We start from the raw sequence: 113009 nt of genomic DNA, 5'->3' as shown, positions 1-113009 counted from the left end.
GACCGCGCTCTATCGCGTACCGCACCAGCTCGACGCGGTTGTGCAACTGCAGCTTGCCGAGGGTGTTCTGGACGTGGTTCTGCACCGTGCGGTGCGAGATGACCAGCCGCTCGGCGATCTGCTTGTACGAGAGGCCCTTGGCGACCAGGCGCAGCACCTCGGTCTCCCGCTCCGTCAGCCGCGGGGCGCCCGGCTCGTCGGCGGTCGCCGGCGCCGGCTCGGTGGCCAGCCGGCGGTACTCGCCGAGCACCAGGCCCGCGAGGCCGGGGGTGAACACCGCGTCCCCGGCGGCCGTGCGCCGCACCGCGTCCAGCAACTCCTCGGTGCTCGCCGACTTCAGCAGATAGCCGGTCGCACCGGACTTGACCGCCTCCAGCACATCGGCGTGCTCCCCGCTCGCCGACAGCACCAGCACCCGCAGCGCCGGATTGGCGCCGACCAGCTCCTGGCAGACCCGTACGCCGGGCAGGCCCGGCAGATTGAGGTCCAGCACCAGCACGTCCGGCGAGGCGGCCTGCGCCCGGCGGACCGCCTGGAGGCCGTCACCGGCCGTCGCCACCACCTCGAACCCGGCCTCGGCCAGGTCCCGCGCCACCGCGTCGCGCCACATCGGGTGGTCGTCGACCACCATCACCTTCAGGCCCGTCTGCTCCGTCATGCCCGGGTCTTCCCCCGCCTTCCGCCCTCGGGCGCCGTGCCCTTGGGGACCGTCAACTCCACTTCCGTGCCCTGGCCGGGGACCGACACCCATTCCGCGGTGCCGCCGAGGTCCCGCAGCCGGCCGCGGATCGACAGGGCCACCCCCAGGCGGCCCTCGCGCTCGGCGTCCGCGAGGCGGCCCTCGGGGATGCCGGGGCCGTCATCGCGGACCGTCACGACCACCGCGTGCGGTTCGTCCTCCACCAGGATCCATGCCTGGGCGCCGTCCCCCGCATGGACCCGTACATTGTCCAACGCGGCACTGACAGCGGCCGCGAGCTCCGCCGCCGCGGCGGCCGGCAGCTCGACCGGGGCGCCCGGCTCGGAGAAGGTCACCCCGGCACCCGCGTACGGCGCGAGCAGCGCCCGGACGTCACAGGGCCCGTCGGCGGCCGGCGGCAGGGGCGGCACGGGCACCGCGGCCGGCGTCGGCGCCGGGACCGGGGCGGGCGGCCGCGACACCGGGCCGCCGGAGACCAGGGTGCGCAGCGCGACCTCCTGCTCGCCCGCCATCCGGCCCAGCTCCGCCGCCTCGCCGCCGATCGCGGCACCGCGCCGCTGCACCATCGCCAGGACCTGCAGCACGCTGTCGTGGATGTCGCGGGCCAGCCGCTCCCGTTCGCGGGTGGCGGCCTCGACCTGCAGGGCCCGGGCGAGAGTGCGCTCACTGGCCCGGGCGACCTCGACGACGTAACCGAGGCCGACGCTGGCCACCCACACCAGGATCACGTTGTGGAGGGTGTCGCGGGCCAGCACCTCGCGTTCGGCGAGGTTGGCGGCCGCCACGGCGCTGGAGGCCACCGCGGCCCAGCGCCAGCCGCCCTTGATCGCGAAGCCGAGGACGGCGCCGGCCGCCCAGATGGAGGGCAGCGTGGGCGAGCCGCCCATGATGCGCGCGTGGCTGTCGACCACCGTCGTCAGCAGGATGCCGCCCACCGCGAAGCTCAGGTCGGCGATGAGGAAGCGGCGGGTGCAGCGCTCCGGCGAGGTCGTCCGCCGCCAGGTCAGCGCCATCCAGAGGGTGAGCGCGCCCAGGTAGGCGGCGGCCACCAGCGGGTGCTCGTACTTGCGGTACGACATCGCGTCCAGCGCGAGGACGTAGAGGAGGGTGAGGATCCGGTAGCCGGTGAGCGCACGCCACAGCGGCAGCTCGACGGACATCCGCAGCACCTTCGGAGGGCGCTTGCCGTGGCGCCGGGCGGCGGCCATGCCGCCGGTCACCGTCCGTATGTCCGCATCCGTCATTGCCGGCCCCCACCCCTCACCGGACGCACCCGCGCCCGGCCTCGGCCCTGCCCGTCCTTGTCGGCCTATTCGGCGGCGGCCTTCTTGGCCTGCTCCGCCTCGGCCTTCTTCTTCGCCTCCGCGGCCTTCGCCGCGTCCGCGATCTGCCGCTTGGCGGCGGTCGCGTAGATGTCCACGTACTCCTGGCCGGAGAGCTTCATGATCTCGTACATGACCTGGTCGGTGACCGACCGCAGGATGAAGCGGTCGCCCTCCATGCCCTGGTAGCGGGTGAAGTCCAGCGGCTTGCCGATGCGGATCCCCGGCCGGATCATCTTCGGCACGACCTTGCCCGGAGGCTGCACCTTCTCGGTGTCGATCATCGCCACGGGGATGACCGGCGCGCCGGTGGCCAGCGCCACCCGGGCCAGACCGCCCGGCTTGCCACGGTAGAGCCGGCCGTCCGGGGAGCGGGTGCCCTCCGGGTAGATGCCGAACAGCTCACCGCGCCTGAGGACCTCTATGCCGCTCTTGATCGCCGCCTCGCCCGCGCCGCGGGCGCCCGAGCGGTCCACCGGCAGCTGGCCCACGCCCTTGAAGAACGCGGCGGTCAGCTTGCCCTTGACGCCCGGGGAGGTGAAGTACTCCGACTTCGCGATGAAGGTGACCTTGCGGTCGAGCACCGCGGGCAGGAAGAACGAGTCCGAGAAGGACAGGTGGTTGCTCGCGAGGATCGCCGGACCGTCGGCGGGAACGTTCTCGATGCCTTCCACCCACGGCCTGAAGGCAAGCTTCAGCGGTCCCCCGATGGAAAACTTCATTGCGCCGTAGATCAACCGACTGCCTCCTGTGTGTGACGCAAAGACCTTAACCTGCCCGGGTGGCACGCTCGCCCCGACCGGGCGTCCAAGGCCTCCGGGGAGTCCGGCGGTCCGGCCGGGCCGCGCGCCGTCGGACCTATCCGCCCGCCGTCACTTTGCGTACCCTGAGGTAACTCGCCAGGTCCCTTCATCGAACGGAGTCCCCCGGTGCCGCTCCTTCCCGGAGCCGAGCCGTTCCGCCGCGACGGCGGAGAGGTCGGCGTCCTTGTGTGCCACGGCTTCACCGGCTCCCCCCAGTCCCTGCGCCCCTGGGCCGAATATCTTGCCGACCGGGGGCTGACCGTCTCCCTTCCGCTGCTGCCCGGTCACGGCACCCGCTGGCAGGACCTGCAGATCACGACCTGGCAGGACTGGTACGCCGAGGTCGACCGCGAGCTGCGGGCGCTGACCGAGCGCTGCTCGAAGGTCTTCGTCTGCGGCCTGTCGATGGGCGGCGCGCTGGCGCTCCGGCTGGCCGCCAAACACGGCGCCGCGGTCAGCGGGGTGGTCGTGGTCAACCCGGCCAACAAGGTCCATGATGCCGCGGCGCCGCTGCTTCCGGTGCTGCGCCATCTGGTCCGCACGACCAAGGGCGTGTCCAACGACATCGCCAAGCCCGGCGCCGAGGAGCTGGCCTACGCCCGGGTGCCGTTGCACGCCGCGTACTCGCTGCGCCGGTTCTTCCAGCTGGTGGACTCCGAACTCCCGTCCGTCACCCAGCCGTTGCTGGTGATGACCAGCCCGCAGGACCACATCGTCCCGCCGGTGGACTCCGAGCGGATCCTCGCCCGGGTCTCCTCGACGGACGTCCGGCAGACCCTGCTGGAGCGCAGCTACCACGTCGCCCCGCTCGACCACGACGCGGAGAAGATCTTCGAGGACACCTTCGCCTTCGTCTCCCGGCTCGCCCCGCAGGCGGGCGCGGACACCGTGGACGCGGCCCGGAAGGGGACGGCGGCCAGTGGCGGAGCGTAGCCCCCGCGACCCCCGGGACCCGCTGGACGAGGAAGCCGCCTGGGCGGAGATCGTCGCGGGCTACGGCAAGCAGCCGTCGTTCCCCGCGGACGACGACGCGCCCGCCCAGCGGCCCGACGAGGACGGCGGGGCGAAGGACCGCAAGGGCGGGCCCGGCGACCCGGGGAAGGCCGGCACCGACCGCCCGGGCAGCTTCGTGGTCTACGCACCGGGCGTCGGCCCGCGGGACTGGAACGCCGCCGAACCGTCCGACGACGACTTCGACGAGACCGACGAGGGCCACTTCACCCCGCCCGAGCCGCCGCCGCTGCCGAAGGCCGACACCACCACCAAGTTCGCCTGGCTCGCGGTGCTCGGCGGCCCGCTGCTGCTGATCGCCCTGGTGGTCTTCGAGCAGCCGGTGACGTGGTGGAGCACGGTCCTGGGCATCGGCGGCTTCCTCGGCGGCTTCGCCACGCTCGTGGCCCGGATGAAGAACGACGACGAGGACGACGACCAGCTGCCGGGCGGCGGCGCGGTGGTGTGAGTCAGTCCCCGGCCGGCACCCGCAGGGCGGCCAGCACCGGCAGATGATCCGAGGCGGCCAGCAGGTCCGCCTCGCGTACGCCGGGTAGCCCGTGCGGCACCCCGCAGCCCAGCACCTCGACGCCGTCCGTGGTGAGGACGGCGTCGATGCGCTGCACCGGCTGGTGGGGTGTGGAGGTGAACTCCCCGCCCCACGGCTCGGCCGCCCAGGCGTCCGTGAGCCGGTCCGCCAGCCGCCGGAAGCTGCGGCCCTCCGGCCGGTCGTTCAGATCCCCGCCGACGACCGCGTGCCGCGTCCCGAGGCCGGCCAGCCGCTCCAGCAGCAGCCCGGCCTGCTCGTACCGCTCCCGGTCGGCGAGGCTGAGGTGAGCGCTCACGACGCCGAGCCGGGCCCCGCCGATCCGGACCACGGCGGTGGCGAGACCGCGCTGGTGCAGGCCGGGGGTGCGGGGCAGCAGGACGTCCTCGGTGCGCTCCACATGGGCGCGGAGCGTGGCGAGGATCATCGGGCCCGCGGTCGTCCCGCCGCCGGTGACGTACACCAGACCCGCCGACCGGGCCAGCCGCTCGGCGGCCTTGCGCCAGCGGAAGAACCGCGGCGCCTCCTGGATCAGCACGAGATCGGCGGCGCAGGCCCGGATGACCCTGGCCAGCGCCGCCCGGTCGTCGCGCATCGAGCGGATGTTGTAGCTGAGCACGCGGACCCGTACGGCGTCCTCCTCGGTGCCGGACGCCGGGAGTCCGGGGTGCTCGGCCACCACCGCGGTCAGCCCTGGCGCGCCAGGTCGGCCGCCCCCACCAGTCCCGCCTTGCCGCCGAGCTGGGCGGCGAGGACCTGGGCGTGCGGCCGGTACTGGTTGCCGACCAGCCAGCGCCGGAAGGACTTGCGGATCGGTTCCAGGACCAGTTCGCCCTCGTCCGAGACGCCGCCGCCGACGATGAAGGCCGACGGGTCGAACAGCGAGGCGAGGTCGGCCAGGCCCGCACCGGCCCAGCGGGCCAGTTCGCGGAACGAGTCGATGGCGACCGGGTCGCCCTGGCGGGCGGCCTCGCTGACGTGCCGGCCCTCGATGCCCTCGGAGGTGCCGTCGCCGAGCGACAGCAGGATCTGGGCGTTCTCGGGGGTGGCGAAGGCGCGCTGCCTGGCGTAGCGCAGCAGGGCGCGGCCGGAGGCGTACTGCTCCCAGCAGCCCTGGCTGCCGCAGCCGCACAGCAGGCCGTCCGGCACGACCCGGATGTGGCCGAACTCCGCGGCGACGCCGAAGCGGCCGCGGCGCAGCTTGTTGCCGATGATGATGCCGCCGCCGAGGCCCGTGCCGAGGGTGATGCAGATGACGTCGCTGTGGCCCTGGCCGGCACCGAAGCGGTACTCGCCCCAGGCTGCGGCGTTGGCGTCGTTCTCGACGACGACGGGGAGGCCGACGCGCTGTTCGACCTTGTCCTTGAGCGGTTCGTGGCGCCAGTCGATGTTCGGTGCGAACAGGACCGTGGCGCGCTTCTCGTCGACGTAGCCGGCGGCCCCGATGCCCACTGCCTCGATGTGGTGGCCGGCACCTACCGTGCGGACCGCGTCCGCGATGGCCTCGGTCAGGGCATCGGTGGCCTGGGGGGTCGGTACCTTGCACGTCTCAAGGATCGAACCCTCTTCGTCGACCACGCCGGCCGCGATCTTCGTGCCGCCGATGTCGACGCCGATGGTGAGTCCCATGTGTCCCTCAGTTTTTCGCTCGAACCCCGCCGGGACCCACCGTACCGGAGCCCGGGTCAGTCGAGATCGATTCGCTCGGTGCCGGTGGGACCGTCGTCGTCCCGCGGGTCGTCGGCACGGCCGGTGCCGGGCCGTTCGGTGAGGTCGTCGCGGGTCCAGCGGCGCTCGCTGCGCTCGACGGCGGAGCGGTAGGCGGCGACGATTTCGGAGCCGGCCGCGGCGAGGTGGTCGAAGACGTCGGGGTTGCGCTCGATGACCGGTTCGACGGCGGCCCGGGCCTGCTTGAACAGCTGGCTGACGGCGCTCTGCGCGGCCGCCCCGCCGAGCGCGCCGGGCAGCTGGATGCCGGCGAGCTTGTCGGTGACCGCCTCGGCGAGCTTGCGCAGTTCCTCGGCGGCGCTGCCCGGCTGGGGGCCGTACTCGGACCGGCGGCGGGCCTTCTCCGCGGCGAGGTCCTCGGCGCAGGCGGCCTCCCAGGCGTCGGCGTCGGGCCCGGCCGCGCGGTCGGCGGGGCGCTCGGTGGCATCGCTCATGATGAACTCCGTGGACTGCTGCGGCGGGGCGGTACGGCGAGTCGGGACGGGTGCACGCGGGGGCGGTTTCCTGGCCCACCCCCGACGTTACCCGAACGGTGGTACCGCGTTCAGTCGCTCTTGGGCCACAGGCCGGGATCCGGGGTGAAGCGGATCTCCAGGACGCCGTCGCGCAGGCCGGCACCGGAGACGGAGCAGCGGCGCAGCGCGGAGGGCAGGGTGCGGATCCGGCGGAAGCGGCCGACCGTCACCACGATCTCGTCGCCGCGGCGCACCAGGCCGAGGCCCCGGCGCTCGGCACCGGGCAGCGGTACCCGCCAGGCCAGGATGCCGTCGGTGGCGAGCCGGTCCTCGACGGTCCAGGGGTCGCGGCGGTCGGCTGCGGCGGGGCCGGGGACGGCGATCCCGCCGTCCGGTCCGCCGATCAACTCGTCGAGCTCCGCGACGCCTTGGGGGTCGTGGCCCAGGTGCGGCACCTCGTGGACGGGGACGTCGGGGAACTCCTCGCGCAGCGCCTTGAGGGCGGTCTGCTGGCTGCCGGAGAGCGCGGCGAGGAAGGGGTCGGTGGAGCCGGTGGGCAGCAGCCGGTTGACGACCACGCCGTCGGTGCGGCGGCCGTGCAGGGCCAGGCCGGCGCGGATGGTGCGCAGGTTGGCGGCGGCGACCGGGCCGGCCTCGGTGACCAGGCGGACGGAGGTGCCGGGGTCGTCGATGGCCTGCTGGACAGCGGCGAGTTCGGTTTCCCAACGGCCGGCGGCCTCGTACAGCTTCTGGGCCGGCATGGGGACGCCGGCGAGCTGGGCGAGGACCGGGCGCAGCGCGCGGGCGGCCTGGCGCTCGGGCGGCAGCAGCCGGCGGAGGTAGCGGCGGACCTGGGCGGGGAGCGCCAGCAGCCGGATCGTTTCGGCCGCCGAGGGCATGTCGACGACGACCAGGTCCCAGTCGTCCGAGGCGTGTTCGGCGCGCAGCGCCTGGAGCAGGGCGAAGTCCTCGGCGCCGGGGAGTTCGGTCAGTTCGTCCTCGTCGAGGGGCGCGGCGCCCAGCAGGTCGAGGGCGGCGCCGGCGCGCTCCTGGAAGGCGAGGAATTCCTGGCGGAAGCGGTCGCCGGGGTCGATGCGCCGGGCGTGCAGGTTGGGCGCTATCCGGGTGGGCCGCTCGGCGCCGAGGGGGGTGCCCAGCACCGATTCGCAGGCGCTGGGCTCGGTGGTGAGCAGCAGGGCCCGGGCGCCCTGGCGGGCGCCGGCCAGGGCGGTCGCGGCGGCGAGCGTGGTGCGGCCCGCGCCGCCGGGGCCGGTGACGAGGACGGTGCGCACGCTCAGAGCTTCTTGGCCTCGTCGGCGGGCGCGGCCTCGTCGGCGGGCGCCGGGTCGGCGTCGGGGCGGCTCTCGACGCGCCGCTTCAGTCCTTCCAGGGCGCGCTCGATGATGACCTTCTCGGCCTTGCGCTTGATCATGCCGAGCATCGGGATCTTGACGTCGACGGTGAGCTGGTACGTGACCTCGGTGACGGTGCCGTCCTTCAGTGCGGCGAGGCGGTAGGAACCGTCCAGGGCGCGCAGCATCTGGGACTTGACCAGGGACCAGCTGACCTCGTCGGCGCCGGTCCAGGTGTAGGCGAGGGTGTGGTCGTCCTTGATCGCGCCGGCGTCGAGCAGCAGGCGCACCTGTACGGCGCGGCCCTGGTCGTCCGTGGCGAGCACCTCCGCCTCCTTGACCTCTCCGGTCCACTCCGGGTAGCGGTCAAAGTCGGCGATCACTCCCATCACTTCGGCGGGCGCCGCCTCGATCGTGATGCTAGAGCTGGTGTGTTCGGCCATCGCCGTGACTCCTCCATGCCGATTCATGCCGGTCCGCCGACGCTCACGCGGTGTCCGCAAGGTGCTGTCTCTGCTGCTGAAGGCTACCGCGCGGGGAAACGGGAGCGAACGCAGCCGGACGCAGCAGGACCCAGCGGGACACAGCCGGATGCCGGTCCTGCGCGGCCCGACCGTGCCCGCCCGGGTTCACCACGTCAGGACGTAGGGCCTGCCGGTGGCGTTGAAATGGCCGACATTGACGCATTCCGTGTCTCCGATGCGCATCCGGCGGGCGAGCGGCTGGTGGACGTGGCCGAAGAGGGAGTAGCGGGGGCGGGTGGTGCGGATGGCGTCCAGCAGGGCGCTGCTGCCGCGTTCGAAGCGGCGGGCGACGGTGTCGTAGCAGAGGTCGGGGACGTCCGGCGGGATGTGGGTGCACAGCACGTCGACCTCGCCCACCGCCTCGATCTTGGCGGCGTACTCCTCGTCGCTGATCTCGTACGGGGTCCTCATCGGGGTGGCGAGGCCGCCGCCGACGAAGCCGAAGACCCGGCCGCCGATCTCCACCCGCTGCCCGTCGAGGACGGTGGTGCCGGGGCCGGCGTACTCGGGCCACAGGCGCGGCATGTCGACGTTGCCGTAGGTGGCGTACGTGGGGGTCGGGAAGGCCGCGAAGAGTTCGGCGTACTGCTTGCGGACCGCGCCCTCGATGACCGCCTCGCGGCTGTGGCCGGCGGCGTCGAGTTCGGCCCAGAGCCGGCGGCCCAGTGCGCGGGCCTCGTCGAAGCGGCGGGCGGTGCGCAGTTCGACGAGGGTGTCGGCGTGCGCGACGCCGAAGAGGTCCGGGAAGATGCCGCGCGAGTGGTCGGCGTAATCGAGGAAGAGCACCAGGTCGCCGAGGCAGACCAGGGCATCGGCACCGTTCCCGGCCGCCGCCAGGTCCCGGCTGTTGCCGTGAACGTCACTGACCACATGCACGCGCATGGCGTCACCCTAGATCGCCCGGCGGGCGACGGGGAGGGCCCCCTCAGGTTCACCGGGGCCGCGGTTACTTTCGGGTCACCGACCCGCTGGTCTAGTCTGCGCGGAACAGTCCCCATGGCGTGTCCGCAAGCGTGTGACGCATCAAACATCTGGTCGCGACCCCCTATCCCAAAAGCAATACCGGTGGGTAACGTCCGGGCAGTCCAATCCCCCAGCATGATCATGGACCGCCGCCGGTGTGCACACAGCGTCGTGGCGCCGGCGCTTTTGAGGAGCAGCAGTCTTGCGCGAGTTCAGCCTTCCGGCCCTGTACGAGGTCCCCGCGGACGGCAATCTGACGGATCTCATCCGCCGAAATGCCGCGCAGCACCCGGATGTTGCCGTCATGGGGCGCAAGGTGAACGGCGGGTGGCAGGACGTCACCGCCGCCACCTTCCTCGCCGAGGTCCGCGCCGTCGCCAAGGGCCTGATGGCTTCCGGCGTCCAGCCCGGCGACCGGGTGGGGCTGATGTCGCGCACCCGTTACGAGTGGACGCTGCTGGACTTCGCCATCTGGAGCGCCGGCGCGATCACCGTGCCCGTGTACGAGACCAGTTCCGCCGAGCAGATCCAGTGGATTCTCGGCGACTCGGGCGCGGTGGCCTGCCTGGTGGAGTCGCCCGCCCACGAGGCGACCGTCGAATCGGTCCGCGACCGGCTGCCCGAGCTGGAGAACATCTGGCAGATCGAGCGGGACGCGATCGCCCGGCTGCGGGCCGCCGGCGCCGGGATCACCGACGAGGAGGTGGACGCCCGCAGCGCCCTCGCCGACGCGGACGCGCCCGCCACGATCGTCTACACCTCCGGTACCACCGGCCGCCCCAAGGGCTGTGTGCTCAGCCACCGCAGCTTCTTCGCCGAGTGCGGCAACGTCGTCGAGCGGCTGCGTCCGCTCTTCCGCACCGGTGACTCCTCGGTCCTGCTCTTCCTGCCGATCGCCCATGTCTTCGGGCGCCTGGTGCAGGTCGCCTCCGTGATGGCCCCGATCAAGCTGGGCCACGCCCCCGACATCAAGAACCTCACCGAGGACCTCGCGTCCTTCCGGCCGACGCTGGTGCTGGGCGTGCCCCGGGTCTTCGAGAAGGTCTACAACTCGGCGCGGGCCAAGGCGCAGGCCGACGGCAAGGGCAAGATCTTCGACAAGGCGGCGGACACCGCGATCGCCTACAGCCGGGCGCTGGACACCCCCGACGGCCCGCCGCTCGGCCTGAAGCTCAAGTACAAGGTCTTCGACCGGCTGGTCTACGGCAAGCTGCGGGCCGTGCTCGGCGGCCGGGCCACCCATGCGATCTCCGGCGGCGCGCCGCTCGGCGAGCGGCTGGGCCACTTCTACCGCGGCATCGGCTTCACCGCCCTGGAGGGCTACGGCCTGACGGAGTCGTGCGCGGCCACCGCGTTCAACCCCTGGGACCGCCAGAAGATCGGCACCGTCGGCCAGCCGCTGCCCGGTTCGGTGGTCCGGATCGCCGACGACGGCGAGGTCCTGCTGCACGGTGAGCACCTCTTCACCGAGTACTGGAACAACCCCACGGCCACCGAAGAGGCGCTGTCCGACGGCTGGTTCCACACCGGCGACCTCGGCACCCTCGACGAGGACGGCTATCTGGCCATCACCGGCCGCAAGAAGGAGATCCTGGTCACCGCCGGCGGCAAGAACGTCGCGCCGGCCGTCATCGAGGACCGCATCCGGGCGCACGCCCTGATCGCCGAGTGCATGGTCGTCGGCGACGGCCGGCCGTTCATCGGCGCGCTGATCACCCTCGACGAGGAGTTCCTGCCGCGCTGGGCCGAGGAGCACGGCCGCCCGGCCGGCAGCACCCCGGCCGAACTGGCCACCGACCCGGAGCTGCTCGCCGCGGTCCAGCGGGCCGTCGACGACGGCAACGCGGCCGTCTCGCAGGCCGAGTCGGTGCGCAAGTTCCGTATCCTGCCGGCCCAGTTCACCGAGGAGTCGGGCCATGTCACGCCGTCGCTGAAGCTGAAGCGGAACGTGGTCGCCAAGGACTTCGCCGAGGAGATCGAGGCGATCTACCGGGGCTGACGCCATCCCAGGGGATCATGGCCGGAATCCGCCGCCGGGGCTGTGTGCCGCGGCGGCGGTTCGCGTGATGGCGGCGGTTCGCGTCGGGGCGCCCGTACGGCCCCGGCTACAGCAGCTCCTTGAGCCGTTCCGCGAGCAGGTCCCAGCGCCACTTCTCCTCCACCCAGGCGCGCCCGCGCTCGCCCATGGTGCGGCGCAGGGCGGGGTCGTTGAGGAGGGTGACCAGGCGTTCCGCGGTGGGGGTGGGGGAACCGCCGGGCACCACCCAGCCGGTCTCGCCGTCGAGCACCGCGTCCGGCGCACCGCCGGAGTCCCCCGCCACCACGGGCAGCCCGGTGGCCGAGGCCTCCAGGTAGACGATGCCCAGCCCCTCGACGTCGAGACCGCCGCGGCGGGTGCGGCAGGGCATCGCGAAGACGTCACCGGCGCCGAAGTGGGCCGGCAGCTCCTCCCACGGCACCGCGCCGGTGAAGCGCACGGATTCCGCCACGCCCTTCTCCCGCGCCAGCGCGCGCAGCTCCTTCTCGTACGGGCCGCCGCCGACGATCAGCAGGACGGCGTCCGGGACGGCGGCGAGGACCGCCGGCATCGCCTCGATGAGGGTGTCCTGGCCCTTGCGGGGCACGAGACGCGAGACGCAGACCACGACCGGGCGGCCGGCCAGTCCGAGCCGGGCGCGCACCGCGTCGCCGCCCGAGCCGGGGTGGAAGGTCTTCTCGTCGACACCGGGCGGCAGTTGGACCATCCGGGACGCGGCCGCCGGGGTCAGCGCGGCGGCGATCCGGGAGCGGGTGTACTCACCGAGGTAGGTGAGGGTGTCGGTGCCCTCGCCGATCCGCCGCAGCAGCTGCCGGGCGCCGGGCAGCTGCGCCCAGCCCGCCTCGTGGCCGTGCGTGGTCGCCACGATCCGCCGCGCGCCGGCCTCGCGCAGCGCGGGCGCCATCAGGCCGAGCGGGGCCGCGGCGCCGAACCAGACCGAGGAGCAGCTGTGTTCGCGCAGCAGGCCGACGGCCCGCCGGGTCACCCTCGGGGTGGGCAGCAGCATCGTCGTACGGTCCCGGACCACCGGGAACGGCTGGTCGGCGTCGAACGCGGCGGTGGCCGCGATCCCCTCCGCGCTCCGCTTCCAGGTCGAGGCGTAGACGACCACCTGGGTGGGATCCAGCCGCAGCGCCATGCTGTGCAGGAAGGCCTGGATGCCGCCGGGGCGGGGCGGGAAGTCGTTCGTGACGATCAGGGTCTTGTGCACGAGGCCCGAGGCTACCCGCCGACGGGCGCACGGTGGCCGGGAGGCCCGCCACGCCCGCACCGCGGCGACGCCCGGTGACCGGCCGCCGACGGCATGATGCAGACCACGGCGGACAGGCGGAGGTGGCGATGGACGGCGCCGGCGGGGCGCGCGGGAGGTGGCTCGCGGTCGCGGCCTGGGCGGTGACCCGGGCCGTGCTGCTGCTCTGCGTGCTGAAGGTGCTGGTGCTGCCGGGCCCGGACGTCACCACCGACGTCTCGGTGATCTACCACGGCTGGGCCGAGGTGCTGCGGACCGGCACCTTCCCGGTGGACGACGTGACCTGGCAGTACCCGCCGGCCGCCGCGCTGGCGGTGCTCTCCCCCGGCCTGCTGCCGTTCCTGGGCTACGCCCCGGCGTTCCACCTGGTGGTCCTGGCCGCGGACGCGGCGACGCTGGTGCTGTTCCTGCGGGCCGGGCGGCGGCCCGGCCACCGGGCGGCCGGGGCGTGGGTGTGGATCGCCGGCGTCGCCCTGCTGGGCCCGACCGGGTACGCCCGCTACGACCTGATGGTCACCGCGGTCGCGGTCGCGGCGTTGCTCGCGGCGGCCCGCCGGCCCTGGGTGGCGGGCGCGCTGATCGCGTTCGGGACGCTGCTGAAGGTGTGGCCGGCGCTGCTGCTGACCGGGGCGGCGCTGCGCGGCCGCCGGGCGCGGGTCCTGTGGTGGAGCGCGGTCGGCACCGGGGCCGGGCTCGCCCTGTTCTTCGTGGTCGCCGCACCGGGCGCGACGGCGTTCCTGACGTTCCAGCGCGACCGCGGTACCGAGGTCGAGTCGCTCGGCGGGCTGGTGTTCCACCTCGCCCGCCACTACGGCTGGGGCGGCCGGGTGCTGCTCCACTACGGTTCGGTGGAGTTCCTCGGGCCCGGCGTCCCGCTCGTCAGCACCGCCGCGGTCGTGCTGAGCGGGGCGGCGCTGGGCTGGCTGGTGCTGTGGCGGACCCGGGCGCGCCGGTTCACCCGGGCGACGCCCGCCGACGCGGCCTTCACCGCCGCCCTGCTGTTCACCACGACCAGCCGGGTGATCAGCCCGCAGTACCTGCTGTGGCTGGTGGGGCTGGCCGCGGTGTGCCTGGCCGTCCGCGGCAGCCGGCAGACGCCGGCGGCGGTGCTGGTGCTGCTCGCCACCGGCGTCACGCTGCTGGAGTTCCCGGTCCACTTCGCCGACGTCGTGGCGAGCACCCCCCTCGGCGTCGCGCTGCTGGCGGTGCGCAACGGGCTGCTGGTCGCCGCGTCGCTGCTGGCCTGCCGGCGGCTGTGGACGGCCACCGGCGCCGGCCTGCGGAACACCGCGAGCGGCGGCTCCGGCCTGCGCCGGGCGCCCGCGCCGCGCACCGTCACCGCTCCAGCAGCCGCTTCACATAGGCCCGCCACTGCCGGGTGAACTCCCCCAGCCCGACGCCCAGTTGGGTCCGCAGGGCCCGGTCGGTCAGCTCGCTGCGGCCGGCCTCCGGCCGGTGCCCGGCACCGGCCGCCGGGGGCCCCGGACGGGCGGACGCCGCTCCGGCGGTGGCCACCTCGATCGGCGCGTCCCCGGTCGCCGCCGAGGTGCGCAGCGCGCTGCGGCCCGCCGCCTTGTAGAACGCCAGCAGCTTGGGCTCGCCCCACTTCTCGGCGATCATGCGGCAGGCCAGCCAGCTGCCCTCGTACGCCGTCGCCAGCCGGTCCGCGCCGGCCCGGAAGCCGAAGTCGGCGTCGGTCGGGAGCCGGCCGGGCGGCTTGCCGGCCCGCACCGCGCGGGTCAGCTCGGGCGCGGCGGTGGCGGGCTTGCGGTGCAGCCCGCGGTAGGCGACCCAGTCGGCGAAGCCCTCGGACAGCCACAGCGGGGTGGCCGCCGTGGTGACCGTACGGGTGGCGACATGGGTGGTCTCGTGGGTGAGGACGACCTTGCGGCCCAGGTCGTTGAGCTCCTCGTAGGCGTCGGGGTTGACGATCACCCGGTCCGCCGGCGCGTTGGTGGTGACGCCCGCCTCGCCGGTGGTGACCGCCGCGATGCCGGTGTAGCCGGACGGGTCGTCGCTGCCCATCAGCTGCGCCATCCGCTCGACCGAGTCCGGCGCCTCCACCACGACCTTCTCGGACCACCGGCCCTTCCAGGCGGCGGAGACCGCGGGCACCGCCCGGTCCACCCGGCGCACCAGGTCCGCGAGCCGCGCCGGGTGGGAGGCGCCGCCCAGCACCACGCTGTACCGGCCGCGGACCACCCGTACCGGGCCCTGGTCCCACAGCTGCCGGTTGCCGCTGCGGCCGGCCGGTGCGCCGTCGCGGTCCGAGGAGATCAGCCAGCGGCCGTCCCGCTCGGTGAGGGTGAGGTACTGGACGGCGTTGACCGGCGCGGTGTCGTAGCCCTTGAGGCGGTAGCGCAGCCGGACCTTGGCGGCCAGCCGCTCGCCGCCGTCGCCGGGCGGCAGCGGGAAGGCGTCGGTGGCGTCGAGGTCGTAGTGCCAGTCGGTCACCGGGACGCCTGCGAGGTTGCCGAACACGGCGCGCTGGCGGTTGCGGAAGGCGGTGGCCCGCGGGTCCACGGCGGCCAGGAAGCCGGCCTCGTCGCGCTGCTCGACGGCGTGCGCCCGGCCGTCGAGCATCCGCTGGACGTCCGGGAAGCGGGCCGACGACGAGGGCCCGGGTGCGCAGCCGGCCAGCGGGGCGAGCAGCGCGAGTCCGCTCAGGGCGGCGCAGGCCGCCGCCCCGGCCCGTACCGGCCGTTTCGCCCGCTGGTCCGACATGCGGACGATCGTAGAGCGGGCCCGGCCGGGGCAAAAACGCAGGGAGCGGCGCTCAGGGCCGGGTGACGGCCGAGATCGGCATCATCCCGACCGGGTCGTAGCGCACCCGGGCGCCGGGATAGGGCGCGTGCACGACCTGGCCGTTGCCGACGTACATCCCGACGTGGCTGGCGTCCGAGCGGTAGACGACCAGGTCCCCGGGCCGGATCCGGCCGAGCGGCACCGGGCGCCCGGCGCCGCGCTGGGCCTGTGACGTACGGGGCAGCGAGACGCCGGCCCGGCGGTAGGCCCATTGGGTGAGTCCGGAGCAGTCGAAGGCGCCGGGGCCGGCGCTTCCCCAGGCGTACGGGGAGCCGACCGCGGCACGGACCGCGGCGACGGCCGCGGCGGCCCGCCCGGAGGCCGGTACCGCCCCGGCCGGGTCGGGCACCGCCCCGGCCCGCCCCTCGCTGCGGGCGGCCCGCTCCCAGGCCGCCCGGTCCGCCCGCGGCAGGGCGTTCAGCAGCCGCTGGGCGGTGGCCAGCTTGCGCTGGACGTCCTTCTTGTGGCGGGCGACCTGCGTGCGGCTGGCCTCCAGCTCGGCGAGCTTGACGGCGGTCTCCCGGCGCTGCTGTTCCAGTGAGCGCTGCGCGGCCCGCAGTTCGCGCAGCCGGTCGGCCTGGTGCCGGCCGAGCCGGTCCAGCGCGGAGGCCTTCTCCAGGTAGCTGTCGGGGCGCTCGGAGAGCATCAGCTTCAGGGCCGGGTCCATGCCGCCGGCGCGGTACTGGGCGGCGGCCAGCGCGCCGAGCCGGCCGCGCATCCGGTTGACCCGCTCCTGGGCGCGGGCGGTGCGGTCCTGGAGGTCGGCCACCTCGGCGCGCAGCTTCCTGGTCCGGGCGTCCGCGCCGTCGTACTTCTCGGTGGCCCGCTCCGCCTGCTCGTAGAGGGCGTCGACCCGGGCGGTGGCCGCGCCCCGGCCGGCGGCCGGACGGGCGGCGGGATCGGCGGAGGCCGGCGGTGCCGACAGCGCGGCGGCCGCGGTCGCCAGAGCGGCCGACAGAACGGTGACCCCGGCGAGGGTGGCCTGGCCGTGCTGCGGGATACGGCGGTGGGACGCCACGGGAGCCGCACTCCTTCCCCTGTGCAGCCCCTGCCGCCCGGGAGGGCGGTCGGTGACCGGATGCTGCGAGGGCAGACAGTAACGGCGCCGGTCCACACCGGCCAAAGACCCCATTTCGTACGCAAAAAGCCGCCCCGGCGGTGACTGTGCAGGTCACCGGCGGGGCGGCGGGTCAGCCGCGGAGGCCGCAATTCGCCCGTTCGGGCGGCAGGTTGAGACGGTTGTGAGGCTTTTCAGACCCGTACACCGGCGCATTGGTTACACCGGTGAACAGCAGCCCCGTGCGTGCTCAGACCCGCACGCCGAATGCGAACGGCATGTTGTTGATCGACTCGTAGCGCACCGAGGCACCGGGCTTCGGGGCGTGCAGCACCGTGCCGTTGCCGGCGTAGAGGCCGATGTGGTGCAGGTCGCTGTAGAAGAGCACCAGGTCGCCGGGCTTGAGGGCGCTCTGCGAGGCGATCCGGGTACCGGCGTTGGCCTGCTGCTGCGAGGTGCGCGGCAGCGACTGGCCGGCCTGTGCGTAGGCCCAGGAGGTCAGGCCGGAGCAGTCGAAGGACGACGGGCCGGTGGCGCCCCAGACGTAGGGCGAGCCGATCTTGGACTGGGCGGCGGCGAGGGCGGCCGCACCGCGCTGCGAAGCCGGCACGTCGTCACCGAGGTTGACCCGCTCGTTGCTGCGGTTGGCGCGGTCCTCCTTGGCCTGCATGGCCGCCCGCTCCTTGGCGGTCATGGAGTTGAGCAGCGCCTGCGCCTTGGCGAGCTTGCCCTTGATCTCGTCCTTCTTGTCGCCGAGCGCCTTACGGGTGTCGGCGAGGTCCTTGATCTTGGCCGCGGCCTCGGCGCGCTCCTGGGCGAGCCGGCGCTGCTTCTCCGCGATGACCTTGAGCTGCTCGGCCTGCTTGCCGCTCAACTGGTCGAGGGTGGCGGCCTTTTCGAGGTAGCTGTCCGGGTCACCGGAGAGGAACAGCTGGACCGAGGGGTCGATGGACCCGCTGCGGTACTGGCCGGAGGCGACCGCACCCACGCTCTTGCGGAGCTGGTTCAGCTCACCCTGGCCACGGGCGACCTTGTCCTGGAGGTCGTCGACCTCCTTCTGGAGCTTGTCCTGCTGCTCCTTGACGCCGTCGTACTTCTCGGTGGCCTGCTCCGCCTCGTTGTAGAGCTTGTCGACCTCGGACTTGACGTCCTGCTTCGACTGGTGGGGGTCGGCCTGGGCGACCTGGGACGACAGGGCGACGGCCGCCGCGGCGGTGGCGGTGAGCACGGTGACGCGAGTACGGCTCGGCTGCTTGGGTCGACGGTGGGACGCCACGGGGGCGAGCTCCTTCTTCCTCCAGCCGCCTACCGGGTGGGGGGGTGAACCCCGGCTCCGCGGGAACGCTGCGGACTCGGCGGTACCTTCACTGTTCATCCCGGGTGGATGATCACCTTAATGAAGGCTCGGGCCCTGACCTTAGTAACCGAGCTGTGATCGCTTCAAATCCTCACGGGAAAAAACTGCGCCACCAGCCCCACTCTTTACCAACATCACACAGGCAGTAAGCGCCAATTGACGCTCAGATACGGATCGGCCGCACAGGTCAAGCGCATTGCTTCCGGCCGGAAAGCACTCCCGGCCCGGCCTCACGTACGGGCAAGTCGCTTGAGCAGCAGGGCCGATGCGACCGGACGGGCGCCGGCCTTGGCCACACCGTCCGCCACTTCGCGGTCCGTGGAGACCACCACGACCGGCCGGCCGGGCGGTTCGGCCCGTACCAGCTGACGAATCAACTCATCGGCCGTTACGCCCGGTTTGCTGAAAAGGACCCTTACGCCCCGCGGTGGCGCGAGCAGCACCGGCGCCGCCAGCTCCGCACCGTCGAAGACACAGGTCATCTCCGCACCGGTCTGCGCCGCCAGCACCGCGAGCCCGCCCAGCAGCCGCAGCCGCTGCTTGTCGAGCGGCATGGTCGGATAGCCGGTTTTGGTGACGTTGTAACCGTCCACCACCAAATGCGCCTGGGGCAGCGCCAGAAGCTGGTCCAGCAACGCGGGGTCCATCTCGGACAACGCACGCGTCGCGATGTCCTTCGGCGTCATCCGGCCCGGCGCGACCGCCTCGACGGTGTCGGCCGGATGCACGCTGGCGGGCGGCAGCGCCAGCTCGCGCCGCAGCCCCTGGGCGGCGTCCAGCACCGTGTCCAGCAGCAGCCGCAGCCGCATGTCCTCGACGCTGCGCCCCTCGCGGGCGGCCCGCCGGCTGGTCTCCAGCGCGGCCTCGGCCTCGGCGATCCGGGCCTTGAGCCGGCGCACCTCGCTGTCCGCCGCGGTCTTCTCCGTCGACGCCCGGTCCCGCGCGTCGACCAGCGCGGCCTCGGCCTTGCGGACCGCCGCCTCCCCGCGCTTGACGTCGCTGAGCGCACTGCGCAGCTTGCGGCGCAGCGACTCGTTCTCCCGGCGGGCGGCCTCCAGGTCGCCCCGGATCCGCTCGGTCTCCGTACGCGCCTCGCCGCGCGCCTGTGCCAGCTCCTCGCGCAGCCGGACCAGCTCCCGCTCGGCCTCCGCGCCGGCCCGCTCGTCGCGCGCCCGCTGCGCCTCCTCACCGGCCGCCGCGACCAGCTTCACCCAGCCGTCCGGGCGCAGCACATAGGCGGCCGCGGCGACGTCGAGCGGATCGGCGGCGGCCGGCGGAGTGCCGCTCTCCAGCGCCTCGGCCAGCTCCGGCTGGGCCTCGCGCAGCTTCCCCGCGATCCGCTGCCGGAAGACCGCGTCGCTCTCCAGCGCCGCGGCCATCGCGTTCCCGGCGAACTTCGCCCGGCGGGTGGGGGTGAACCGGGCGTACTGCCGCAGCGGCGGCGGGAGTTCGGCGACGGTCAGCGCGCCGAACGACTCCGCGGTGAGCGCCACGACACGGCGCCGTACGCCCTCGGGCAGCGGTCGGTCGAGCACCTCGTCCGCCGCACCCTCGGGTACGTCATGACGCTCGGCCCCCGGCTCCCCTTCTGGACGGTCCACCACGGCTGCTTCGCTCCGATCTCAGGCGCTCGCGCCCGGCCGGTCCACCAATTCGATCTGGTCGACCGCGTTGCACCAGCGGCAGCGCACGGACTCGATGCTCTCACTGAGGACCTCGCGCTCCTCCACCTTGGGCTCGCCGGCCAGGTCCAGGTGGACGTACTCCACGACCTTGGCCTGGCGGGTCACATCGAAACGGGTGAGGTTGCCGCACAGCGTGCAGCGCCACCGGGTTTCGGCCGTCGGCAGGGGAACAGCCATCGTGTCGTCCTCTTTCGGTGCTCGTCGGTCGTCTGCTGCTGCGCCGTTCACGCGGTGCGCCGTCGGACTGCGGAAGTACGCAAAGTACTGCCTGCAACCCTACGGCCTGATGGGGGGCGGGTGCGGCCCTGCCCGGGAGCCGGGACGCGGCGAGGCACTCTGCCCCGATTGCCCGCATTACGCCATGATCACCTCATGACGGCGCCGGCTCCCCCACCCCGTTCTCCCCGTTCTTCTCGGTCTCCCCGTTCTCCTCGTGCTCCTCGTTCCGCCCGTCCTCTCCTCCCCCGGCTCTTCTTCCGTCGGCCGCGCTCCTCCGGCCCGCTCCCCCGCCCGCCGCATCCGGCCCGGGCCCTGGCCGCGATGTTCTCCCGGCTGACGAACGTGCTGATCGCCCTGTGCTGTGCGGTCTTCGTGATCGGCCCCGCCTCGGGCCTGAACCGGACCTACGGCACCGGCGACGCGCTGCTGCGGGCCCAGTCCGCGTACTTCGAGCGGTGGGGCGTGGTCCCCGTGGAGCTGTGGAGCGGTTCCCTGCGGGCGCTGATCACCCCGCTCTCCGCGCTGTTCGTGCACGGCAGCTGGCTGCACCTGCTCGGCAACATGCTGTTCCTCTACGTCTTCGGCGGCATGGCCGAGGCGCGGATGGGCCGGCTGCCGTTCGCGGCCTTCTACCTCATCATCGGATACCTGGCGCTGCTCGGCTACGCGGCCGCGCACGCCGCCTCGGCACAGACGCTGGTGGGCGCCTCCGGCTCGATCGCCGGCATTCTCGGCGCCTTCCTGTACCTCTTCCCCCGGGCCCGGGTCACCAGCGTCTTCCCCTTCCTCTTCTTCCTCCCGCTGCGCTTCCCCGCCTGGGTCGTCCTGCTGTTCTGGTTCTTCCTCCAGTGGCAGGCCGCCCAGGACGACCCCAACGGCCCCGGCGTCGCCTACCTCGCCCACGTCATCGGCTTCGCCCTCGGCTTCCTCTACGCATGGCTGCGCTACCGGAGGGATAGTGTGGGATCCACCAGCGGGAACGTCCGGGCGAATGAGGGAGAGAGCCAGCCGTGATCACGTCGATCGTGCTCATCAAGACCAGCGTGGACCAGATCCCGGAGATCGCCGAGAAGATCGCCGCGCTGGAAGGGGTCAGCGAGGTCTACTCCGTCACCGGCGCGCACGACCTGATCGCGATGGTCCGCGTCGCCAAGCACGATGACCTCGCCGACGTCATCCCCGGCCGCATCAGCAAGATCCCCGGCGTCGCCTCCACGGAGACGCACATCGCCTTCCGCACCTACTCGCAACACGACCTGGAGGCCGCGTTCGCGATCGGGCTCGACGCGTAGCGCTGCGCTTCGGGGTGCCTCCCACGTACTTGGCCGTCCCGCCGCGGGGCGCTGCGCTTCGCGGTGCCTCCCACGTACTTGGCCGTCCCGCCGCGGGTGTTGTTCGCCGTTGCGCTTTGCGGCGCCCCGCACGTAGCTGACTCTCCCGCCGCGGGTGTTGTTCGCCGTTGCTCCCCCACTGCCTAAAGGGCGTGGGAGGTACCCCCAGCGGCGGGCGTTTGTGTGTCGAGTGCGGTGACAGCCCTCCAGACTTCGTCCTCCGGTCTGTCCCCTCCCGTTGGTGGGAGTTAGGAGGCCGGTGGGGGCGGGCCTCGTTCAGAAAGTGCCTGGCGTCGTGGGGTAGTTGGGAATACCCTCCCCAGCCCGTCGAGTTGAGGCCCTGCAGGGGGCCCTCGCAACCCTTACGGGATCTGTTCGACCGTCCCGTAGGGGTAGCCAGGTCCCCTTGCATGCCTCAACGCCCGCCCCCACGCACCGCATTCCTCTCCCCCAACGGGAGGGGACGGGCCGGAGGGGCCGGTGTTTGGGACGTAAAGCGACAGCAGTCCCAAACACCGGCCCCGGAGGCCCGTCACCGTACCCACCACAACCCCAGCCCGCCGCAGGCGCCACGGCGACCAACTCCCGCGGCGCCGCAGACAACCACGTGCGGGGCGCCGCAAAGCGCAACGGCGACCAGCAACCGCGGCGGGACGGCCAGGTACGTGGGGATCAGGCGTCAGCCGGTACGCAACGGCCGTTCTCCGTGCGGTAGTTCCAGCGGGCGCCGTCGGAGACGAGTTCCCTGACCGCGCGCACGAAGCGGTCGACGTGTTCGTCGGGGGTGCCGGCGCCGAAGGAGACGCGGATGGCGTTGAGGGATCGCTCGCCGGGGGACGCGTCGGGGGCGCCGCACTCGCCGGGGTCCTGCGGGTCGGTGCCCAGCAGGGTGCGGACGAGCGGGTGCGCGCAGAAGAGGCCGTCGCGGACGCCGATGCCGTACTCGGCGGAGAGCGCGGCCGCGAAGTGGGAGCTGTTCCAGCCGTCCACCACGAAGGAGAGCACGCCGACGCGCGGGGCGTCGTCGCCGAAGAGGGACAGGACGCGCACCTCGGGGACCTCGGCCAGCCCCGCGCGGACCCGCGCGATCAGCTCCTGCTCACGGGCGACGAGCGTGTCGAAGCCCGCCTCGGTGAGCGCCTTGCAGGCGGAGGCGATGGCGTAGGCGCCGATGACGTTGGGCGAGCCGGCCTCGTGCCGGGCGGCCGTGGTGTGCCACTCGACGTCGACGCCGCCGTCGGTGCGGCGCGAGACCGTGCGGCTGGCGCCGCCGCCCGCCAGGTACGGATCGGCGTCCTGGAGCCAGTCGGCGCGGCCGGCCAGGACACCGGTGCCGAACGGCGCGTACAGCTTGTGGCCGGAGAAGGCGACCCAGTCGACGTCCAGTTCGGCGAGGTCGACGGGGTGGTGCGGGGCGAGCTGCGCGGCGTCGAGGACGATCCGGGCGCCGTGCGCATGCGCCGCGGCGGCCAGCTCGCGGACCGGCCACAGCTCGCCGGTGACGTTGGAGGCGCCGGTGACGCAGACCAGGGCCGGGCTGTACGGCTCGCGGTCGGCGAGCGCGCGCTCCAGGGTCGCGACGGCCTGCTCCGGGGTGCGCGGGGCGTTGAGGTAGGTGACCGTCAGGTCGGCGCGCTGTTCCCACGGCAGCAGCGACGCGTGGTGCTCGGTCTCGAAGACGAACACCCGGGTGTTCTGCGGGAGTACGGCGGCGAGCAGGTTCAGCGAGTCGGTGGTGGAGCGGGTGAAGACCAGTTGGTCGTCGGTGCGGCAGCCGAGGAAGTCGGCGATCGTGCGGCGGGCGTTCTCGAAGAGGTCGGTGGAGAGCTGCGAGAGGTATCCGGCGCCGCGGTGCACGCTGCCGTAGTAGGGGGCGTAGGCGGCCACGTCGTCCCAGACCCGCTGCAGGGCCGGGGCGCTGGCGGCGTAGTCCAGCGCGGCGTAGTCGACCTCGCCGCCGGTCACGAGGGGGACCAGGACGTCGCGGCCGAGGACCGGCAGCGGGGCACAGACGGAACGGTCGGCGGCAACGGCGGAAACAGACATGGCGAACTCCCGTGAGGCGTAAGCGAATTCGCTGCGGGGCAGAGGCGCGTGCGGCGCTTTCGGGTGTGCCGAAGCGCGCGGCGCGGGGCGCAGCGTGAAAAGGAAAAAGGGTGCGGAAAAGGGGCCGTTGAGCCCTATCGCATTCGCTGATTCACGGAAGTTCTCCCTCGAGGACCAGGATCCCTGGCGAGGGATCCGCGCTTGCCGCAGACCTCGCTGCCTGCGGCCTGGTCATCACCCGGGGCACCCCGCCACGGAAGGAGGGTTGCCGGACAGCGGGCCGGGGCCTGTGTCGCTGTCACTCGTGACCTGCGCAGCATCATGCCACAAGAGCATTTACGCGCAAGGGCTCAGTCCATATGACGGACTGAGCCCTGCGTCACACCCTGCGTCACCGGCCGCTCAGGCGTTGCTGGCGGCCACCCAGCGCTCCAGCGCCCGCTTGGCCGCGCCCGAGTCGATCGACGCGGCGGCCTGCTCGATGCCGAGGCGGATGCGGTCGGCCAGCGGGGCGTCCGACGGCTCCAGCGCGGCGAGCGCGGCCGCGGAGTTCAGCAGCACCGCGTCACGGACCGGGCCGGTCTCGCCGTCCAGCAGCCGGCGGGCGACGTCCGCGTTGTACGAGGCGTCCGCGCCGCGCAGCGCCTCGACGGGGACGAGCGGGATGCCGACGTCGCGGGGGTCGAAGGACTCCTCGCGGACCGTGCCGTCCCGCACGATCCAGACCCGGGAGGTGGCCGTCGTGGTCAGTTCGTCGAGGCCGTCGTCGCCGCGGAAGACGAGGGCGGACGAACCGCGTTCGGCGAGCACGCCGGCCAGGATCGGCGCCATGCGGGCGTCCGCGACGCCGGTCGCCTGGGCCTTCACCCGGGCGGGGTTGGTCAGCGGGCCGAGCACGTTGAACGTGGTGCGGATGCCGAGCTGGCCGCGGGCGTTGGCGACGTGCCGGAGGGAGGGGTGGAACTTCACCGCGAAGCAGAAGGTGATGCCGGCCTCCTGGGCCACCTCGGTGACCCGCTGCGGGGTGAGGTCGAGGTTGACGCCGAGCTTCTCCAGGACGTCGGAGGCGCCGCTGGCGGAGGACGCGGCGCGGTTGCCGTGCTTGACGACCTTGGCTCCGGTGCCGGCCACGACGATCGAGGACATCGTGGAGATGTTGACGGTCTTGGCGCCGTCGCCGCCGGTGCCGACGATGTCGACGCTGGGGCCCGGGACCTCGATCAGCCGGGCGTGCGCGTACATCGTCCGGACCAGGCCGGAGATCTCCGCGACGGTCTCGCCCTTGGCACGCAGGGCCACCGCGAAGCCGGCGATCTGGGCGTCGCTGGCCTCGCCCCGCATGATCCGGTCCATCGCCCAGGCGGTGTCGTCGGCGGTGAGGTCGCGGCCGTCGAGCAGGGCGTTCAGGATGCCCGGCCAGGTGTGGGCCGCCACGCTGTCGCCGCCGACCGGGGTCACAACGTTCATGGTCCACGCTCCTGGTCTGTGTCCTGCTTATGTCGTCACCCTATCGAGAGGGGCGATATGCCGGAGGGCCCCGTCCGACGTGCGGACGGGGCCCTCTGGGTGGCGTACTACCTACGGTGCGCTACGAGGCGCGCAAGGGATCAGTGGTGGCCGTGGCCGCTGGTGATCTCCTTGTACTCCTCGACCGTGGGCTTGGGGATGACGTTGTCCTCGCCGTAGTAGCTCTTGGAGAGCTTGGCGCGGAGCTTCTGCGACCGCTTGATCTTGCGGCGGACGCCGTTCTCGTCGACCTCCGGGCCCAGCTCCAGCGGCTCGGGCTGCTCGTGCTGCGTCAGGAAGTGCAGCTGCTCCTGGTCGAGCGGCTCGTGGACCTCGATGAACTCGCCGTGCGGCAGGCGCTTGATGATGCCGGACTCGCGGCCGTGCAGCACCTTGTCCTTGTCGCGCCGCTGCAGACCCAGGCAGATCCGCTTGGTGGCGATGAAGCCCAGCACCGGCCCGACGAAGAACGCGATCCGGACGAACCAGGTGATCGAGTTGATCGACAGGTGGAAGTGGGTCGCCCACAGGTCGTTGCCGCCACCGATCAGCATCACGAAGTACGCGATCAGCCAGGCCACACCGAAGCCGGTGCGGGTGGGCACGTTGCGCGGGCGGTCCAGGATGTGGTGCTCGCGCTTGTCACCGCGGACCCAGGACTCGACGAACGGGTAGACCGCGATGGCGACCAGGACGAGCGGGAAGAGGAGGATCGGGATCAGCACACCGAAGTTGATGGTGTGGCCCCAGAAGTTCCACTCCCAGCCCGGCATGACACGGACCAGGCCCTCGGCGAAGCCCATGTACCAGTCCGGCTGCGCACCAGTGGAGACCTGGTCCGGCCGGTACGGCCCTATGGCCCACACGGGGTTGATGCTGGCGACCGCGGCGATCACCGAGATCACGCCGAAGACCAGGAAGAAGAAGCCTCCGGCCTTGGCCATGTAGACCGGCAGCAGCGGCATGCCGACGACGTTGGTGTTGGTCTTGCCGGCACCCGGGAACTGCGTGTGCTTGTGGTAGAAGACCAGGATCAGGTGCGCCACCAGCAGGCCGAGCATGATGCCCGGAAGCAGCAGCACGTGCACCGTGAAGAACCGCGGGATGATGTCGTGCCCGGGGAACTCGCCGCCGAAGATGAACATCTGCAGGTACGAACCGACCAGCGGCATCGCCAGGATGACGCCCTCGATGAACCGCACGCCGGTGCCGGAGAGCAGGTCGTCGGGGAGCGAGTAGCCGGTGAAGCCGGTGAACATGCCGAGCACCAGCAGCAGGAAGCCGAACAGCCAGTTGACCTCGCGCGGCTTGCGGAAGGCGCCGGTGAAGAACACCCGCATCATGTGGACCATCATCGCGGCCAGGAAGACCAGCGCCGCCCAGTGGTGGATCTGGCGGATGAGCAGACCACCCCGGACGTCGAAGCTGATGTCCAGCGTCGACTCGAAGGCCTGGGTCATCCGGATCCCCTGCATGGGCACGTAGGACCCGTGGTAGGTCACCTCGGCCATGCTCGGGTGGAAGAACAGCGTCAGGTAGACACCGGTCAGGATGATGATGATGAAGCTGTAGAGCGCGACCTCACCCAGCATGAAGGACCAGTGGTCCGGGAAGATCTTGCGCATGTTGGACTTGGCGAGGCTGTAGATGCCCAGCCGGCCGTCCGCCCAGTCGGCGATCCGCTCGCCCCGCGGCGCCTGGCCGCGGCGCGTGGTGGTCGCGCTTGTTTCGTTACTCATCCGCGCTCCCAGAAGCTCGGGCCGACGGGCTCCTCGAAACCGCTGGCGGCCTCCAGGAAGCCGTCCTTCACCGTGATGTGCAGCTGCGGCAGGGCGTGTCCGGCCGGGCCGAAGATCACCCGACCGCCGTCGGAGAGGTCGAACGTCGACTGGTGGCAGGGGCAGAGCACGTGGTGCGTCTGCTGCTCGTACAGGCTGATCGGGCAACCCACGTGGGTGCAGATCTTCGAGTAGGCCACGATGCCCTCGTGGGACCACGCGAGTTCCTGCTTGTCCTTGATGTTCTGCGGCTGGATCCGCACGAGCATCAGGGCGTCCTTGGCGATCTTCTCGTTGAAGTCCTCCTGGTCCTCCTCCAGGCCCTCGGGCTTGGCGAAGGTCAGGGAGCCGACCGCGATGTCCTCGGGACGCAGCGGGAGGTTGGTGGACTGGTTGACGAGGCGAACGCCCTTCTTCCAGTTCGTCGTGCGCAGCTTCGTCCCGGGCAGCGGCCCGAGGTCACGCAGCAGGACGACACCGGAGAGCGGCACCAGGGCCAGCGCACCGAACATCGTGTTGCGGATCAGCTTGCGGCGGCCGAATCCCGACTCCTCGGCACCCACCTTGAAGTCCGCCAGGACCTTGGCCTTGACCTCGGGGCTGGCCTCGATCGGGTGGCGGTCGTCGGCGACCTCCACGTCCGACATCAGCGTGCGGGCCCAGTGGACCGCGCCGGCGCCGATGCAGAACAGGGCGGCACCCAGCGTCAGGCCGAGCGCGAAGTTCAGCGCGCTGATGTGGCCGATCGGCCAGATGTAGACGATCTTGTCGATCGGGATGGCCACATAGGCGGCGATGAAGGCCACCGTGGCAATCATGGACACCAGGAAGAGCAGGGCGACGGTGCGCTCGGAGCGCTTGGCGGCCCGCTCGTCGATGTCCTGCTTGCGGTGCTCGTGGGCCGGCAGGCCCGGGTCGGCGAACGGGTCGTCCGCCGGGCGCACCGCGCCTTCGTGAGCCTCCCGCTCAACGGGCAGGTTTTCTTCTGGCACGTCTTCGTGTCGTCCAGTCTCGCTCATGACTTCTTGGCCTTCGTAGTCCGGGCTGCGACCCAGATGGCGACCGCGACCAGCGCGCCCAGGCCGAAGATGTAGCCGAAGAGCCCCTCACTGACCGGACCGAGACCGCCGAGGTCGAGGCCACCGGGGCTCTCGGATTCATCGCCGTTGACGGCGCCGAGGTACGCGATGATGTCCTTCTTGTTCTGCTTGCTCAGCGAGCCGTCACCGAAGGAGGGCATGTTCTGCGGGCCGGTTTCCATGGCCTCGTAGATGTGCTTGGGGTCCACGCCCTCGAGCGTCGGTGCGAACTTGCCGTCGGTGAGGGCGCCGCCCTTACCGGTGAAGTTGTGGCACTGCGCGCAGTTGGTGCGGAACAGCTCGCCGCCCTTGGCGATGTCGGCACCCTCGGAGTTGTACTGCGACTTCTCCGGGATGGTGGGGCCGGCACCCAGCGACGCGACGTAGGCCGCCAGCTGCTCGCGCTGGGCGTTGTTGTAGATCGGCCTCTTCCGCGGCACCTGGGCGCCGGGCTGCTGGGCCGGCATGCGGCCGGTGCCGACCTGGAAGTCGACGGCTGCCGCGCCGACACCGACCAGGCTCGGGCCGTCGGACGTGCCCTGACCGCCGGTGCCGTGGCAGCTGGCACAGCCCACGGCGTAGAGCTTCTTGCCCTCCTTGATGGCAAGGGACTGGGCGGTGTCATCGGCCTGAGCCTTGTCCGCCGGCGCGAACGCGGCGTACAGCCCCCCGGTGACCGCCAGCGCGAAGAGTAGGACGACGAGCGCCGCCAGCGGATGGCGCCGTCGTGCGGAGAGCTTTTTCACGGATTACCCCGGTGTCAGGATCTTCTGCGTCGATGCTTTGGCTATGTCTGTCTGATCTGCGGGTCCGGTCGGACCGGTCAGCGGATCAGGTAGATCGTGGCGAAGAGGCCGATCCAGACGACATCGACGAAGTGCCAGTAGTAGGACACGACGATGGCCGCGGTGGCCTGCGTGTGGGTGAACCTCTTGGCCGCGTACGTCCTGCCCAGGACCAGCAGGAAGGCGATCAGACCGCCCGTCACATGCAGTCCGTGGAAGCCGGTGGTCAGGTAGAACACCGAGCCGTACGGGCCGGACGAGAGCGACAGGCCCTCGTGCTTGACCAGCTCGGTGTACTCGAAGACCTGACCGCCGATGAAGATGGCACCCATGATGAAGGTGACCACGAACCAGGCCCGGAGCTTCTTGACGTCGCCGCGCTCGGCCGCGAAAACGCCGAGCTGGCAGGTCAGCGAGCTGAGCACCAGGATCGTGGTGTTGGTCGCGGAGAACGGAAGGTTCAGCGCACTGGCCGATTCCTTCCAATAAGCCTCTCCGGTCACGGATCGAAGGGTGAAGTACATCGCGAAGAGGGCCGCGAAGAACATCAGCTCGGAACTCAGCCAGATGATGGTTCCGACGCTGGTGAGGTTCGGCCGATTGACCGACGGGTGCGCGTGCCCGGTTTCTACTGTCGTTGCTGTCGCCACGACCGACATTATGTCGGTCGCTTATCCCGCCCTCACTCCGGGGGGTGCCGTTCGGTGTGTCAAGGACGTATGGCCTGCTCGTACGGCCCATTTCCGGCGTCGCCCGAAGGAGGGAAGGCCGGCCGCCGGTACGGTGCTCCGGCTCGTGCGGGCCCGGCGCTGACGGGCCGTCGGGCAGATCTTCGGTCCTTTCGCCCCCTGCTGCCGGGGCCTGCCGCGGGAGTAGCATCCGGCCCATCAGCCCCACCCGATGCTGTGCCGCTACGAAGAGCGTGGAGGAACGATGCAGGCGACTGCCACGGTGCTGGTCTACAGCGACAACGCGGGCACCCGCGAGCAGGTCCGGCTGGCGGCCGGCCGGCGCCCGGCCGCCGATGCCCCGGAGATCGAGATCCTGGAGTGCGCCACCGCACCGGCGGTCCTCGAAGCCCTGGAGCAGGGCGGCATCGACGTCTGCGTGCTGGACGGCGAGACCGCGCCGGCGGGCGGCATGGGCGTCTGCCGGCAGATCAAGGACGAGATCTTCCGGTGCCCGCCGGTGCTGCTGCTGATCGGCCGCCCGCAGGACGCCTGGCTGGCCACCTGGAGCCGCGCGGACGCCGCGGTGACCCATCCGATCGACCCGGTGGCCTTCGCCGACGCCCTGGCCGGCCTGCTGCGCCGCAGGAACCTCGTACAGGTCTGAGGCGCGGGCCTGGAGGGCCGCTGGGAGCCGTGTGGCGGCCCTTTCAGATCTTCGGGCGCAGTCGGGCGTCGGAGCCGGGGTCCTGCTGGCGCTCGGCGGCTCCTGTGGTGCTGGACGCCTTGTTCTTGAGGGCGCTGCCGGCGCGCCATTCCTTCCAGGGCATGTTCCAGTCGCCGAAGCCGTTGTCGAACGGCGTCATGGTGTCGCCGCCGCTGTTGATGACCTTGACGATGTCGCCGACCCGCACGGTGTTGAAGAACCACTGGGCGTTGCCGGTGGACATGCCGGTGCAGCCGTGACTGACGTTGGCCGCGCCCTGTGATCCGACGGACCAGGGCGCGGCGTGCACGTACTCCCCGCTCCAGGTCACCCGGGTGGCCCAGTAGACCGGCAGGTCGTAGGAGTCCGAGCTGCCGGCGGCGATGCCGACGGTGGAGCTGCGCATCCGGACGAAGCTCTCCTTGCCCAGGACGACCTTGACGCCGTTGCGGGTGGAGAAGCCGGGCTTGCCGGTGGTGACCGGGATGGTGTTGATGGACGTGCCGTTGCGCAGCACGGTCATCTGGTGCGCCGCCGCGTCGGTGATGGCTTCCAGGCGGTCGCCGGTGGTGAGCCGGACGGGCTTGGAGGGGCCGCCGTAGAGGCCCTTGGCGATCTTCAGGCCGGCCAGGTTGCTGTGCACCGAGATGGTGGCGTGGGCGGGCCAGTACTCCTTCGGGCGGAAGTGCAGCTTCTTGTCGTCCACCCAGTGCCAGGAGCCCTCGACGCGCGGCATGGAGTCGACCTTCAGGGCGCTCTCGACGACGGCCCGGGCCTTGGGGTCCTTGATGGCTTGGCTCAGCTCGGCGGTGACCGGCTGGCCGACGCCGTATTCGCCGCTGTCGGGGCCGAAGGTGGCGGTCAGCTGGCCGTCCGCGTCGGTGGTGTGCACCGTCAGCGTCTTGCGGCCGGGCGTGCCGTCCTCCTCCTCGGTGCTGACCCGCACCGTGTAGCGGGTGCCGGCGGCCAGCGGCACGGTGGTGCGCCAGTGCCTGCCGTCGGCGCTCAGTTCGCCGCGTACGAAGCGGCCGGTGGAATCGGTGGCGGTGACGTCCGTGATGCGCGCGTCGTCATCCTTGACGGAGACCTCGATCGGTTTGTCGGGGTCGGCTTTCTGCTTTCCGTCCGGGGTGTTGGCGGTGATCTGGTCGCCCGCGTCGTAGGGATTGGCGGAGAGCGGTTCCGACGCCGAGCCCCCGCACGCGGCGGTGCTCACCGCGAGGGGCACGAGCAGGAGGCCGCAGCTCAGCACCGTCCGGGTTCGAGGTCTGTGACTCATGCCCCAAAAATATGAAGAATCACCTGCTCCAGCGCGCTGGAGGACTGCAAACGGGTAGCCCCCGCTGCCCCGAACGGGGCGGGCCCGGACACCTTTTGAGGTGTCCGGGCCCGCTGTACGGCGTGTTGCCGTGCTTTTGGCGCCTGAAGCGCCTACTGCGTGCGGTTCTCGCCGCGGTAGTACTCGAAGACCCAGCCGAAGAGGCCGACCAGGATCACCGGGAGCGAGAAGTACAGCAGCCACCAGCCGAAGACGACGCCCAGGAAGGCGAGCGCACCACCGACGGCCAGGGACAGCGGCTGCCAGCTGTGCGGGCTGAAGAAGCCCAGCTCACCGGCGTCGTCGGAGACCTCCGCGTTCTCGTTGTCCTGCGCACCCGCGTCGACCCGCCGGGCCGTGAAGGCCAGGTAGTAGCCGACCATGATGCACAGGCCGAAGGCGAGGAACAGTGCGGTGGTACCCGCGGGCTCCTTCGACCAGACGCCATAGACGATCGCCATGACCAGGACGAAGACGGAGAGCCAGATGAACATCTTGCCCTGGATCTTCACTTGCCCGCCTCCTTGCCACCGGCGATGGCCTTGTCCTCGTCAGTGCCGTGGCCGTTGTGCAGCGCGTCGAGGGCTGCGATCTCCGGGTGGTGCAGGTCGAACGCCGGGGATTCGGAACGAATGCGCGGCAGGGTGAGGAAGTTGTGCCGCGGCGGCGGGCAGGAGGTCGCCCATTCGAGCGAACGGCCGTAGCCCCACGGGTCGTCGACCTCGACCTTCTTGCCGAACTTCGCCGTCTTCCAGACGTTGTAGAGGAACGGCAGGATCGACAGGCCCAGCACGAACGAGCTGATCGTCGAGATGGTGTTCAGCGCCGTGAAGCCGTCGGCCGCGAGGTAGTCCGCGTAGCGCCGCGGCATGCCCTCGGCACCCAGCCAGTGCTGGACGAGGAACGTGCCGTGGAAGCCGATGAACAGCGTCCAGAACGTGATCTTGCCGAGCCGCTCGTCCAGCATCTTGCCGGTGAACTTCGGCCACCAGAAGTGGAAGCCGGAGAACATCGCGAAGACGACCGTTCCGAAGACGACGTAGTGGAAGTGCGCCACGACGAAGTACGAGTCGGAGATGTGGAAGTCCATCGGCGGCGAGGCCAGGATCACACCGGTCAGACCACCGAAGGTGAAGGTGATCAGGAAGCCGACCGCCCAGAGCATCGGCGTCTCGAAGGACAGCGAGCCCTTCCACATCGTGCCGATCCAGTTGAAGAACTTCACACCGGTCGGAACGGCGATGAGGAACGTCATGAAGGAGAAGAACGGCAGCAGCACGCCACCGGTGACGTACATGTGGTGCGCCCACACCGTGACCGAAAGGCCGGCGATCGAAATCGTCGCCGCGATCAGACCGATGTAACCGAACATCGGCTTCCGGGAGAACACCGGAATGACCTCGGAAATGATGCCGAAGAACGGCAGCGCGATGATGTACACCTCTGGGTGTCCGAAGAACCAGAAGAGGTGCTGCCACAGCAATGCCCCGCCATTTGCGGCGTCGAATACATGGGCACCGAATTTACGGTCCGCCTCCAGGGCGAACAGCGCAGCGGCCAGGACCGGGAAGGCCAGCAGGACCAGCACACCGGTCAGCAGCACGTTCCAGGTGAAGATCGGCATCCGGAACATCGTCATGCCAGGCGCACGCATGCAGATGATCGTGGTGATGAAGTTGACCGAACCGAGGATGGTGCCGAAGCCGGAGAAGGCCAGACCCATGATCCACATGTCGGCGCCGACGCCCGGCGAGCGGACCGCGTCCGACAGCGGGGAGTAGGCGAACCAGCCGAAGTCGGCGGCACCCTGCGGGGTGAGGAAGCCGGCCACCGCGATCAGCGAGCCGAAGAGGTACAGCCAGTACGCGAACATGTTCAGCCGCGGGAACGCCACGTCGGGCGCGCCGATCTGCAGCGGCATGATCCAGTTCGCGAATCCGGCGAACAGCGGCGTCGCGAACATCAGCAGCATGATCGTGCCGTGCATCGTGAACGCCTGGTTGAACTGCTCGTTCGACATGAGCTGCGTACCCGGACGGGCCAGTTCGGCGCGCATGAGGAGCGCCATCAGGCCGCCGATGCAGAAGAACGCGAACGACGTGACCAGGTACATCGTGCCGATGGTCTTGTGGTCAGTGGTCGTCAGCCACTTCACGGCAGCGATACCGGGTTGCTTCTTGCGGACGGGCGGTGCAGCCGGAGCCGTATCGGCGGCGGCACCCTGAGGTTCGTTGAGGATGCTCACTGGTTCTTCGTCTCCGCATTCCTGGCGTGATCCGTCTGCTTGATGCCCGACGGCAGGTATCCGGTCTGGCCCTTCTTCGCCAGGTCCTTCAGGTGCGCCCGGTACCGCTCAGGGGACACGACCTTGACGTTGAAGAGCATCCGGGAGTGGTCGACGCCGCAGAGCTCGGCGCACTTGCCCATGAAGGTGCCCTCCTTGTTGGGGGTCACCTCGAAGACGTTGGTGTGGCCCGGGATGACGTCCTGCTTCATCAGGAACGGCACCACCCAGAAGGAGTGGATGACGTCACGAGAGGTCAGCACGAACTGGACCGTCTCGCCCTTCGGCAGCCACAGGGTCGGGCCCGGGTTGCCGGTCTGCGGGTTGCGCTCGCCCGGGGTGCCGGTGTCGTAGACACCGTCAGCACCGGCCGGCGCGGTCTTCTTCCACTTGTCCGGGATCGCGGAGAGCGCGCTGGAGTTGATGTTGGTGGTGGACTTGTTGCCGTCCACGTCCTCCAGGTAGTTGAACGCCCAGCTCCACTGGAAGCCCACCACGTTGACGACGTGGTCCGGCTTCTTGGAAGTCTTCAGGAGCGCGCTCTCATCGCGTGCGGTGAAGTAGAACAGCACCGCGATGATGATGAAGGGGACGATGGTGTACAACGCCTCGATCGGCATGTTGTACCGGGTCTGCGCGGGGACCTCCACCTTGGTCCTGCTGCGGCGGTGGAAGATCACGCTCCAAATGATCAGGCCCCACACCAGCACGCCCGTTGCGAGGGCGGCGGCCCAGGAGCCCTGCCAAAGAGAGAGGATCCGCGGCGCCTCGTCGGTGACGGGCGTTGGCATGCCGAGGCGGGGAAAGTCCTTGTATGTGCAACCTGTAGCGGTCGCCAGGACCAGGCCCGCAGCAAGCACCTGCGGCAGCTTCCGCCGCATCGGGCGCCGCGACGAGCGGTCGGAGCCGTTGGGACTCACGTAGCGCCTTCCCGAGAGTCTCGCCCGCGCGGTCGGCTGCGGCCTTACTCGCTGGTCGGTCGCCGCCCTGCGTCGGGCAGGGGTTTGGATGTTTATGCGGACCAAACCCTACTGGACGCTATTTGGGGTCGCGCGGGGAGGGTGCCCAACGCGCCGCGAGCCACCCCTAAGGGGTGGCCGGGCCCGTCGCGGGCCGCCCCCGGCACACCCGATTACCCGCTCCCACCTGGCATCTGACGGCCTGCCCGGCCCCGGTCCGCGGGCGGGTGGAACGGGCCACTCCGGTGGGGGCACCGCCGACCGCCGCCCGGGGGACTAACGTCGGGGACGTGCCCTACTTCGACGCCGCGTCCGCCGCTCCCCTCCATCCCGTCGCCCGTGAGGCGCTGCTCGCCTCGCTCGACGAGGGCTGGGCCGACCCGGCGCGGCTCTACCGCGAGGGCCGGCGCGGCCGGCTGCTGCTGGACGCCGCGCGGGAGGCCGCGGCCGAGGCCGTCGGCTGCCGCCCGGACGAACTGGTTTTCACCCCTTCGGGTACCCAGGCGGTGCACGCCGGGGTGGCCGGTGCGCTGGCCGGCCGGCGCCGGGCCGGCCGCCGGCTGCTGCACTCCGCCGTCGAGCACTCCTCCGTCCTGCACGCCGCCGAGGCCCATGCCGCGGCCGGCGGCACCGTCGCGGAGCTGGCCGTGGACCGTACGGGCCGGGTGGCCGCCGGGGACGTCGCGGCGGCGCTCACCCCGGACACCGCGCTGGTCGCCGTCCAGTCCGCCAACCACGAGGTGGGCACCGAGCAGCCGGTCGAGGAGGTGGCCGAGCTGTGCCAGGAGGCCGGGGTGCCGCTGCTGGTGGACGCCGCGCAGTCGCTGGCGTGGGGGCCGGTGCCCGGCGCCTGGTCGCTGCTGGCGGCCAGCGCCCACAAGTGGGGCGGCCCGCCCGGCGTCGGGCTCCTCGCGGTCCGTAAGGGCACCCGGTTCGCGCCCCAGGGGCCGCGGGACGAGCGGGAGGCCGGCCGGAGCGCGGGCTTCGAGAACATCCCGGCGGTGGTCGCGGCCGCGGCCGCGCTGCGCGCGCTGCGGTCCGGGCCGGCGGCGGACACCGAGGCGGCCCGGCTGCGGGAGCTGGTGGACCGGATCCGCACCCGGGTGCCGGAGCTGGTCCCGGACGTGGAGGTGGTCGGCGATCCGGTGCACCGCCTCCCCCACCTCGTCACCTTCTCCTGTCTCTATGTCGACGGGGAGACCCTGCTGCACGAGCTCGACCGGGCCGGATTTTCCGTCTCGTCCGGATCGTCCTGTACGTCCAGCACGCTGACGCCGAGCCATGTGCTGCGCGCGATGGGGGTGCTGACCGAGGGGAACGTCCGGGTCTCCCTGCCGTACGGCACGGCCGAGGCCGACGTGGAGCGGTTCCTGGAGGTGCTGCCGGGGGTCGTGCGGTCGGTGCGGGAGCGGCTGGGGGTGCGGGCGGCGGAGCCGGTACAGCCGACAGCCGGAGCACAGCCGGCGGCCGGAGCGCGGGAGCCGGCACCGGCCGTCTCGCGGGACTCCCAGGAACCGAAGGAGCCCGCCGGGGCGGTGGCGGAAGAGCCGGAAGGCATCGTCGTCGATTCGCTCGGGCGGCGCTGCCCCATCCCCGTCATCGAGCTGGCGAAGGCCATCGGGAAGGTGCCGGTCGGCGGGACGGTGACGGTGCTCTCCGACGACGAGGCCGCCCGGCAGGACATCCCCGCCTGGTGCGGGATGCGCGACCAGGAGTACGTGGGAGAGCGGGCAGCCGAACGCGGCGCCGCGTACGTGGTGCGGCGCCGCGTCTGACGTGCGGAAACGGCCCGGGCGCGGGATCGCCCGGGTCGGCCGGGTCAGGCAGCGAGGTGCTGCTGGACCTCGGCCGCGGCCTCGTGGCCGTACGCCTTGGTGAAGCGGTCCATGAAGTGGCTGCGGTGCAGCTCGTACTCCTGGGTGCCGACGGTCTCGATGACCAGGGTGGCGAGCATGCAGCCGATCTGGGCGGCGCGCTCCAGGCTGACGCCCCAGGCCAGGCCGGACAGGAAGCCGGCGCGGAAGGCGTCGCCGACGCCGGTGGGGTCGGCCTTGGTCTTCTCCTCGGGGACGCCGACCTCGATGGCGGGCTCGCCGACCCGCTCGATGCGGACGCCGTTGGAGCCGAGGGTGGTGATCCGGGTGCCGACCTTCGCCAGGATCTCGTCGGCGGTCCAGCCGGTCTTGGACTCGATCAGGCCCTTCTCGTACTCGTTGGAGAAGAGGTAGGCCGCGCCCTCCATGAGGTTGCGGATGTCCTCGCCGTCCATCCGGGCGATCTGCTGGGAGAAGTCCGCGGCGAACGGGATTCCGCGGCTGCGGCACTCCTCGGTGTGCCGGATCATCGCCTCCGGGTCGTCCGCGCCGATCAGGACCAGGTCCAGGCCGCCGACCCGCTCGGCGACGTGCTGCAGCTCGATCAGCCGGGCCTCGCTCATCGCGCCGGTGTAGAAGGAGCCGATCTGGTTGTGGTCGGCGTCGGTGGTGCACACGAAGCGGGCGGTGTGCAGGACCTCGGAGATGCGCACGGAGCGGGTGTCCACGCCGTGGCGGTCGAGCCAGGCGCGGTACTCCTCGAAGTCGGTGCCCGCGGCGCCGACCAGGACCGGCCGGATGCCGAGCTGGCCCATGCCGAAGCAGATGTTGGGGGCGACGCCGCCCCGGCGGACATCGAGCTGGTCGACCAGGAAGGAGAGGGAGACCGTATGCAGCTGGTCGGCCACGAGCTGGTCGGCGAAGCGGCCGGGGAAGGTCATCAGGTGGTCGGTGGCGATGGAGCCGGTGACTGCGATACGCACGACGGGTCTGCTCCTGTGGGACGGCGTGAGGGGCGGCGGACGGGGAAACGGTACCGGTCGGGAGGGTGACCCGCCGGTCATCCGGGACAGCTGGCAGCCGGTGGCCGCGCAAACCCTCCCATAGTAGATCCGCCCGGCCGGGCCGCCGTCCGGGGGCGCCGGGGAACCGGATCAGGACCGGGTCCGTCCCATCGGCGTCCCCGCTACAGGCGGGCAGGCAGGTCAGAAGTTCAGCGGAGCTGAAGGAGCGATGCGGTGAACGCCGAGGACACCCCTGACACCACCGATCCCAAGGAGCGCACGCGCCGCACCCGGCTCGTCGTCGCCTCGATGGCCGCCGCGGTGCTGGTGGCCGGGGGCGGCGCGGCGTACTGGGCCTCGTCCGCGTCCGACGGCGCCGGCTCCGGGCCGGGCTCCGGGCACGGCAATCCGCCGCCGCTGGCGCTCGACGGCTATTCGGGCGGCTCGATAGCCGCCGGGGAGCCCAACCCGCAGGGGGCGAAGTACCGGGCCGTGGCGAAGCTGCCGGGCGGTCCGGGATCCGCCCCGGTGTACCGCCCGAAGGGCGAGGTCGGCCGGGAGACGGTGGAACGGCTGGCGAAGGCGCTGGATGTGGCCGGAAAGGTCAGGTCGGAGGGCAGCACCTGGAAGGTCGGCGAGGTCACCCCGGACTCCCGCGGGCCGATCCTCCAGGTGAACAAGGGCGGCTCGGGTTCCTGGACGTTCTCCAAGTACGGCACGCCGGGCGGTACGAACTGCGCGCTGCCCGCCTCCCCCAAGGGCAAGACCGGGCAGGAGCGGCCCGGTGGCGGCGGGCCGTCGAGCCGGCCCGGCTGCCCCTCGTACCGCGGTGGCGGGGACATCGCGACCCGGGACGACGGCAGCGGCGCGGGCGCGGTGTCGCCGGAGAAGGCGAAGCGGGCGGTGCGGCCGGTGCTGACGGCGCTCGGCCAGGGGGACGCCGCGGTCGACGCGAGCGGGCTGTCCGGCGCGGTGCGGATCGTCACGGCGAACCCGGTGCTCGGCGGGCTGCCGACGTACGGCTGGCAGAGTGATCTGCAGGTCGGCTCGGACGGTCAAGTGGTCGGCGGCAGCGGGCAGTTGGCGAAGCCGGTCAAGGGCGCGGTCTATCCCGTGCTGAACGCGGACAAGACGCTGGCGCGGCTGAACTCGGGCGACGGCCGCAAGCCCGCCCCCTGCCCCTCGACGCCCGGCCGCAAGGGCGGCTCGGACGGCGAGGGCGACCAGATCGCGCCCTGCGAGCCGGCGCCGACCAAGGGCCAGCAGCCGGCCGAGGTGACCGGCGCGGTCTTCGGGCTCGCGGTGCAGTACGTGGACGGCGGCCAGGCGCTGGTGCCGTCGTGGCTGTTCAAGGTCCGCCAGCCGGGCACCGGCAACGGCCCCGACGCCACCACCACGACGGTGACGCATCCGGCCGTGGACCCGAAGTACGTGGCCCACAAGGAGCCCACCCCCAAGCCGCCGTCCGGGAAGCCGGGTGTGATGGCGCTGGAGTCGTACGACGTCGGGGACGGCGGCCGGAAGCTGACCGTGCACTTCTGGGGCGGGGTGTGCAGCGTCTACTCGGTGAGCGTCGAGGAGTCGGCCACCGCCGTGAAGACCAAGGTGACCGCCCGGGACAAGAAGCCGGGGCAGATCTGCGTGAAGATGGCCCGGGAGTTCACCAAGACCGTGGAGCTGCAGAAGCCGCTGGACGGCCGGAAGGTGATCGACGTGTCGACCGGCGAGTCCGTGCCGAAGCGGTGAGGACGTGCCGGATGCGGTGAGTCCGCGCCGGATGCGGTGACGGCACGACGAAGGCGGCGCCCCCGAGGGGACGCCGCCTTCGTGTACTTCTGCCCGATGCTCCTCGGTGGGAGCGGACTCCTTAGCTGAAGGAGTCGCCGCAGGCGCAGGAGCCCGTGGCGTTCGGGTTGTCGATCGTGAAGCCCTGCTTCTCGATGGTGTCGACGAAGTCGATGGAGGCACCACCGAGGTAGGGGGCGCTCATCCGGTCCGTGACGACCTTGACGCCGTCGAAGTCCTTCACGACGTCGCCGTCGAGCGAACGCTCGTCGAAGAAGAGCTGGTAGCGCAGACCGGAGCAGCCACCGGGCTGAACGGCCACCCGCAGCGCGAGGTCGTCCCGGCCCTCCTGCTCCAGCAGGCTCTTGACCTTCGACGCGGCCGCGTCGGACAGGATGATGCCGTCGCTGACGGTGGTCTTCTCGTCCTGCACGCTCATCTACATCTCTCCCGGGTTGTACGGACCGCTTGTCATCGGATGCCACAAGCTGCAACCGGCGACGCCCCGGAATTCATTCCGGCTTGGCGTTGTCTCTTTTCATGCTCGCACACCGGCCGCCGGGAACTGGTGGCCTACCGCACACGGCGGGGTGCTGATGCGTCACATCGACACTATGGCCATCGTCAAAGTGACGTGAAGCAGCTATGATAGATAGCGTCAAATAGACGAAAAGGCATGCACCCGCAAAAAGGCGCGTGCCTCAGAGTTGTCTGCAGAGAAGAGAGGGTGCGTGTCGTGACCACCGCCCAGCCCCTGGACGTCCAGCCGACCCCGCTCGCGCTGCTCCTCCTCGGCCGCGAGGCCGACCCGAAGAGCGAGCGCGGCGTGGAGTGCCCCGGTGATCTGCCGGCCCCGTCGGACCCCGACCTCGTCGAGCGCGCCCGCGCGGCCAAGGCGAAGCTCGGGGACAAGGTCTTCGTCCTCGGGCACCACTACCAGCGCGACGAGGTCATCGAGTTCGCCGATGTGACCGGCGACTCGTTCAAGCTCGCGCGGGACGCCGCCGCCCGGCCGGACGCCGAGTACATCGTCTTCTGCGGTGTGCACTTCATGGCCGAGTCGGCCGACATCCTCACCGGTGACGACCAGCAGGTCATCCTCCCCGACCTGGCCGCGGGCTGCTCGATGGCCGACATGGCGACCGCCGAGCAGGTCGCCGAGTGCTGGGACGTGCTCACCGAGGCCGGCATCGCCGAGCAGGTCGTGCCGGTCTCGTACATGAACTCCTCCGCCGACATCAAGGCCTTCACCGGCAAGCACGGCGGCACGATCTGCACCTCCTCCAACGCCAAGCGGGCACTGGACTGGGCCTTCGAGCAGGGGGAAAAGGTACTTTTCCTGCCCGACCAGCACCTGGGCCGGAACACCGCGGTCCGGGACATGGGCATGTCCCTGGACGACTGCGTGGTCTACAACCCGCACAAGCCGAACGGCGGCCTGACCGTCGAGCAGCTGCGGGACGCGAAGATGATCCTGTGGCGCGGCCACTGCTCGGTGCACGGCCGGTTCTCGCTGGACTCGGTCAACGACGTGCGCGAGCGCATCCCCGGCGTGAACGTGCTGGTCCACCCCGAGTGCAAGCACGAGGTCGTGGCGGCGGCGGACTACGTCGGCTCGACGGAGTACATCATCAAGGCGCTGGAGGCCGCCCCGCGCGGCTCGAAGTGGGCCATCGGTACGGAACTGAACCTGGTCCGCCGCCTGGCGAACCGTTTCGCCTCCGAGGACAAGGAGATCGTCTTCCTCGACAAGACGGTCTGCTTCTGCTCGACGATGAACCGCATCGACCTCCCCCACCTGGTGTGGGCCCTGGAGTCGCTGGCGGCCGGCAAGGTCGTCAACCGCATCCAGGTCGACAAGGAGACCGAGAGCTTCGCGAAGCTGGCGCTGGAGCGGATGCTGGCGCTTCCGTAGCGGCGGCGGGCCGGGGCCGGGCGTGCGCCCGGCCCCTCCGGCTACTCCAGGGACCACTTGACCTTGTCGGTGTCCTTGATCGCGGTGGCGCAGGGACCGGTCGTGATCTTGGTGTCGTTCACGTACGCGGTCCATTTCTTCCCGTTGGCGGCATCCCCGTGGATGTTGTCGACGACGAAGTCCTTCGCGGTGGCGTCCCAGTGCGCCACCAGCCCGAAGTGGTACTCGTCCTCGGCGTCGACCAGTGCGGTGAACGGCGTGGGAGCGCCGCCGGCCGCCGCGCAGGGGTGGCCGTAGACGGGGTGCCCGGTCGTCCAGATGATCCCGAGACTGGCGGTGAAGAGCCCGCCGGTGATCGCCACCCGGACGCCGGCGAGCGGTCCGGCGGTCGGGCTGGCCGTCGGGCTGGGCGTCGGGCTGGCCGCCGGGTGGGCCGCGGCGGCCACGGCGACGGCGCGCGGGGCGACCGCGGGGTCCACCAGCGCGAAGGCGAGCGCACAGGCGAGCCCGGCGGCGGGCACGAGGGCGGCCTTGCCGGTCGGTGCAGAAAGCACGGGCTACCTCTTTCGCGTTCTGACGTCGCTTTGTCGTCTTTTCATACCAGCACTCACGGCTACATTCCCATCACCCCCCGCATTCGGCGAGCCGGTCGCCCCGGCTCACGGCGATCCGGACGACGTCCCGCAGCGCGAGCCGCAGCACCCTGGATTCCGCGGTGGGCTCGTCGAGCAGCAGCTCGGCCGCGGCGAGCATCTGCTCCTCGATGTCGTCGGCCAGCATCGACATCCGGCTCTCCGGGCTGTCCGTGTGCAGGTAGCAGGGCTGACCGTCCGGTCCCGTCCACGGCAGCAACCGCCACGGCGAACCCTCGAACATATGACCTACTTTCGCTGAGTTGGTCGGCTGATTACGGTGTGTATCGACATGGTTGCCGAGTGAGGCGAGCCCTCAACAGGGGCCTTGCGTCTACCTGTTGAGCGTGGGACGAGTGAGAGACGAGACGCCATGAAGTTCACGCCGAAGGAACTGACCCCGTACCTGTCCGCCCGGCACTACTTCGGGTCGGAGCAGCGTCGCCACCGCGAGCTGGCGAGGCTGTCGCTCGTGCAGTTGGCGGACATCGTGAACTTCAGCAAGAGCACGCTGGGGCGGGTGGAGGTCGCGGAGTTGCTGCCTCCACCGGAGCTGCCGGCCGCGCTGGACGCGGCGTTCGGCACGGACAAGCACTTCCACGGGCTGTATCAGCTGGCCAGGAAGGAGGCCCATCCGGACCAGTTCCGCAGGCTCATGGAACTCGAAGCGGAGGCAGAGGTCATCGAAGCCTTCGCGACGCTCATCATGCCCGGACTGCTGCAGACGGCGGACTATGCCCGCACCCTGCTGAGCCAGCCGGCCGGAGTGACGGCGGAGCTGATCGAGGAACGCGTGCAGGTTCGCCTCGGCCGCCAGGAGCGCCTGCGCTCCTCAACACCTCCGCGCTATTGGGCCATTCTGGACGAGGCCATCCTCTACCGGCCGGTCGGTGGCCCCAGGGTCATGCTCGACCAGCTCAAGGCCCTGCTTCCGCTGATCGATACGCCGACCACCAAGATTCAGGTTCTCCCCTTCGCGCACGGTGGATACGAGCTGATGGACGGGCCCACGCTGCTCCTGCGCCTACCGGGCGGAAAGGTCGCGGCGTACGACGAATACCGGGGCCGCGGCCACCTGATGGAGGACCCGGGAGAGGTGAACCGGCGCTGGGCAAGCTACGACGCGCTCCGGGCGTACGCTCTTTCACCACAGGACTCAGCAGACCTGATCCGGCATGCGATGAAGGGGTATGAGCAATGCGCAGCAGCGCCGAACTGAGCAATGCCATCTGGCGCAAGAGCAGCTACAGCAACAACGCCGCCGGCGACTGCATCGAGATCGCCGACAACATCCCCGGCCTCGTCCCCGTCCGGGACAGCAAGAACCCCGGCGGCCCCGCGATATGCGTCGGCGAGGCCGCTTGGGTCACGTTCGTCGGGATGGTCAAGAACGGGCCGTCCCTGGGCGGTTAGTGGGACGGGACGGGGGCGAGGTCGATCGGCTGGCCGGGTTCCAGGCCGGCCAGCCGTACGTTCTCCTCGACCGTGGGGCCGACGGTGTCGAATTGCGACTGGTCGAGTTCGAAGGTGGGGCTGGCGTAGAGGCCCTGCGCGGCCAGCTTCGGGTCGGGGTGCGGGTTGCGGTACAGCTGCTCGGAGCGGTCGCGGAGTTCCAGCATGGTGGGGATCGCGAGGGCCATCGCGCGCGGGGTGCCGTTGAACGCCGTGTGGAGGTAGCGCAGCAGCGCCGCGTAACGGGTGTTGAAGGCGACCGCCTGCTCGTGGACCGCGCTGGTCGTGGCGTACTTCTTGTAGTCGGCGATCTTGGAGTCGCCGTGGATGGGGTACGCGTCGTCCCAGGTGACGTCGATCAGGGGGCCGCTGGGTGGGTCGGCGGGGGTGTCGTGGGGGCCGTAACTGCGGCCGGTGTAGATCTCGTTGAAGCGGAAGTAGTGGGCCGGCTGGCGCTGTTCGCCGAAGATCAGGTCGTCGCTGTCCCAGATCGTGCCGTCGGTGCCCTCGCCCTGGTCGCTGATCACCCGGATGGCCAACCGGGCCGACGTCAGGTCGTGGACGGCGAAGACCTCACCGCCGGAGTTGTAGAAGTCGTCCGGGCCGACCTGGCGGCCGGGGATGCCGGTGAAGACCGCGGCCTCGCCCTGTTCCTCCACCAGGTGCTCCAGGCCCTGGCGGATGGCGTCGTAGAACTGGCCGATCGACGTCCAGCCGTCGCCCGGCCCGGGCCTGGGAGCCAGCTTGCGGGGCGTTTCGATGGTGAGGAACGTGCGGAGGGCCGCGGGTGAGAAGTGCTGGAGGCCGATGAGGGGCAGTTGGTCGCTGCTGAAGGGGAGCTTGGCGGGGTACTTCGCGACGAAGTGGGAGTGGCCGACGTCCGGGGTGCCGCCGACCGCGTTGAGGACGTTCGCGGCGAGCGTCATGTGGAGCATTTCCTCCACCAGGACGCTGCGGAGGGCGAAGTAGGCGGGGCGGTTGGTGCCGGAGAGGATCGAGTACATGCCGGTCATGTAGACCGGGATGGTGAGGTGTTCGACCTCCAGGGCCGCCTGGAGGTACGCGCGCAGGGTCTTCAGGTCCTTGGGGATGCCGAATCCCTGGGCGTCCAGGGCGAGTGCGGTGATCACGCGGTCACCTTCTCCTTCTCCGCGGGCGCCGGCTCCGCGGCGGGCCGGACGGTCACCGGGCGGCGGGCGGCCGCGAGGTCGCGGTGGATCTGCGCGGCGCTGCGCAGGGCCAGCGCCAGCATCGTGAGCGTGGGGTTGCTGGTGCCGATCGACGGCATGCTGCCGCAGCCGATGGCGTAGAGGTTGGGGTGGTCATGGGTGCGCTGGTCGGCGTTCACCACGGACGTCTTGGGGTCGGTGCCCATGATGTGGGTGCCGGCTCCGTGGCCGGCGCCGCTGTAGGCGAGGTCGAGGGTCTGCCCGTTGACCGTGTGGACGAAGTGGCCGAGGGGCGGGACGCCGTCGTGCGGGGCGTGGTCGGTGTAGTCGGTGGCGCCGAGCCGCGCGAAGATCTCCTGGGCGACGAGGCGCGCGGCGAACAGGCCGGTGCGTACGTGGTCGTCGAGGTCGTAGGTGAGGATCGGCCGGGGGTTGCCCATCGCGTCGCGGTGGCGGGCCGGGTCGATGGTGACGCGGTTGCCGGGGTCGGCGGACTGCTCGACGGCGATCTGCAGTTGCAGCTGGCGGCCGATGGAGCTGCCGAGCAGCCGGCGCAGTTCGGGGCCGAAGACGCCGTCGGGCCGGACGTTGCCGGCCTGGTCGCCGCCGATGCCGAGCGCGGTGGCGACGTTGCTCATGGGGGCGCCGGTGGCCCAGCCCCAGCCCCAGTTGCCGATCTCGATGCGGAACGGGGCGCGGGCGCGGCGCCCGGGGCCGCCGCGGAAGACCTCCCAGCCGGAGGTGTGGCCGGGGCCGCGGAACGGCCCGACCGGCCCGCCGGCCTCGGGGGCGAGCGCCCAGTTGAGGAGCGTGGGGTGGTCCATCAGGTTGCGGCCGACCTGCCCGCTGGCGTTGGCGAGGCCGGAGAAGAGCAGCAGCCGGGCGTTCTCGATGGCGTGCGCGGCGAGCACCACCACGTCCGCCTCCGCCAGGTAGGAGCGGCTGACCGGGGCGGCGGGGTCGGTGTACGTGCGGTATTCGACGCCGGTCACGGTGCCGGCCGAGGTGGCCCGGACCCGGGTGACCACGCACCGGGTGGCGAGGGTGACGGACGGCGGCCAGGCGGCCTGGAGGCGCAGCGGATGGGATTTTGCCTGGACGGGACAGATGGGGACGCAGCTGGCGTTGCCCACGCAGCGCTCGCCGTAGTTGGGGAGGCCGACGGCGCCCTCGATGCGGTACGGGGCCCGGTAGGCGGGGTTCGGGGTGGAGTTGCGGGCCTGGGGCAGGCCGAATGTCCGCAGGGTGTACCGGAGTTGGGCCACCGTGTCGTCGATCACCGCGTCCCGCAGGCGGTGGTCGCAGTACTGGTCGATATAGCTCTGTGGGATGTGGTGCATCGGGTACTCGTAGGCGGGGTCGGTGACCACGCCGAGTTCCTTCTGCTCCTGGGCGTGGCCAGCGACGCCCAGTTCCCGTTCGGCCTCGGCGTACCAGGGCTGGAGGTCCTCGGCGGTGAGCGGCCAGTCCAGGCCGTAGGAGTAGCTGCTGCGGGTGGCGAAGTCGTCGGGGAGCATCCGGGGGGCGGCGCCGAGCCAGTGCATGGCGGCGCCGCCCAGCTCGCGCAAGTAGTCGGTGCCGTACGGGAGTTGACCGTCCTGGACGAAGTAGCCGCGGGCGGTGAACTCTGGCTTGCCGGCTTGCGGGTTGCGCACCGGGGCGAGGTCGAGGACGTCCGGGGAGGGGGCGGCCTTGTTGGGGCGGTAGGCGGAGTTGGGGACCTTGGCCACGGCCGAGTAGAAGGTGGACAGCGAGTCCAGGTGGCCGGGCCAGGTCTCGGTGCCGCCGTTGCCGGCCTCCAGGACGAGGACCTGCCAGCCCTGGGCGCCCAGGCGCTTGGCGAGGACGGAGCCGGCCCAGCCGCCGCCGACGATGATCGCGTCGTAGCGGCGGCGGGCGGCGCCCTCCGCGGAGACGGTCGCGCAGCCGGTCGCGGAGTCGGTGTCGGTCATGACGTGCCCTCCTCGGGGGTGACCGGGACCTCTGGGGTGACTGTGGCCTCAGGGGTGGCGGGGGCGGCCGCGGTGGGGACGGCGGACGGGGGGACGTCGCGGCTGAGGCGCTGGCCGGGGAGCAGGTGGGCGGGGATGTCCTCCGGGGGGACCTCGGCGGCCAGGCCGGTGCGGTAGGGAACGTCCGCGAGGCCGAGGTCCGCGCGGAGGCGGGCGGCGTCGGGCACTTCGGGGGGTTTGACGGCCCAGGTGCCGAAGCCCGGTGGTTTGGCGCCCGCCGGGTGGCCGTGGAAGGTGCGCCAGACCAGGCCCTCCACGTAGGCGCTCGGGGCGGGCACGAACTCGGTGTTGGCGCTCTCGCGCCGCAGATCGGCGTGTGCGGCCGGGGCGAGGCGGGGCCAGGCACCGGTGTACCAGAGGTAGATCAGGGCCCGGGCCACCTCGCGGTGGGTGGGGATGAGCGCCTCGGGGCCGTGCCCTTCCGCGACGGCGCGTTTCCAGGCTGTCCAGAACGCGGCGAAGCGGTCCTCGCCGACCTGACGGCGGGCGGTGTCGAGGTAGAGCCGGGCCGTACCGGTGGCGTGCAGGTCGAACGCGGCGAAGCCGGTGAGCGGGACGCAGTGGGCAACGAAGTCGGTGAGTTCGTCGGGGAGTTGGGCGGCGGGTGAGGCGGGGAGGTGGCCTGCGGGCCCGTCGGGCGATTCGCGGGGCTCGTCGTCGGGGAGTTCGTTCGGCTCGTCGTCGGCGGGCGATGCGGGGACGGTCATCGTTCTCCTCCCGGAGCGGCATATGCGGCATATACCGGTGGCCATGCTTCTCAACTCGGCGCCACACATGCGGACATGCGGCCATAAACCACTGAAAGGCGTATGACGGTAGGTCAGTTGGCGAGCGAGCGAGCCACCGGCGCGCGGGCGGGGAGCCACCGGCGTGCGGGCGGGGCGCCATCGGCGTGCGGGCGGGGCGCGGGCGGGAGTGCGCTGCGCGACAAGGGAAGGCGGCCCGAAAAGTGCCCTGATGCAGGTGATTGCGCCTCTTCACCACACCCGTCCTACTAAGCTCCACGCCATGGAGGACGGCATGCGCATCGGCTTACTCTCCTTCGGTCCGGAGGAGTTCGGCACGCTGCACGAGACCTGCGTCGAAGCGGGGCACACCCCCCTCGTCTACGCCTACTCCCGCTCCCTGCGGCCCAGGACGGCCACGGACGACGACGCGGCTCGCGCCACGGGCCGGATCGCTGCCGCACTGCCCGCGGGGATCGACCTGCTGCTGCCGGGAAGTTCCGAAGGGCTGGGGACTGCGCTACGGGGCTACGACCTCGATCTCGTCGTCTGCTACGGATTCTCCTGGCGTCTGCCGCACTCCGTGCTCAGCGTCCCCCGCTACGGAGTGGTCAACGTCCACTGTTCGATGCTGCCCAAGTACCGGGGCCCGGCGCCGGTGTTATGGGCCATCCGGAACGGCGACAGCGAGCTGGGCGTGACCGCCCACCGCATGACCGAGGAGTTCGACGCCGGCCCCATTCTGGCGCAGCAGGCCGGTGTCCCGCTTCCGGACGATGTCACCCCTGGCCGGCTGTGGAGCGGTCTCGCACCGGCATTGCGGGCGGTGGTCCGACGGGCGTTGCACCGTGTCCGGGACCCGGAGGCCGGGGAGCCCCAGGCCGCAGCCGGTGTGAGCTATGCCGGCCTGATGGAGCCCGAGTTCTTCGCCCTCGACACCACGAAGGCGGCGCGCGAGCTCCACCATCAGGTACGGACATGTCGCTTCATGGGGCCTTGGGCAGCCCCGGTGGCCACCGTCGACGGCACCCGACGAAGAATTCTGCGCACCAGCCTCACGCCTGCCGACGGCTGGCGCCTCGACTGCGGCGACGGCTCCCTGTGGGTCACCGCCTCAGAGCTCGTGGAAGCGAACGGCCGGACGGAAACGCCCGGGACGAACGACTAGCCGCGCTCCAGCAGTCGGTCCAGGCGCCGCGACCGTGCGGCTGCCTGCGGATCGTCGAATGCGCTGAGCAGTTCCCGGCTCTCCTGCCCGGCGGTACGCGCCTGCTCGCGCTCGCCGAGCACGTGGAGCGCGTCGGCCAGGTTGTGCAGAGCGCAGGCGAGCTGCCACCGCCCATCGAGACCGCGGTGCAGGGCAACGGCCCGCCGGTGCAGCTCCGCCGCCTCCTGGTGTCGTCCCAGCGCCTGGCACGCCTCCCCCGCGCCGTCCTGTGCGATGGCCTCCCGGGCCCTGTCGCCGAGCCTCCGCTGGATGAGGGCGGACTCCCGGCACAGGCACAGCGAGGTCTCCGGGTTGCCCCGCGCCCGTTCGAGCCTTGCCGACTCCATCAGCCAGTGCCCTCGTCACACGTGGTTGTCCTCGGCCCCGGCGATCGCCAGTGCGGCCTCGATGGCATGCCCGGCCGCCTCCGGATCGTCCGCACCGCGCCGGGCCCAGCACAAAAGGAAGAGGGCATTGCCCTCGCTGCCCCGGTCGCCTAGGGCACGGAACTCCGCCAGCGCGGGTTCGAGGGTCCGCACCGCTTCGTCGTACCGGCCGAGTTCGCACAGGGACTCCGCGAGATTGCCCTGGAGCAGGGCCGTCCAGCGGCGATCCCTCAGCTCACGGAAGATCGCACAGCTGTCTTCGAAATGTGCGCGGGCCTCGTGGAGCCGGCGGAGGCGGAGACCGAGCAGTCCGAGCGCGTTGACGGAGACCGCCGTGCCCCGCCGGTCGCCGAGTTGGCGGCGGATGGCGAGCGCGGAGCGGTGGCAGTCCCGGGCCTCATCGAGCCGTAGCGCCTGGAAGGCCGCCTTGCCCAGACTTTCCAGCGCCTCGGCCTGTCCGGCGGGCTCTTCGGCACGCACCGCGGCGTCCACGGCGATGCGGGCCGTCGCGGCCCAGTCGTCGAATGCGTTGTGGTGCATGTAGACGGCACGCAGCACCACGGCCAGACGCCATGCGAGAGCCGGAATGCCCGATGCGGCGGCGACCCGGACCGCCGTGGCGAGATTGCTGCTCTCGGTCCGGTACCACTGGAAGGCTTCCTCGTACCGGGCGAACCGGAGCGGTGAGTCGGGCGCCGGAAAACGGTCGTCGAGGTGATAGCGATCGAACGGCGCGATGACGCTCTGTGCCGCGTCGGCGGTGTGGAGGTACCACGTCAGGCAGCGTTCGAGAATCGTTCTCCGCTCGGCTTCGCTGTCCCTCTTCCGGGCCTGATCGGCCGCGTAGGCACGCAGGAGGTCATGGAATTCGTAGCGGCCCGCAGGGCGTCGCTCCAGCAGATGTGCACTCACCAAGGTGTCCAGCTGGGCGCGTGCTGCCGCCGGCTCGACGCCCGCCATCCCGGCTACGGCGGGGAGGCCGAACTCGTTTCCGGGGTGGAGACCGAGGATGCGGAAGAGGCGGGCGGCGGGCGCGGGCAACGCCCGGTAGGACCACTCGAAAACGCTGCGCATCGCCTCGGGGCCGCCCTTCTCTTCGGTGGTGGTGAGGACATTCCACAGTGCCGACTCGTCGCGCAAGTCCTCGATCAGCTCGGTCAAGGGCATCGACGGCCAACTGGCGGCACGTTCGGCGGCGATCCTCAGAGCCAGCGGTAGCCGTGCGCACAACCGGGCGAGTTCCGCCAGGTCGGCGCGTCGGTCCCGGCCGCGGTACTCGGCGGTGGCGGTGCGCAGCAGCGTGATCGCTTCCGCTGCCGGAAACGTCTCCAGCCGCACGCGGAGCGCGCCCTGCTGCGCGACCAGCCCGGACAGATCATCCCTGCTGGTCACCACCGTCAGACAGGCTGCGCTGCCGGGAAGCAGGGGGCGCACCTGCCCGCTGTCCATGGCGTTGTCGAGGATCACCAGCATGCGTCGTTCCGCGATCAAGGAGCGGAACATCGACTCCCGGCGCTCCCTGTCGACCGGCACCAGCGCGGCGGGAACGCCGAGATCCTCGAGGAAGCGCCCCAGTATCTTCTCGGGCGACACCGGCGAGTCGACGGCGTAACCCCGCAGATTGGCGTACAGCTCGCCGCCCGGGTAGTGCGACCGGATGGTGTGCGCCCAGTGCAGGGCGAGGGATGTCTTGCCCACCCCGGCCGTTCCGGTGATGACCGCCAACGGCAGCACGGCGGGCGTGCTGCGACCGTCCGCGACGAGCCGGCCGAGACGGCTCAGCTCGCGCGAGCGGTTGACGAAGTGCCGGGTGCCGCCCAGGAGTTGGTGGGGAACTATGGCCGGGGTGTCCGGGACGTACTGATGGAGATGGACCCCGCCCTGGACGTCCCGGGCCTGGACGACGCCGTGCGCCGATGCCGAACCTCCGAACGTGTTGGAGTGCCCGGCGCCGTCGCTCATACCGAGGTGCGGCACGGTGGCGGCAGGTGTGCCACATGATCGTCGAACCAGTCCTCCAGGGGTTCGCCCGCCTCGTACAGGCCCTGGATGAACTTTTGACAGTGCAGAATGAGTTCGGAATCCACGAATTTGTTAGCGGATTCCAGGATTCCCTGATCGTCGTAGACCGCTTGATACATCACCCGTGACCCGAGGGTGTAGATCTCCGGAAGCGGACCGTCCAACTCGAATTGCGAGACCTGATCAGCTCTGACGACACGAGTCGGGCCTCCGCACTGGCTGCGGATGCGCAAGGCGTGCAGTTCCCACTGCAGATAGGGGCTCAGGGGCTCTTCGACGACCCTGACCCGGCGGGCGGCGAAACCGTGCCGGTCCACCTTGCGGTGATAGCCGTCCATCTCGGCACGACCGGCTTCCAGCAGACGCAGGGACTCGTCCCAGTCGCCGCGGGCGAACGCCTCCCAGCTGTCGTAGCCGGGCTCCTGGAAGCTCTGTTGCCGCTCCAGCTTCCAAAAGCCGAGATCAGCGCTCTGCCAGAAGTGTTGCTCGAAGTCGGCGTAGTAGGCATCGAGCGGCATGCGCTCGCCGATCGCTCCGCCGAGCGGACTACTCATCCGGGATGTCCACCTTGGCCGCGACGATGGTCGCCCTGGGGATGACGACCAACCGCTCACCGGGGTCGACACTCACCCCGTCGGGCAGCCGGCCCTCGTACGACGTGGTCAGATCGGTCCCGATGACCGCGACGTCACCGTTGTCCAGCTCCCAGATATCGGGACAGCTGGAATTTCCGGACGTCTGCCCCAGTTCATGTGACGACTTACCGAGCCGCCGCGTTAAGGACGCCGAGGGTTCGGCCACCCACCTTTTCCCCATCTTGCCTCCCCATTAGGCAAATTGACGGTTACTCAGCTCTCTGAGGCGACGAGGATAGCACCCAGGGAATTGAATTGAACACGGTGCGCTACCGGCCGTACTGCGCGATTGCGCCATACGGGGAGGGGGCGGACGTACGGAGCCCCCGCGGCCGGTGTGGCTGCGGGGGCTGCGTTCGGGAGGGCGGGGTGGTTACACGCTCGCGGGCTGCGGGGTGGGCTCGGTCTGCTCGGCCGGGGTGCCGGTCTTCTTGGCCCGCTTGGCGGCCTTCTTCTTCGTGCGGCGTTCCTTGCGGAGTTCGATCATCGCGTAGAGCGTCGGGACGAGGAGGAGGGTGAGCAGGGTGGAGCTGATCAGACCGCCGATCACGACCACGGCCAGCGGCTGGGAGATGAAGCCGCCGTCGCCGGTGATGGACGCGGCCATCGGCAGCAGCGCCATGATCGTGGCCAGGGCGGTCATCAGGATCGGGCGGAGCCGGTGCCGGCCGCCCTCGACGACCGCCTCGACGACGCCGTAGCCCTGGGCCCGGTACTGGTTGATCAGGTCGATCAGCACGATGGCGTTGGTGACCACGATGCCGATCAGCATCAGCATGCCGATCATCGCCGGGACGCCCAGCGGGGTGCCGGTGGCGATGAGCAGGCCGACCGCGCCGGTGGCCGCGAACGGGATGGAGACCAGCAGGATCAGCGGCTGGATCAGCGACCGGAAGGTGCCGACCAGCAGCATGAAGACGATGGCGATGGCGGCCAGCATGGCCAGGCCGAGCGAGGAGAACGCGTCGGACTGGTCCTGGGAGACGCCGCCGATGGTGGCGGTCGCGCCCTCCGGCAGCTTCAGGCCGTTGATCTTGGACTGCAGCTCGGTGCTGACCGCGCCGGTGTTGTCGCCGGTCGGCTTGGCGGTGATGGTCGCCGAGCGGGCGCCGTCGATCCGGGTCATCTGGACCGGGCCGGGCACGGTCTTGACCGTGGCGAGGGTGCCGAGCGGCACCGGCCCGGCCGGGGTCGGGATGGCCAGCTTCTTCAACTGGGCCTCGGTGGTGGCCGGGTGGGCCGCCTTGATGACGATGTCCCGTTCGGTGTTGTCCAGGACGGCGGTGCCGGTGGTGGTGCCGCGGACCGCCTGGGCGACGGCGCCGCCCAGCGTGGTCTGGTTGTAACCGGCCGCGGCGGCCTTGGCGTTGGGCGTGACGGAGATCCGCGGCACGCTCTGCGCGAGGTCGCTCTGGACGTCGGTGACGTGGTCGAGTCCGGCGACGGCCGTGCGGACCTGCTCGCCGGCCTTCTTCAGCACGTCGGCGTCGCCGGCCTTGACGACCACGCTGAGGTCCTGGTTGCCGAAGCCGCCGCCCGCGGTGATCGTGGTGTCGCCGATGGCCGGGCCGAGCTTGTCGAGCTCCGCGCGCAGATGGTCGGTGACCTTGCCGGAGTCCGCCGAGTCCTTCAGTTTGACCTGGTAGGACGCCTGGTTGGCGCCGGTGCCGCCGCCGAAGGCCGCCATGAAGCCGGAGGAGCCGACGGTGACCTGGTAATCGGCGATGTCGTCGTCGGCCGCGAGCAGCTTCTCGACCTTCTTCGCCTGGGTGTCGGACGCGCCGAGGCTGGTGCCGGGCTTGAGCTCCTGCTTGACGGTCAGGGTGTCCTGGTCGCCCTGGTCGAAGAAGTTGGTCTTCAGCAGCGGGCCCATGGCGAACGTGCCGATCAGGACGACGACCGCGATGGCCAGGCTGGTGAGCCGGCGGCGGGTGGCGAAGCGCAGGACCGGGACGTAGAGCCGCTGCAGGGCGCTGCGGGTCTCCTTCTCCTCGGCCTGGCGGCGCAGTTCGTCGGCCGTGGTGCCCTCGGGGATCTCCGGGGCACGCAGGAACCAGTACGACAGGACCGGGACGACCGTGAGGGAGACGATCAGCGAGGAGAGCAGGGCGACGGTGACGGTCAGCGAGAACGAGCCGAACAGCGCGCCGACCATGCCGCCGACCACGCCGATCGGGAGGAACACCGCGACGGTGGTGAGGGTCGAGGAGGTGATCGCGCCGGAGACCTCCTTGACGGCGGAGAGGATGGCCTCCCGGCGCTCCTCGCCGTAGCCCAGGTGCCGCTTGATGTTCTCCAGGACGACGATGGAGTCGTCGACGACCCGGCCGATCGCGATGGTGAGCGCGCCGAGGGTGAGCATGTTCAGGGACAGGTCACCGGTCCACAGCACGATCAGGGTGATGACGACCGAGAGCGGGATGGAGACCGCGGTGACCAGCGTCGAGCGCAGGCTGAGCAGGAAGACCAGGATGACGATGACGGCCATGGCCAGGCCGAGCATGCCCTCGGTGGTCAGCGACTCGATGGACTTGGAGACCGCCGGGCCCTGGTCGGAGACGACGGTGACGGAGGTGCCCTCGCCGAGGTCCTGCTTGATCTTCGGGAGCTTGTCCTTGACCGCGTCGGAGATCGCGACCGCGCTGCCGTCCTGGTCCATCGTCACCATGACGGCGAGGCTGGGCCTGCCGTTGGTGCGGGTCAGGGAGGTCGGCGCGGCCGGCTCCTCCTTGACGGTGGCGACGTCGCCGAGCCGGACCGCCTTGGCCGCGGACGGGCCGCCCGCGGCCCCACCGGCCCCCGCGGACGGCGGCACAGTCAGGTCCTTGATCTGCGCGACGGAGGTGAAGCCGGCGCCGACCTGGACGGTCTTGCTCCGGCCGTGCTCGGCGAACGAACCGGCCGGCACGGACGTGCCGCCGGCCTCCAGCGCCTGCCCGAGCGCCTGCGAGGTCAGTCCGGCGGCGGCGAGCTTCCGGTCGTCGGGGGTGACCGCGACGATCCGGTCCTGGACGCCGCTGACGGTGACCTGGCTGACCCCGTCGATGTTCTTCAGGTCCGGGACCACGCCGCGGTTGAGCTGGTCGGCGAGGGTCTGCTGGTCCTTCGTGGAAGAGGAGACGGCGAGGACGACGGTGGGGATGTCGTCCGTCGAGCCGGCCACGACCTGCGGGTCGACGTCCTTGGGCAGCTTGGCCCGGGCCCGGTTGACGGCCTGCTGGACGTCGGCGACCAGGCGCTTGGAATCGTTGCCGTAGTCGAACTGGGCCATGATGACGCCCGAGCCCTCGCTGGACGTCGAGGTGACGCTCTTGATGCCGTCGACCGCCTGGACACCGTCCTCCAGCGGCTCGATCACCTGCTTCTCGACGACATCGGGCGAGGCGCCCTGGTACGGCGCGAGCACGGAGACCATCGGGAGTTCGATGGAGGGCAGGAGCTGCTGCTTGAGCTGGGGTATCGCGATGGCGCCGAAGGCGATCGCGACGATCGACATCAGCGCTATCAGGCCCCGTTGTACGAGGCTGAGCCGGGACAGCCAGGACATGGGTGGGGTCTCTCTCTTCTGTTCTGAAGCGGGACGGTCGGCCGGGCCGGGGGCGGGCAGGCGCCCTTCGTCAGACCCGACGGCGGGGGCCCGTTGCGGGCCCACTTACACCTTCGGCCATGACCAGGCCGGTTTTCCTCGCTCGCAGGTCGGTTTCCGTCCCGGGCCCGTACCGCGTTCGGAGTACGGGCCGCTCCCCCTCTACTGCACCCGTGGGCGTACGAGGCCCGATTCGTAGGCGATGACGACCAGCTGTGCGCGGTCGCGCGCCCCGAGCTTGGCCATCGCCCGGTTGACGTGCGTCTTGACCGTGAGCGGGCTGACCGCGAGCTGTTCGGCGATCTCGTCGTTGGACAGTCCGCCGGCCACCAGGACGAGTACCTCGCGCTCCCGGCCGGTCAGCGTCGTCAGCCGCTCCGCGCCCGGGCCGTCGGGCCCGCCGTCGCCCGGACCGCTGCCCTGGGCGAGGAACTTGGCGATCAGGCCCTTGGTCGCCGCGGGCGACAGCAGCGCCTCACCGCCCGCCGCGATCCGGATCGCGCCGAGCATCTCGTCCGGTTCGGCGCCCTTGCCGAGGAAGCCGCTGGCGCCGTTGCGCAGCGACTGGACCACGTAGTCGTCGACCTCGAAGGTGGTCAGGATGACCACCCGGACGTCGGTGAGGTCCGGGTCCTCGCTGATCATGCGGGTGGCGGCCAGCCCGTCCACGCCGGGCATCCGGATGTCCATCAGGACGACGTCGGGCCGCTCGGCCTTGGTCAGTTCGTAGGCCTGCGCGCCGTCGGAGGCCTCCCCCACCACCCGCATGTCCGGTTCGGAATCGACCAGCACGCGGAACGCGCTGCGCAGCAGCGCCTGGTCGTCGGCGAGCAGCACCTTGATCGTCATGTCGTCTCCCCCGTACGGACGGTCTGCAGTGGAAGGGTCACCCGCACCTGGAAGCCGCCGGCCGCGCGCGGGCCGGTCACGATCGTGCCGCCCAGCGCGTAGACCCGCTCGCGCATCCCGATCAGGCCGTGGCCGCCGCCGTTCTCCTCCGGCCCGTCGGTGCCCCCGGCCGGCGGGCCGGACCGGTCGGCGCCCCGCTGGCCCGGCACTCCGGCCGTGCCCGCGCCGTCGTCGAGGACGGTCACGGTCAGCGCGGTGGGGTGGTACGCGATCCGGATGGTGGCCCGGGCGCCCTCCCCGGCGTGCTTGTGGACGTTGGTCAGCGCCTCCTGGACCACGCGGTAGGCGGTGAGGTCGACGGAGGCGGGCAGCGGACCGGGCGCCTGGGGCACCTCCAGGTCCACCGGGAGCCCGGCGCGGACGAACCCGTCGACGAGCTGGTCGAGCACGCCGAGGCCGGGCGCGGGCTCGGTCGGTGCCTTCGGGTCGTCGGACTGCCGCAACAGGCCGACGGTGGCGCGGAGTTCCTCCAGCGCCGAACGGGACGCCTCGCGGACGTGCGCGAGGGCCTGCTTGGCCTGGTCGGGGCGGTTGTCCATGACGTGCGAGGCGACCCCGGCCTGGACGTTGACCAGGGCGATGTGGTGGGCGACGACGTCGTGCAGCTCCCGGGCGATGCGCAGCCGCTCCTCGGCGACCCGGCGGCGGGCCTCCTCCTCGCGGGTGCGCTCGGCACGTTCGGCCCGTTCCCGGATGGCGTCGACGAAGGCGCGGCGGCTGCGGACCGCGTCCCCCGCGGCGGCGGCCATACCGGTCCAGGCGAAGATCCCGAGGTTCTCCTGGGCGTACCAGGGGCGGGGGCCGTAGAGCATCGCGGAGGCGGTCAGGACGACGACGGTGAGGGCGCCGATCCGCCAGGTGGTGGGGCGGTCGGTACGGGAGGCGACGGTGTAGAGGGCGATCACCGCGGCGACCGCCACCGGGGCGCGGGGACTGCTCGCGCCGGCGACCAGTTCGACGAGGGTGAGCGTGCCGGTGGCCGCCAGGACCGAACGCGGCAGCCGGCGGCGCCACACGAGCGGGGCGCAGGCCAGCGCGGCCAGCACCACGGTGGTGGCGGTCAGCTCGTGCGGGACGATGCGCGGTCCGTGGACGCGGTGCGGGTCGGCCACCGCCCCGAACAGGATGCAGCCGAAGACGGCCACCGCCAGGGCCGCGTCGAACGCGAGCGGATGCGTCCGGTACCAGGCGAAGCGGCCGGTGCGGGCCGCGTCCGGGCGGGGGTCGAGGAGACTCACAACAGCAAACGGTAGCGCCCCGGTCCGCGGGGGACCGGGGCGCCGGGTGCCGGTGCACTGGAAAGGGGCGGCCGGTGGCGGCCGGCCGCACGGGCGCGGACGGCCGGGTGGCCGTCCGGCGGCGGACTCAGCCCGGGATCAGGCCGTCGTCGCTGAGCATCTCCCGGACCTCGGCGAGCGTGGCGTCGGGAGACGGCAGGATCAGTTCCGACGGTTCGAGGGCGTCGTCGGGGAGCGGGGTGCCCATACGGCGCACCGCTTCCAGGAGAGCGCCGAGCGTGCGCCGGAAGCCGGCCTCGTCGCCGCTCTCCATCTCTTCGAGCAGTTCGTCGTCCAGCTTGTTGAGCTCGATGAAGTGGGCATCGTCCAGCTTCACCTGGCCCTCCCCCATGATCCGTACGATCACGACGGTCTCCCTTGGTCCGCTCCGACGGTCTCGCGATCCCTGCGAGGCTAACCGCCGCCGCTCGTCACTGCTTGTCGAAACGCGGCTGGTCCTGCTGCGGGCCGGGCCGGCCCTGGCCGCCCTGACCGCTCTCGATGGCCTGCTGGCCGGCCGACGAACCCCCCGCGAGCTCGGCCTTCATCCGCTGCAGCTCCAGCTCGACGTCGCTGCCGCCGGAGAGCCGGTCCAGCTCGGCGGTGATGTCGTCCTTGGCCATGCCGGACGGGTCGTCCAGCGCGCCGGACGCCATCAGCTCGTCGATCGCGCCGGCCCGGGCCTGCAGCTGCGCGGTCTTGTCCTCCGCGCGCTGGATGGCCAGACCGACGTCGCCCATCTCCTCGGAGATGCCGGAGAACGCCTCGCCGATCCGGGTCTGCGCCTGGGCCGCCGTGTACGTCGCCTTGATCGTCTCCTTCTTCGTGCGGAAGGCGTCGACCTTGGCCTGCAGCCGCTGCGCGGCGAGCGTGAGCTTCTCCTCCTCACCCTGCAGCGTCTGGTGCTGCGTCTCCAGGTCCGTGACCTGCTGCTGCAGCGCGCTGCGCCGGGTCAGCGCCTCGCGGGCCAGGTCCTCGCGGCCGAGCGCCAGCGCCTTGCGGCCCTGGTCCTCCAGCTTCGCGGACTGGCCCTGGAGCTGGTTGAGCTGCAGCTCCAGGCGCTTGCGGGAGGTCGCCACGTCGGCGACTCCGCGGCGTACCTTCTGCAGCAGCTCCAGCTGCTTCTGGTACGAGTAGTCGAGGGTCTCGCGCGGGTCTTCGGCCCGGTCCAGGGCCTTGTTGGCCTTCGCGCGGAAGATCATCCCCATCCGCTTCATGACACCATCGCTCATGGGCCTCGCGCGCCCCCTTCTGACCGACTTGCATCGGGCTTAGGCTCCAGCACATCTACAGACCCCACAGTACGGGCCCTGGTTCCATTACCGCACTGTTCGCGCCCGGATGCGCTCCTCCTCCAGGACGATCGGGACGGCCTCTTCTCCCGCGCAAGGAGTAGGGAAGGGGTTGCGGGGCGTCGCCGGACGGGGGGTGACCGCCGCTTTCCGGGCGGTGCCGTTGCCGGATCGTGCCCGTCGGGACCTGGTCCCCGGGCGGCGACCACGTACTCTTGGGTGTTGTGTTCCGAAGCCGTTCGAAGGATGAGCAGGCCGCGACCGCCAAGGTGACCGCGGACCAGCCCCAGCAGCCCCGCGATCCGCAGGCCCCCAAGGGCCGCCCTACCCCCAAGCGCAGCGACTCCCAGTCGCAGCGCCGGGCCCGTGCGCACACCCCCACCAACCGCAAGGACGCGGCGAAGGCCCAGCGTGAGGCCCGCCGTGCCGATATGGCCCGGCAGCGCGAGGCGCTGGCCAACGGCGACGAGCGGTTCCTGCCGGTGCGGGACAAGGGACCGGTGCGCCGGTTCGCCCGGGACTTCGTCGACTCGCGCTGGTGCGTCGCGGAGTTCTTCCTGCCGATGGCCGTGGTGATCCTGGTGCTGACCATGGTCCGGGTGCCGTCGATCCAGAGCATCGCGCTGCTGCTGTGGCTCGTGATCATCGTGCTGATCGTGCTGGACTCGATCCTGATCTGGTTCCGCCTTGGCAAGCGGCTGCAGGAGAAGTTCCCGAACGAGAACCTCAAGGGCGTGAAGGCCTACGCGGTCATGCGCACGCTCCAGATGCGGCGGCTGCGGCTGCCGAAGCCGCAGGTCAAGCGGGGCCAGCGGCCGTAATCGCGCCATACGAAAAGGGCCGGATCCGCCGCGGCGGGTCCGGCCCTTCGTGCTGTCCGGGCGGGCTGCTCAGTCTTCGTCGGCCGCCTTGAGGCTCATCGGGGCCGGGTAGATCTCCTGGCCGTCCTCGAAGAGGCGGACCTGCTCGACACCGCCTTCGAGGAGGGCCTTCCACTCCTCGCCGATCCAGGATTCCGCGTCGCCCTGCGTCGTGAACTCCTCCGGCTCCACGGCGGGTACCGCCTCCGTACCGTCCGCCTTCTCGAACCGCCACGTCCACGCCATGTCCGCCTCCTGGATCCACCGGGTACGTGAGTCGTGTTGTCGCCTGTCGTGCTGATCGAGAGCCTAACGGCCGTGTCGAGTCCGCCCCCGCCGCGCCCGCCGGGAGCGGACGCGAGAAACTCGCGGTGTGGATGTGACTCTCCTCGGCACCGGGGCCCCGCTGGGGCTGCCGCGCCCCGGCTGCCCGTGTGCCGCCTGTGCGACCGCCGTCGGCGACGAGGCGCGGGCGGCGACCGCGCTGCTGGTCGACGGCGCGCTGCTGATCGATCTGACGCCGGGTCCGGCCTTCGCGGCCGCCCGCGCCGGACAGTCGCTGGCCGGCGTACGGCAGGTGCTGCTGTCGCATCCGCACGAGGGGCCGGCGATGGAGGTGCCGGCCGGGCTGCCCACCCCGGGCCGGGTCGCGGACGGCCGGGAACTGGCGCTGCTCGACGGGCACCGGATCCGGGCCCTCGCGGTGGACATCCCGGGCACCGCGTACGAGATCTCCGGGCCCGCCGGCGAGCGGCTGCTGTATCTGCCGCCGGGCGCGGCACCGGCCGGGCTGACGGACGGGAACGGGGGCTTCGGCGGCGGCTACGACGGCGCCGGCGGGAACGGTCCGTACGACCTGGTGCTGCTCGACGTCCTGGGGCGGCCGGACGCGCTGGCGCGGCTGCGGGCGAGCGGGGCGGTGGACGCGGCGACGGACGTGGTGGCGGTGCACCTCGACCACGACGTGCCGCCGGGGCCCGAACTGCACCGCAGGCTGGCGGCGGTGGGGGCGCGGGCGGTGCCGGACGGCAGTTCGCTGGTGGTCGGCGAGTACCACGCGGTGCCGGACCTGCCGCGCCGGACGCTGGTGCTCGGCGGGGCCCGCAGCGGGAAGTCGGTGGAGGCGGAGCGGCGGCTGGCGGCGTTCCCGGACGTGCTGTACGTCGCGACCGGAGGCAGCCGGGACGGCGACGCGGACTGGGCGGCGCGGGTCTCGCTGCACCGGGAGCGGCGGCCGAGCAGCTGGCGGACCGTCGAGACCTGCGATCTGGTGCCGCTGCTGGCGGAGGACGGGGACGGCGGGGCTTTCGGGGCGGACCGGCCGGGCGGCGCATCGCCGCTGCTCATCGACTGTCTGGCGCTGTGGCTGACGCACGTCATGGACGAGGTCGGCGCGTGGGACGACGCGACCTGGGAGGGCGGCGGCCGGAAGGCGCTGCGGGAGCGGACCGACGCGCTGGTGGCGGCGGTGCGGGCGACGCAGCGGCCGGTGGTGGCGGTCAGCAACGAGGTCGGCTCGGGGGTGGTGCCGGCGACGCCGGCGGGCCGCCGGTTCCGGGACGAACTGGGGCGGCTGAACGCGTCGTTCGGCGCGGAGTGCGAGCAGGTGCTGCTGGTCGTCGCGGGCCAGGCGCTTGCGCTGCGCGGATGACGCGGGCCCGGCCCCGCCCGTGTCCGCTTGCCCGGGGGCGCGCCGCCGGGTGCTCTTGAAGGGTGACCGGATACGGGCTGACCGAGTGTGTCGACGCGGCCGTGCGTGCCTATCTGGCGGAGCGTCCGGAGGCGACCGTGGTCGCGCTGGACGAGGGGCTCGGCACCGGCTTCTGGCGGCTGGACAACGGGCGGCTGCACTGGCTGTCGGTGCTGCCGGAGGAGGCCGCCGCGGTGCGCCGGATGCTGCTGCCGGACACCGCCCGGCGGCACACCCTCGCCCGGGAGCCGGCCGACCGGGAGTGGCCGGCCGCGGTGCCGGGGACGTCCCGTGGGGTGGTGGTCGTCGCGGCCGGGGTGCTGCGGCGGCTGCCGCTGCCGGCCGGGCGGGCGCTGCTGACGGTGTGCGCGGCGCGGTTCCCCGGCGGTGCGCTGGTCTTCGACGCGCTGCCGCGGCGCGCGGCCGCCCTGGTCGCGGGCCGTCCGGGCCTGGTGCCGGGGCATGTGCGCCGGCCGTCGCCGGGGCGGTGCCGGCCGCCGGTCCCGCGGGCGTTGCGGCCGCGGGTGTACGAGGTCCGCTTCGCCGCCGGGCCCGCTCCGGTACCGGAGGGCGAGCGGCCGCGGCGGGGCGGGAGCGGGGCCGGCGACGGCGGCCGCAACCCCGCCGCACGCCGAACGCATTGCCGGTAATCTGCGGCCAATGAGCGCCCTGAACCTCGATGACTTCGCCCATCTGATCGAGCGCCCCGATGGCGGGGTGCGCCGTGACGCCGAGGAGCGGCGGGCGCGGCTGGCCGTACCGCCGGGCGCGCTCGGCCGCCTCGACGAGCTCGGCGAGTGGCTGGCCGGTGCGCAGGCGCAGGTGCCGGTGCGGCCGATCCGGCAGGCCCGTCTGGTGCTGTTCGCCGGCGATCACGGGGTGGCGGAGCTGGGCGTCTCGGCCCGGCCGGCCGGCGGGACGAAGGACCTGGTCCGGGCGGTGCTGGACGGCGCGAGCCCGGCCGCGGTGCTGGCCCGGGGCGCCGGGGCGCAGCTGCGCGTGGTGGACATGGCGGTGGACTGCGACCCCGCGGAGCTGCCCGCGGAGGTCACCCGCCACCGGGTGCGGCGCGGCAGCGGCCGGATCGACGTCGAGGACGCGCTGACCGCCGAGGAGGCCGAGGCGGCGTTCCGGGCCGGGATGGCGGTCGCGGACGAGGAGGCGGACGCCGGTACGGACCTGGTGGTGCTGGGCGATCTGAGCGTCGGCGGCACGACCGCGGCGAGCACCCTGGTCGCCGCGCTGTGCGGCACGGACGCCTCGGTGGTCACCGGGCGCGGCGGGGCGCGGATCGACGACCTGGCGTGGATGCGCAAGTGCGCGGCGATCCGGGACGCGCTGCGCCGGGCCCGGCCGGTGCTCGGCGACCAGCTGGAGCTGCTGGCCACGGTCGGCGGCGCGGACCTGACCGCGATCACCGGGTTCCTGCTGCAGAGCGCGGTGCGCCGGACGCCGGTGATCCTGGACGGGGTGGTCTCGGCGGCCTGTGCGCTGGTGGCGCAGCGGGTGGCGTTCCGGGCGCCGGACTGGTGGCTGGCGGGTCAGGCCAGCGGCGAGCCGGCGCAGGCCAAGGCACTGGACCGGATCGCGCTCAACCCTCTGCTCGACCACGGCGTCACTGCTGGCGAGGGGACGGGGGCGCTGCTGGCCCTGCCACTGGTGCAGGCGGCCGCGGCCCTGGCGGCAGAACTTCCCGTACACGACTGAGGTGCGCGCCGCCCCGGCCGGGGCGGCGCTCCTTCCCGCCCGTACCGGACCACCGGCGGCGCCCCATAAGATCTCGGCTTTACACGTTTTTTATGGGAGACATCGCTTGAGTCCGGACGAAGACCGCCGCGCGCAGCGTGGCGGCACCTGGTCGCAGCGCGGTGCCGCGTTCGGCATCTGGTACCTGCGCACGGTCACGTTCCTCAATCTGCTGAGCGCGGTGTGGGTGTCGTTCGGCACCGACATCCGCCGGCACAACGTCGAGGAGTACTTCACCCCGTACCTGCTGACCGCGGGGTTCGCCTCGGGGGCGTTCTCGCTGTTTTTGTCGGTGACGCTGCGGCGCCGCAAGCGGGCCGCCTGGATCCTGAACCTGGTGCTGTCCGGGCTGCTGGTGGGGCTGTTCGGCTTCGCGCTGGCGGCGGCGCCGGAGTTCCGCGGGCATCCGCAGAACTGGGTGTCGCTGGTGGTGACGGCGGTGTTCGCGGTCGCGCTGGTGGTCGGCCGGCGGGAGTTCTACGCCAAGGGCGACCGGTCGAACCCGAAGCTGGCGGCGGCGGTCGCGGTCGGCGGGCTGCTGGTCACCTCGCTGCTGGCGGCGCTGCTGGTGACCGTCACCAACACCGCCCGGGACACGTCCTCGACGTTCGTCATGCGCTGGCGCTACGGCCTGATGCGCCTGGTGTCGCTGGCCGCCGACGACCACCGCTTCCCCGCGATCGACACCCCGAACTGGGTCAACGTCACCATCAACGTGCTGAGCACGCTGCTGCTGGTGGCCGTGCTGTGGGCGGCGTTCCGGTCGGTCCGCAGCACCGAGCGGCTCACCGAGGACGACGAGGAGCGGCTGCGGGCCCTGCTGGACCGGCACGGCGACCGGGACTCGCTGGGCTACTTCGCGCTGCGCCGCGACAAGAGCGTGCTGTTCTCGCCCAGCGGCAAGGCGGCGGTCACCTACCGGGTGGTGGGCGGAGTGTCGCTGGCCTCCGGCGATCCGCTGGGCGACCCCGAGGCGTGGCCCGGGGCGATCGAGGTGTGGCTGGCCGAGGCCCGGGCGCACGGCTGGGCGCCGGCCGTCATGGGCGCGAGCGAGGAGGGCGGCACGATCTACGCCCGGCACGGCCTGGACGCGCTGGAGCTGGGCGACGAGGCGATCGTGGAGACCGCGGAGTTCACCCTCGCCGGCCGGGCGATGCGCACCGTGCGGCAGGCGTACAACCGCATCGAACGGGCCGGCTACACCGTCCGCATCCGGCGGCACGAGGACATTCCCGCCGAGGAGATGACGCGGCTGCTGGAGCTGGCCGACGACTGGCGGGACGGCGAGACCGAGCGGGGCTTCTCGATGGCGCTGGGCCGGCTCGGCGATCCGGCGGACGGCCGCTGCGTGATGCTGGAGTGCTCCGACGAGCAGGGCGAGTTGCGGGCGCTGCTGAGCTTCGTGCCGTGGGGTGCGAAGGGCCTGTCGCTGGATCTGATGCGGCGGGACCGCGCGTCGGAGAACGGGCTGATGGAGTTCATGGTCCTGGAGCTGATCCAGCGCGCGAAAGAGGTGGAGATCACTCAGGTCTCGCTGAACTTCGCGATGTTCCGTTCCGTCTTCGAACGCGGTTCGCGGCTCGGCGCGGGCCCGGTGCTGCGCCTGTGGCGCTCGCTGCTGAGCTTCTTCTCCAGGTGGTGGCAGATCGAATCGCTCTATCGCGCCAATGCGAAGTACCGGCCCATCTGGGAGCCGCGGTTCCTGCTCTTCGAGAAGAGCACCGATCTGCTGCGGATCGGCCTGGCCGCCGCCCGGGCGGAAGGCTTCCTGGAAGCACCTGGTCTGCCGAAGTGGCTGAACCGCAAGCACCTGGAGAACGTGAGATGAGTGTGGCCCGTGCGGGGCGGCGGGACATAGCCGTTCTGCGCCGGGCGGCGCGGGCCGAGTGGGGGCCGCTGCTGCGGACGGTGCGGTCGGAGCTGGTCTCCGCGAGGCTGCGGGCGATCCCGGTAACGCTCGCCGCGGTCTGCCTGACGCTGGTCTTCCAGTTCGTGCAGAACCAGGCGTGGGGCTACCACGCCATCCAGGACATCGGCTCGGTCCAGGCGTACGAGCACCTGTGGATCGCGCTGCTGCGCACCCCGCTGTCGCTGTTCGTGCCCGCGCTGGACCTTCCGGTGTGGGGCGCGCTGGTGCAGATCCTGGTGGTCTTCGGCATCGCGGAGACCTGCCTCGGTTGGCGCAAGACGCTGCTGGTCGCCTACGTGGCCACGCTCGCCGGGACGATGTACGCCCGGATCGGGATCTGGATCGGCCCGCAGAGCCCGCTGGGCCTGCCCGATTCGGACAAGTACGTCATCGACACCGGCCCGTCGGCGGCCGTGGTGGGCCTGGCGGTGTTCGTGTGCTGGCGCTACCGGGCGTGGTTCACCGGCTCGCTGGTGGTGCTCTCGATGGTCTTCGAGGTGCTGTTCATCAAGAACAACCTGGCCGGCAAGGAGCACCTCGCGGCGATCCTCGGGGTGCTGGTGGTGTGCGGGCTGTGGGAGGTCTGGCGGCCGGTCAAGCCGCGGGACGCGCAACGCGTCAGCGGCTGGGGGCGCCGCCGATGAGGTGCTCCACCTTGCGGCGCAGGCCCGACCAGCGGCGGTCGTGGCGGTAGGCGCGGACCGTCGCCCGGGCCCGCGCCCGGGGCCGGTTGCGGTAGAGGCGCCTGGCCCACGGGGAGTTGGGCCGGGCCAGCCGGATCGCGCCGAACAGCGCGACGAACGGCACGAACACCCCGATGACCGCCATCCGCGCCTTCCCCTTCACCAGCGCGAGCAGCGCGAAGAGGAAGTTCACCGCGACCGTCTGGACGACGGTGAGGCGGTCGGTGGTCTCGTCCGGGGTGAGTTCGTTCACGCCGAACGGCAGGAAGCCGCCGAGGACCAGCGCGACCAGGGCGACGGTGAGGATGACGGCCTCGACGCTCTTGGTGCCCTCCTCCGTCCAGTACACGTCGTCCAGGTGCAGGACCAGCGCGAACTCGTCCAGGACGAGGCCCACGCCGATCCCGAAGAGCACCGCGGCGACGCCGGCGCCGAAGCCGCGCCGGCCGCCGGCGATCGCGATGAATCCGCCGGCGACCATCAGCACCACGCCGGGCACCACGTGGTGGACGTGCAGCCCGCCGGGCGAGATGTCGTGGAACGGTCCCTTCCCGGCCCGGATCAGCCGGGTGACGGCCCGGGTGACGAGGAACGTCAGCACGAAGGAGGCCAGGGCGAGCAGCAGCGGCAGCTTCCCCGGCTCGACGATGTTGCGGTACCACCAGTGACCCATGGGCACCATTAGGCCCTCTCGTGGCGGCCGGGGGCGGCAGGCGGGCGCGGCGGGCGCCCGGATAGCCTGCCGCGATGACCGAGACCCCCGCTCCCTGGGCCCGCGCGGACGCCCTGCGCTTCGCGTTCGGCACGCTGACCGTGCTGCCGGTGCGGGTGCACCGCTGGGACCGGGCGGCGGCCCGCGGCGGGATGCTCTGCGCGCCGCTGGCCGGCCTGGTCGTCGGGGGCTTCGCGGCCGCGCTCGGCGGGGCGCTGCTGCTGCTCGGCGGCAGTCCGCTGCTGGCCGCGGTCGGCACCGCGGCGGTGCCCGCCGTCCTCACCCGCGGACTGCATCTGGACGGGCTCGCCGACACCGCCGACGGACTGGGCAGCGGCAGGCCCGCCGAGGACGCGCTGCGCATCATGAAGCAGTCCGACATCGGCCCGTTCGGCGTCCTCACGCTGCTGTTCACCCTGCTGGCCCAGGTGGCGGCGCTGGCCGGGCTGTACGCGGCGGGCTGGGCGTACGGCGCGCTGGGGGCGGGGGTGGCCGCGGTCACCGGCCGGTGCGCGCTGACCCTGGCCTCCCGTACGGGGGTGCCGGCGGCCCGTCCGGACGGGCTGGGCGCGGCGGTCGCGGGGACGGTGCCGGTGCGTGCGGCGCTGCTGTGCGCCGCCCTGGTCGTCGCGGGCTGTGCGGCGGCGGGCGCGGTGCGGGGACCGTACGGCGCGGTGCACGCGGGGCTGGCGGCGGTGCTCGGGCTGGCGGCCGGCGAACTGCTGCTGGGGCACTGCCGGCGGCGGTTCGGCGGGGTGACCGGGGACGTGTTCGGTGCGCTCGCGGAGGGTGCCGGGCTGACCGCGCTGCTGGCGCTGGCCCTCGGCTGATCCGGCGATTCCACCGATTCCGCCAAATCCCTTGTATCGTCCATGAGTTGGCCGAGATCGGTACGGCCCGCCGCGCAACGGTCCGCACCGGTACGGCAGCGGGCCGGGCCTCGCGGCGCCGCCGAGCGTAGGCTCGGCCGCAGCAGCGCGCCAAGGCGCGACAACGGATTCCCGGACGGAACAGGACTCTCATCACCGTGACTGCACTGACCCTCAGTACTTCCTCCGCCGCAACGGTGCGTGCGGATGCCGTCGTCGTCGGCGTTGCCAAGGGCGCCAAGGGCGTCGTCGTGGCCCCCGGCGCCGAGGCCGTGGACAAGGCGTTCGGCGGCAAGCTCGCCGGTGTGCTGGAGACCCTCGGCGCAAGTGGTGCCGAGGGCGAGGTGACCAAGCTGCCCGCGGCGGACGGTCTCAAGACGCCGGTCGTGCTGGCGGTCGGCCTGGGCGACGCACCGGCCAAGGGCGACGGCTACGCCCACGAGGCGCTGCGGCGCGCCGCGGGCAGCGCCGCCCGGGCGCTGGCCGGCAGCAAGAAGGCCGGCTTCGCGCTGCCGGTCGAGGACGCCGAGGCGGCCGCGGCGGTGAGCGAGGGCGCGCTGCTCGGCGCGTACACCTTCACCGCGTTCCGCAGCAACGGCGCCGGCAACGGCAACGGCAAGAACGGCACCAAGAAGAACGACGGCAAGTCGGCGCCGCTGGCCGAGGTCGCGATCCTCGGCGGCAAGCCGCGCGACAAGGAGTTCAAGGCCGCCACCGAGCGCGCGCAGGCGCTGGCCGCGGAGATCAACCGCGCCCGCGACCTGATCAACACCCCCTCCAACGCCCTCGACCCGAAGTCCTTCGCGGCCGAGGCGCAGGCCGCGGCCAAGGAGTTCGGCCTCAAGGTCGAGGTGCTGGACGAGAAGGCGCTCAAGAAGGGTGGCTACGGCGGCCTGATGGGCGTCGGCCAGGGCTCGGAGGCGCCGCCGCGGCTGGTGCGGATCGCGCACACCCACCCCAAGGCGAACAAGACCCTGGCGCTGGTCGGCAAGGGCATCACCTACGACTCGGGCGGCATCTCGCTCAAGCCGGCCGGCCACAACGAGACCATGAAGTGCGACATGAGCGGCGCCGCCGCGGTGTTCGCCGCCGTCGTGACCGCGGCCCGGCTGGGCCTCCCGGTCAACGTCACCGGCTGGCTGGCGCTCGCCGAGAACATGCCGTCCGGCTCCGCCACCCGCCCGGGTGACGTGCTGACCATGTACAGCGGCAAGACCGTCGAGGTGCTCAACACGGACGCCGAGGGCCGGCTGGTCCTGGCCGACGCGCTGGCGCGGGCCTCGGAGGAGGAGCCGGACGCGATCGTGGACGTCGCCACGCTGACCGGCGCGATGGTGCTGGCGCTCGGCCACCGCCACTTCGGGATCATGGCCAACGACGAGGCCTTCCGCACCTCGATCCACGAGATCGCGGAGGAGGTCGGCGAGGAGTCCTGGCCGATGCCGATGCCCGAGCACCTCCGCAAGGGCATGGACTCGCCGGTCGCCGACATCGCCAACATGGGTGAGCGGATGGGCGGCGGTCTGGTCGCCGGTCTCTTCCTGAAGGAGTTCGTCGGCGAGGGCATCCCGTGGGCCCACCTGGACATCGCCGGCCCGGCCTTCCACGAGGGCTCGCCCTGGGGCTACACCCCCAAGGGCGGTACCGGCTCCGCGGTCCGCACCCTGGTGCGGCTGGCCGAGCGCACCGCCGCGGGCGACCTCGGCTGACGCCGGCCCGTCTGGTCTGTTTTGTCCGTACGGCCCCGAGCTCACAGCCCGGGGCCGTCGGTGTGCGTGGAGGGTATGTTCGCCCTCGACGAAATCCGCACGTGCATACGCACGGGTAACCCGCCGGCGACCCTCTTCAGGCGGCGACTCAGCCGTCCACAGCCCGGCCCGCCGTCCCGGCTTCGTTGAACAAGTGCGAAGATGGGTTCTCGGCAGGACAGGGCCCCCCTTACCCAGGGCCGAAATTAAAGCGGCCGAACAACAGCCGCGGTCCGGTCATCGCAGACCGGTCCGGCGCATCCATGCATGGAGGACGTGACGTGGCGAACGACGCCAGCACCGTTTTCGACCTAGTGATCCTCGGAGGCGGTAGCGGTGGTTACGCCGCTGCCCTGCGCGGGGCGCAGCTGGGCCTGGACGTCGCCCTGATCGAGAAGGGCAAGGTCGGCGGTACCTGCCTGCACAACGGCTGCATCCCCACGAAGGCTCTGCTGCACGCCGGTGAGATCGCCGACCAGGCTCGCGAGAGCGAGCAGTTCGGTGTCAAGGCCACTTTCGAGGGCATTGACATGGCGGCGGTCCACAAGTACAAGGACGACGTCATCTCGGGCCTGTACAAGGGCCTGCAGGGCCTGATCGCCTCCCGCAAGGTGACGTACATCGAGGGTGAGGGCCGTCTGTCCTCCCCGACCTCCGTCGACGTGAACGGCCAGCGCGTCCAGGGCCGCCACGTCCTGCTGGCGACCGGCTCCGTGCCGAAGTCGCTGCCGGGCCTGGAGATCGACGGCGACCGCATCATCTCCTCGGACCACGCGCTCAAGCTGGACCGCGTGCCGAAGTCCGCGATCGTCCTGGGCGGCGGCGTGATCGGCGTCGAGTTCGCCTCGGCGTGGAAGTCCTTCGGCACCGACGTCACCATCGTCGAGGGCCTCAAGCACCTCGTCCCGGTCGAGGACGAGAACAGCTCCAAGCTGCTGGAGCGGGCCTTCCGCAAGCGGGGCATCAAGTTCAACCTCGGCACCTTCTTCGACAAGGCCGAGTACACCGCCGACGGCGTCAAGGTCACCCTCGCCGACGGCAAGACCTTCGAGGCCGAGGTGCTCCTGGTCGCGATCGGCCGCGGGCCGGTCTCGGCGGGCCTGGGCTACGAGGAGCAGGGCGTCGCGATGGACCGCGGCTACGTCCTCGTCGACGAGTACATGCAGACCAACGTGCCGACCATCTCGGCCGTCGGTGACCTCGTCCCCACCCTCCAGCTCGCGCACGTCGGCTTCGCCGAGGGCATGCTGGTGGCGGAGCGGCTGGCCGGTCTGAACGTGGTCCCGATCGACTACGACGGCGTGCCGCGGGTGACGTACTGCCACCCCGAGGTCGCTTCGGTGGGCATCACCGAGGCGAAGGCCAAGGAGCTGTACGGCTCCGACAAGGTCGTGGCCCTCAAGTACAACCTCGCGGGCAACGGCAAGAGCAAGATCCTCAAGACCGCGGGCGAGATCAAGCTCGTCCAGGTCAAGGACGGTGCCGTGGTCGGCGTCCACATGGTCGGTGACCGTATGGGCGAGCAGGTCGGCGAGGCCCAGCTGGTCTACAACTGGGAGGCCCTGCCGGCCGAGGTTGCGCAGCTGGTGCACGCGCACCCGACGCAGAACGAGGCGCTCGGCGAGGCCCACCTGGCCCTGGCCGGCAAGCCCCTCCACTCCCACGACTGACCCGAGTCCGGGCGCGACGACCACATCCTGCAATTCGTAAGGAGCAACCGAAACCATGGCGGTTTCCGTATCCCTTCCGGCGCTCGGCGAGAGCGTCACCGAGGGCACCGTCACTCGCTGGCTGAAGGCCGAGGGTGAGCGCGTAGAGGCCGACGAGCCTCTGCTGGAGGTGTCGACCGACAAGGTCGACACCGAGATCCCGGCCCCGGCCGCCGGCATCCTGACCTCCATCAAGGTGGCCGAGGACGAGACCGTTGAGGTCGGCGCCGAGCTGGCCGTCATCGACGACGGCACCGGTGCGCCGGCCGCTGCCCCGGCCCCGGCCGCCGCCGAGGCTCCCGCCCCGGCCGCGCAGCCCGAGCCCGCCGCGGCTCCGGCCCCGGCTGCCGAGGCCCCGGCCCCCGCCGCCGCCCCCGCGGGCGGTGCCGAGGGCACGGACGTCGTCCTCCCCGCGCTCGGCGAGAGCGTCACCGAGGGCACCGTCACCCGCTGGCTGAAGGAGGTCGGCGAGGAGGTCTCGGCCGACGAGCCGCTGCTGGAGGTCTCCACCGACAAGGTCGACACCGAGATCCCGGCGCCGGCCTCCGGCACCCTGCTGGAGATCGTGGTCGGCGAGGACGAGACCGCCGAGGTCGGCGCCAAGCTCGCCGTCATCGGTGCCAAGGGCGCGGCCCCCGCCGCCCCCGCGGCTCCGGCCCCGGCCGCCCCGGCCCCGGCCGCCGAGCCCACCCCGGCTCCGGCTCCGGCTCCCGCGCCCGCCCCGGCGCCGGCCGCTGCCGCCCCGGCGGCGCCCGCCGCCCCGGCCGCCCCCGCGGCTCCGGCTCCGGCCCCCGCGCCGGCTCCGGCCGCCCCGGCACCTGTCACCCCGGCCCCGGCCGCCGGTGAGGGCGAGGGCGCCTACGTCACCCCGCTGGTGCGCAAGCTCGCCGCGGAGAGCGGCGTCGACCTCGCCACGGTCAAGGGCACCGGTGTCGGTGGCCGGATCCGCAAGCAGGACGTCATCGCCGCCGCCGAGGCCGCCAAGCAGCAGGCCGCGCCGGCCGCTGCCGCCGCCCCGGCCGCGTCGAAGGCCCCGGCGCTGGAGGTCTCCCCGCTGCGCGGTCAGACCGTCAAGATGCCGCGGATGCGCAAGGTCATCGGCGACAACATGATGAAGGCCCTGCACGGCCAGGCGCAGCTGACCACCGTGGTCGAGGTGGACATCACCGCGATCATGCGGATGCGCAACAAGGCCAAGGACGCCTTCGCGCAGCGTGAGGGCGTCAAGCTCTCCCCGATGCCGTTCTTCGTCAAGGCCGCCGTCCAGGCGCTGAAGGCCCACCCGGTCGTCAACGCCCGGATCAACGAGGACGAGGGCACCATCACCTACTTCGACACCGAGAACATCGGTATCGCGGTGGACGCGGAGAAGGGCCTGATGACCCCGGTCATCAAGGGTGCGGGCGACCTCAACATCGCCGGTATCGCCCGCAAGACCGCGGAGCTGGCGGGCAAGGTCCGGGCGAACAAGATCACCCCGGACGAGCTCTCCGGTGCGACCTTCACCATCTCCAACACCGGGTCGCGCGGCGCGCTGTTCGACACCGTGATCGTGCCCCCGAACCAGGTCGGCATCCTGGGCATCGGTGCGACCGTCAAGCGTCCGGTGGTCATCAACCACCCGGACCTCGGCGAGACCATCGCGGTGCGCGACATGACCTACCTCGCGCTCTCCTACGACCACCGTCTGGTGGACGGCGCCGACGCCGCCCGCTACCTGACCACGGTCAAGCAGATCCTGGAGGCCGCCGAGTTCGAGACCGAGATCGGTCTCTGAGCCAGGCAGCCACCCGGTAGGCGGTTAGCAGCAGGGGCCGGCACCGTTTCGTACAGCATCCGTACGGACCGGGGCCGGCCCTTCCGCATGCCGCCGTCCGGCCGCCGTCCCGGATAATGGCCCCCTCGCCACCCGCCGCGTCACCACCCGCTCTGAAGGAGCACCTCATGACCCCGCCCGTCGTCCATTCGCTGCGCGAGCAGATCCGCGAGCACATCCTCGAGGGGATCGTCAGCGGCCGCTGGCAGCCGGGCGAGCGGATCGTCGAGCGGCGGATCGCGGTGGAGCTGGAGGTCAGCCAGACGCCCGTACGGGAGGCGCTGCGCGAGCTGGAGTCGCTGCGGCTGATCGAGTCGGCGCCCAACAAGGGCGTACGGGTCCGGAACCTGACCGCGGCCGACCTCAAGGAGAGCTATCCGGTGCGGGCCGGGCTGGAGCAGGTCGCCGCGGAGCTGGCGGCCGGGCGGCTGGCGGAGGACACCGCCGCGCTGGAGCGGGAGGTGGCGGCGCTGCGCGAGGCGGACCTGGCGGGCGACGGGGAGGCGCAGGTGCGGCACACCGTGGCGTTCCACCGGGAGATCGTGCGGGCCGCCGGGAACGCGGTGCTGCTGCACACCTGGGAGTCGCTGGGCATCGAGGTGTGGACGGCGCTGTCGATCCGCTGGTTCAGCCCGGAGCAGCGCTCGCACGCGCAGGACCACCAGGAGATCGTGGACGCGTTCCGGCGGCGCGACCCGAAGATCGGCACGCTGCTCAAGACACACGTGCTGAGCTGCGCACCGAGGGTCTGAGCGGGGGCGCCGGGCGGGCCCGAGAGGCCCCGGCGCGGCTGAGCGGAGGCACCCTCCGAAGGTGGCACCGAGTGCCCAAAATCGCGGCACCCCGTGCCGACCTGCGGTTTTTCGGTTGTTCAGCGTTGATCGATCATCGATCAGGGGCGTATCGTCTTCCGACGGGGCGCGACACCCTGCCTGCCGAAACTGCCGCACTCGCATCCGGGTGCCGTCGAGATCCCGCCGCAGCCCACTGGCGCGGCCCGGTCCCGACGGCGCCCCCGAGCTTCCCTCCCGTCCGGAAAGGGGCCACCCATGCCCGACCCCGTGCGCCTGCCGTACAGCCAGCTCGACCAGCTCCCGGACCGCGACCCCGAGGAGACGGCCGAGTGGCGCGAGTCGCTGGACGCCGTCACCGAGGCGGCGGGCCCGCATCGCGCCGCCTACCTGATGCGCCGCACCCTGGAGCAGTCGGGGCTCGCGCTCCCCCAGCTCCTGGAGAGCGACTACCTCAACACCATCCCCACCGCCGCCGAGCCCGCCGTTCCGGGTGACGAGGCGATGGAAGCCCGGATCGCCGCCTGGAACCGCTGGAACGCGGCCGCGATGGTCTCCCGCGGCGCCAAGTACGGCGTCGGCGGCCACATCGCGACCTTCGCGTCCGCGGCCTGGCTCTACGAGACCGGCTTCAACCACTTCTTCCGCGGCAAGGAGGACTCCTCCACCGGCGGATCCGGCGACCAGCTCTACATCCAGGGCCACGCCGCGCCCGGCATCTACGCCCGCGCCTTCCTCGACGGCCGCCTCACCGAGGAGCACCTCGACCACTTCCGCCGCGAGGCCGGCGGCAAGGGCCTGCCGTCCTACCCGCACCCGCGGCGGCTGCCCTGGCTGTGGGAGTTCCCCACCGTGTCGATGGGCCTCGGCCCGCTGTCGGCCATCTACCAGGCGCGCTTCAACCGCTACCTGACCCACCGCGGCATCAAGGACGTCTCCGGCTCGCACGTCTGGGCGTTCCTGGGCGACGGCGAGATGGACGAGCCGGAGTCGACCGCCGCGCTCGCGCTCGCCTCCCGTGAGGGCCTGGACAACCTCACCTTCGTCATCAACTGCAACCTGCAGCGCCTGGACGGCCCGGTCCGCGCCAACTTCAAGATCGTGCAGGAGCTGGAGGCCCAGTTCCGCGGCGCCGGCTGGAACGTCGTCAAGACGCTGTGGGGCACCGCCTGGGACGAGCTCTTCCGGCTCGACACCACCGGCGCGCTGGCCCGCCGGCTGCGCGAGGTGCCGGACGCCCAGTTCCAGACCTACGCGACCCGCGACGCGGCCTACATCCGCGACCACTTCTTCGGCGCCGATCCCGCCCTCGTCGAGATGGCCACGCTGCTCTCCGACGACAAGATCCTGGAGTGCTTCCACCTCTCCCGCGGCGGCCACGAGTCGCGCAAGGTGTACGCGGCGTACAAGGCGGCCCTGGAGCACAAGGGCGCCCCGACCGTGATCCTCGCGCAGACGGTCAAGGGCTTCACCCTCGGCAAGGGTTTCGAGTCCAAGAACGCCAACCACCAGATGAAGAAGCTGACGGTGGACGAGTTCAAGGTCATGCGCGACCTGCTCGAACTCCCCATCTCCGACAGCGACTTCACCGACGGCCGGGTCCCCTACGGCCACCCGGGCGCCGACTCCCCCGAGGTCCGCTACCTCCAGGAGCGCCGCGCGGCCCTCGGCGGCCCGGCCCCGGCCCGCCGCTCCCACCCGCTCGCGCCGCTGCCGGCCCCGGCCGACAAGGCCTTCGCCGCCTTCGACAAGGGCTCCGGCAACCAGTCCGTGGCCACCACCATGGCCTTCGTCCGCCTGGTCAAGGACCTCATCCGCGACAAGCAGACCGGCAAGCGCTGGGTGCCGATCGTCCCCGACGAGGCCCGCACCTTCGGCATGGAGTCGCTCTTCCCGTCGCTCGGGATCTACTCCCCCAAGGGCCAGACGTACGAGCCGGTCGACCGCGACCAGCTGATGTACTACAAGGAAGCCAAGGACGGCCAGATCCTCAACGAGGGGATCACCGAGGCCGGTTCGATGGCGGACTTCATCGCCGCCGCCACCGCGTACGCCACGCACGGCGAGACGATGATCCCGTTCTACATCTTCTACTCGATGTTCGGCTGGCAGCGCACCGCCGACCAGATGTGGCAGCTCGGCGACCAGCTCGGCAAGGGCTTCCTGGTCGGCGCCACGGCCGGCCGCACCACGCTGACCGGTGAGGGCCTGCAGCACGCGGACGGCCACTCGCCGATGATCGCGTCGACCAACCCGGCGGCACTGTCGTACGACCCGGCGTTCGCGTACGAGGTCGCGGCGATCGTCAAGGACGGCCTGCGCCGCATGTACGGCGAGACCGCCCCCGGCGAGGACCCGAACGTCTTCTACTACCTCACGGTCTACAACGAGCCGATGCCCCAGCCGGCTAAGCCCGCGGGCGTCGACGAGGGCATCGTCCGCGGCCTGTACCGCTTCAACACCGCGGCCACGGCGGGCGTCACGGTGCCCGCCGACGCCCCGGGGATCCAGCTGCTGGCCTCCGGCACCGCGATCCACTGGGCGCTGGCGGCCCAGCAGCTGCTCGCCGACGAGTGGGGCGTGGCCGCCGACGTGTGGTCCGCGACCTCCTGGACGGAGCTGCGGCGCGACGCGCTGGCGGCCGACGAGGCCACCCTGCGCGGCGAGCAGCGCACGCCGTACGTCCGCGAGGCGCTCAGCGGCGTCGAGACGCCGGTCCTGGCGGTCAGCGACTACATGCGCCAGGTCCCGGACCAGATCGCGCAGTGGGTCGAGCAGGACTGGTCCTCCCTCGGCGCGGACGGCTTCGGCCTGTCCGACACCCGCGAGGCGGCCCGCCGCCACTTCGGCGTCGATGCCGAGTCGCTGGTCGTCGCGGCACTGGCCCAGCTCGCCCGCCGCGGCGACGTCCCGGCCTCCGCGGTCAAGGAGGCCCGCGAGCGCTACGGCTTCTGAGCCGCCCCTTCCCAGGGGCACCCACACTCCCGTGCGGAGGTCACCCACCCGCGCCCGGAACCTCCGCACGGGAACCCACGGCCCGGCCGGTCACGCCCTGACCACGGCCGGGCCTTCTTTCTGCCGGCCGGGGCGGACCGTCCGCCCCCGCCGCGCCCCCGGCGTTGTCAGTGGTCCCCGGCATCATGAAGACATGCGTGCTGCCCGGCTGATCAAGATGGTGCTGCTGCTCCAGTCGCGCCCGTCGATGACCGGGGCCGAGCTGGCGCGGGAGCTGGAGGTGTCCGAGCGCACGGTCGCGCGGGACGTGCTCTCCCTCTCCGAGGCCGGGGTGCCCGTCTACGCCGACCGGGGCCGGGCCGGTGGGTACCGCCTGATAGGCGGCTACCGCACCCGCCTCACGGGTCTCGGTCGCAGCGAGGCGGAGGCGCTCTTCCTCTCCGGAGTGCCCTCCGCGCTGCGGGAGATGGGGCTCGCCGACGCCGCCTCCGCCGCCCGGCTGAAGGTCTCCGCCGCCCTGCTGCCGGAGCTGCGGGACGCCGCCGCGGGCGCCGCCCAGCGCTTCCACCTCGACGCCCCCGCCTGGTACAAGGAGCCCGGCACGCCCGGTCTGCTGCCCGCGATCGCGGAGGCCGTGTGGTCCGACCGCCGGATCGCGGCCCGCTACCTTCGGAAGGGAAAGGGGGCCGAACGGACCGAGGTGCGGCGGGAGTTGGAGCCGTACGGACTCGTGCTGAAGGCGGGTGTGTGGTATCTGGCGGCGCGGGCGCAGGGGGACTTCCGGGTGTACCGGATCGACCGGTTCACCGCCGTCGACGTGCTCGACGGCGGGCCCGGTGCCTTCACCCGGGACGCGTCGTTCGACCTGCCGGCGTTCTGGGCCGAGCGGGCCGCGGAGTTCGCCCGCTCGATCCTCCGTACCGAGGTGGTGCTCCGGCTCTCCGAGCACGGAATACGGGTCCTGCCGCACGTCACCGAGGCCGCGGCGGCCCGTGCGGCGATCGACGCCGCCCGGGCCGCCGGCGGGCCGGACGCGCAGGGCCAGCTGACGGTCACCCTGCGCGTGGAGTCCGACGAGGTCGCCTATTCCCAGCTGCTGGCCCTCGGCCCCGAGGGCGAGGTCCTCGCCCCCGCCGCACTGCGCGACCGCTTCGCCGCGGCCGCCCGGCGCACGGCCGCCCTGTACGGGAGTGAGCGGGGTGCCTAGCGGTAGTCCGCCGCGGTCGCGTCCTTGCCGCCGAAGACCACGTCCTCGAAGTAGCCGAAGCAGTCGGGGCGGGAGCCGTCCGTGTCGGTGAAGCCGTACTCCTTCGCCAACTGGCCGCTGGAGAGCGACCGGCCGGTCCAGCGTGCCTTGTCGGGGTCGGCGGCCAGTGCCCGTACGGCCCGGCCGATCAGGGCCGGTGACTCCGCGATCGCGAAGTGCGGCTCCTTGGCCACCGCGTCGCGCCAGTTCTCCTCGGTCACCCCGAAGTGGTCCAGCATCTCCTCGGACCGCAGGAAGCCGGGGGTGAGCGAGACCACCGTGCCGCCCAGTTCCCTCACCTCGGCGGCGAGGCCGAAGGCGATGCGGTGCGGGGCGTTCTTGGTGAGGTCGAAGCAGAGGTTCTCGCGGTAGGTGCGGTTGAAGGACGCCGTGCCGTCGGTGACCTCGACCAGCAGTCCGCCGGGCCGCCGGTTCATCAGCGGCAGCGCGTAATGGCCGGTGATGACGTGGGTGTCGATGCCGAGGCGGAACATCCGCAGGCCGTCGGCCAGGTCGAGATCCCAGAGCTTGGTGTGGAATTCGAGCAGATGGTCGCCGCCCCAGACGCTGTTGACCAGGATGTCCAGCCGCCCCTGCTCCCGGTCGATGCGCTCGACCAGTGCCTTGACCTGCGTCGGCTCCAGATGGTCGGTCGGTACCGCGATCCCGGTGCCGCCCGCCCGTCGCCCACCACCGTCCTTGGCCGAGGCCCTACGGGCCGCCTCTCCCGCTGCGGTCACCAGCTCGGCGGTCTGCTCGATCGTCTCCGTCGGGCGGCCCACCTCGCTGACCCGGTCGCGGGTGGTCCGCCCGGTGACGTACACCAGCGCGCCCGCCCGGCCCAGCTCGACGGCCATCGCCCGGCCCGCGCCCCGGGTCGCCCCGGCGACCAGCGCCACCCGCCCGGTCAGCTCCGCGGTCACCGGCCGGTCCGGCCCGCCGTTCGTTGCGTGCCCACTCGTCACGTTCCACTCCTCCATGTCAGGCGCCCCGCTGTCGGTGCCGCACTGTCAGATGCCGTGCGCACGGCCGGCGGCCCATCAGGGCTCGTCCGGCTGCCCGGCGCAGCGTGACTCTGGCACCGAATCCCGACACCTTCTGTCCGGTTTTTCGTCCGGGGAGGATGCGTCGCGCCGCACCGCCGGCCGGGCCCCGGGCCACCGCCCCTACGGCCGAAAAGCCCGCACACTGCCCCCGTTGCGCAGCCGTCCGACGACCTCGGCGGCGGGGGCCGGGCCGGGGGCCGGTGCGGCGAGGGTGGGGCCCTCGGCGGTCGCCCGGAGGGCGCCGGTGGCGTCGAGACCCTCGACGTCCGGGCTGCCCGCGGCCAGCAGGTACCACTTCCCGGACGGCGACCGCCAGGGGACGTCCCCGACGACGTGCGGGCCGTAGCGGCTGCAGGCGGCGGTGCCGTCGGACCGGCCGGCGATCCGGCCGGGGTCGCCCGGACGTACGGCGGGCGGCAGGAAGCGGACGGTCGCGCTGCCGGGCCCGCGCCAGGTGTCGGCGCGGGTGCACACCCAGGTCGCGCTGCCGCCGCCCTCGGGGAGGCGCTGCACGGCGAACGCCCAGTTGCTGACGGACCGTACGCCGGCGCCCCGCAGCGCGCCCAGCCCGCAGGCCGTACGGGCCCAGGTCGCAAGGTCCGCGGGGTCGGTGGCCTCGCGCTGCCCCGCGACCGGTCCCGCGGCGCCGGCGGGCGGCGGTGGTACGGAGGTGAGGTGGACCGGGACGAGGTCGTTGAGGTCGGCCAGCAGGAAGGGCGGGGCCGGCGCCCCGATCCGCGTCGAGGGGCGGAACTGCGCCACCGGCCAGTGCCCGCAGCCGCCGCCCGGCTGCGGGGGGAGCGGGATGCGGTCGGTGACGCCGTCGGGGGCGACGTGCAGTCCGTGCGGCGCGGTGCCCGGCGCCAGCAGGTCGCGGACGGCGACGTCGGAGATCCAGGGGGCGAGCAGATAGCGCATCCAGCCGTTGCCGCGGCCGATCACCAGCGCGGCAGCGGTCGTCAGGTCCGCGTCGTCCACCCGCGCGAAGTGCAGCGTGGGAGTGGCGTCTTCGGGTTCGGCGTAGCGGACCAGTCGTTCGCCGTCGTGGAGGACGACCACCATGACGTTGTCGATCAGGCCGGCGTACAGCAGCTGCGGCGGATGGTCGGGCGGGCGGGTGGAGGTGCCCGCGGAGGCGGTGATCCGGGCGTCGGCGGGCGGTGCCGCCCAGACCCGTAGCGCCCGGCCCAGCAGCTCCTTGTCGCCGGCCTGCCGGCCGCGCGCGGGCCAGGCGGTGAAGTCCACCCGCGCGGTGTCGGACCACTGCTCGTTGCGGGTGCGCAGCAGCTTGGCGGGGTCCAGCGCCTGCTCGGCCGGGGTCGCCGGCCGGCCCGCCGGGTCCCCGTCACCGCTGGGCACCGCCGCGACCACCGCGCCGATCGCCGCGACGGCCGCCAGCGCCACCGCGGACCGCAGCCGCTGCCGGCGGCGCAGCAGGTCCGTCGGCCGGGTCTGGACCGTACAGGGGTCGAACTCCCCGGAGTTCAGCAGCGCCGCGGCCCCCGCCCCGGTCTCCCGGTCCAGTTGCTCGGCCGCCCGCAGCGCGGCCTCCGGGTCGGCGGCCCCGGCCCGGTCCAGCAGCGCCCGTACCGCGTCCTCGTCCAGGCCCTCCAGCTGCCACAGTCCGATGGCGGCCCGGACCGACGCCGGGACCGCGGACAGCGCCTGGTCCAGGGCGAGTTCATCGGCGCCGCCGGCCCGGGGGAAGAGCCGCAGGCCCCAGACCTGGGGCACGGCGGGGAGCCCCCGGCCGGGCCGGCCCTCGTGGGCCAGCGCCAGCCGCAGGGTCCGCAGCCGCACCAGGTCGTAGCCGTTCTCGGGGAGCGGGCCGCGCTGGGCCGGCAGCCCGCCGTCCGGGCGGCGCCGGCGACCGGTGCGCGGCAGGGCCCGCTGGACCAGGCCGTGCGCGGTGAGCACCCGGCGGTGGCGGCCCATCGACGGGGGCAGGACGAGATAGGCGAGGCGGACCAGCCGCGGATAGTGCTCGACGAGGGCCGCCTCGGCCCGTTCGACGTCGGCCCGGGTGCGTTCGTCCATGGGCATGGCCTGAAACAGCCCTTCAGAAATTGGCAGATTTACCGACTATGCCGTGTATGCCGTCGTGTGGTTGTTGCACGCCTTCCAACGAGTGATTCTTGGGGCGGTCACCCGACGGCCCGCCCGGCCCCGCGCGGCCCGTACGCTCCCGGCCACCGCCCGCGCCCGGCCCGCCCGTCGCCCCGCTCCCTGCCTGCTCATCCCCCGTTCCCCGCCCCGGACGGCAGCCCGCGTCGGGCCCGGTCCCACACCGACAGCGGCACGACAGCATCCGGGGGACTCCGCATGCGGCACACCCCGGCAGGGCAGATGCTGGAGCGGTGATGGACGAGACGGAGTTCTGGGAGCTGATCGACGACTCGCGCGAGGCGGCCGAGGGTGATCCCGAGGAGCAGGCCGACGCGCTGGTCGAGCGGCTGCTCAGGCGCGACCCGGACGCCGTCGTGGACTTCGCCCGCCACTTCGAGTCCCGCTACAACCGGGCGTACACCTGGGACCTGTGGGCGGCGGCCGCGGTCCTGCTGGACGGCTGCAGCGACGACGCCTTCGACTACTTCCGCTGCTGGCTGATCGCCCAGGGCCGGGAGGTCTTCGAGGGCGGGGTGCACGACCCGGACCAGCTCGCCGAGCTCCTCGACGACTTCGACGAGTCGGTGGACGGGGACGCCGAGGAGGTGGGCTACGCGGCCGACGAGGCGTACGAGCAGATGACCGGCGGGTCGATGCCGGACCTGGAACTGCCGCCGCCGCCCCGCGAACCGCTCGGCACCTACGTCGACTTCGACGACGACGAGACCCTCGCCGCACGCTTCCCCCTCCTCTGGGACCGTTTCCGGCCCTAGGGACTCGGGCCCTGCGCCGGGCAGTTGTCGTCGCCGGACGCCGGGCCCAGGCAGTATGGGCGCATGCGGATCGCGATCACCGGCTCGACCGGACTCATCGGCACGGCCCTCGTACGGTCCCTGCGCACGGACGGCCACGACGTCGTCCGGCTCGTACGGCGCGCCCCGGCGGCCGCCGACGAGGTGCGCTGGGACCCCGCGCGGCAGCAGGTCGACACCGCGGGGCTGGCCGGCTGCGAGGCGGTGGTCCACCTCGCGGGCGCGGGCGTCGGCGACCACCGCTGGACCACCGCGTACAAGCAGCAGATCCGCGACAGCCGGGTGCTCGGCACCCGGGCCCTGGCTAAGGCGCTCGCCTCGATGGACGTCCCCCCGCGGGTCTTCGTCTCGGGCAGTGCGATCGGCTACTACGGGGACACCGGGGACCGGCGGACGGACGAGAGCGCGCCGGCCGGCCACGGTTTCCTGCCCGAGGTGTGCGTGGACTGGGAGGCCGCCGCGCGGCCGGCCCAGGACGCCGGCATCCGCACCGTCCTCGCCCGCACCGGCCTGGTCGTGGCGCGCTCCGGCGGTGCCTGGGGGCGGCTGTTCCCGGTCTTCCGGCTCGGTCTGGGCGGGCGGCTCGGCGACGGCAGCCAGTACTGGAGCTTCATCTCGCTGCACGACCACATCGCGGCGCTCCGCCACCTCGTGACCACCGAGGAGCTGACCGGGCCGGTCAACCTCACCGCGCCGGAACCGGTGACCAATCGGGAGGTCACCGCCGTGATGGGCCGGGTGCTGCACCGTCCCACGCTGTTCTCCGTCCCGGCGCCGGTGCTGCGGATCGCCCTCGGTGAGTTCGCCGGGGACGTGCTGGGCAGCCAGCGGGTGGTGCCGAAGCGGCTGCTGGAGTCCGGGTTCACGTTCGCGCACCCGCGGATCGTCGAGGCGGTCCGGGCGGCGGTCGACCCAGGGGCGGCCCGGCCGGACGCCGTCCAGCCCCGGTAGACGGCCGCGGCCGCGGGCAACCGCCGGCACCCCGCCGGCAAACCTCCGCCCGGGCGCTTCGACGCGCCCCGTACGCCCCCTGTCGTACGCGCCGGCGGCTCCCTACTTTTCCGCACACACCACTCGGCATTCCTCGCGGCCTCAGAGGGCATGACACTCCGTGCACCGCCGCTGGGACCGACCTCGGGAGGCCATGTGCTGCGTACCGCATCGACCGTGGACGTCGTCATCGTGGGGGCCGGGCCGGCCGGTCTCGCCGCCGCCCGCCACCTGGCCGGCGCGGGGGTGTCGGTCACGGTCCTGGAGGCCGCCGAGCGGATCGGCGGCCGCTCCGTCACCGACCGGCTCGACGGCTTCCGGCTGGACCGCTGCGGCCGGCCGCTGGCCGTCTCCGCCGCCGAACTGCGCCGCACGCCGGGGCTCGGAGATCTGACGCTCCGTCCGTTCGCCCCGGTGCTGAGCGTGCACAACGGCCAGCGGGCGCAGCACATCAGCGGCTCCCGGAGCACAAGGGGCGCACTCTCCGCGGCGCGCGCCCTCGCGCGCGCCGACCGTCCGGTCCAGGACGCCCTGGCGACCCGGCCCACCTTCCCGCCCCGCACCCCGGACGTCTTCCTGCGGCCACTGCTGGGCATGCTGCTGTGCGATCCGCGGCTGCGCGGCTCCAGCCGGAGCGCCGCGCTCGCGCTGCGCGGCTACGCGGAGGCCGGCCGCCTGTGGATGCCGGCCGGCGGCGCCTCGGCCGTCCCCGACCTGCTCGCGGCCGGCCTGCCGCCCGGCACGGTCCGCACGTCCGTCCAGGTCACCTCGGTCTCCACCACGGGCGTCAGCACCGCCGAGCACGGCCGGATCCCCTGCCGGGCGGTCCTGCTGGCCACCGGTGCCCGCGACGCCGCCGAACTGCTCCCGGGCCTGCGGGTGCCCGCCTTCCACCCGGTGACGGTGCTGCACCACACCGTCCCGGCCGGTGCGGACGGCCGCGGCATGCCGTCCCGGGACGCCACCACGGCGATCCTGCCGGTGGACGGGCCGGTCGCCTGCAGCTTCCGCGCCGGGGCGGTCGACCCGTCCCGTACGCCGCCCGGCCGGCCGCTGATCACCACGACCGTGCTCGGCGCCGCGGCGGCGCTGCCGCTGTCCGTCCTCGACAAGACCGTCCGGCCGCAGCTGGAGCGGCTCTACGGGGCGCGCACCGACGACTGGGAGCTGCTGACCGGGCATCACGACCCGTACGCGGTCCCGGCGATGCCGGCTCCGCACGATCCGCAGCGTCCCGTACGGGTGCTGGCCGGGCTCTACGTCTGCGGCGACCACCGCGATGCCGGCACGCTCCAGGGCGCGCTGAACTCGGGCCGGCGGGCGGCCCGCGCCCTGCTGACGGACTTCGGGCTGCCGGCCCTCACCACCGAACCGGACGCCCTGCGCCCGGCGGCCTGACCACCGGGGCCGGCCGGGCCGGGCGCTGCGCCCGGCCCGGCTCCCCCGCCCGGCTCCTCAGCCCAGCGCGGCGATCCGCTCGCGGTAGCCGCGCACCGGCGCCGCGTCCCGGTACGGCTCCAGGCGCCGCTCGAACTCCCTGACGTACTCATGGGCCCGCACCGAGCGCATCTCCGACGCCTGGAGCGCCGCCTCCGCCCCGAGCGTGCAGGCCTGCTCCAGCTCGCCCAGGCCCAGCCGCGCGGTCGCCAGCACCACCCGGCAGAACAGCCGGCTGCGGGCGAACCCGGCGGCGCGCAGCTGCAGGGAGCGCTCGGCGTGCTGGGAGGCCGCGCGGTACTGCTGGAGATCGCGGTGGCAGTGCGCCAGTTCGTCGGCGAGCTGGGCCTCGTCGAAGAAGCGGGCCCAGTACGGGGTGTCGTCCCCGGGGCGGGAGGTCTCCAGCGCGCGTTCCGCGCGGGCCAGCGCCGCCGTGCAGGCCCGGACCTCGCCCAGGACACCGTGGCCGCGGGCCTCCGCGGAGTGCAGCAGCGCCTGGACGGCGGGCGGTGCGCCGCTGCCGATGCCCTGCTGGGCGACGCGCGCCAGCTGGACGGCCTCCCTGCCGTGCCCCAGATAGACGGCCTGCCGGCTCATCGTCACCAGGACGTAGGAGCCGTACGCCCGGTCGCCGGCCGCCTGGGCCAGCCGCAGGGCCTGGACGAAGTACCGCTGCGCCAGGCCGTGCGCGGCGATGTCGTACGAGGTCCAGCCCGCGAGCCGGGTCAGATCGGCGACCGCCGCGAACAACCGGCGGCCGGTGGCCTCGCCGTAGGTGCCGCGCAGCATCGGCTCGGCCTCGTGCTCCAGATAGCGCACCAGGGCCTGCCGGGCGTGGCCGCCGCCGTAGGCGTGGTCCAGCGCCCGGAACAGCTCGCCGACCGAGCGCAGGGCGGCGATGTCGCCGGAGGTGACCTTGGAGCCCTGGGTGCGGTCGACCCGGTCGGCGGTCCGGCGCTGGCGGGGCACCGAGGCCCGGCCGCCCTGGACGGGAACCCGGCCGGCGCTCTCGCCCGCGGGCGCACCGGCGCCCGCTCCCGTGCCCTCGCCGGTGGCCGGCTCGCCGCGGGCCACCCGGTCGTCGGGCCGCCCGATCAGCCAGTCGCGGCTGGGCACCACGAGCCCGGCCGGGGTGAAGGCGATCTTGCGGAGCTCGGCGTGGCTGCCGGAGTCCTTGCGCCACAGTCCGCTGACGATGTCCACCGCCTCGCTGGGGCTCGCGGCGAACTCCAGCCCGGCGTACACCGGCGCACAGGCGTCCAGGCCGAGGTCCTGGGCGGACAGCCGGCGCCCGAGCCGGCGGGTGAAGACCTCCGCAATCAGCGCGGGGGTGGTGCCCCGGGGCTGCTGGCCGCGCAGCCAGCGGGTGACGGAGGTCTTGTCGTAGCGGAGGTCGAGGCCGTGCTCGATGCCGAGTTGGTCGACCCGTCTGGCCAGACCGGCGTTGGAGAAGCCCGCCTCGGCGATGAGTGCGGCGAGCTGTCGGTTGGGGGTGTGCGCGGGTCGTTCCGTCATCAGCTTTACGGTCTCCTGCCTTCCGGGCCGGGCGCCGGTTTCGGCCCACCCGGTCCGGCATGCTCATCGCCCTCTTGGAACGGCGTGAATGTAACGGCCTTCGGTGCCGTTCTCGCGGCCTGCGTCCCGCGTTCATCCGATCGTGTGAGCAGGGCCGGGACTGCGGTTGCTGGGGGTACACCGGCCGCCTGCGGGGACCGGATCCGGCCGCCGTACAGTTGCTGGGGGCGCGAACGCATCGAAAGGCATCAACGTTGCCGCACAGCGCAACAGAAGTTCGGATGGGAGCTGCCGTGACTGCGATCTCTCGGGGGGAGACCCCCGCACCCGAGGGGCTGCGCTTTGTCCACCTGGGCTTCGGGGCCGACGCGGTCGACTACGAGTCGGCCTGGCAGGAGCAGCGCCGGATCCACGCCGCCCGGTTCGCGGACGAGGTGCCCGACACCTGTCTGCTGCTGGAGCATCTGTCCGTCTACACCGCGGGCCGGCGCACGACCGACGACGAGCGCCCCCTGGACGGCACCCCGGTCGTCGACGTGGACCGCGGCGGGAAGATCACCTGGCACGGCCCCGGCCAGCTGATCGGCTACCCGATCCAGAAGCTGCCGCGCCCGGTGGACGTCGTCGCGCATGTGCGCCGCCTGGAAGAGGCGCTGATCCGGGCCTGCGCCGAGTTCGGCATCGAGGGCAGCCGGGTCGAGGGCCGCAGTGGTGTGTGGGTGCTGGGCGACCCGGTGGAGGAGCGGCCGGCCCTGGGCGGGCTGAACCTGGACTTCGACCCGCGGCTGGCGGACGAGCTGTTCGACCCGCGGCTGAACGGCCCGGAGTACGCGCCGTCCAACGCCGGCCAGCGCCGGGAGGACCGCAAGCTCGCCGCGATCGGCATCCGGGTCGCCAAGGGCGTCACGATGCACGGCTTCTCGCTGAACGTGAACCCGGACAACACCTCGTTCGACAAGATCGTGCCGTGCGGCATCCGGGACGCGGGGGTCGCCTCGCTCGCCGGTGAGCTGGGCCGGGACATCACCATCGCCGAGGTGCTGCCCGTGGTGGAGAAGCATCTGCGCGACGTCCTGGAGAACGCCGAGCTGCTGCCCCGGGCGGTCTGACCGCCCCGGCAGTCGGGAATGCGGCCCTGCGACCTGGGGTTGCCATCCACGTATAGACGTGCGAATTATCGGGCGTACCCTGGTGTGCGCCGAAGAAACGAAGTTGTAGGGAGCCGGACGTGTCCGCAGTCGCACCCGACGGGCGCAAGATGCTTCGCCTGGAGGTCCGGAACAGCCAGACCCCCATCGAGCGCAAGCCCGAGTGGATCAAGACCCGGGCGAAAATGGGTCCCGAGTACAACCACCTCCAGGGCCTGGTCAAGAGCGAGGGCCTGCACACGGTCTGCCAGGAGGCGGGCTGCCCCAACATCTACGAGTGCTGGGAGGACCGCGAGGCGACGTTCCTCATCGGCGGCGACCAGTGCACCCGTCGGTGTGACTTCTGCCAGATCGACACCGGCAAGCCGCAGGCGCTGGACCGCGACGAGCCGCGCCGGGTCGCCGAGTCCGTGCAGACCATGGGCCTGAAGTACGCCACGATCACCGGCGTCGCGCGCGACGACCTGGAGGACGGCGGCGCCTGGCTGTACGCCGAGACCGTCCGCCAGATCCACGCCGCCATGCCCGGCACCGGCGTCGAACTGCTGATCCCGGACTTCAACGCCGTCCCCGAGCAGCTCGCCGAGGTCTTCTCCTCCCGCCCGGAGGTGCTGGCCCACAACGTCGAGACGGTCCCGCGGATCTTCAAGCGGATCCGCCCCGGCTTCCGTTACGAGCGGTCGCTGGAGGTGATCACCAAGGCCCGCGAGGCCGGCCTGGTCACCAAGTCCAACCTGATCCTGGGCATGGGCGAGGAGCGCGAGGAGATCAGCCAGGCGCTCCAGGACCTGTACGACGCGGGCTGCGAGCTGATCACGATCACCCAGTACCTGCGCCCCACGGTCCGGCACCACCCCATCGAGCGCTGGGTCAAGCCGGCCGAGTTCGTGGAGCTCAAGGAGGAGGCCGAGGAGATCGGGTACGCGGGCGTCATGTCCGGTCCGCTGGTCCGCTCCTCGTACCGCGCCGGCCGCCTTTACCAGCAGGCCGTCGAGCGGCGCGAGGTCGAGGCGTCCAGTCAGGCGGTTTGAGTCCGGCCGGCTCTCCCCGGCGCGCCGTCTTGTGAAATGTGGCACATGCTGGAACCACGCGGCCCGCACTCCCCTCAGGACAGGGGGCGTGGCGGGCCGCGTCAACGTTTCATTGGTGTTTGACCGGCAGGTCATCCGTTGGTAACACCGTTGAGTGACGATGGATGCACGTACCGCTCCCACACCAGCCCTGCTTCTCCGAACAGCCAGAGGGAGTCACTGACCATGCAGGCCGCGCCGCTCCGCGCCACCCCCGTCCGCCCCCTTCCCTCCGTCACCGGTGCCCTGCGCGCCGTCGAGGCCGTCCTGATGCGCGGTGGCCAGCGCACCGCGCGCCGGAACGCCTGGACATCGGTCCTGGAGGACCGCCGCCGCGCCAAGGACCGCCACGAGGCGGCGTACGTACTGGAGGCCGCGGCGACCCGCCGCCCGCACGCCACGTAAACTTCGCTGTATGGCGAGGAAGGCACACTCCAACGGCGCTGCCGGCGCTGAGAACCCCGGGCGGCTGAAGCAGATCGCCCTGACCTACAAGATGACCCGTCGGGTCGACTCGAAGGTCGGTCTTGTCGTCGCTGGCGTAGGCATCGTCGTATTCGGCGTCCTCCTCGCCATCGGCTTCGCGATCGGCCACCCCGTCTACGCCGGAATCCTGGGCTTCGTCCTGGCCTTCCTGGCGATGGCGATCATCTTCGGACGGCGTGCCGAGCGCGCGGCCTTCGGGCAGATGGAAGGCCAGCCCGGTGCGGCGGCCGCGGTACTGGACAACGTCGGGCGCGGCTGGACGGTCACCCCGGCGGTGGCCATGAACCGCAACCAGGACGTCGTGCACCGCGCGGTCGGCAAGGCCGGCATCGTGCTGGTCGGCGAGGGCAACCCGAACCGGCTGCGCGGCCTGCTGGCCGCCGAGAAGAAGCGGATGGCGCGTACCGTCGCCGACGCCCCGGTCCACGACATCGTGGTGGGCGACGGCGAGGGCCAGGTCCCGCTGAAGAAGCTCCGCACGACCCTGCTGAAGCTGCCCCGGGTCCTCCCCGGCGCCCAGGTCACCGCGGTCAACGACCGGCTGCGCGCGCTGGGCGACCTGATGAGCAACATGCCCGTACCGAAGGGCCCGATGCCGAAGGGCATGCGGATGCCCAAGGGTGGCGGCAAGGCGCGCTGAGCGCAGCCCCGATCCGACACGGGTGGGGCCCGGGACCGTCGCGGTCCCGGGCCCCACCCGTATGTCGTGTCACCCGTGTGTCGGATCGCTCCGGCGTGTCATGTCATCCGTGTCATGCCGGTCCGGCGGCTAGATCCGGACCTGTACGGCGCGCACCAGGCGGTCGTGCAGTCCGCGGCCGTCCCGGTCCCAGACGACGGCCGGGATGACCAGGACGAGCAGCAGGGTGCGCAGCACCACCCGCGGCAGCGAGATCCGGCCGCCGCCCTCGGCGACCACCCGCAGGCCCAGCAGCCGCTTGCCCGGCGTGAAGCCGACCGTGCCGACCGTCAGCACGCTGAGCACCGCGAAGACCACCAGTGCCCAGTTGCTCGCCGACTGTGCCCGGCCGCCGCTGAGCAGCCCGTAGGCGATCAGCAGGCACAGCGCCCAGTCGATGAAGAGCGCGGCGAACCGGCGCCCGGGGCGGGCGAGCGCCCCCGGCCCCTCCTCCGGCAGCCCGAGCCGCTGCCCGCGGTATCCGAATTCGACGCCCATGTCCTCGGCTGCCGCGCGGGGCCCGGAGATCCACGATCCGATTGCTTGCCTGTTGTCCACCCGTCCACGGTACTGGGACCGCATACGTTCCCTTCCCGGAGGGCCGGTATCCGCGCAGGCGGGCCGTCCGTAACGGTGGCGGAAACCTGGCCTCACCACCGGGCTCGCAATCCCTCGCATTGGCGCACACTGGGGGGTAAAAGGGACCGCGCGGCGGTTAACCTCGGCGAAACAAATGGGTCATGCTTGAGAAATCCCGCCTGCCTATGGTCGGGCGAGCGCGCCACCGGACTGGTCGCGTTCCGAGTAGCAATCCCGCGTCCGCCGACCGGTGACCGGGCTAGGAGGAGTTGGATGTTCCAGAACGCCGACGAGGCCAAGAAGTTCATCGCGGACGAGGACGTCAAGTTCATCGATGTCCGTTTCTGCGACCTGCCCGGTGTGATGCAGCACTTCACCATCCCGGCAAAGGCGTTCGACCCGGCCGAGGAACTCGCCTTCGACGGCTCCTCGATCCGCGGTTTCCAGGCCATTCACGAGTCCGACATGGCGCTGCGTGCCGACCTCTCCACCGCTCGTGTGGACCCGTTCCGCCGGGACAAGACGGTCAACGTCAACTTCTTCATCCACGACCCGATCACCGGCGAGCAGTACAGCCGTGACCCGCGCAACATCGCCAAGAAGGCCGAGGCCTACCTCGCCTCCACGGGCATCGCGGACACCGCGTTCTTCGGCCCGGAGGCCGAGTTCTACGTCTTCGACAACGTCCGCTTCGAGACCAAGTCGAACGAGTCCTTCTACCACATCGACTCCGAGGCCGGCGCCTGGAACACCGGTTCCGAGGAGAACAACCGCGGTTACAAGGTCCGCTACAAGGGCGGCTACTTCCCGGCCCCGCCGGTCGACCACTTCGCCGACCTGCGCGCCGAGATCTCCCTGGAGCTGGACAAGGCCGGCCTGCAGGTCGAGCGCCAGCACCACGAGGTCGGCACCGCCGGCCAGGCGGAGATCAACTACAAGTTCAACACCCTGCTGGCCGCCGCCGACGACCTGATGCTCTTCAAGTACATCGTGAAGAACGTCGCCTGGCGCAACGGCAAGACCGCCACCTTCATGCCCAAGCCGATCTTCGGTGACAACGGCTCCGGCATGCACGTCCACCAGTCCCTGTGGCAGGGCGGCGAGCCCCTCTTCTACGACGAGCAGGGCTACGCGGGCCTCTCGGACACCGCCCGCTACTACATCGGCGGCATCCTCAAGCACGCCCCCTCGCTCCTCGCCTTCACGAACCCGACGGTGAACTCCTACCACCGCCTGGTCCCCGGCTTCGAGGCCCCGGTCAACCTGGTCTACTCCCAGCGCAACCGCTCCGCGGCCATGCGCATCCCGATCACGGGCTCCAACCCGAAGGCCAAGCGCGTCGAGTTCCGCGCCCCGGACCCGTCCTCGAACCCGTACCTCGCCTTCTCCGCCCTCCTCCTGGCGGGCCTGGACGGCGTCAAGAACAAGATCGAGCCGGCCGAGCCGATCGACAAGGACCTCTACGAGCTCGCCCCCGAGGAGCACGCGGGCGTCCCCCAGGTCCCGACCTCCCTCCCGGCCGTCCTCGACGCCCTGGAAGCGGACAACGAGTACCTCCAGCAGGGCGGCGTCTTCACCGCCGACCTGATCGAGACCTGGATCGACTACAAGCGCACCAACGAAATCGCCCCGATCCAGCTGCGCCCGCACCCGCACGAGTTCGAGCTTTACTACGACATCTAAGACCGCCACAGGCCGGCGCGGTTCTCCGCTCCGGTCTGTGAGGTCTCCGGGCCGTCGGCCGTGTTTCTCCCGCTTCGGGAGGCGCGGCCGGCGGTCCTTTTGTGTCAGTTGCGGCGGCGACGGTGTTGGCCGTACGGGCCGCGACGGTCGTGGGCGCGCCATTCCTCGTAGTGGAGGTCGCGGGCTCCGTCCTCCGGCCGCTCCGCGAGCGGGGGGTCCGGGTCGTCCCGGTCGCCTTCTTCCGGCAGCTCGTAGAGCGGGGCGGGCTGTTCGTCGTCGTAGCTCTCGTGGCTATTCATGTACAGGGCCCGGGGTCGTCGGGGTGGTGGGCCTGATCAGCAGGGCCGTGGCCAGGGCGCCGAGGAGGGAGAGGCCGACCGACCACCACAGGGCGTCGGTGTAGCCGCCCACCGTTGCCTGGCTGATCACTTCCGCCAACCGCGGCGGGAGGCCGGCCGGGCTGATGACCTGGCCGCTGCGGGCCGCGGCGCCGAAGGTCGGCGGGAGGCCCTGGACGGTGTCCAGGCGGGCGGCGACGGCCGCGGCGAGGGAGCTGCTGAACAGCGCGGTGCCGAGCGCCGCGCCCACCTCGTCGGTGGTGTTGGTCACTGCGGCGATGCCGCCGGAGTCCGGGGCGGCGGTGCCGGCCGTCGCGAGGGAGTAGAGCGGCATCAGGGCCATGCCGAGGCCGAGGCCGGCCAGGACCATGCCGGGCAGGGGCACGGCGGTGTAGTCGCTGTCGGGCTGGAGGCGGGTCAGGAGCAGCAGGCCGCACGCGGTGAGCAGCAGGCCCGGGGTGATCAGGTGGCGCGCCGGTACGCGGTGCAGCAGGCGGGCGGAGACCTGGGTGGAGCCGATGAGGATCGCGGCGACCATGGGCAGCATGGCCGTGGTGGTGGCGATCGCGGAGTAGCCGCGGACGTTCTCCAGGTACGCCATCAGGGTCGGGAAGAGGGCGAGGGTCCCCGCGCCGGTCAGGAACAGGCCGAGGAAGGAGCCCATGCGGCTGCGGTTGTCGGTGAGGTACGGCGGGAGGAGCGGGTCGGTCGTTCTGCGTTGCCACAGGAAGAAGGCCACGAGGAGGGCGGCGCCGAGGGCGAGCAGGGCCAGGACGAGGAGGTCCAGCCAGCCGCGCGGGCCCGTTTCCTGGAAGCCGAGGACCAGGGCCACGATGCCGCCGGAGCCGAGCAGCAGGCCAGGAGCGTCGAGGCGGCGGTGGGGGCGGAGCGGGCGGTCGTGGACCAGGGTGGCCACACCGATCACGGCGAGCACGGCGAGCGGGACGTCGGCGAACAGGCACCAGCGCCAGCTGAGGTTCTCGATCAGCCAGCCGCCGGTGAGCAGGCCGGCCGTCGAGCCGCCGGCGGCGATGGCGGCGTAGATGCCGAACGCCCGGCCCCGGGCCTTCGGGTCGGGGAAGTTGGCCGCCACCAGGGACAGTACGGCCGGGGACAGGAGGGCGGCACAGGCGCCCTGGACGGCGCGGGACGCGATCAGCATGCCGGAGGTGGGGGCCATTCCGCCGAAGGCGGCGGCCGCCGCGAAGCCGGCCAGCCCGATGAGCAGCATCCGCTTGCGGCCGATCAGGTCGGCGAGGTGTCCGCCGAGCAACAGCAGCGCTGCGAAGGCCAGGTCGTAGCCGGTGAACAGCAGGTTCAGGCCGCCGGTCGGCAGGTGCAGATCGGCCCTGACGGTCGGCACCGCCATGTGCAGGGACGTCGCATCGAGCAGCACGAACAGCTGCACCAGACCGACCACCGCCAGGCCCCACCAGCGCCTGGGGTGCGGGGGCGGATCCTGGAGGTCCGGCGGGGAGGCCGGTGGGGGCCAGGCGTGGGAGGGCGGGTTCAGGGGCGGTCCGAAGCCCTGCGGGGTGGCGGGCCGGGCCGGGGCGGTGGGTGAGTACGCGGGCGGTGGGGGTGCCGACGGTTGCGGCGGGCCGGGCGGGGTGGCGGGGGTTGCGGGCGCCACCAGGGGCGTCCCGGCGGGAGCCGCCCCGGGCGTACCCACGGCCGTCTCCGGGCCGTAGTCCAGCAACCGGGCCGCGTGGCGGCCGAGTTGGGCCAGCACCGCACCCGGCAGCCACTCCCCCTCCGTGTCCGTCTCCGTGCGGGCCGCGACCTGCTGGAGGGCGGGCCGCCGGGCCGGGTCCTTGTCGAGGCATGCGCGTACGAGGTCGAGCAGCGGCTCCGGTACGCCGGTCAGGTCCGGCTCCTCCTCGGCGATGCGGAAGAGGTGGGCGTTCAGCCCGGTCTCCGTGGCGCCGAAGAGCAGGCGCCCGGTGGCGGCGTAGACGAGGACGGCGCCCAGGCAGAACACATCGCTGGCCGGGGTGAGGGGGAGGCCGCGTACCTGCTCGGGCGACATGAAGCCGGGGGATCCGATCAGCATGCCGGTGCGGGTGTGCAGGCTGTCCCCGGCGAGGGTGTCCATGGCCCGCGCGATACCGAAGTCGATCACGCGCGGCCCGTCCACCGTCACCAGCACATTGGACGGTTTGAGGTCGCGGTGGATCAAGCCCGCCTCGTGCACCGCCTGCAGGGCGAGGGCGAGGCGGTTGGCCAGCAGCCGGACGGAGTGCTCGGGCAGCGGCCCGTAGTCGTCCGCCACCACGGTGGTCAGGTCGGGCCCCGGAATGTACTGGGTCGCCACCCAGGGCACCGCGGCCTCGGTGTCGGCGTCGAGCACGTCCGCCGTCCAGGAGCCGCCCACCCGCCGGGCCGCGGCCACCTCACGGGCGAAGCGCCTGCGGAACTCCGGATGCTGGGCGTGCTCGTCCTGGACGACCTTGACCGCGACGGTCCGCCCGGCCTCGGAACGGCCCAGGTACACCAGGCCCATGCCGCCGGCGCCCAGGCGGGCGATCAGGCGGTACGGGCCTATGTGCGTCGGGTCCGATGAGATCAACTGGTCCACGGGGGCAAGGTAATCCACGGGACCGGCTCCGGTACGGGATTCACACTTCCTCCTCCCTTGCCGGGCGCCGGGCTGTGTGGCCGGGGCCCAGGCCCCGCGGCAGACTGGGGATATGCCTGAATTGCCGGAGGTCGAGGCGCTGGGGCGGTTCCTGGAGGAGCGGCTGGCGGGGCGGGTGGTGGACCGGGCGCAGCTGGTGTCGGTGGCTGCGTTGAAGACCTACGATCCGCCGCTGGCGGCGATGGAGGGGCAGGTGTGCGAGGGCGTGGCCCGGTACGGCAAGTTCCTCGCGCTCCGGGCCGGAGAGCTGTTTCTCGTGATGCATCTGGGGCGGGCGGGATGGGTGCGGTGGAGTGAGCGGCTGCCGGCGGCTCCGCCGCGTCCGGGGAAGGGGCCGCTGGCGCTGCGGGTGCGGCTCCGGGAGCCCGAGGGTGCGGGGTTCGACGTGACGGAGGCCGGCAGTCAGAAGCACCTCGCGCTGTACGTCGTGCGGGATCCGCAGGAGGTGCCCGGCGTCGCGCGGCTCGGGCGCGATCCGCTGGGTGACGGCTTCACCCGGGCGGCTTTCGCCGGGATGCTGACGGGCGAACGGCGGCAGATCAAGGGCGTGTTGCGGGACCAGAGCGTGCTGGCCGGGATCGGCAACGCCTATTCGGACGAGATCTTGCACGCGGCGCGGATGTCACCGTTCAAGCTCGCCGCCGATCTGTCCGAGGAGGAGGTGGCGCGGCTGTACGCGGCGGTCGGAGCCACGCTGGGCGAGGCGGTCGAGCGGGACCGGGGGCTGGCGCCGGCGGACCTCAAGGCGGAGAAGAGGACGGGGATGCGGGTGCACGGGCGGACGGGGGAACCCTGTCCGGTCTGCGGGGACACCGTCCGGGCGGTGTCGTTCAGCGACTCGTCGTTGCAGTACTGCCCCACCTGCCAGACCGGGGGCAAGCCGCTCGCCGACCGGCGGTTGTCGCGGTTGCTGAAGTAGCCGGCTTCCCCGCCCCGGCCGCCGGATGTCCGGCGGCCGGGCGGGGTGGGCGTCAGGCCGTGGGGCGGTCGGTGGCCAGCAACTCCCGGAGTTCGTGTACCGCCTCGCGGAGGTGGTCGGCGAAGGCGTGCATCTGGGCGGCCACGGGGCGGGGGGTGGAGAGGTAGAGGTGGAAGCGGTCGGGGAGGAGGACGTAGGCGACGCCGATGCAGCGGGGGCTGGTGGAGCCGAAGCCGAAGTACTGGATGTGGGTGGAGGGGGCGGAGCTGGTGCTGAGGTAGTCGTCGCGCATGACCAGCCAGCCGGGGGTGCGGTAGAGGGCGGGCTGTTCAGTGAGGCCGAGGTCGGGGCCACGGCGGCGCTGGATCAGTTCGAGTTCCCAGAGGTGTTGCTCCGGGGCATCGCCGGCCTGGCATTCCTTGGCGCGGGTGACGTGGGCGCGGGCCGCGGCGTGGAGGGCGGTGCGGCGGGCGGCGGGGTCGGTCGCGGGGTCCTGGAGGGTGGCGACGAAGTCCACGATCTCGGGGGTGACCACGCGCATGGCCTCGGTGCGGCCGCGGCGCCACTGGCGGGTGGCGATCGACTCGTAGGTGGCGCCCAGGTGTCCCTTGGCGCGCTGGTGGGCCAGTTGGTAGGCGAGCTGGACGAAGGCGTCCGGGGAGACGCCCAGGGACTTGGCCGTGGTGGCGCCGAAGTCGTCGAAGGACACCGTTGTGGTGGCGGTGTCGGCGCCGTATTGGGCGAAGGCGGTGGCGGCGGAGCGTACCTGGGCGCGGAGGGCGTCGTCGAGGTGGAAGGTGAGGGGGTGCGGGGCGGGGGCGCCCTGGGGGCGCGCCCCGGAGAGGCGGGAGTGGTCCTCGGGCGAAGTGGTGAGCAGGGCGTCGACGAAGCTGAGGATGGTGGTGCCGTCCAGTTCGCAGTGTTCGACGTTGATGCCGGCGCGGCCGTCGGCGAAGACGATGAAGGAGACGGCCTTGTCGAACCAGCGGTTGCCGCGGTCGCCGTAGAGGAGTTCGTCGCAGGCCGTCCGGGTGTCCGCGGGGGCGAAGTCCTCCAGACAGAGGCAGAAGAGGGCGGTTTCGACGGTGTCGAGGGCCGCCGCGTTGTCGGGGTGCAGGGCTTGGAGGGAGGCGCGGGCGGCGGCCCATTCGGCGCGGGCCATGGTGGTCAGGTGGCCGACCGGGGCGTCCGGCTCGGTACCCGGGTCGGCCTTGAGGACCGCCTGCAGGCCGTCCTTCAGGTCGTCGAGGGTGTGCGGTGTGCCGTCGGGGCCGAGGACGTCGAGGGTGTACATGCGGCCCCGGAAGAAGACCACGATGTGGCGGGCGTCGGACGGGCCGGGCCACTCGGCCGTGTAAGGGGCGCGGACGGTGTCCTGGTCGGGGCCGGGGATGCGGGTGGTGGAGAACAAGAACTTGTTCTGTTCCATGCTCTGCGGGCGGCCGCGCTGGATCACCGGGGGGAGGGCCTGCCGGTCCAGTTGGCGCTTGTGGTGCAGCGCCCCGGCGATCAGGCCGGCGGCCCGGTCCAGCTGGGACTGCCCGGTGTCCTGGAAGAGGAAGAAGAAGTTGGCGTTGAGGGCGATGCGGTCGCGGCGGCCGAGGTAGCGGTAGGGCCAGAAGGTGTCGAGCCAGCTGTGCACGCCCTCGGTGGCGTCGTACTCCTCCAGGGCGGCCTGGAGCACCCGGCCGGGGCCGCCGGGACGGAGGAAGGCGGCCACCTCGGCCTCGGTCTCCGCGAGTTGGGCGGGGGTCAGCAGGGGCCGGCACCAGGCGAGGAACCGCTCGCAGCTCTCCTCCAGGGAGGGCAGCGGCACCCGCGGGAGGGTGTCCTCCAGGGCGAAGGTGGGGGTGGCGTTCTCGTTGCTCTCCTCGGTCGGGTGGTCCATCGCGGTCGCCTGACGCTCAGTCACTTACGTTCTCGATTCGGGTGTCGGTGCGGTGCGGGTTTGCCGTGCGGTGGGGCGTCCCCAGGGCCGGTCCGATGGGCCGGGCCCTAGTCCAGCAGCTGGTCGCCGCGTATCGCGCGGCCCTCGGCGGCCAGGTGTGCGGGGTCGACCCGGCCGAAGAGCTGGCGGGTGCGGGCGACGCTGCCGATGACGCCGGGGCGCTCGCTGTAGGCGAAGATCGCCGAGTGGCGTGCGGTCGCGCCCCGCACCGGGCTGACCCGGTGCAGCGAGTAGCGGCCCTTGAACAGCTGCAGGTCGCCGGGGCGGAGCGGAAGGCGGTGGACCATCCGCTCGCCCCGGCCCTGAAGGACGTCGCGGACGTCGTCGAAGCGCTCGTCCTGGGCGGACCGGATGTTCGGGCAGTACTCGAAGTCGCCGCCGGACCCGGCCTCCTGGGTGAGCATGCTGACGGTGAACTCGTTGGTGTCGAAGTGCCAGGGGTGTTCCTTGCCCGGTTCGACGACGTTCAGGACGAGCGCGGAGTACGGGTCGGCGAGCTCGTGGAGCCGGGGCAGGCGGAAGCAGCGGGCGACGAAGTGCTGGAACGCGGGGTGGGCGTAGAGCCGGCTGATCAGGGCGCCGGACGGGATGCGGTCCCGGGCGACGAAGGCGTTGCCGCGCTCGAAGACCGTGCGGCCGGGGTGGCCGGGCGGCAGGTCCCGGTCGACCGCGATGTTGTAGACGTTGACCGATTCGACGTCGAAGTGGGCGCGGGGCGCGATCTCGGCGCATTCGGCCCGGAGGAGCGCGCGCCGGGCGGGGTGGATGAAGTCCGGCAGGACGGTGCAGCCGAGGGTGTCCAGCTCGTGCCGGGCGCGGGAGACGACGGCCCGCGCCTCGGGGCCGTCGGGGTCCGCCAGGGGGTATCGGCCGGTGTCGACCACCTCGTCGAGGGTCGGGGTCTGCGCGGTGGTGGGGGCGGGGTCGTGCGCGGTGCCGATGCTGTTCACGGTGCTCATGCGTTCCTCTCCGCGGGCGTGGAGACGCCTGCCGGCACCGGGGTGCGGCAGGCGTCCACGTCATGGCGCGTCATTGCACGTCTTTGCACGTTGCTGCACGTTTTTTTTCCGTCAACTCTCTCAAGTGCGAGGGGAGTTGGCGTGGGAGCTGGAAGGAGTTGACGTTGCCACACATTCCGGGGCGTTGTCTGTGACACGACGCACGGTGCGGAGATCGTCACGCATTCGGTACGACCCCCGGGGCGGAACGGCGGGCGGGCCGGGACCCCGCCGCCCGCGTCGCCTCCCTCACAGTTTTTGCAACTTGTTGCATAACCGCCTCCGCCTGGTCTAGAACCGGTAGCAGTCCACCCCGCCCCAGGAGGCACCCGTGAGCCCGAAGAACCCGTATCCGCATCTGATGAGCCCGCTCGACCTCGGGTTCACCACGCTTCCCAACCGGGTGCTGATGGGGTCGATGCACATCGGCCTGGAGGAGGCCGAGAACGGGTTCGCGCGGATGGCCGCCTTCTACGCGGAGCGGGCGCGCGGCGGGGTCGGGCTGATGGTCACCGGGGGGATCGCACCGAACGACGCGGGCCGGCCGTACGAGGGCGGGGCCAAGCTGACCACCGAGGCGGAGGCGGCGCAGCACCGGACCGTGACCGAGGCGGTGCACGCCGCGGGCGGGCGGATCGCGATGCAGATCCTGCACTTCGGGCGGTACGCGTACCACCAGGACCTGGTCGCGCCGAGTGCGATCCAGGCGCCGATCAGCCCGTTCACCCCGCACGCGCTCACCGACGCCGAGGTGGAGCAGACCGTCGAGGACTACGTACGGGCGGCGGAACTTGCCAGGTCGGCGGGGTACGACGGGGTCGAGATCATGGGCTCGGAAGGGTACTTGATCAACGAGTTCGTGGTCGGCGCGACCAACCACCGCACCGACCGGTGGGGCGGCTCGTACGAGAACCGGATGCGGTTCCCGGTGGAGATCGTGCGGCGGACGCGGGAGCGGGTCGGGCCGGACTTCATCCTGATCTACCGGCTGTCGATGCTGGACCTGGTGCCGGGCGGCTCGACGCTTGCGGAGGTCGTCACGCTCGCCAAGGAGATCGAGGCGGCGGGCGCGACGATCATCAACACCGGCATCGGGTGGCACGAGGCCCGCATCCCGACCATCGCGACGTCGGTGCCGCGCGGGGCGTACACCTGGGTGACCAAGCGGCTGATGGGCGCGGTCTCGGTGCCGCTGGTGACCAGCAACCGGATCAACACCCCTGAGGTCGCCGAGGAGCTGCTCGCCGACGGGCGGGCCGACATGGTGTCGCTGGCCCGGCCCTTCCTCGCCGACCCGGACTTCGTGGCGAAGGCGGCGGACGGGCGGGCCGCGGAGATCAACACCTGCATCGGCTGCAACCAGGCCTGCCTCGACCACACCTTCAGCGGGAAGATCACCTCGTGCCTGGTGAATCCGCGGGCCTGCCACGAGACCGAGCTGGTGCTCGCGCCGACCCGGCTGCGCAAGCGGCTCGCGGTGGTCGGCGCCGGGCCGGCCGGGCTCGCCTGTGCGGTGTCGGCCGCCGAGCGCGGGCACCAGGTCACGCTGTTCGAGGCCGCGGACGAGATCGGCGGGCAGCTGAACATCGCCAAGCGGGTGCCCGGCAAGGAGGAGTTCGAGGAGACGCTGCGCTACTTCCGCGAGCAGCTGGCGCTGCGCGGGGTGGACGTCCGGCTGAACACCGCGGTGACCGCGGCCGACCTGGGGGCGTACGACGAGGTGGTGGTCGCCACCGGTGTCACCCCGCGGATCCCGGAGATCGAGGGGATCGGCCACCCGAGCGTGGTCAGCTACCTCGACGTGCTGCGGCACGGCGCGGAGGTGGGCGCGCGGGTCGCGGTCATCGGGGCGGGCGGCATCGGCTTCGACGTCGCGGAGTTCCTGACCGACGCCGGGGACGGGGCGAGCCAGGACGCGGAGACGTACTTCCGGGGCTGGGGCGTGGACACCGGGTACGGCGACCGCGGCGGGCTGCGGGCGCCGGAGCGGCCCGCGCCGCCGCGCCAGGTGCACCTGCTCCAGCGCAAGGCGTCCAAGGTGGGCGCCGGGCTGGGCAAGACCACCGGGTGGATCCACCGCACGGAGCTGCGGCACCGGGGCGTGACGATGGTCCCCGGGGTGACGTACGAGCGGATCGACGATGCGGGGCTGCACGTCACGATCGACGGTGAGGCCCGCACGCTGCCGGTGGACACCGTCGTGCTGTGCACCGGGCAGGAGCCCCGCCGGGACCTGTACGAGGAGCTGCGGGCGCAGGGGCGGGCGGTGCATCTGATCGGCGGTGCGGACGTCGCCGCCGAGCTGGACGCCAAGCGCGCCATCAAGCAGGGGACGGAGCTGGCGGCGGCGCTCTGAGCCGCGGCGGCCCCCGGACCGGCGCCCGGCCTGCCTAGGATTCCCCCATGTCCCTCCCCCACGCGATCCTCACCGCCCTGCTGGAGAAGCCGTCGTCGGGGCTGGAGCTGACCCGGAGGTTCGACCGGTCGATCGGGTACTTCTGGCCGGCCACGCACCAGCAGATCTACCGGGAGCTGGGGAAGCTGGAGCAGGCCGGGTTCATCCGGGCGCTGCCGTCGGAGGCGCCGTCGCGCGGGCAGAAGAAGGAGTTCGAGGTGCTGCCGGCCGGGCGCGCGGAGCTGACCGCGTGGGCGTCCGGCGAGCAGGACGCCAAGCCGGTGCGCAATGCGCTGGTGCTGCGGCTGCGGGCGGCGGCGGTCGTCGGACGGGCCGGGCTGGACGCCGAGCTGCGGCGCCATCTGGCGCTGCACCAGCGGCAGTTGGCGGAGTACGAGGAGATCGAGGCGCGCGACTTCGGGGCGGTGTCCGACCCGGAGGACCGGCTGCGGCGGCTCGTGCTGCGGGCCGGGGTCGGGCTGGAGACCTTCTGGGTGCAGTGGCTCCAGGAGGCCCTGGCCGAGGTCGAGGACATGGCGGACGGCGGGGAGGACGACGGAGGAGCGGACGGGCGGCCCGGGGAGTGATCCCCGGGCCGCCCGCCGGTGTCGTCAGCAGGTGGCGCGAAGCGCGGGCGTGTGTCGGCGGGTCGTCAGCAGTTGTCGTAGAGCAGCGCGCGCACCAGGCGGCAGGTCGTGTCGGAGGGTGCGTGCACCCCTATCCGGGCGGCGGTGCTGCGGATCCGGTGGTTGGGGGCCTGCTCGGGGCGGTAGACGCCGGTGTCGAGCAGGGCGATGGCCAGGCGCATGGCCTTCAGGCGGCGGTTGTGGGATTCGTACCGCTCGCGGGGCCAGCCGGCGGGCAGGGGCTTCTTGGGCAGCGGGTGGGCGGGGAGAGGCTTCGTCATCGGTACGGCAACAGCCACGGGCGACCTCCTGGAGCGCTGGGAAAACCCTCACTGACTGGTTCCCATTCTACCGGCCGGCACTGACAAAAGCCCCTGGCCAGAGCCGATTTGGGGCGCCGGCCAGGGGCCTTGGTGCGGGTCTTCGTCAGACCGTGGCGGCACCCGCCCGCAGCACCGTCTTGTCGGGTTTGCCGACGGGCGTGAGCGGGATGGCGTCGACGACACGGACGGCGGCCGGGGCGTACATGGCGCCCTTGTGTGCGGTGACGAACGCGCGGAGGTCGGCCAGGTCCACGGTCCGGCCCGGGGCGGGGACGACCGCGACGTGCACCTCCTCGGTCTCGTCCGCGGTGCGCACCCCGTAGACGGCGCAGTGGGCGACCGCGGGGTGGGTGTGCAGCAGGTCCTCGATCTCCGCCGGGTGGACATGGCCGCCCACGACGATGATCACGTCCTTGACCCGGTCGACGAGGTAGAGCCGGCCCTCGTCGTCCAGGCAGCCGACGTCCCCGGTGCGCAGCCAGCCGTCACCGGGCAGGGCCCGCGCGCTCTCCTCGGGCTGCTTCCAGTAGCCGGCCATCACACCGTCGGAGCGGACGTGGACCTCGCCCGGCTCCCCCGTCGGCAGGTCGCGGCCGTCCGCGTCCCGAACGGCGATCTCCACGCCGGGCAGCGCGCGGCCGACGGTGATCCGGCCGCCGGGCCCGCTGGGCACGTGGTCCTCCGGGAGGGCCAGGCTGATGCTCATCGCCTCGGACATGCCGTACATCCCGTGCAGCACCGGGCCGAAGACCTCGGCGGCCTGCAGCAGACGGGAGGGCGAGGCGGGGCAGCCGCCGTAGGTGATACGGGCGAGGGAGCTGAGGTCGGTGGTGGGGAGGGTGGGGTCGTCCAGCAGACGGTAGAGCAGCGGCGGCAGCAGCCACAGGTCGGTGATGCGGTCGCGGGCGACGGCGGCGAGCACGGCGGCGGGGTCGAAGGAGCGGTGCAGCACGACGGTGCCGCCGCCGGCGAGGGTGAGGTCGGACAGGATGCCCGCCAGGTGGGCGAGCGAGGTGCAGGCCAGGAACCGGGCGGGCCCGCCTTCGGGCCCGGGCGCCATGTGGGCGAGCATCGCGCCGTAGGGGGCGTGCGCCATCCGGACGCCCTTGGGGATGCCGGTGGTGCCGCCGGTGTGCCGGATGCACCAGTCGTCCTCCGGGTGGGCGCGGCTCGGCATTTCGGGGGTGGCCGGGAGCGCGGCGCAGGCGGCGAGCAGGTCCGCGCCGAGGGCGGGGGCGGGCGCCGGGCCGAGGGTCAGCACCTCGGGGCGCGGGTCCGGCAGCCGGCGGAGTATCTCCCGTGCGGTGGCGTGCAGTTCGGGGTCGACGACGAGCAGGGCCGGTTCGACGCTGCCGGCTATCCGGGCCAGGGCTTCGGCGGCCATGCCGTCGTAGAGGAAGACCACCCGGGCGCCGAGGAGGTTGACGGCGTAGCGGGCCGCGAGCACCTCGGGGCGGTTGCCGCTGAGCAGGCAGACCGTGTGACCGCGGCCGATGCCGCGGGCGTCGAGCACCGCCGCCATGCGGTGGACGGTGGCGCGCAGCTCACCCGCGGTGAGGTCGGGGTGGCCCTCCGGGCCGGTCAGCGCGAGCCGCTCCGGGTCACGGGCGAGGGCGGCCAGGATGGTGTCGGCGTAACTGGTGAAGCCGGTGGCGGGTGGCATCGACGGTGTGCTCCTCGGTGCGGTGCTCGGGGTGGTCGGCGGCCGGACGGTGACCGGCCGGCGGAACCGACGCTACGGCCGATCTCTCATGCCCTCCACGACCAAATGCGCCATGTACTCATGACCGTTGAGGCATGAGCGGGGTGAGGGACTCCTCCGCCGCCGCCAGGATCTCGGTGACCCGGAGGCCGAAGTGGACGTCGCAGGCGTTCGGCAGACCGGTCTCCACCGCGGCGAGCAGGGCGTCGAGGGCGCGGTGGTAGGCCGCTCCGGGGCCGTGCCGGCGGCGGGGCAGGGTGGTGACGCCGGCCGTGCCGCGGAGGGTGACCTCGACGCCGGCCGCGGCGGCCGGGGCGGTCAGCCCGACCGTCGCGGTGCTGGCCGCGCCGCTGCCGTGCCGCATCGTCAGGAGCACGGTGTCGGCCGGGCCCCTGGTGGCGGTCACCTCCTCCGCGTCGCCCAGGACGGGCAGCAGGACGGAGAGCGCGTGCGGGCCGACGTCCCACAGGCCGCCCTTGTCGCGGCGCCACGGCGAGTGGGCGTACGGGCTGGTGGAGCCGGCGGAGAAGACCGGCGCGAGCCAGTCGGCGTGCGCGGTGAACCAGCCGCCCGTGGCCGCCTGCGCGGCGATCCACTCGCCTTCCTCCGCGCCGAAGCGCGCGGTGAAGAAGACCACCGAGGCCACCCCCGCCCGGTCGGCGGCCTCGGCGACCGCCCGGGCCCCGGGCACGGAGGTGGCGACCGGCTTGTCCAGCAGCAGATGGCAGCCGGCCCGCGCGGCGCGCTCGGCCAACGGCCCCTGTACGGACGGCGGCAGCGCGATGGCCACGGCGTCGCAGTCGGCGCACAGCTCGTCGGGGCTCTCGTACGGGCGGGTGCCGTGGGCCTGGGCGAGGGCGGCGGCGGCCTCCGCGCGGCGCCCCCAGACGCCGATGAAGGCGACGCCGGGGTGGTCGGCGAGGGCGGGGGCGTGGACGCTGCGCGCCCAGGGGCCGGTACCGAGGAGTCCGATGCGCATGATCGTCATGCGGCCAGTGTCCCCCGGGGCGGGCGGCGGACGGCCGATTCCCCGGGGCGGCCGGGCCGTGTCCCCGGGGCGGCCGGGCCGTTGTCCCGGCCGGTAATCGGCATGCCCGCCGCGCCCGCCCGGTGTTACGTTTCCCCCAGCCGGCCGCGGGACTCCGGTGCGACTTCCGGACCTGCTCTGCAAAGCAACGATTCGCTGTTCGTGCCCCCATTCCCCGGCCGGCGTCCGACGACGGGGAGGACGCCGGTGCAGAGCTGCCCGGAGCTGGTGGCGGCCGAGGACGTGCTGCTGTTCGTGAACGCCGCGATCACGGCCACCGGCCAGCGGGAGTTCCGCTCCGGCGCGGCGGAACAGCAGCTGTCGCTGGACTTCCTGCACGAGTACGTGCGGATCAACTACCGCCCGCTGTACGCCGCTTCGCTCGCCCTGGACATCAACGACCACAACGCCGCGCTGATCGTGCGCCGGCTGCTGGAGACCGCGGGCGAGGCGACGGCGGACGGGCGGCGCACCGAAGGACGGCTGATCGCGGCCCGGCTGGCGCGGCTGCCCGCACCGCGGGTGTACCGCCTGTTCCGGGCGCTCGCCGCGGCCGGGGTGAACAACCGCCGGACCCGCGCGATCATCCGCGACTGGGTCGCCGCGCGCCCGGACCCGGCGCTGGACGCGGTGAAGTACCGGGCCGGCCTCACGTGCGCGGCGCGCCACGCCCATCTGCCGCTGCGCGGACCGGGCCAGGACGGTGGCGAGCTGGGCGACTTCCTGTTCGCGCCGCGCCGCCGGAAGCAGTTCGACACCCCGCTGCTGGACGCCTGGCGCCGGGCGCACTACGAGCAGGGCGCGCTGTACGAGCTGCCGTTCACCGTCGCCGAGGGGTTCGCGGCGGCGCACGGCATCGGACGGCGGGCCTTCCTGGAGCGGATCGCCCCGCGGATGACGCGGCGGGAGCGGCTGCGGGTGCAGGAGTCGGCCCGTACGCACGGCGCCGAGGTGGACCGCGATCTCACCGGGATGCCGCTGACCCGGCTCGCCTCGTACGTCCTGGGGCTGCCGCTGGACGACCGGGTCGCGCGCCGGGCCGAGCTGACCGGGGCGCTGCGGGCGGCGGCGCGGCGCACCGCCGGGGCACGGGCCGGGACGTGGGGGCGGGTGGCGGCCGTACTGGACGACAGCTACTCCACCACCGGCTCGCGGCAGAAGCGGCGCCGCCCGCTGGCGACCGCGCTGGCCTGCCACTTCCTGCTGGAGGCGCTGGCGGAGGCGTATCTTCCGCTGTGGACCTCCGGGCGGCAGGACGCGCTGCTGGCCCACCCGTACGGGCCGACCCCGCTGGGCATGCGGGTGCTGGACGCGCTGGAGTACGCGCCCGAGCGGCTGGTGATCGTCTCGGACGGCTGGGACAACGCGCCGCCCGGACTGGCCGGTGAGGTGCTGCGGGTCTGGCGGACCCGGCTCGACCCGCGCGGCACCACCTCCGTGGTCCACCTCAACCCGGTCTACGACGCCGAGGACTTCACGGTGCGGCGGCTGTCCCCCGTGGTGCCGACGGCCGGGGTGCGCGACGCCGAGGACCTGCCGGCCCTGGTACAGCTCGCCCGGTTCGCCGAGGGCCGGACCGGGCTCGCCGAGCTGCGGGCCCATCTGGACGAGCGGGTGCGGCAGTTCCTGGCGGAGGACGGGGAACCGGTCCGGGAAGAGGGGGCGGCGGGATGAGCAGGCTGGATCTGAGCGGGCTGCGGGCCCGGCCGGCGCAGGTGTGGGGCGCGGTCCGGCTGGTCCCGCTGGTGCGGGCGGAGCCGATCACCGATCTGCGGCTGCACCGCGAGCTGTACGAGGACGGTCCGCTGACGTTCCGGGGCGAGCGCGGCACGCCCTACACGGCGTACGTACCGCACGGTTTCGTGGCGAACTGGACGGGCGACGGGTCGCCGGCCGCCGCGTACGGCTCGCAGCTGAGCGATGAGCGGGGCCCGGTGGTGTGCGCGCCGCTGCACCTTCCGCGCAAGCTCGTCCAGCGGCGGCGCGGCGAGGAGGCGGGGCCGGGGGCTGGGACGGGGCCCGGAAAGGGGAAAGCGTCCGGCGGCCCCTCGGGCGGGCTGCGGTTCCTGCCGCTCCATCTGGCGCTCGACGGCTATCTGGCGCTGCACTTCGGCGGTCCGTCGATCGTGTGGGAGGAGTGGACCCGGCGGGCGGTCCGTGACGGACTCTCGCCGCGCGCGGAGCGGGCCTACCGGGGCGAGGCGATCCCCGGGCTCGACGACGCGCTGCGGGTCTTCGAGATCCATCCCGGGCAGTGCGGGGTGCTGGTGTACGTCGCCGACGCCCTGGCCGCCGCCTTCGTGGTGCCGCATCCGGACGACTACCGGGCGCTGCACCCGTCGCTGCTACAGGACCTGTACGGCGAGCTGATGTACCAGTACGCCCTCTACGGCGGGCCGGTGCCGGAGTTCACGGCCCGGATCGCGGCGGAGTACGTCAACTCGCTCGCCGAGCTGCGGTCCGCCGCCGAACGGCGGCAGCAGGAGTGGGAGAGCCGGCACGCCGTCCTGATGGCGGGTGAGCTGCTGGACGAGTCCTACGAGGTGCGGCAGGCGTACCGGATGGGGCGGTTCCGGCTGTCCCGGTTCCTGCCGCCGTTCGCGCTGCATCGCACCCAGCACATCGGCGAAACGATCACCGACGGCAAGGGGCGGGTCGCCTACCTCAAGTCGTTCCGGCTGACCGACAAGCAGGTCCGGCGCGGTCATGTGCTGCACCGGCTGGCGGCCCACGACTGGCACGTGGGCCGCACCGCGGAGGCGATGGGGATCAGCGGTCCGGAGCTCGTCCGGCGGGTGACACACCTGGGGTTCGAGGGGCTGCTGAAGCCGCCCGCCGAGGGCGTGGCGAAGGGGCGCGGCTGAGGTCTGTGCCACAGCATCAGCCACAAACCGGCAGATAACCGACCATGGATTCCTGGGCAGAACGGGGCGAATCCCTTCCGAATGGCGGGATGTCCGACTGAGTAACCTGCGGTTCACATATGGGCAACGGACGAGAAACGGCTCGTTGCGAGAGTGCGAACGTACGCCCGCACGCGTACCCGCACCTACCCGTATAAGAGGACCCCGTGACCATCAAGGCCGAGTACATCTGGATCGACGGCACCCAGCCGACCGCCAAGCTCCGTTCCAAGACGAAGATCCTGGCCGACGCGGGCACGCTGCCGCGCTGGGGCTTCGACGGGTCCAGCACGAACCAGGCGGAGGGCCACTCCTCGGACCTCGTCCTCGAACCGGTCTTCAGCTGCCCGGACCCGATCCGTGGCGGGGACCACCTGCTGGTGCTGTGCGAGGTGCTCAACACCGACCTCACCCCGCACTCCTCCAACACCCGTGCGCTGCTGCGCCCGGTGGCGGAGAAGTTCGCGGACCAGGAGCCGATCTTCGGCATCGAGCAGGAGTACACCTTCCTCAAGGGCGAGCGGCCGCTCGGCTTCCCCGAGGGCGGCGGCTACCCGGCCCCGCAGGCCGACTACTACTGCGGCGTGGGCGCCGACGCGATCTTCGGCCGCGAGATCGTCGAGAAGCACCTTGACCTGTGCCTGGCCGCCGGGCTGGGGCTGTCCGGCATCAACGCCGAGGTCATGCCGGGCCAGTGGGAGTTCCAGGTGGGCGCGCTGCCGCCGCTGGAGGTCTCCGACCACATGTGGGTGGCGCGCTGGCTGCTGCACCGCACGGCGGAGGAGTTCGGCGTCACCGCGTCGCTGGACGCCAAGCCGGCCAAGGGCGACTGGAACGGCGCGGGCGCGCACACCAACTTCTCCACCCGCGCGATGCGCGAGGGCTACGACCCGATCATCACCGCCTGCGAGGCGCTGGGCGCGGACGGCAAGCCGCTGGAGCACGTCCGCCAGTACGGCACCGGCATCGAGGACCGGCTCACCGGTGCGCACGAGACCGCGCCCTGGGACGAGTTCAGCTACGGCGCCTCGGACCGCGGTGCGTCGGTGCGCATCCCCTGGCAGGTCGAGGTCGAGAAGAAGGGCTACATCGAGGACCGGCGGCCGAACGCCAACGTCGACCCGTACGTGGTGACCCGGCTGATCGTGGACACCTGCTGCACGGAGCTGGCGCGGCGCGAGCAGGTCTGAGACGGGCCGTAGCGCATACGGGGGCCGGACCGGCGGGTCCGGCCCCTTCGCGCATCCGGCGTCCCGGGCCGCGCGTCCGCCGCCCACCGTCCACGCGCCCGGCCGCCGGGCGGCGTTGTCAGTGGCGGATGGCAGGCTGTCATCATGCTTGCGATCAGCGTCAAGACCGAGTCCGGGGCGGACCTTTCGCGCCCCACCGCCGCGGAGCTGGCCGGGCTGCTGCGGCGGATCGGCGCCGACGGCGACCACTTCGCGGTCGTCGAGCGGCTGCCCGACGAGGACCAGGTGTACATACAGACCTGGCGGGACGGCGACGGGCCGTTCGCCGTGGAGCACCGCGACGGCGCTCCGGAGCGGCACTTCACGGCCTCGACCGCGGACGCCGAGCGGGTCGTCGAGGTGTTCCTGGACTGGGCCGGCGGCGGGCAGGCGTGGCGTACGGCCCTGGACTGGCGGCCCGCCGACCTCTTCGCCACCCCCGGCCTGGACCCCGCGATCCGCGCGGAGGCCGAGGAGCGGGCCCAAGCCGGCATACGCTCCGGCTTCCGCGCCTTCCACGAGGTCGTCAGGGACGTCCAGGACGGCTTCGACCCCGCGGAGGCCGAGGTCTCGAAGGAGGAGGCACGGCGGATCGTGGCGCAGCTGTGGGAGCAGCGGCTCACCGAGCAGGCCGGATGGCCGGAGGTGACCGACCCCGACCGGATCGCCCGGGCCTTCGCCGCGCTGGCGGACCAGGGACTGACCGCCCGGATGGACTTCACCTGCTGCAGCAGCTGCGCACTGGGCGAGATAGGCGGCGAGCGGGCCGAGGGCGACCGGGGCTTCGTCTTCTTCCACCACCAGGACACCGCGGCGGCCGCCGAGGGCCACGGCCTCGCGGTCCGCTACGGCGCCTACCCCGGCCCCGGCCAGGACGCCGGGGAAGTGCCGGGCGAGCGGCGGGCCGAGGTCGGCCGGGCGGTGGCCGCGGCGCTGGCCGAGGCGGGCCTGCCGGTGCGGTGGGACGGCGATCCGGATCGCGTGATCGACCTCGCCCCGCTGGACTGGCGCAAGCGCCTGCCGACGGGGGCCTGAGATGACACCCCGACCGCTCCGCCCGTCCCGTCCGTCCCGCGTGCCCTGGGCCGCACCGCTGTACGTGGGAGCCGTCCAGCTCGGCGCGTACGCCACCGCGCGGCTGCCCGCCCGCCGCCGGACGGAGCTGCTGCGCGCACACTCGACCAACGTCGCCAATCTGCGGGCCGGCCGCTGGGGCACGCTGCTGACCAGCGCCGGGTTCGTCGAGGCGCCGCTTCCGGTGCCGTACGGCGCGGCACTGCTCGCCGTTCTCGGCACGGCCGAGCGGCGCTGGGGAGTACGGCGCACGGCGGGGGTCTTCGCGGCCGGCCACATCGGCGCCAGCCTGCTGGTCCACGCCGGCCTGCGCGCCCGCACCCACCTGCGCGGGCCCGGGGACCCGACCTCGCACGCCGTCGACGTCGGCGCCAGCTACGGCTTCTACGCCACCCTGGGCGCGCTCGCCGCGTCCGTCCCGCACCGCGGTGTCCGGACCGCCGCCACGGCCGGCCTGCTGGCCCTGGGAATACGGCCCGTACTGCGCCGCGGGCGGACATTCACCGACGCCGGCCATCTGACCGCGCTGGCACTCGGAACGGCGACCGGAGCCGGCATACGTGCAGGACGGCACACCCAGAAAGGGGGCAAATGGGGGATACGCGACAGCAGGTCGCTGACGGACCAGGGATAGACGACAGCAGGCCCCTGGCGGACCAGGGATAGGCGACAGCGGGCCGCCAACGGATCGGCGATGACGGATTTCGGCCACCCGCCCGCTCCCCTCCCCCGCCCCAACTCCTCTCCCCACAGGCCGAGTCGGAACGGAATCGCGCCCGGTCCGGCGGTATGTGCCGCCCGGGTGCGGTGGATTCGCGTCACACCGCCACCCACACGAGGGACAGAACACCGACTGTCTGGTTCAATGGAGCCATGGCCAGCCTCACCGACACCGCGACAGGTCGCAGCGACCTCGAGCCCTTCTGGCCGTCCCGGCAGGCGCACGCTTTCGACCGTCTGTGTTGCCGCGCGCACTGAGCGCGGGCCCGCACACACCTCATCGACGCCGCTGACCGGCGTCCCCAGCCCTGCCCGCGCGCACGACGTCCCCGACGCCCCTCTGCGCGAAAGAGCTGACTCCTGATGACGAACGTCCGTACCCTGACCGCCGGTTCCACGACGGCCCCCCTGTCCCCCCTCACCACCGCGCACCCGAACCGTCACCGCCTGCGCGCCGTCTCACCCGACGAAGCCCACCCGTCACCCGCCACCGCCCCGGGTGCAGGCGCTGCGCACCACAGCATCCCTGCCGTGGCGGAGCTGCTGAACTCCGGCGCCACCTGGCTGCCGGCGCCCCAGCACAGCCTGCCGGCCCTGCCCGGCCAGCCGCCGATGGTCGGCTACCTCGTCCTGGTGCCGGCCGACCAGGCCCCCGCCCCGGCCGCGCCGCCACCGGCCGCACGGCCCGAGGTGCCCGCACCGACCGGCGACGAGATCGTCCGGATCGACCCCGAGCAGCGCACCGCCCAGGTCCTGGGCCGCCCGCTGGACCTGACGTACCTGGAGTTCGAGCTGCTGGCCCATCTGGTCGCGCATCCGCACCGGGTGCACACCCGCGACCAGCTGGTGACCACGGTCTGGGGCTACGGGCACGTCGGGGACGGCCGCACCGTCGACGTCCATGTCGCCCGGCTGCGCCGCAAGTTGGGCGCCGAGCACCGGTCGTCGATCGTGACGGTGCGGCGGGTCGGCTACAAGTACGTGCCGAGCACCTGAGTCCGACGAGTCCGGCGCCGGACCGCACCGTACGAGTCGGGTGCCGGTCGGGACCGTACGAGTCCGGCGCCGGTCCGGACCGTGGGTTCCGGTGCCGGAGCCGGCCCCTTCGGGTCAGACGCCCTCCCGCTCCCCCTGGAGCGGGAGGGCGTGCCGCACCCCGCGCCGGTGCACCCAGCCCACGCACCCCGCCACCAGCAGCCCGGCCGCCGAGGCCAGCAGCATCCCGCGGGCCGGCGACCCGGCCAGCGCCGTACCGCCCAGGCCGCCGAGCGCCGCGCTGCACAGCGCCCAGAGGCCCGCGCCCACCGCGTCCAGCAGGACGAAACGGCGCAGCGGATAGCGCACGCTCCCGGTGGCGAGCGCGGCGACGACCCGGCCACCGGGCACGAAGCGGCCGGCGATGACCAGCAGTGCGGCGTGCCGTTCCACCCGCGCCCGGGCCCTGGCGTGCCGGGCCCGGCCGCGTTCGCCGCGCAGGAGCCGGGCGACGGCCCGTGGGCCCGCGTACCGTCCGACGGCGTGGCCGAGGCAGTCACCGGCCACCGCCCCGGCCGCCGCGACGCCCGCCAGCAGCGCGAGCAGCGGCAGGTCGGGACCGATGAGCACCGCGACCAGTACGACGGTGGTCTCGCTCGGCATGAACGGCAACAGCGCGTCGAGCCCGGACACCAGCAGCACGACCAGCCAGAGCCAGGGCGAACCGAGCAGGCCCGGCAGCGTGCGGGCCAGCGCGTCGAGGTGGTCGAGCTGGTCAGACATGGACCCGCGCGGGCCGCACCGCGCCCGGTACCGGTACGGCCGCCACCGGCCGCCCGTACAGCGCCGCCCGTTCCGCCCGCGCCGCCAGCTCCCGCCGGTCCGCGCCGTCCGCGGTCGTCAGCAGCGGATGGGCGGTGACGCGTACGGTCAGTGCGCGGGCGGCGAGCACCCGGCGCAGCGAGCCGAGGAAGGTGTCCGCACCGCAGAACGCGGCCACCGTGCTGGGCCGTCCCCGCTGGACGTACTCCAGGGTGACCGGCCGGACCGGCGCACCGGCGTCGAGGGCGGCCTGGAAGGTGGCCCGGCGGAACACCCCCCGGCCGGCCGTGCACCAGGTGGTCGCCTGCGGGAACACCGCCACCGACCGCCCGGAGGCCAGCAGGCGACTCAACTCCCTTACTGTTGATGTCAGTTGACGAGGATCCGTGCGATCGATGAAGAACGTACCGGCGCGCCGGGCCAGACCGCCGACGACCGGCCAGCCGCCGACCTCGCGCTTGGCGAGGAGGGTCACCGGTTCGACGGCGAGCAGGGCGGGGATGTCGAGCCAGGAGATGTGGTTGACGACGAGGAGGGTCCCGGGGCCACCGCCCGGCGCGGTGAGCGGCCCGGCCCCGGTGCCCGGCGGGCCGGCCACCGGCGCCGGGCCCTCCAGGCGGATGTCCAGCGCACCGAGCAGAGCGCCGGCGTGGGCGCGCAGCCGCGCCGGGTCCGCCATCCGCCCGCCGTCCGTCAGCGCCCGGCGCACCCGGTGGGTGAAAACCGCAGAACGCCGTACGGCCTCGGCGGCCGGGACCCGCGGCAGCGCGTGCCGGGCGCAGTCCGGGGTGCAGTCGGAACGGACGTCCCAGGGGCCGTTCACCGCTCCCCCAGGAAGTAGCGCCGGTAGCGGTCGCCGAGCCGTTCCATGTCCAGCACGACGAAGAAGTCCGCGACGCCGAACTCGGGGTCATGGGCGGGCGCGCCGCAGATGAACGCGCCGATCCGGAGGTAGCCGCGCAGCAGCGGCGGCAGCTGGGCAAGGCTGGGACGCCCCGGCACGGGGACGGTGGAGTGCCACGGCCGGTGCGGGGTGACCTGCAGCTCGGGCGGGGCGGCGTAGCGGGTGCGGCCCAGTTCCCAGGCGTGGGCGGCGGCCGTACCACCGTCGGCGAGCGGGACGGAGGCGCAGCCGGCCAGATAGCGGTGACCGGAGAGCAGCGTGTAACGGGCGAGCGCGGCCCACATCTGGGTCATCACCGCGCCGTCGCGGTGATCGGGGTGCACGCAGGAGCGGCCGGCCTCGATGAGCGAGGGCCGCAGCGCGGCGAGGGCGCCGAGGTCGAACTCACCGTCCGAGTAGAGCCGCGGGCTGCGGCCGGGAGGCAGCAGCCGGTACGTACCGACGATCCGGCCGCTGGCGGTGTGGGTCACGACGAGATGGTCGGCGACCTCGTCGACGTCGTCGATGTCATGGCCGGCCAGCGGGGTGTGCAGGGTCGCGCCCATCTCCTCGGCGAAGACCAGGTGACGCAGCCGCTGCGCCGCACGGATCTGCTCGGGGGTGTCGGCCATCTGCGCGGTGTAGCCGGTGTCGGTGGGAGCGGCAGCCGCGGGAGCGGCGGCGGTGGGGGCGGACGCGGTCGGTGCCATGCGCATGGGAGCTCCATGGGGAGTGGAAGGCCGACGAGTCGACGAACGGGGCTGACCTGGCCCTTCTCTACGCGGCAGACTGTTCCCGCGCCGCCCGGCCGGTCGCGTGAAGGCGAGGGGGCGAACGGGTGAGCCTCCGCGGAACACTGTGTTTTGTCCCCCCACGTACTTGGCCGTCCCGCCGCGGGGCTTGCCGTTGTGCGCTTTGCGGCGCGCCGCACGTACCCGTCTTTCCCGCCGTCGGGGTTGCTCGCCGTTGCGCGCTTTGCGGCGCCCCCTACGTACTTGGCCGTCCCGCCGCGGGTGGTCTCGCCGTTGCGCCTGCGGCGGGCTGGGTTTGTTGTGGGTGCGGTGACGGGCCTCCGGGGCCGGTGTTTGGGACTGCTGTCGCTTTACGTCCCAAACACCGGCCCCTCCG

100 protein-coding genes and 1 riboswitch (1 of these 101 running past the window's edge) are annotated in these 113009 nt (G+C 72.4%); of the genes, 43 read left to right on the top strand and 57 right to left on the bottom strand.

Annotated elements, in window-relative coordinates; genetic code table 11:
• The 3 genes from ACZ7MX_RS37555 to ACZ7MX_RS37545 all read right to left on the bottom strand — a co-directional run.
• Positions 1–658, bottom strand: partial view of a response regulator gene (locus tag ACZ7MX_RS37555; protein WP_030415477.1) — the 5' portion only. 14 nt of this gene lie to the left of the window's left edge; only the first 658 of its 672 coding nucleotides appear in the window; its start codon is at positions 656–658; the stop codon falls past the left edge of the window.
• Entirely contained in the window at positions 655–1944 is a 1290-nt protein-coding gene (macS, locus tag ACZ7MX_RS37550) for a MacS family sensor histidine kinase (protein WP_472138911.1), read from the bottom strand. Before macS ends, ACZ7MX_RS37555 begins: the two co-directional genes overlap by 4 nt.
• A gap of 65 nt (positions 1945–2009) precedes the next feature.
• Complete coding sequence (locus ACZ7MX_RS37545; RefSeq protein ID WP_030415475.1) at positions 2010–2744, bottom strand: lysophospholipid acyltransferase family protein; 735 nt, start codon at positions 2742–2744, stop codon at positions 2010–2012.
• Positions 2745–2951: 207 nt separating this feature from the next.
• Here ACZ7MX_RS37545 and ACZ7MX_RS37540 point away from each other — a divergent pair, with 207 nt between their 5' ends.
• Together ACZ7MX_RS37540 and ACZ7MX_RS37535 are read left to right on the top strand one after the other, a co-directional pair.
• Entirely contained in the window at positions 2952–3758 is an 807-nt protein-coding gene (locus ACZ7MX_RS37540) for an alpha/beta hydrolase (RefSeq protein ID WP_472138909.1), read from the top strand.
• Positions 3745–4284, top strand: coding sequence for a hypothetical protein (locus ACZ7MX_RS37535; RefSeq protein WP_472138907.1), 540 nt, complete (start codon positions 3745–3747; stop codon positions 4282–4284). Before ACZ7MX_RS37540 ends, ACZ7MX_RS37535 begins: the two co-directional genes overlap by 14 nt.
• Before the next feature lies 1 nt (position 4285).
• Here ACZ7MX_RS37535 and ACZ7MX_RS37530 read toward each other — a convergent pair whose 3' ends face one another.
• The 6 genes from ACZ7MX_RS37530 to ACZ7MX_RS37505 form a co-directional block, all read right to left on the bottom strand.
• Positions 4286–5041, bottom strand: coding sequence for an endonuclease/exonuclease/phosphatase family protein (locus tag ACZ7MX_RS37530; RefSeq protein ID WP_472138905.1), 756 nt, complete (start codon positions 5039–5041; stop codon positions 4286–4288).
• An 8-nt stretch (positions 5042–5049) separates the two neighbouring features.
• On the bottom strand, positions 5050–5991 hold the full coding sequence (locus tag ACZ7MX_RS37525; protein ID WP_030812873.1) for an ROK family glucokinase: 942 nt from the start codon (positions 5989–5991) through the stop codon (positions 5050–5052).
• 56 nt (positions 5992–6047) lie between these two features.
• Positions 6048–6524, bottom strand: coding sequence for a DUF5304 domain-containing protein (locus ACZ7MX_RS37520; RefSeq protein WP_472138903.1), 477 nt, complete (start codon positions 6522–6524; stop codon positions 6048–6050).
• Positions 6525–6634: 110 nt separating this feature from the next.
• Entirely contained in the window at positions 6635–7837 is a 1203-nt protein-coding gene (locus tag ACZ7MX_RS37515; protein ID WP_472138901.1) for an ArsA family ATPase, read from the bottom strand.
• A gap of 2 nt (positions 7838–7839) precedes the next feature.
• On the bottom strand, positions 7840–8340 hold the full coding sequence (locus ACZ7MX_RS37510) for an SRPBCC family protein (protein ID WP_030415468.1): 501 nt from the start codon (positions 8338–8340) through the stop codon (positions 7840–7842).
• 186 nt (positions 8341–8526) lie between these two features.
• Positions 8527–9303, bottom strand: coding sequence for a metallophosphoesterase family protein (locus tag ACZ7MX_RS37505; RefSeq protein WP_472138899.1), 777 nt, complete (start codon positions 9301–9303; stop codon positions 8527–8529).
• A gap of 283 nt (positions 9304–9586) precedes the next feature.
• Between ACZ7MX_RS37505 and ACZ7MX_RS37500 the strand changes: the two genes are divergently transcribed.
• Positions 9587–11383: an AMP-dependent synthetase/ligase gene (locus tag ACZ7MX_RS37500; protein WP_472138897.1), complete on the top strand. Its 1797-nt coding sequence runs from the start codon at positions 9587–9589 to the stop codon at positions 11381–11383.
• 106 nt (positions 11384–11489) lie between these two features.
• On the opposite strand, the gene ACZ7MX_RS37495 is transcribed toward ACZ7MX_RS37500, so the two are convergent.
• Positions 11490–12632, bottom strand: coding sequence for a glycosyltransferase family 4 protein (locus ACZ7MX_RS37495; RefSeq protein ID WP_472138895.1), 1143 nt, complete (start codon positions 12630–12632; stop codon positions 11490–11492).
• 128 nt (positions 12633–12760) lie between these two features.
• Here ACZ7MX_RS37495 and ACZ7MX_RS37490 point away from each other — a divergent pair, with 128 nt between their 5' ends.
• Positions 12761–14053 (top strand): glycosyltransferase 87 family protein, encoded by a 1293-nt coding sequence (locus ACZ7MX_RS37490; RefSeq protein WP_472138893.1) that lies wholly within the window; start codon positions 12761–12763, stop codon positions 14051–14053.
• Here the strand turns inward: ACZ7MX_RS37490 and ACZ7MX_RS37485 are convergent.
• From ACZ7MX_RS37485 to ACZ7MX_RS37465, 5 genes are all read right to left on the bottom strand, one after another.
• Positions 14007–15395 (bottom strand): hypothetical protein, encoded by a 1389-nt coding sequence (locus ACZ7MX_RS37485; protein ID WP_472138891.1) that lies wholly within the window; start codon positions 15393–15395, stop codon positions 14007–14009. The genes ACZ7MX_RS37490 and ACZ7MX_RS37485 overlap by 47 nt on opposite strands.
• Positions 15396–15447: 52 nt before the next feature.
• Positions 15448–16494, bottom strand: coding sequence for a C40 family peptidase (locus tag ACZ7MX_RS37480; protein ID WP_472138889.1), 1047 nt, complete (start codon positions 16492–16494; stop codon positions 15448–15450).
• Between the two features lie 289 nt (positions 16495–16783).
• Positions 16784–17809 (bottom strand): C40 family peptidase, encoded by a 1026-nt coding sequence (locus ACZ7MX_RS37475; protein WP_472138887.1) that lies wholly within the window; start codon positions 17807–17809, stop codon positions 16784–16786.
• Between the two features lie 311 nt (positions 17810–18120).
• Positions 18121–19494 (bottom strand): NYN domain-containing protein, encoded by a 1374-nt coding sequence (locus ACZ7MX_RS37470; protein WP_472138885.1) that lies wholly within the window; start codon positions 19492–19494, stop codon positions 18121–18123.
• An 18-nt stretch (positions 19495–19512) separates the two neighbouring features.
• Positions 19513–19752: a hypothetical protein gene (locus ACZ7MX_RS37465; protein ID WP_030415459.1), complete on the bottom strand. Its 240-nt coding sequence runs from the start codon at positions 19750–19752 to the stop codon at positions 19513–19515.
• A 363-nt stretch (positions 19753–20115) separates the two neighbouring features.
• Between ACZ7MX_RS37465 and ACZ7MX_RS37460 the strand changes: the two genes are divergently transcribed.
• Together ACZ7MX_RS37460 and ACZ7MX_RS37455 are read left to right on the top strand one after the other, a co-directional pair.
• Positions 20116–20808, top strand: a complete 693-nt coding sequence (locus ACZ7MX_RS37460) for a rhomboid family intramembrane serine protease (RefSeq protein ID WP_472138883.1) — start codon at positions 20116–20118, stop codon at positions 20806–20808.
• Positions 20805–21086, top strand: coding sequence for an Lrp/AsnC family transcriptional regulator (locus ACZ7MX_RS37455; protein WP_030415457.1), 282 nt, complete (start codon positions 20805–20807; stop codon positions 21084–21086). The genes ACZ7MX_RS37460 and ACZ7MX_RS37455 overlap by 4 nt, the downstream gene beginning before the upstream one ends.
• A 711-nt stretch (positions 21087–21797) precedes the next feature.
• Here ACZ7MX_RS37455 and ACZ7MX_RS37450 read toward each other — a convergent pair.
• The 6 genes from ACZ7MX_RS37450 to ctaE all read right to left on the bottom strand — a co-directional run bounded on the left by ACZ7MX_RS37450 (position 21798) and on the right by ctaE (position 28978).
• Positions 21798–23171: an aminotransferase class V-fold PLP-dependent enzyme gene (locus tag ACZ7MX_RS37450; protein ID WP_472138881.1), complete on the bottom strand. Its 1374-nt coding sequence runs from the start codon at positions 23169–23171 to the stop codon at positions 21798–21800.
• A 192-nt stretch (positions 23172–23363) separates the two neighbouring features.
• A riboswitch (SAM riboswitch) is annotated at positions 23364–23481 on the bottom strand.
• 92 nt (positions 23482–23573) lie between these two features.
• Complete coding sequence (gene trpD / locus ACZ7MX_RS37445; RefSeq protein ID WP_472138880.1) at positions 23574–24638, bottom strand: anthranilate phosphoribosyltransferase; 1065 nt, start codon at positions 24636–24638, stop codon at positions 23574–23576.
• Positions 24639–24778: 140 nt separating this feature from the next.
• Entirely contained in the window at positions 24779–26416 is a 1638-nt protein-coding gene (qcrB, locus tag ACZ7MX_RS37440; protein WP_310728038.1) for a cytochrome bc1 complex cytochrome b subunit, read from the bottom strand.
• Complete coding sequence (qcrA, locus tag ACZ7MX_RS37435; protein WP_472138878.1) at positions 26413–27474, bottom strand: cytochrome bc1 complex Rieske iron-sulfur subunit; 1062 nt, start codon at positions 27472–27474, stop codon at positions 26413–26415. The genes qcrB and qcrA overlap by 4 nt, the downstream gene beginning before the upstream one ends.
• The gene (qcrC, locus tag ACZ7MX_RS37430) at positions 27471–28280 is read right to left on the bottom strand and encodes a cytochrome bc1 complex diheme cytochrome c subunit (protein ID WP_201801955.1); all 810 of its coding nucleotides are present in this window, start codon (positions 28278–28280) and stop codon (positions 27471–27473) included. Before qcrC ends, qcrA begins: the two co-directional genes overlap by 4 nt.
• Positions 28281–28357: 77 nt before the next feature.
• A complete protein-coding gene (gene ctaE / locus ACZ7MX_RS37425; protein ID WP_006606088.1) occupies positions 28358–28978 on the bottom strand; it encodes an aa3-type cytochrome oxidase subunit III in 621 nt (206 codons plus the stop codon).
• A gap of 274 nt (positions 28979–29252) precedes the next feature.
• On the opposite strand from ctaE, the gene ACZ7MX_RS37420 reads away from it, so the two are divergent.
• Entirely contained in the window at positions 29253–29654 is a 402-nt protein-coding gene (locus ACZ7MX_RS37420) for a DNA-binding transcriptional response regulator (RefSeq protein WP_030415451.1), read from the top strand.
• Positions 29655–29697: 43 nt separating this feature from the next.
• On the opposite strand, the gene ACZ7MX_RS37415 is transcribed toward ACZ7MX_RS37420, so the two are convergent.
• The 4 genes from ACZ7MX_RS37415 to ctaC all read right to left on the bottom strand — a co-directional run bounded on the left by ACZ7MX_RS37415 (position 29698) and on the right by ctaC (position 34215).
• Positions 29698–30972 (bottom strand): L,D-transpeptidase, encoded by a 1275-nt coding sequence (locus tag ACZ7MX_RS37415; RefSeq protein ID WP_472138876.1) that lies wholly within the window; start codon positions 30970–30972, stop codon positions 29698–29700.
• A gap of 152 nt (positions 30973–31124) precedes the next feature.
• On the bottom strand, positions 31125–31523 hold the full coding sequence (locus ACZ7MX_RS37410) for a cytochrome c oxidase subunit 4 (RefSeq protein ID WP_235470585.1): 399 nt from the start codon (positions 31521–31523) through the stop codon (positions 31125–31127).
• Positions 31520–33256 carry an aa3-type cytochrome oxidase subunit I gene (ctaD, locus tag ACZ7MX_RS37405; protein ID WP_472138874.1) on the bottom strand — a complete coding sequence of 579 codons (1737 nt, stop codon included), beginning with the start codon at positions 33254–33256 and terminating at the stop codon, positions 31520–31522. The genes ACZ7MX_RS37410 and ctaD overlap by 4 nt, the downstream gene beginning before the upstream one ends.
• Positions 33253–34215 (bottom strand): aa3-type cytochrome oxidase subunit II, encoded by a 963-nt coding sequence (ctaC, locus tag ACZ7MX_RS37400; protein WP_391926303.1) that lies wholly within the window; start codon positions 34213–34215, stop codon positions 33253–33255. Before ctaC ends, ctaD begins: the two co-directional genes overlap by 4 nt.
• Positions 34216–34544: 329 nt before the next feature.
• On the opposite strand from ctaC, the gene ACZ7MX_RS37395 reads away from it, so the two are divergent.
• A complete protein-coding gene (locus ACZ7MX_RS37395) occupies positions 34545–36029 on the top strand; it encodes an aminotransferase class V-fold PLP-dependent enzyme (RefSeq protein WP_472138872.1) in 1485 nt (494 codons plus the stop codon).
• Between the two features lie 44 nt (positions 36030–36073).
• Here the strand turns inward: ACZ7MX_RS37395 and ACZ7MX_RS37390 are convergent, their stop codons facing one another.
• Complete coding sequence (locus tag ACZ7MX_RS37390; RefSeq protein WP_472138870.1) at positions 36074–37051, bottom strand: carbohydrate kinase family protein; 978 nt, start codon at positions 37049–37051, stop codon at positions 36074–36076.
• A gap of 255 nt (positions 37052–37306) precedes the next feature.
• Here ACZ7MX_RS37390 and ACZ7MX_RS37385 point away from each other — a divergent pair, with 255 nt between their 5' ends.
• Positions 37307–38818, top strand: coding sequence for a hypothetical protein (locus tag ACZ7MX_RS37385; RefSeq protein ID WP_472138868.1), 1512 nt, complete (start codon positions 37307–37309; stop codon positions 38816–38818).
• A 121-nt stretch (positions 38819–38939) separates the two neighbouring features.
• Here the strand turns inward: ACZ7MX_RS37385 and erpA are convergent, their stop codons facing one another.
• A complete protein-coding gene (erpA, locus tag ACZ7MX_RS37380) occupies positions 38940–39296 on the bottom strand; it encodes an iron-sulfur cluster insertion protein ErpA (protein WP_030070025.1) in 357 nt (118 codons plus the stop codon).
• 288 nt (positions 39297–39584) lie between these two features.
• On the opposite strand from erpA, the gene nadA reads away from it, so the two are divergent.
• The gene (gene nadA / locus ACZ7MX_RS37375; RefSeq protein WP_030415445.1) at positions 39585–40772 is read left to right on the top strand and encodes a quinolinate synthase NadA; all 1188 of its coding nucleotides are present in this window, start codon (positions 39585–39587) and stop codon (positions 40770–40772) included.
• A 41-nt stretch (positions 40773–40813) separates the two neighbouring features.
• On the opposite strand, the gene ACZ7MX_RS37370 is transcribed toward nadA, so the two are convergent.
• Both ACZ7MX_RS37370 and ACZ7MX_RS37365 read right to left on the bottom strand, forming a co-directional pair.
• Positions 40814–41326 carry a DUF4430 domain-containing protein gene (locus ACZ7MX_RS37370; protein WP_472138866.1) on the bottom strand — a complete coding sequence of 171 codons (513 nt, stop codon included), beginning with the start codon at positions 41324–41326 and terminating at the stop codon, positions 40814–40816.
• Between the two features lie 70 nt (positions 41327–41396).
• Positions 41397–41648: a hypothetical protein gene (locus ACZ7MX_RS37365; RefSeq protein ID WP_472138864.1), complete on the bottom strand. Its 252-nt coding sequence runs from the start codon at positions 41646–41648 to the stop codon at positions 41397–41399.
• Between the two features lie 129 nt (positions 41649–41777).
• On the opposite strand from ACZ7MX_RS37365, the gene ACZ7MX_RS37360 reads away from it, so the two are divergent.
• Together ACZ7MX_RS37360 and ACZ7MX_RS37355 are read left to right on the top strand one after the other, a co-directional pair.
• Positions 41778–42623 (top strand): helix-turn-helix domain-containing protein, encoded by an 846-nt coding sequence (locus ACZ7MX_RS37360; RefSeq protein WP_472138862.1) that lies wholly within the window; start codon positions 41778–41780, stop codon positions 42621–42623.
• Entirely contained in the window at positions 42602–42817 is a 216-nt protein-coding gene (locus ACZ7MX_RS37355; RefSeq protein WP_472138860.1) for a DUF397 domain-containing protein, read from the top strand. The genes ACZ7MX_RS37360 and ACZ7MX_RS37355 overlap by 22 nt, the downstream gene beginning before the upstream one ends.
• Here ACZ7MX_RS37355 and ACZ7MX_RS37350 read toward each other — a convergent pair.
• The 3 genes from ACZ7MX_RS37350 to ACZ7MX_RS37340 are packed head-to-tail and all read right to left on the bottom strand — an operon-like array spanning position 42814 to position 46744.
• Entirely contained in the window at positions 42814–43986 is a 1173-nt protein-coding gene (locus ACZ7MX_RS37350; protein ID WP_472138858.1) for a ferritin-like domain-containing protein, read from the bottom strand. The genes ACZ7MX_RS37355 and ACZ7MX_RS37350 overlap by 4 nt on opposite strands.
• Positions 43983–45977, bottom strand: coding sequence for a GMC family oxidoreductase (locus tag ACZ7MX_RS37345; protein ID WP_472138856.1), 1995 nt, complete (start codon positions 45975–45977; stop codon positions 43983–43985). Before ACZ7MX_RS37345 ends, ACZ7MX_RS37350 begins: the two co-directional genes overlap by 4 nt.
• Positions 45974–46744 carry a hypothetical protein gene (locus ACZ7MX_RS37340; RefSeq protein ID WP_472138854.1) on the bottom strand — a complete coding sequence of 257 codons (771 nt, stop codon included), beginning with the start codon at positions 46742–46744 and terminating at the stop codon, positions 45974–45976. The genes ACZ7MX_RS37345 and ACZ7MX_RS37340 overlap by 4 nt, the downstream gene beginning before the upstream one ends.
• A 313-nt stretch (positions 46745–47057) precedes the next feature.
• Here ACZ7MX_RS37340 and ACZ7MX_RS37335 point away from each other — a divergent pair, with 313 nt between their 5' ends.
• Positions 47058–47930: a methionyl-tRNA formyltransferase gene (locus ACZ7MX_RS37335; RefSeq protein WP_472138852.1), complete on the top strand. Its 873-nt coding sequence runs from the start codon at positions 47058–47060 to the stop codon at positions 47928–47930.
• On the opposite strand, the gene ACZ7MX_RS37330 is transcribed toward ACZ7MX_RS37335, so the two are convergent.
• From ACZ7MX_RS37330 to ACZ7MX_RS37290, 9 genes are all read right to left on the bottom strand, one after another.
• Positions 47927–48316: a tetratricopeptide repeat protein gene (locus tag ACZ7MX_RS37330; RefSeq protein WP_472138851.1), complete on the bottom strand. Its 390-nt coding sequence runs from the start codon at positions 48314–48316 to the stop codon at positions 47927–47929. The two genes, ACZ7MX_RS37335 and ACZ7MX_RS37330, sit on opposite strands and share 4 nt — an antisense overlap.
• Before the next feature lie 15 nt (positions 48317–48331).
• Positions 48332–50317: an ATP-binding protein gene (locus ACZ7MX_RS37325; RefSeq protein WP_472138849.1), complete on the bottom strand. Its 1986-nt coding sequence runs from the start codon at positions 50315–50317 to the stop codon at positions 48332–48334.
• Entirely contained in the window at positions 50314–50931 is a 618-nt protein-coding gene (locus ACZ7MX_RS37320) for a DUF6879 family protein (RefSeq protein WP_472138847.1), read from the bottom strand. Before ACZ7MX_RS37320 ends, ACZ7MX_RS37325 begins: the two co-directional genes overlap by 4 nt.
• The gene (locus ACZ7MX_RS37315; protein WP_467577150.1) at positions 50924–51193 is read right to left on the bottom strand and encodes a hypothetical protein; all 270 of its coding nucleotides are present in this window, start codon (positions 51191–51193) and stop codon (positions 50924–50926) included. Before ACZ7MX_RS37315 ends, ACZ7MX_RS37320 begins: the two co-directional genes overlap by 8 nt.
• Before the next feature lie 192 nt (positions 51194–51385).
• Positions 51386–54559: an efflux RND transporter permease subunit gene (locus tag ACZ7MX_RS37310; RefSeq protein WP_472138845.1), complete on the bottom strand. Its 3174-nt coding sequence runs from the start codon at positions 54557–54559 to the stop codon at positions 51386–51388.
• A gap of 201 nt (positions 54560–54760) precedes the next feature.
• On the bottom strand, positions 54761–55447 hold the full coding sequence (locus ACZ7MX_RS37305; protein WP_472138843.1) for a response regulator: 687 nt from the start codon (positions 55445–55447) through the stop codon (positions 54761–54763).
• Positions 55444–56745 (bottom strand): sensor histidine kinase, encoded by a 1302-nt coding sequence (locus tag ACZ7MX_RS37300; RefSeq protein ID WP_472138842.1) that lies wholly within the window; start codon positions 56743–56745, stop codon positions 55444–55446. The genes ACZ7MX_RS37305 and ACZ7MX_RS37300 overlap by 4 nt, the downstream gene beginning before the upstream one ends.
• Positions 56746–56872: 127 nt before the next feature.
• Positions 56873–57151: a PspA-associated protein PspAA gene (gene pspAA / locus ACZ7MX_RS37295; protein ID WP_472138840.1), complete on the bottom strand. Its 279-nt coding sequence runs from the start codon at positions 57149–57151 to the stop codon at positions 56873–56875.
• A 64-nt stretch (positions 57152–57215) separates the two neighbouring features.
• Positions 57216–58016 (bottom strand): PspA/IM30 family protein, encoded by an 801-nt coding sequence (locus ACZ7MX_RS37290; protein ID WP_472138838.1) that lies wholly within the window; start codon positions 58014–58016, stop codon positions 57216–57218.
• Between the two features lie 284 nt (positions 58017–58300).
• Here ACZ7MX_RS37290 and ACZ7MX_RS37285 point away from each other — a divergent pair, with 284 nt between their 5' ends.
• The gene (locus ACZ7MX_RS37285; protein ID WP_472138836.1) at positions 58301–58897 is read left to right on the top strand and encodes a DUF3043 domain-containing protein; all 597 of its coding nucleotides are present in this window, start codon (positions 58301–58303) and stop codon (positions 58895–58897) included.
• A gap of 69 nt (positions 58898–58966) precedes the next feature.
• Here the strand turns inward: ACZ7MX_RS37285 and ACZ7MX_RS37280 are convergent, their stop codons facing one another.
• On the bottom strand, positions 58967–59182 hold the full coding sequence (locus tag ACZ7MX_RS37280; protein WP_393563857.1) for a hypothetical protein: 216 nt from the start codon (positions 59180–59182) through the stop codon (positions 58967–58969).
• 127 nt (positions 59183–59309) lie between these two features.
• On the opposite strand from ACZ7MX_RS37280, the gene ACZ7MX_RS37275 reads away from it, so the two are divergent.
• From ACZ7MX_RS37275 to ACZ7MX_RS37255, 5 genes are all read left to right on the top strand, one after another.
• Positions 59310–60587, top strand: coding sequence for a bifunctional adenosylcobinamide kinase/adenosylcobinamide-phosphate guanylyltransferase (locus ACZ7MX_RS37275; RefSeq protein WP_472138834.1), 1278 nt, complete (start codon positions 59310–59312; stop codon positions 60585–60587).
• A 62-nt stretch (positions 60588–60649) separates the two neighbouring features.
• Positions 60650–61276: a hypothetical protein gene (locus ACZ7MX_RS37270; RefSeq protein WP_472138832.1), complete on the top strand. Its 627-nt coding sequence runs from the start codon at positions 60650–60652 to the stop codon at positions 61274–61276.
• A 10-nt stretch (positions 61277–61286) separates the two neighbouring features.
• Positions 61287–62333 carry a nicotinate-nucleotide--dimethylbenzimidazole phosphoribosyltransferase gene (gene cobT / locus ACZ7MX_RS37265; protein WP_472138830.1) on the top strand — a complete coding sequence of 349 codons (1047 nt, stop codon included), beginning with the start codon at positions 61287–61289 and terminating at the stop codon, positions 62331–62333.
• A gap of 106 nt (positions 62334–62439) precedes the next feature.
• Positions 62440–64200 (top strand): phosphatidylglycerol lysyltransferase domain-containing protein, encoded by a 1761-nt coding sequence (locus ACZ7MX_RS37260; RefSeq protein ID WP_472138828.1) that lies wholly within the window; start codon positions 62440–62442, stop codon positions 64198–64200.
• Complete coding sequence (locus tag ACZ7MX_RS37255) at positions 64197–64925, top strand: hypothetical protein (protein ID WP_472138826.1); 729 nt, start codon at positions 64197–64199, stop codon at positions 64923–64925. The genes ACZ7MX_RS37260 and ACZ7MX_RS37255 overlap by 4 nt, the downstream gene beginning before the upstream one ends.
• Here ACZ7MX_RS37255 and ACZ7MX_RS37250 read toward each other — a convergent pair.
• On the bottom strand, positions 64900–65637 hold the full coding sequence (locus ACZ7MX_RS37250) for a hypothetical protein (protein WP_472138824.1): 738 nt from the start codon (positions 65635–65637) through the stop codon (positions 64900–64902). The genes ACZ7MX_RS37255 and ACZ7MX_RS37250 overlap by 26 nt on opposite strands.
• A 74-nt stretch (positions 65638–65711) precedes the next feature.
• Between ACZ7MX_RS37250 and ACZ7MX_RS37245 the strand changes: the two genes are divergently transcribed.
• From ACZ7MX_RS37245 to ACZ7MX_RS37215, 7 genes are all read left to right on the top strand, one after another.
• The gene (locus ACZ7MX_RS37245; protein ID WP_472138822.1) at positions 65712–66506 is read left to right on the top strand and encodes an adenosylcobinamide-GDP ribazoletransferase; all 795 of its coding nucleotides are present in this window, start codon (positions 65712–65714) and stop codon (positions 66504–66506) included.
• A gap of 197 nt (positions 66507–66703) precedes the next feature.
• Positions 66704–68254: a leucyl aminopeptidase gene (locus ACZ7MX_RS37240; protein WP_472138819.1), complete on the top strand. Its 1551-nt coding sequence runs from the start codon at positions 66704–66706 to the stop codon at positions 68252–68254.
• A 320-nt stretch (positions 68255–68574) separates the two neighbouring features.
• Positions 68575–69963 (top strand): dihydrolipoyl dehydrogenase, encoded by a 1389-nt coding sequence (gene lpdA / locus ACZ7MX_RS37235; RefSeq protein WP_030415422.1) that lies wholly within the window; start codon positions 68575–68577, stop codon positions 69961–69963.
• A gap of 55 nt (positions 69964–70018) precedes the next feature.
• A complete protein-coding gene (sucB, locus tag ACZ7MX_RS37230; protein ID WP_472138817.1) occupies positions 70019–71779 on the top strand; it encodes a 2-oxoglutarate dehydrogenase, E2 component, dihydrolipoamide succinyltransferase in 1761 nt (586 codons plus the stop codon).
• A gap of 167 nt (positions 71780–71946) precedes the next feature.
• Positions 71947–72570, top strand: a complete 624-nt coding sequence (locus ACZ7MX_RS37225; RefSeq protein WP_030414848.1) for a GntR family transcriptional regulator — start codon at positions 71947–71949, stop codon at positions 72568–72570.
• Between the two features lie 297 nt (positions 72571–72867).
• Entirely contained in the window at positions 72868–75564 is a 2697-nt protein-coding gene (gene aceE, locus ACZ7MX_RS37220; protein ID WP_472138815.1) for a pyruvate dehydrogenase (acetyl-transferring), homodimeric type, read from the top strand.
• A 193-nt stretch (positions 75565–75757) separates the two neighbouring features.
• Positions 75758–76771 (top strand): helix-turn-helix transcriptional regulator, encoded by a 1014-nt coding sequence (locus tag ACZ7MX_RS37215; protein WP_472138813.1) that lies wholly within the window; start codon positions 75758–75760, stop codon positions 76769–76771.
• Here ACZ7MX_RS37215 and ACZ7MX_RS37210 read toward each other — a convergent pair.
• On the bottom strand, positions 76768–77790 hold the full coding sequence (locus ACZ7MX_RS37210) for an SDR family oxidoreductase (protein WP_472138811.1): 1023 nt from the start codon (positions 77788–77790) through the stop codon (positions 76768–76770). The two genes, ACZ7MX_RS37215 and ACZ7MX_RS37210, sit on opposite strands and share 4 nt — an antisense overlap.
• A 186-nt stretch (positions 77791–77976) precedes the next feature.
• Complete coding sequence (locus ACZ7MX_RS37205; protein ID WP_472138809.1) at positions 77977–79893, bottom strand: hypothetical protein; 1917 nt, start codon at positions 79891–79893, stop codon at positions 77977–77979.
• Positions 79894–80216: 323 nt separating this feature from the next.
• Between ACZ7MX_RS37205 and ACZ7MX_RS37200 the strand changes: the two genes are divergently transcribed.
• The 3 genes from ACZ7MX_RS37200 (at position 80217) to ACZ7MX_RS37190 (ending at position 83162) form a co-directional block, all read left to right on the top strand.
• Positions 80217–80735 carry a DUF4240 domain-containing protein gene (locus ACZ7MX_RS37200; RefSeq protein WP_472138808.1) on the top strand — a complete coding sequence of 173 codons (519 nt, stop codon included), beginning with the start codon at positions 80217–80219 and terminating at the stop codon, positions 80733–80735.
• A gap of 63 nt (positions 80736–80798) precedes the next feature.
• Complete coding sequence (locus ACZ7MX_RS37195; RefSeq protein WP_472138806.1) at positions 80799–81725, top strand: TIGR01777 family oxidoreductase; 927 nt, start codon at positions 80799–80801, stop codon at positions 81723–81725.
• A gap of 195 nt (positions 81726–81920) precedes the next feature.
• Positions 81921–83162 carry an FAD-dependent oxidoreductase gene (locus ACZ7MX_RS37190; RefSeq protein WP_472138804.1) on the top strand — a complete coding sequence of 414 codons (1242 nt, stop codon included), beginning with the start codon at positions 81921–81923 and terminating at the stop codon, positions 83160–83162.
• A 57-nt stretch (positions 83163–83219) separates the two neighbouring features.
• Here ACZ7MX_RS37190 and ACZ7MX_RS37185 read toward each other — a convergent pair whose 3' ends face one another.
• Positions 83220–84716, bottom strand: coding sequence for a regulator (locus ACZ7MX_RS37185; protein ID WP_472138802.1), 1497 nt, complete (start codon positions 84714–84716; stop codon positions 83220–83222).
• Positions 84717–84997: 281 nt separating this feature from the next.
• On the opposite strand from ACZ7MX_RS37185, the gene lipB reads away from it, so the two are divergent.
• From lipB to ACZ7MX_RS37165, 4 genes are all read left to right on the top strand, one after another.
• Positions 84998–85825, top strand: coding sequence for a lipoyl(octanoyl) transferase LipB (gene lipB, locus ACZ7MX_RS37180; RefSeq protein WP_472138800.1), 828 nt, complete (start codon positions 84998–85000; stop codon positions 85823–85825).
• Positions 85826–85944: 119 nt separating this feature from the next.
• Positions 85945–86895 (top strand): lipoyl synthase, encoded by a 951-nt coding sequence (lipA, locus tag ACZ7MX_RS37175; protein WP_472138798.1) that lies wholly within the window; start codon positions 85945–85947, stop codon positions 86893–86895.
• A 225-nt stretch (positions 86896–87120) separates the two neighbouring features.
• Positions 87121–87339: an SCO2195 family GlnR-regulated protein gene (locus ACZ7MX_RS37170; RefSeq protein WP_201801924.1), complete on the top strand. Its 219-nt coding sequence runs from the start codon at positions 87121–87123 to the stop codon at positions 87337–87339.
• Between the two features lie 10 nt (positions 87340–87349).
• A complete protein-coding gene (locus tag ACZ7MX_RS37165; protein WP_261951917.1) occupies positions 87350–88060 on the top strand; it encodes a DUF4191 domain-containing protein in 711 nt (236 codons plus the stop codon).
• Positions 88061–88189: 129 nt separating this feature from the next.
• Here ACZ7MX_RS37165 and ACZ7MX_RS37160 read toward each other — a convergent pair whose 3' ends face one another.
• Complete coding sequence (locus ACZ7MX_RS37160) at positions 88190–88657, bottom strand: RDD family protein (protein WP_199812505.1); 468 nt, start codon at positions 88655–88657, stop codon at positions 88190–88192.
• Positions 88658–88951: 294 nt separating this feature from the next.
• Here ACZ7MX_RS37160 and glnA point away from each other — a divergent pair, with 294 nt between their 5' ends.
• The gene (glnA, locus tag ACZ7MX_RS37155) at positions 88952–90361 is read left to right on the top strand and encodes a type I glutamate--ammonia ligase (protein ID WP_472138796.1); all 1410 of its coding nucleotides are present in this window, start codon (positions 88952–88954) and stop codon (positions 90359–90361) included.
• A gap of 104 nt (positions 90362–90465) precedes the next feature.
• Here the strand turns inward: glnA and ACZ7MX_RS37150 are convergent, their stop codons facing one another.
• Both ACZ7MX_RS37150 and ACZ7MX_RS37145 read right to left on the bottom strand, forming a co-directional pair.
• Positions 90466–90660 (bottom strand): hypothetical protein, encoded by a 195-nt coding sequence (locus tag ACZ7MX_RS37150; RefSeq protein WP_472138794.1) that lies wholly within the window; start codon positions 90658–90660, stop codon positions 90466–90468.
• Positions 90653–93277 (bottom strand): MDR family MFS transporter, encoded by a 2625-nt coding sequence (locus ACZ7MX_RS37145; protein WP_472138792.1) that lies wholly within the window; start codon positions 93275–93277, stop codon positions 90653–90655. Before ACZ7MX_RS37145 ends, ACZ7MX_RS37150 begins: the two co-directional genes overlap by 8 nt.
• Before the next feature lie 112 nt (positions 93278–93389).
• On the opposite strand from ACZ7MX_RS37145, the gene ACZ7MX_RS37140 reads away from it, so the two are divergent.
• Positions 93390–94256 (top strand): Fpg/Nei family DNA glycosylase, encoded by an 867-nt coding sequence (locus ACZ7MX_RS37140; RefSeq protein ID WP_472138791.1) that lies wholly within the window; start codon positions 93390–93392, stop codon positions 94254–94256.
• 52 nt (positions 94257–94308) lie between these two features.
• On the opposite strand, the gene ACZ7MX_RS37135 is transcribed toward ACZ7MX_RS37140, so the two are convergent.
• The gene (locus ACZ7MX_RS37135; protein WP_472138928.1) at positions 94309–96144 is read right to left on the bottom strand and encodes a choline/carnitine O-acyltransferase; all 1836 of its coding nucleotides are present in this window, start codon (positions 96142–96144) and stop codon (positions 94309–94311) included.
• Between the two features lie 107 nt (positions 96145–96251).
• Complete coding sequence (locus tag ACZ7MX_RS37130; RefSeq protein WP_472138789.1) at positions 96252–97163, bottom strand: HalD/BesD family halogenase; 912 nt, start codon at positions 97161–97163, stop codon at positions 96252–96254.
• Positions 97164–97563: 400 nt separating this feature from the next.
• Here ACZ7MX_RS37130 and ACZ7MX_RS37125 point away from each other — a divergent pair, with 400 nt between their 5' ends.
• Both ACZ7MX_RS37125 and ACZ7MX_RS37120 read left to right on the top strand, forming a co-directional pair.
• Complete coding sequence (locus tag ACZ7MX_RS37125) at positions 97564–99558, top strand: FAD-dependent oxidoreductase (RefSeq protein WP_472138926.1); 1995 nt, start codon at positions 97564–97566, stop codon at positions 99556–99558.
• 47 nt (positions 99559–99605) lie between these two features.
• Positions 99606–100184: a PadR family transcriptional regulator gene (locus tag ACZ7MX_RS37120; protein WP_472138787.1), complete on the top strand. Its 579-nt coding sequence runs from the start codon at positions 99606–99608 to the stop codon at positions 100182–100184.
• A 65-nt stretch (positions 100185–100249) separates the two neighbouring features.
• Here ACZ7MX_RS37120 and ACZ7MX_RS37115 read toward each other — a convergent pair whose 3' ends face one another.
• The 3 genes from ACZ7MX_RS37115 to ACZ7MX_RS37105 form a co-directional block, all read right to left on the bottom strand.
• Positions 100250–100522, bottom strand: coding sequence for a hypothetical protein (locus ACZ7MX_RS37115; RefSeq protein WP_472138785.1), 273 nt, complete (start codon positions 100520–100522; stop codon positions 100250–100252).
• 127 nt (positions 100523–100649) lie between these two features.
• Positions 100650–102209, bottom strand: coding sequence for an AMP-binding protein (locus tag ACZ7MX_RS37110; RefSeq protein WP_472138783.1), 1560 nt, complete (start codon positions 102207–102209; stop codon positions 100650–100652).
• A 118-nt stretch (positions 102210–102327) separates the two neighbouring features.
• Positions 102328–103236, bottom strand: a complete 909-nt coding sequence (locus ACZ7MX_RS37105) for a Gfo/Idh/MocA family protein (protein ID WP_472138781.1) — start codon at positions 103234–103236, stop codon at positions 102328–102330.
• A gap of 246 nt (positions 103237–103482) precedes the next feature.
• Between ACZ7MX_RS37105 and ACZ7MX_RS37100 the strand changes: the two genes are divergently transcribed.
• From ACZ7MX_RS37100 to ACZ7MX_RS37075, 6 genes are all read left to right on the top strand, one after another.
• Positions 103483–104949, top strand: a complete 1467-nt coding sequence (locus ACZ7MX_RS37100) for a hypothetical protein (RefSeq protein ID WP_472138780.1) — start codon at positions 103483–103485, stop codon at positions 104947–104949.
• Complete coding sequence (locus tag ACZ7MX_RS37095; RefSeq protein ID WP_472138779.1) at positions 104946–106139, top strand: ARPP-2 domain-containing protein; 1194 nt, start codon at positions 104946–104948, stop codon at positions 106137–106139. The genes ACZ7MX_RS37100 and ACZ7MX_RS37095 overlap by 4 nt, the downstream gene beginning before the upstream one ends.
• 206 nt (positions 106140–106345) lie before the next feature.
• Positions 106346–107368 (top strand): glutamine synthetase, encoded by a 1023-nt coding sequence (gene glnII, locus ACZ7MX_RS37090; RefSeq protein WP_472138778.1) that lies wholly within the window; start codon positions 106346–106348, stop codon positions 107366–107368.
• 144 nt (positions 107369–107512) lie between these two features.
• Positions 107513–108442, top strand: a complete 930-nt coding sequence (locus ACZ7MX_RS37085) for a DUF6891 domain-containing protein (RefSeq protein WP_472138776.1) — start codon at positions 107513–107515, stop codon at positions 108440–108442.
• Position 108443: 1 nt separating this feature from the next.
• Positions 108444–109115, top strand: coding sequence for a rhomboid-like protein (locus tag ACZ7MX_RS37080; protein WP_472138774.1), 672 nt, complete (start codon positions 108444–108446; stop codon positions 109113–109115).
• Between the two features lie 449 nt (positions 109116–109564).
• The gene (locus tag ACZ7MX_RS37075; RefSeq protein ID WP_472138772.1) at positions 109565–110197 is read left to right on the top strand and encodes a winged helix-turn-helix domain-containing protein; all 633 of its coding nucleotides are present in this window, start codon (positions 109565–109567) and stop codon (positions 110195–110197) included.
• A gap of 114 nt (positions 110198–110311) precedes the next feature.
• Here ACZ7MX_RS37075 and ACZ7MX_RS37070 read toward each other — a convergent pair whose 3' ends face one another.
• From ACZ7MX_RS37070 to ACZ7MX_RS37060, 3 genes are read right to left on the bottom strand one after another with little or no spacing between them, the layout of a single operon-like run.
• Positions 110312–110959, bottom strand: coding sequence for a DedA family protein (locus ACZ7MX_RS37070; RefSeq protein ID WP_472138770.1), 648 nt, complete (start codon positions 110957–110959; stop codon positions 110312–110314).
• Positions 110952–111821: a lysophospholipid acyltransferase family protein gene (locus ACZ7MX_RS37065; protein WP_472138768.1), complete on the bottom strand. Its 870-nt coding sequence runs from the start codon at positions 111819–111821 to the stop codon at positions 110952–110954. Before ACZ7MX_RS37065 ends, ACZ7MX_RS37070 begins: the two co-directional genes overlap by 8 nt.
• The gene (locus tag ACZ7MX_RS37060; protein WP_472138766.1) at positions 111818–112597 is read right to left on the bottom strand and encodes a GNAT family N-acetyltransferase; all 780 of its coding nucleotides are present in this window, start codon (positions 112595–112597) and stop codon (positions 111818–111820) included. The genes ACZ7MX_RS37065 and ACZ7MX_RS37060 overlap by 4 nt, the downstream gene beginning before the upstream one ends.
• Positions 112598–113009 lie beyond the last annotated feature (412 nt).

The organism is Streptomyces sp. NPDC107765 (genome assembly GCF_055657085.1).
Note: the sequence above shows the minus strand (reverse complement) of the source record. Positions and strands in the feature narration are given on the sequence as shown.

Excerpts from the sequence above, each read along its gene's own strand:
- macS (WP_472138911.1), bottom strand. The coding sequence starts at position 1,944 with ATGACGGATGCGGACATACGGACGGTGACCGGCGGCATGGCCGCCGCC.
- ACZ7MX_RS37545 (WP_030415475.1), bottom strand. The coding sequence starts at position 2,744 with ATGAAGTTTTCCATCGGGGGACCGCTGAAGCTTGCCTTCAGGCCGTGG.
- ACZ7MX_RS37525 (WP_030812873.1), bottom strand. The coding sequence starts at position 5,991 with ATGGGACTCACCATCGGCGTCGACATCGGCGGCACGAAGATCGCGGCC.
- ACZ7MX_RS37520 (WP_472138903.1), bottom strand. The coding sequence starts at position 6,524 with ATGAGCGATGCCACCGAGCGCCCCGCCGACCGCGCGGCCGGGCCCGAC.
- ACZ7MX_RS37510 (WP_030415468.1), bottom strand. The coding sequence starts at position 8,340 with ATGGCCGAACACACCAGCTCTAGCATCACGATCGAGGCGGCGCCCGCC.
- ACZ7MX_RS37505 (WP_472138899.1), bottom strand. The coding sequence starts at position 9,303 with ATGCGCGTGCATGTGGTCAGTGACGTTCACGGCAACAGCCGGGACCTG.
- ACZ7MX_RS37490 (WP_472138893.1), top strand. The coding sequence starts at position 12,761 with ATGGACGGCGCCGGCGGGGCGCGCGGGAGGTGGCTCGCGGTCGCGGCC.
- ACZ7MX_RS37485 (WP_472138891.1), bottom strand. The coding sequence starts at position 15,395 with ATGTCGGACCAGCGGGCGAAACGGCCGGTACGGGCCGGGGCGGCGGCC.
- ACZ7MX_RS37465 (WP_030415459.1), bottom strand. The coding sequence starts at position 19,752 with ATGGCTGTTCCCCTGCCGACGGCCGAAACCCGGTGGCGCTGCACGCTG.
- ACZ7MX_RS37460 (WP_472138883.1), top strand. The coding sequence starts at position 20,116 with ATGTTCTCCCGGCTGACGAACGTGCTGATCGCCCTGTGCTGTGCGGTC.
- ACZ7MX_RS37450 (WP_472138881.1), bottom strand. The coding sequence starts at position 23,171 with ATGTCTGTTTCCGCCGTTGCCGCCGACCGTTCCGTCTGTGCCCCGCTG.
- trpD (WP_472138880.1), bottom strand. The coding sequence starts at position 24,638 with ATGAACGTTGTGACCCCGGTCGGCGGCGACAGCGTGGCGGCCCACACC.
- qcrB (WP_310728038.1), bottom strand. The coding sequence starts at position 26,416 with ATGAGTAACGAAACAAGCGCGACCACCACGCGCCGCGGCCAGGCGCCG.
- qcrA (WP_472138878.1), bottom strand. The coding sequence starts at position 27,474 with ATGAGCGAGACTGGACGACACGAAGACGTGCCAGAAGAAAACCTGCCC.
- ctaE (WP_006606088.1), bottom strand. The coding sequence starts at position 28,978 with ATGTCGGTCGTGGCGACAGCAACGACAGTAGAAACCGGGCACGCGCAC.
- ACZ7MX_RS37420 (WP_030415451.1), top strand. The coding sequence starts at position 29,253 with ATGCAGGCGACTGCCACGGTGCTGGTCTACAGCGACAACGCGGGCACC.
- ACZ7MX_RS37415 (WP_472138876.1), bottom strand. The coding sequence starts at position 30,972 with ATGAGTCACAGACCTCGAACCCGGACGGTGCTGAGCTGCGGCCTCCTG.
- erpA (WP_030070025.1), bottom strand. The coding sequence starts at position 39,296 with ATGAGCGTGCAGGACGAGAAGACCACCGTCAGCGACGGCATCATCCTG.
- ACZ7MX_RS37365 (WP_472138864.1), bottom strand. The coding sequence starts at position 41,648 with ATGTTCGAGGGTTCGCCGTGGCGGTTGCTGCCGTGGACGGGACCGGAC.
- ACZ7MX_RS37360 (WP_472138862.1), top strand. The coding sequence starts at position 41,778 with ATGAAGTTCACGCCGAAGGAACTGACCCCGTACCTGTCCGCCCGGCAC.
- ACZ7MX_RS37355 (WP_472138860.1), top strand. The coding sequence starts at position 42,602 with ATGCGCAGCAGCGCCGAACTGAGCAATGCCATCTGGCGCAAGAGCAGC.
- ACZ7MX_RS37345 (WP_472138856.1), bottom strand. The coding sequence starts at position 45,977 with ATGACCGACACCGACTCCGCGACCGGCTGCGCGACCGTCTCCGCGGAG.
- ACZ7MX_RS37340 (WP_472138854.1), bottom strand. The coding sequence starts at position 46,744 with ATGACCGTCCCCGCATCGCCCGCCGACGACGAGCCGAACGAACTCCCC.
- ACZ7MX_RS37335 (WP_472138852.1), top strand. The coding sequence starts at position 47,058 with ATGCGCATCGGCTTACTCTCCTTCGGTCCGGAGGAGTTCGGCACGCTG.
- ACZ7MX_RS37330 (WP_472138851.1), bottom strand. The coding sequence starts at position 48,316 with ATGGAGTCGGCAAGGCTCGAACGGGCGCGGGGCAACCCGGAGACCTCG.
- ACZ7MX_RS37325 (WP_472138849.1), bottom strand. The coding sequence starts at position 50,317 with ATGAGCGACGGCGCCGGGCACTCCAACACGTTCGGAGGTTCGGCATCG.
- ACZ7MX_RS37320 (WP_472138847.1), bottom strand. The coding sequence starts at position 50,931 with ATGAGTAGTCCGCTCGGCGGAGCGATCGGCGAGCGCATGCCGCTCGAT.
- ACZ7MX_RS37315 (WP_467577150.1), bottom strand. The coding sequence starts at position 51,193 with ATGGGGAAAAGGTGGGTGGCCGAACCCTCGGCGTCCTTAACGCGGCGG.
- ACZ7MX_RS37310 (WP_472138845.1), bottom strand. The coding sequence starts at position 54,559 with ATGTCCTGGCTGTCCCGGCTCAGCCTCGTACAACGGGGCCTGATAGCG.
- ACZ7MX_RS37305 (WP_472138843.1), bottom strand. The coding sequence starts at position 55,447 with ATGACGATCAAGGTGCTGCTCGCCGACGACCAGGCGCTGCTGCGCAGC.
- ACZ7MX_RS37290 (WP_472138838.1), bottom strand. The coding sequence starts at position 58,016 with ATGAGCGATGGTGTCATGAAGCGGATGGGGATGATCTTCCGCGCGAAG.
- ACZ7MX_RS37280 (WP_393563857.1), bottom strand. The coding sequence starts at position 59,182 with ATGGCGTGGACGTGGCGGTTCGAGAAGGCGGACGGTACGGAGGCGGTA.
- cobT (WP_472138830.1), top strand. The coding sequence starts at position 61,287 with ATGAGCGCCCTGAACCTCGATGACTTCGCCCATCTGATCGAGCGCCCC.
- ACZ7MX_RS37255 (WP_472138826.1), top strand. The coding sequence starts at position 64,197 with ATGAGTGTGGCCCGTGCGGGGCGGCGGGACATAGCCGTTCTGCGCCGG.
- ACZ7MX_RS37250 (WP_472138824.1), bottom strand. The coding sequence starts at position 65,637 with ATGGGTCACTGGTGGTACCGCAACATCGTCGAGCCGGGGAAGCTGCCG.
- ACZ7MX_RS37245 (WP_472138822.1), top strand. The coding sequence starts at position 65,712 with ATGACCGAGACCCCCGCTCCCTGGGCCCGCGCGGACGCCCTGCGCTTC.
- sucB (WP_472138817.1), top strand. The coding sequence starts at position 70,019 with ATGGCGGTTTCCGTATCCCTTCCGGCGCTCGGCGAGAGCGTCACCGAG.
- ACZ7MX_RS37225 (WP_030414848.1), top strand. The coding sequence starts at position 71,947 with ATGACCCCGCCCGTCGTCCATTCGCTGCGCGAGCAGATCCGCGAGCAC.
- aceE (WP_472138815.1), top strand. The coding sequence starts at position 72,868 with ATGCCCGACCCCGTGCGCCTGCCGTACAGCCAGCTCGACCAGCTCCCG.
- ACZ7MX_RS37215 (WP_472138813.1), top strand. The coding sequence starts at position 75,758 with ATGCGTGCTGCCCGGCTGATCAAGATGGTGCTGCTGCTCCAGTCGCGC.
- ACZ7MX_RS37210 (WP_472138811.1), bottom strand. The coding sequence starts at position 77,790 with ATGGAGGAGTGGAACGTGACGAGTGGGCACGCAACGAACGGCGGGCCG.
- ACZ7MX_RS37205 (WP_472138809.1), bottom strand. The coding sequence starts at position 79,893 with ATGGACGAACGCACCCGGGCCGACGTCGAACGGGCCGAGGCGGCCCTC.
- ACZ7MX_RS37200 (WP_472138808.1), top strand. The coding sequence starts at position 80,217 with ATGGACGAGACGGAGTTCTGGGAGCTGATCGACGACTCGCGCGAGGCG.
- ACZ7MX_RS37195 (WP_472138806.1), top strand. The coding sequence starts at position 80,799 with ATGCGGATCGCGATCACCGGCTCGACCGGACTCATCGGCACGGCCCTC.
- ACZ7MX_RS37185 (WP_472138802.1), bottom strand. The coding sequence starts at position 84,716 with ATGACGGAACGACCCGCGCACACCCCCAACCGACAGCTCGCCGCACTC.
- lipB (WP_472138800.1), top strand. The coding sequence starts at position 84,998 with ATGGGAGCTGCCGTGACTGCGATCTCTCGGGGGGAGACCCCCGCACCC.
- ACZ7MX_RS37170 (WP_201801924.1), top strand. The coding sequence starts at position 87,121 with ATGCAGGCCGCGCCGCTCCGCGCCACCCCCGTCCGCCCCCTTCCCTCC.
- ACZ7MX_RS37165 (WP_261951917.1), top strand. The coding sequence starts at position 87,350 with ATGGCGAGGAAGGCACACTCCAACGGCGCTGCCGGCGCTGAGAACCCC.
- glnA (WP_472138796.1), top strand. The coding sequence starts at position 88,952 with ATGTTCCAGAACGCCGACGAGGCCAAGAAGTTCATCGCGGACGAGGAC.
- ACZ7MX_RS37150 (WP_472138794.1), bottom strand. The coding sequence starts at position 90,660 with ATGAATAGCCACGAGAGCTACGACGACGAACAGCCCGCCCCGCTCTAC.
- ACZ7MX_RS37140 (WP_472138791.1), top strand. The coding sequence starts at position 93,390 with ATGCCTGAATTGCCGGAGGTCGAGGCGCTGGGGCGGTTCCTGGAGGAG.
- ACZ7MX_RS37135 (WP_472138928.1), bottom strand. The coding sequence starts at position 96,144 with ATGGACCACCCGACCGAGGAGAGCAACGAGAACGCCACCCCCACCTTC.
- ACZ7MX_RS37130 (WP_472138789.1), bottom strand. The coding sequence starts at position 97,163 with ATGAGCACCGTGAACAGCATCGGCACCGCGCACGACCCCGCCCCCACC.
- ACZ7MX_RS37125 (WP_472138926.1), top strand. The coding sequence starts at position 97,564 with ATGAGCCCGCTCGACCTCGGGTTCACCACGCTTCCCAACCGGGTGCTG.
- ACZ7MX_RS37120 (WP_472138787.1), top strand. The coding sequence starts at position 99,606 with ATGTCCCTCCCCCACGCGATCCTCACCGCCCTGCTGGAGAAGCCGTCG.
- ACZ7MX_RS37110 (WP_472138783.1), bottom strand. The coding sequence starts at position 102,209 with ATGCCACCCGCCACCGGCTTCACCAGTTACGCCGACACCATCCTGGCC.
- ACZ7MX_RS37105 (WP_472138781.1), bottom strand. The coding sequence starts at position 103,236 with ATGACGATCATGCGCATCGGACTCCTCGGTACCGGCCCCTGGGCGCGC.
- ACZ7MX_RS37095 (WP_472138779.1), top strand. The coding sequence starts at position 104,946 with ATGAGCAGGCTGGATCTGAGCGGGCTGCGGGCCCGGCCGGCGCAGGTG.
- ACZ7MX_RS37085 (WP_472138776.1), top strand. The coding sequence starts at position 107,513 with ATGCTTGCGATCAGCGTCAAGACCGAGTCCGGGGCGGACCTTTCGCGC.
- ACZ7MX_RS37080 (WP_472138774.1), top strand. The coding sequence starts at position 108,444 with ATGACACCCCGACCGCTCCGCCCGTCCCGTCCGTCCCGCGTGCCCTGG.
- ACZ7MX_RS37075 (WP_472138772.1), top strand. The coding sequence starts at position 109,565 with ATGACGAACGTCCGTACCCTGACCGCCGGTTCCACGACGGCCCCCCTG.
- ACZ7MX_RS37070 (WP_472138770.1), bottom strand. The coding sequence starts at position 110,959 with ATGTCTGACCAGCTCGACCACCTCGACGCGCTGGCCCGCACGCTGCCG.
- ACZ7MX_RS37060 (WP_472138766.1), bottom strand. The coding sequence starts at position 112,597 with ATGCGCATGGCACCGACCGCGTCCGCCCCCACCGCCGCCGCTCCCGCG.